The sequence below is a fragment of the Bifidobacterium sp. LH_730 genome, from assembly GCF_056355835.1.
Genome location: NZ_JBKETB010000008.1, coordinates 1 through 115,343, shown reverse-complemented (window position 1 = coordinate 115,343; position 115,343 = coordinate 1). Strand labels below are relative to the sequence as shown.

The window sequence follows — 115,343 nt, the reverse complement described above, 5'->3', positions numbered from 1 at the left end:
CGTCGTCGGCGGTCTCAAGGCTCGGCGTGATCGTGGTGATGCCGGCCTCCTCGAGCCACTTGGCGCTCCACGCCTTCATATCGCGCCCGGAGGTCTCCTCCAGCTCGGCCAGCAGGTCGGCGAGCGTGGCGTTCGCATAGGCGTGCTTGCCGAGGTAGTTGTGGATGCCCTCGAAGAAACGCTCGCGCCCGACATAGGCGACCAGCTGCTTCAGCACGGAGGCGCCCTTGGCATAGGTGATGCCGTCGAAGTTGACGTAGGTGTCGTTGAGGTCGTTGATCGGGGCCACGATCGGGTGCGTCGTGGGCAGCTGGTCTTGCCTCAGGGCCCAGCTTTTCTCGCCGGAGCAGAACGTCGCCCAGGCATCGTGCCATTCGGTGGCCTCGGCGGTGGCGAGGGTCGAGGTGAACTCGGCGAAGGACTCGTTGAGCCACAGGTCGTTCCACCACTTCATCGTCACATAGTCGCCGAACCACATGTGGGCGAGCTCGTGCAGGACGGTGACGACGCGGCGCTCGGCCAGCGCGTCGGTGACCTTCGATTCGAAGACATATTGGTCGCGGATGGTGACCATGCCGATGTTCTCCATGGCGCCCGCGTTGTATTCCGGCACATAGATCTGGTCGTACTTGGCGTAGGGGTAGGGCACGTCCCAGGTCTTGGCGTAGAAGGCGAAGCCCTTCTTGGTGATGTCGAACAGATAGTCGACGTCCTTGGCAAAGGCCTCGGCCAGGGCCTGACGGCAATACATCGCCATCGGGATGGTGCGGCCGTCCTCGTTGGCGTATTCGGTGTGCCACTCGGCGTACGGGCCCGCGCAGATGGCGGTCAGATAGGAGCTCATCACCGGCGTCGGCTCGAAGGTCCACATCCGCGTGCCCTCGGCCGGCTTGGACTCGAGCGTGCCCTCCTCGGTGCGGCGGGGGTCGGACTCGACGCGGGCCGCCGGCATGTTGCTCGTGACGATCCAGCTTTCGGGGGCGAGCACCGAGAAATCGAAGACGGCCTTGAGATCGGGCTGGTCGAAGACGGCGTAGACGCGGCGCGCGTCGGGCACCTCGAACTGGGAATACAGATAGACGTTGCCGTCGGAGGGGTCGACGGAGCGGTGCAGGCCCTCGCCGGTGTTGGAATAGCGGCACAGCGCGTCGACGGTGACCTCGTTGGACGCCTTGAGGCCGGACAGCAGGATGCGGTTGTCGTCGAAGACCTCGGACGGATCGAGCTCCACGCCGTTGAGGGTCACGGACCTCACCTCGTCCCCGATCAGATCGAGGAAGGTGGACGAGCCCTCGGCCGCCGCGAAGCTGATGGTCGTCAGGGACCGGAAGGTCCGCGGTCCGACGGTCAGGTCAAGCGACACCCGGTAGTGGATGGGCGCGGAGACGACGGACTTGCGCTCGCTTGCTTCGACGCGGGTGAGATTCGATCCCGGCATGGCACACTCCTCTATGCGTAGGACTTGAATTTGAATATATGGATTCGGTCATAGCGCGACGCGGCGCGACCGGAGCGCCTGATGGCTCCGATCACGCCGCGTTGCTGTGATGAGTTAAGTCTAACCCTACTTGTCGCCTTGCGCATCCAGCACGTCGGTCGCGATATCGGCGACGACGGGCACGATCATCGGCTTGCGCTTGAGCTGGCGCGCGATCCAGCCGCCCAGCGTGCGCCGCATGAGCTGCTGGAGCTTGTGGACGTCCTTCGTGCCGGTCATCATCGCGTCGTTCAACTGTTCGACGATCTGATGGCGGACCTTGTCGAATTCCTTCTCGTCCTCGGCCACGGCGTTGAGGTAGATCTTCGGGCCGGAGACGACCTCGCGCGCCTCGGTGTCGACGACCGCGAAGGCCGAGACGAAGCCCTCGGTGCCCAGGATCCGGCGCTTCTCCAGCTCCTCGTCGGTCAGCTCGCCCACCGAGTCGCCGTCCACGTAGACGTAGCCGCAGGGCACGGAGCCCACGACCGCGGCCTTGCCGTGGTAGAGGTCGACCACGTCGCCGTCCTCGGCGAGCACGACGTTGTTCGGATCGACGCCCGTCTTGACGGCGATCAGGCCGTTGGCGACCAAGTGGCGGTTCTCGCCGTGGATCGGCATCGCGCACTTGGGCTTGACGATGTTGTACATGTAGAGCAGCTCGCCCTCGTTGCAGTGTCCGGAGACATGCACGGCGGCGTTGTCGCGGTTGACGACCTTCGCGCCCATCTGCACGAGCTTGTTGATGACCTTGTAGACGCCGTGTTCGTTGCCCGGGATCAGCGAGGAGGCGAGGATCACCGTGTCGAACTCGTTGATGTGGATGTCGCGGTGGTTGCCGTCGGCGATGCGGCCAAGGGCCGCCATCGGCTCGCCCTGGGAACCGGTGCACATATAGACGAGCTTGTCGTCCTGGATGTCGTTGGCCTGCTTCAGATCCACGACGGTGCCCTCGGGGATGTGCAGATAGCCGAGATCCGCGGCGATGGACATGTTGCGCACCATCGAGCGGCCGACGAAGACGACCTTGCGCCCGTATTTGTGCGCCGCGTCGACGACCTGCTGCACGCGGTGGACATGGGAGGAGAAGCTGGCGACGATGATCTTGCGCGTCGCCTGGGCGAAGGCCTGGTCCAGGGCCGGGCCGATCGAGGTCTCGGGCTTGACGAAGCCCGGCACCTCGGCGTTCGTGGAGTCCATCATCAGCAGGTCCACGCCCTTTTCGCCGATCTTGCCGAACTCCACGAGGTCGGTGATGCGATGGTCGAGCGGCAGCTGGTCGAGCTTGATGTCGCCGGTGTCGATCAGGGAGCCGGCGGGCGTCTTGACATAGACGGCCAGCGCGTCGGGGATGGAGTGGGTCACGTTGACGAACTCGAGCTCGAAGGGGCCGACCTTGAGCTTGTCGCGGCCGGCGACCTCCACCTTGGTCGGGTTCTGATGGTGCTCCTGGCACTTGGCCTCCACGAAGGCCAGCGTGAGCTTGGAGCCGATCAGCGGGATGTCGGGGCGCAGCTTGAGCAGATAGGGCACGCCGCCGATATGGTCCTCGTGGCCGTGCGTGAGCACCAGCGCCTCGACCTTGTCCAGGCGGTCCTTGATATAGCTGAAGTCAGGCAGGATCAGGTCGACGCCGGGCTGCTCCTCCTCGGGGAAGAGCACGCCGCAGTCGATGAGCAGCAGATGGCCGTTGTATTCGACCACGTTCATATTGCGGCCGATTTCGCCCAGGCCGCCGAGCGGCGTGATGCGCATGGAGCCCTTGCGGTACTTCGGCGGGGCGATGAGCACCGCGTCCTGCTGGGGAGCGGTGGCCGGCTGGCCCTTCGGATTGCGACGGGAAGCGCCGCCGCGCCCGCGGGAGGCGTTGGACTTGGCGCGGGTGCCGGCGGTCGATTTCCGGGCCGCCGAGCCGCGGCGACGGGTGCCGCCGCGCGAATTGGTGTTCTGATGTTCTTGTTCTTGTGCCATGGATTGTTTGATTTCTTTCTTTTGTCTCCGTGCTCTCACGGAGGCGACAGATATGGTTCCCCCTTCGCCGCGTCGCGTGCGCTGCGTCGCCGGGGAGGCGGGGACTTCAGAGCAGTCCGGAGGCGCGCATGCCTTCCTCGGCCTTGTCGAGCTGGGTGGCGTCGGGGCCGACGTTCGGCAGGCGCATAGCGGTGGAGTCGATGACGCCGCGCACCTTGAGCGCGGCCTTGGCCATGACGGCCTGGTATCCGTCGCCGTTCAGGGCATGCACGATCGGCGCCAGCTGATTGGCGATGCGGCGCGAGGTGGCGATGTCGCCGCGGTCGAAGGCCTCGACGAGCTCACGCATCGGCGAGGCGGCCACATGCGCGATGACGGAGATGATGCCGACGGCGCCGATGGACAGGAAGGGCAGGAACAACCCGTCGTCGCCCGAATACCAGGCCAGTCCGGTGCGCTGCTGCTTCTCGACGGCGGCGGCGAGGTCGCCGGTGGCGTCCTTGACGGCCTTGACATGGCTCAGCTCGGCGAGGCGGTCATAGGTCTCGACCTTCACCTTGAGTCCGGTGCGTCCGGGCACGTCGTAGACGATGATCGGCTTGTCGGTGGCTTCGTTGACGGCCTTGTAGTGGCCGACGATGCCGTCCTGGGAGGGACGGGAATAATACGGCATGACGACGAGCACCGCGTCGGCGCCCGCCTCCTGCGTCTGCTCGACCATGCGCACGGTGTGCGCGGTGTCATTGGAGCCGGCGCCGGAGATCACCGGCACATCGACGGCCTCCTTGACGGCGCGGACCAGATCCACCTTCTCGTCCATATGGGTGACGGGGGATTCGCCGGTGGTGCCGTTGACCACGATGCCGTCCGCACCGTCGGCGACGAGCTGGCGCGCGAGTTTGGCGGCCGCCTCGAAATCGACGTCGCCATTGGGCTTCATCGGGGTGATCATCGCAGGCAGGATACGCCCGAACGGCGCGGAATCAAGAAGATGCATGCTCTCGCTCATGCCTTTCACGGTACTTCGCGTTATGGACTCTATTTCACAGATCCAAGAACCGATCCAACCCCACCGTCAACCCCGCGGGCGCATCCGAGGCGAGCTTGCGCACCGCAAGCAGCACGCCGGGCATGAAGGAACCGCGGTCGAAGCTGTCGGCGCGGATCGTCAGCTGCTCGCCCGCATTGCCGAACAGCACCTCCTCATGGGCGTTGAGTCCCCTCAGCCGCACGGCGTGCACATGCACCCCGTCGACGACCTGTCCGCGCGAGCCGCCATCCGTCTCGGTGGCGTCGGGCATGGCGCCGAGACCCGCGGCCTTCCTTGCCTCGGCGATGCCGTGCGCGGTGTGGATGGCGGTGCCGGAGGGAGCGTCCACCTTGTTCGGGTGGTGCAGCTCGACGACCTCGGCCGATTCGAAATACCGGGCGGCCAGCGTGGCGAAATGGTCGGCCAGCACCGCGGAGATCGCGAAGTTCGGAGCGATGAACACCTTCTGGCTCTCCGGGCGGGGACCGGAGGCGATGGCCTGGCGCACCTGGGCGAGCTTGTCGTCGGTCCAACCGGTGGTGCCCACGACCACATCGACGCCCTGCGCGACGAGGGCCAGCACATTGCCAAGGCTCACGGAGGGCACCGTGAACTCCACGACCACGTCGGTGTTGTCCGTCGTGATGGCCGTCAGATCGTCGCCCGCGTCGAGAGCGAGCGAGATCTCCATATCCGAGGCTCCCGTCACCGCCTCGACCACATGCGATCCCATGCGGCCCTTCGCTCCCACCACCGATACCTTGGTCATTTCGTTCCTCCTGTCATGTTCCGCTGTTCCGAGCGTTGTTCCGCCCCTCATATTAGCGCCCACGGACTCCCGCCCCACGACTAGGACGACGCCGCGCCCGCCATGGGCGCGGACCGTCAGCGGATGCCCCAAGAGCCCGCCGTCCCTCCTCTTCCGCATGGAGATTCCGGAGCGGCCAACGTCCCGCATGGCAATGCGGGCCGCAGAACCGGGGCGCCGTCGAGACCGCAGACCGCCGGGCCGTCGCCTTGCTGCGCGGTGCCACGGTAATATCGGTTGGCCGCCGAGGCGGTCACCAGCAGGGTCAGTCCGTTGGCGCCCGGAACCAGCGCGCCGAGGGGCACGTCCACCGGACCGCCGGCCCATGGCTCGCTCGCGATATGCGCTCCATTGACCCAGACCTCGACAGATCCGCGCACATGGGGCAGTTCCAGCAGCCAATCCGTCTCTCCGGGGTCCGTCAACTCGAAGTCCAGGCTGTAGCGGCCGGTGCCGCACACCTCCATGAACCCCTGTGACTGCCATCCGCCGAACGGGCTGATGGGCGCGTCGTTCGCGCCACGCGCAGCATCGGCGACATCCCGCGCCGCTCCGAAGAGCCAGCCGTCACGCAGGATGAGCTCGGCCGGAACGCCCGGCCCGTCGGGCTCGACGCGCAGCAGTCGGACCTCATGGGGCTTCAGACGAACCGTGAACATCGGGCCGACGTGCGTCGCGTCGCCCACCGAACCGGTGGCCGGATCCCATTGCGAGGCCGTCGCCGCCTCATGGCGGGTGGCGATGGTGACGTCGCGCGCCATATCCGCGTCATTGAACAGCATGAAACGCACCGCGCCGGTCGTCTCCTCCACCCCACGGCGCACCCATAGCTGTCCGTCGGAACATGATTCCCCGACCACAGCCGGCTTGGGCTCGAGGCCTTGGCTCACATCGGCGAGCAGCTCGTCCCAGCCCGCGCCATCGGCGCCATGATGCCACCGGATGCCGTCCGCCAGCCGCGACGCCCGTTCCCGCAGAGCGGGGTCCAGGCCGGTCCTCTGCGTCTCCCGCGGCAGGGGCCCGGAGGAAACCACCCGTCCTCCGGCGTCGAGGAACGCCTCGATGACGTCCATGCTCGCCGCATCGCGCAACGTCTCGACGCCAGGCAGCACCAGCGCCTCGAAACGGCGTCCATCAGGCAGACGCAGCCTGCCGCCGTCGGCCGTGGCACGGGCCAAGTCGTCCTCGTCCACAACCGCATAGTCGACGCCGGCGCGGGCCAGGCCCTCGCACCACATCGCCATATGCCGGCCGAAGCAGTGGGAGGGGCCGTGCGCCCAATCGGTGCGCAGCGGATAGAGCACGGCCACCTCGTCGAGCGGACGCGCCCCATCGAGGAAGACCGACACGCGCGCGGATTCGTCGGCGAACCGCCGATGATAGACGAACCACGGCTCGTAGTTGACGCCCGGGGCGAAGTCGAAGCGCGGATTGACGAACATCTCGGCCTTGTCGTCGATCCGTCCGTCCTCCCCCGGCTCGGGGTCATGCCCGTCGGTCAGCCAGAAGGCGTGCATGAGCAGCTGGCGCATGCCCAGCGCATGGTGGCGCATCGCGGCGGAGCGCAGCTGATCCAGCGTCAGCTCCCACCATCCCGCGGCGAAATGCGAGCCCTTGACCACACGGCCGAAATACTGTTCGACGATGCAGCCGCTGCGGCCATGGGCGCGCGCCGCCGAGTCTCCGAACTTCGCCGACAGCTGCGGGTACTCGTTGCGCGCGTCCACCCCGGTCACGTCGCGCCAGGCGTCCAGCGCGAAGTAGTCGAGCGCGAAGTTGGTGCGCGGATCATCGGCGATGATGGTGCTGGTCGGATCCCACGAGGAGACATGGCTCAGCACCTCGTGGCCGGAAAGCAGCAGGCCGTGCGCGCGGCACCAGCGGTTCAGCGTGCCGAGGAACGAGTCGATCGCGCGTCGTCCATACGCCTGCCAGAAACGGGCGCGCAGCGACGCGGTGTCGTCCCCGACGTCGCGCACCCAGGCCATCAGCGCCCGGGGCCATTCGTCGCCGAAGTCGGCGGCCAGCGCATCGTAGAACGACTCGTCATACATCAGCGTCGACGCCGTGGTGCCCTCGTTCTGCGCCCAATCGAAGAAGCAGGCATGGGGCTGGTCGAAGAACACATAGGCGACGGTCGATCCCATATGCGCGCCGAAGGCCCTCGCATAGGGCTCGTATCCGACCTCGACGAAGCGCTCGGCGGCCGCCGGATCGAGATAGTTGATCATGCGGCTGGTGCGGCAGCGCGCGGCGACGAAGAAGGTGACCCATTCGCCACGCCCGTCCCCGGATAGGCCGCGTCCATGGCCATGGTCGCCGCCCAGATCGATCCCAAGGTCGCAGCTGGCGTCGTCGGCCGCGACGATGCCGGCGAGGCCGGTCACATCCACGACGTCCCCGACGTCCCCGGACGTCGCGCCGCCGGCGCCGGTGTGGCGGACCGCCGCGACGAGTCGCCATTCGTCCCACAGCGGCTCGCCGCCTTCGAAGACCCAGCGCTTGCCCTGATCGAGCAGATAGTCGACGTCGGTGGCATGGATGCCGTCGATGCGCGCCCGGGCGCGTCCCCCGGCGTCGACCCGCGCCGTCACATGGAACAGATGCCGTTCGCGCAGCCCGTCGTGTCCGTCCACGACGCGGCCGCCGGCATGTCCGGACAGCCAGTTGTATTCGTCGTAGATGCCGATGACCATGCCCTTGTCGGCGGCGACGTCGGCGGCGAGCGCGCACATGCGCAGGTATTCGTCGCCCAGGTAGTCGTTCAGCGGCATCGACATCCGCGCCTGGATCTGGAAGGACTGGTATCCGGCCCGCCTCATCCCCTCGATCTGCTCGCGCACCTCGTCCTCGGTGGGGACGCGATGCCAGAACCAATATGCGGCGGGCGCGTTGGCTGGGCCGGGACGGGCGAATTCGCCCGGCGTCCCGCCCGAGGGAAGGAATCGGGTGTCCATGGCGTCACCTGCCTTCCCCGCCCCGTTCGGAGGCGGCGTCGGTGACGTAGCGGGGCCGCGGGTCGATCTTCAGCGCATAGGTCAGAATCGCGTAGATGGCGGTGCCGACGGCCATGGCCACGACGACGCCGATGTTCGTCGAGCCGATGACACCCGCGCGCTGTTCATCGGTGAGCAGGAAGCCGACGACCTTGGCGATGTTGGGGTCGGCGGAGGTCACCATGCCCAGTCCCACGACGGTGGCGACGATCATGGCGGTCAGGGCCGTCCAGCGTCCGGAGCGCCCGCCCTGCGAGGCCGGCAGTGCCATGCGCACATCCCAGCCATATCGCCGCTGGCGGATGAAATCGATGAGCTGGATGCCGCCCATCGTGCCCATGGGCACGGCGATCAGCGCCAGGAACGCCTGGAAGGTCGCCAGGAACGAGGTGGACACGAACAGCAGGTAGAACGCGCCGAAGGCGATGATGCAGCCGTTGATGATCGTGATGACAACGCGCGAGCCGGGCAGGCCGACGGCCATCAGGGCCAGTCCGGAGGAATAGATGCCGGTCATGGCGGCGGAGACCAGAGAGATGACGATGACGATGCTGAACGGCACGAAGAACCACGTCGGCAGCAGCACGGTCAGCGCGGCGATCGGGTCGGAGGCCGCGGCCTCGCCGAGCTTGTCGTTGGTCGCGGCGAGCAGGATGCCGAGGATCAGCAGCACGGTCACCGGCAGCGAGATGCCCAGCGTCGTCCACCCGATGACGCCGCGCGCCTTGGTGTCGCGGGGCAGGTAGCGGGCGAAGTCGCCGCCGTAGTTGAGCATGCCGAGGCCGACCATGGTCATGGCCATGACGACGCCGCCGACGAACACCAGCGGACCGGCGTTGTCGTATCCGACGAGCTTGTCCCAATGGATATGGGGAAGGATCATGGCGATGAAGACGATGGTGAACAGGCCGGTGATCCAGGAGATCCATTTCTCGGCCTTCATGATGAGGCCGTGCCCGGCGACGGCGAAGCCCATCGTGAGCACCAGCACGACGACGAACCATATGAGCACCAGCCAGGTCGCCGGCGTGCCGTCGTCCTTGGCGAAATGCGCGGGGTCGAGTCGCGCGAAGATATTGGCGCCCGTGGTCGAGGCCAGGGTGATGATCGTGACCTTCCAGCCGATGTTCGACAGATAGGCGAAGAACGCGATGATCCTGTTGCCTTGGTAGCCGAAGGCGAACCTCGTCTGGGTCAGCGTGGGCAGGCCGGTGCGGGGTCCTCCGACCGACAGGATGCCCACGAGGAACGACGAGATCAGATATCCCAGCGTGCCGGCGACGATCGCCTGCAGCGGGCTCAGCCCCAGGCCGAACACATAGATGCCGTAGCTGATGCCCATGATCGAGACGTTCCAGGCGAACCACACGGAGAACAGGTCCCGGGAACGGCCGTGCCTCTCCTCCAAGGTCACCGGATTGACGCCATTGGACTCGGGCCCCGCCGCCTTGGTCCGTGTGGCTGTGCTCGCATCGCTCATACTGTCTCCCTCTCTCGTCCCCCTGACGCGGATCCGTCCGCGCGGAGCTCCATGTTGCGTCGGGTCTCGGATTCGACCGTTTCCCCGGCGGAATTGTAGGACCCCATATGGCTGCGGCTTGCGCCCGTATCGTTCCACGGACCCCGGCACCGCGGCCTATGCCCGCATGACGACGTTTTGACGCAACGTTTTGCCATCGGCCAGCGCAGTTCCATGCCCGATGCCGGACCATGGCCAAGTGCCCGACTTGCGAAGCGCGACGGGTCCAGTATACTCGCTTCGGTTTGAACCGACACGCCGGAAGGCGCCACGCAAGTGAAGGAGTATGAGCACCTTGCAGAACGAAGAGCAGAAGAACGAAAACACCGCCAAGTCCGGCAAATCCCGCAAGGGCCTGATCATCGGCGTCATCGCCGCCGTGGTGGTGGTCGTCGCCATCATCGCCGTCGCGCTGACGATGACCATGGGCAAGCCCGCGGCCTCCGCCGAGTCCGTCCAGAACTGCCAGCTGCAGTCCGAGGCCCTCAAGGCGCATCAGGACGCGCTCACAACGGTTCGGGAAGGCGCCGAGGAAGCCAAGGCCATCGACGGCGTCGACGCCAGCCTGACCCAGGCCCTCGAGGACGCCGAGGCCGCCGTCGACAAGCTGGGCGACGCTCCCTCCTGCCCGGCCGATGGCTCGCAGCAGGAGATGGACGAGGCCATCGCCTCCATCCGCGAGTACAGCGAGAATCTGCGCAACGCCACCAACGACCTTGATGTCGCGGCCAAGGCGATCCTCGCCACCGTCGAGGAAGAGTGAGTTTTCACATCACCCATCGAATAAGCGCGAGGGCTGGTTTCCGCGGGACGACGCGGAAACCAGCCCTCGTTGCATATCCAGGCCATCAACGACACGTTGTCGTCGGCCACCCGTCACACTTGCTTTCCGCGACGCCGCGCCAACGCCCAGCCGAGCAGGGCCAGCGGCACGGCGCAGGCGGTGGCGATCCACGGGATCATCATGCCGCCCTGCGAGCCAAGGGAATCGAGCGCGACGCCGGCGACGGTCGAGCCGATCGACGTGCCGACCGAGCCGCCGGTGGTCAGCCACGACAGCCCTTCGGTCAGCGAACGCTCGGGCACGATGTTCTTGACGATGAGGTTGCCGGTGGCGAACAACGGCGAGACGAACAGTCCTGCGAGCACCTCGATGACGCCCAGCAGCACAAGGTTGTGCATGGACAGGCGGAAGCCGATGTATCCGACGGTCAGCAGGCACAGGAACACCACCATATGGGACCAATTCGACCCCCTGAGGCGGATGGAGCCGAAGATGAAGGCGCCGATGCAGGAGCCGACCGCGAACATGGCCAGCTGCAGACCGACGAACCGTTCCAATCCCATCGCCTTGAGCGTGGCGGTCATCGACACGTCGAAGGCCGTGAAGCTCATATTGAACACGACGAACACCACGACGATCGACACGACGCCGGGATAGAGCAGCGCGCTCGAGGTCTTCGCGCGTTTGAGCGCACCGGTTTTGAGCGCGTCGGCCCGTCCATCGGCGAGCGCGGCCTCGGCGCCGGCCCTGTCGGGCGTGACCGTCAGCGCGGAGAGCACGGGCGGCTGCGTGGACTTCAGGGAGAAGAACAGGGCTCCGCTGATGCCGGCCGCCATGGTGGGCACGAACAGCTGGCTGACCGGATGCACGGAGGTGGCCAGGAAGGCGGCGAGAATCGGTCCCAGGACGAAGACCAGCTCGTCGATGGCCGATTCCATCGCATATGCGGTGTTCAGCAGCTGTTCGTCACGCCCTTGCAGCGCATGGTTCCAGCGGGTGCGCACCAGCGCGCCGAAGGAGAACTGCGTAAGTCCCATCAGCACCGCCAGCACGAACAGCAGTCCGATGGGGATGCGCATCAGGGCGCCGAAAGCAAAGCCCAGCATCGCGACCATCTGCACGGTCAGGGCGATGGCGCCGACGCGGCGCTGGCCGAAGCGGTCGAACAGCCGCGCGTAGAGCGGCGTGGCGACGGCGACGGCGAGGATGTAGGCGGCGCTCATCGTGCCCGCCGTGGTCCAATTGTCGTAGATATGGTTCAGGGCGAGCACGATGCCCAGTCCCATCATCGACATCGGCAGACGCGCGACGGCGGCGGACAGGCAGAAGGCCGTGGCCCCCGGCACTTGGAACAGCTGGCCGTAGGACGAGGACATGACGCTCACCCGCGATGCCCCGCGCGCGTCGTGTCGTTCTCCTCCGGCACGCCCTCGTAGATGAAGATGTCCTCGTCGAGGCCCGGGCATTGGGACGCTTCCATCTCGGCCACACGCTTCAGCCCGTGGTAGTCGTAGAAGCTCACGTCGCAGCCGGTGTCGGTGTGCAGATAATAGCCGGGCACCCCCATCTGGGCGAACCACGCCATCTGCCGGTGCCATAGCGTGCCGCCGACGCCCTTGCCGCGGGCGTCCGGCGAGACGAGGAACAGTTCGACCTCGGCGTGGATGCGGTCGTTGAGGCCGATCGAATCCTCGAGCTCGACCTCCACGCGGTGCAGGGCGCGGGTGTCGGTCAGCACGCGTTCGCCAAGGCCGCCATCCTCCAGCCGCGCGTCGACGGCCGCGAGTTCCGCGCGGGCCCGCTCGGCGAACGGCGTCGGCTGGCCTTCGACTCGCGACGCAGATATGCCGAGGAACCGCCCGTCATCGTCCACGGCCACGTCGGCGCGTGCGGCGGGTTCCAGATAATGCATGGTGAAATGGCGCGACAGTTCCATCGACAGCACCGGGGCATCCGCCATATCGGGGCGCCCCCACGTGCGGTCGAAGGCCTCGACGACGGCATCCACGTCGCTCCATTCCAGCGGTCTGTACGTCACCATGTTCCTACCTCCACATGTCACAAGTTCACATGTCATCGCACCGCACGTATGCCCGCCCACACATGCCGCCGAGCGCCGTCGTCCCGCCGACCGACGACGCACGCGGCGCGTTTTCCAGCCGCATGGGCCCGCCGCCTTGGCCTCGCCCACGGTCATCGGGCTTTCCTTGGCGGACGGGTTCAGTCGTTGTCGGATGTCTCCGGGATGTCCTGGTCCAGCTCGGCGAGGATATCCTCTTCGCTTTTATCAAGGGCCTTCAGCCCCCGCAAGCCCTCGTCGGGCTCACTGACATAGTAGAGAATGGCGTCGATGCTGTCCAACGGAACGCCCTCGATCGCCGACAGCAGAAGCCGGTACATATCGAGTTGGGCGAGTTTGCGCGCCACGTCGCCCTCTTCGACGGGCCGCCGCCCTGTCTTCCAATCGACGATGGTGTATCGCTTGTCCGCGTCGCGGGGGTCGAGTCCGCCGTGGAACACGGCGTCGAGTTTGCCGTCGACGATGCCGATGCCGTCCAGGCCGACGACGATGTGCCGCTCGGCCCAGGCGGGGATGCGGAACGCCCATGTCGAACCGGCCAGGCGTTCGGCCCACTCGGCGATCCTCGGGTCGCCGTCCCGCCGCGCCTGCTCCAGCAGGTCGGCGCGGCCGGCACCGCCGCCGGAGGCGGAGTCAGGGCCGAGGCCCGCGTTGACAAAGCGCTCGGCCCAGGCATGGAAACGCGTGCCGACCTCGGCCTGCGGGGAGGCGACGCGGGGAATGGGGCGCACGACGCCCCGCCAATACTCGCGCTCCTCGCGTCCTTTCATCCCGCCGGCGCGCGCCTGCAGCGAAGTGACGCTCTGCCGGCCCGCGGCGGCGATGCGCATCGCCCTTGCCTTGACCAGGCCGTCCAGGTCCGCGTCATCCATATCGCCGGCCATGAGGTCGCGGTCGGCGGCCAGCATGCGCGCGCATTCGGTCAGCGCGCCGCCTTCCCCCTCATGCCCCTCATGCCGCGACGTCCCACGCGCCTCACGCACCGCCTCGACGCCACGGGACAGACGTTCGGCCAGACGGGGCGAAAGCTCCGCGGGCCATGGCAGCGTCGCCGATTCGTCCACCGGCTCGGGGGGCGTGGCCCATGCGCGGGTGACGATGGCCTCGCCGTATTCGCGGGCGTGCTCGCCGATGAGGAATCCCCTGGGCGCAGGCATGGCATCGGCCTCCAGCGCCGGATCGACGATCAGGTCGGCGGCGAACAGGGCGTCCTCCCTCGCGCACAGCGCGTCATGCACCTCCAGCCAGAAGTTGGATGGCTTGAGGGTTTTGGATCCAGGCGCCTTGGCACTCGGATCGCGGCCGGACGCGTTGTTCGCCGCATAGGTGAGCAGCGCCTCCCCTTGGGAGCGTGTCAGCGCGACATACATCAGCCGCCGTTCGTCGGCGTGCAGACGCCGCCCGTATTCCTCGCATTGCGTCAGATACCATCCGCTTGGGTCCGCGTCCTCGATGCCGTCGCCGATCCGGCGCATCGAGCCGAAGGCCTCGTCCGCGACGGTTTCGACGTCGTCGAGCGCATCAAGGGCGCGCAGCGGGTCGCCTCCCGCGGGGGCATCGTGCGGGAATCGCGGCAGGATGCCGGCGTCGGCGCGCACGGGCACCGGCGCCGCCGTCGGGTCGGTCAGCCAGGTGCTGGCCGTCTCCTGATATTCGGGGGCGTTCCAGCTTCCGTCCCTGACGCCTCCGGCATGGGCCTCGTCCAACGTCACCTTGAGATGGTCTCCTTGGTTGCTGGGGAAGTTGCCATCCGTCAGGCCGACGATGGCCACGGCGTCCCATTCGAGTCCCTTGGCCTGATGCACGGTCATCAGCTGCACGTCCACCGGAGCGTCCGGCAGCGAGGCGGCCTCGTCCTCCACGGAGGCGAGGCGGTCGACCCATGCCACGAAGCCACGCAGCGTGGGCGTCTGGTCGATGGCAATCTCCTGGGCATAGGTGTCCGCGAGGTCGACGACGGACTCCAGCGACATGCGCGCCCGCGTCGGGTCGAGGGCGCCGTCGTGGCGCAACGCGTCGGCCACCACGACGTCGATGTCCAGTCCGAGAGCCTCGATGGCGGCGCGCACCACGTCGTGGAGCGGACGTCCGACGGCGCGGCGCACGCGGGCGAGCATGCGTCCGGCTCGCTCCAACGCGCGTCCGCCCGCCTCGTCGATGCCCCTGGCGCGTCCGAGCAGCGCGCCGAAATCCTCCCTCAGCATGAGGTCGGGCAGAAACACGGCGTTGACGACCTGGTCCCGGTGTTGGTCCACGATGGCCTCCCACCGGCTGCGCGGCGCGTCGGCGGAGGCGATGCCGGCCTGGACCAGCGCATGGTATCGCTGCTCCATGTTGGCGTCGTCGGCCAGCTTGCCAAGCGCCGTCAGATTCCCGGCGGATATGCCGAACCGCGGCGTGGCGAGCAGCCTCATCAGGGAGGCGGCGTCGGTGTGGTCGGCGACGGCATGCAGCACGGCGATCAGGTCACGCACCTCGGGACGCTCGAGCAGCGCGGAATATCCGACCACGAAGGTCGTCAGCCCCGCGCGCTCCAATGCCTCCTGGAACATGGGCATACGGCCTTTGGACCGGAAGAGGACGGCCACATGGGATTTCCCGTCGCCCTTGGCCGGGTGCCGCCCCGCGGCCCGAAGGCAGAAGCGCACGACGCCGTCGATCTCCTGGCCGGCGGTGTCGTATCCGAGCACGCCGAGGGTGCCCTGCGCCGCGTCGTCGGTGGCCTCGAGGCGCGCGACGTCGACCTCGCGCATCAGCGAGCTGCTGGGGCGGCTGGGAACGCTGCGCAGCGGCAGCGTCAGGTCGTTGGCCGCCTCGAGCACGATGCGGGGATTGCGTTGCGTCACGCTCATCGGGTAGGGCTTGGAGCCGGCCGGCATGCCGAAGTCGCGCTGGAACATGCGGAAGGCGCCGGGGCTGGCGCCGCGCCAGGCGTAGATGGATTGGAAGGGGTCTCCGACGGCGGTGACGGCCGAGCGCCCGTCCTCCGCGTGGAACAGGGCGGCGAGCAGCGCCGCCTGCGTCGTGGAGGTGTCCTGGTATTCGTCGAGCAGCACATGGCTGTAGCGGCGCCGATATCGTTCCCCGATGGAGGGGAAGCGTTCGACGAGTTGATACGCGGCGATGGTGAAGTCGGAGAACTCCGCCATGTTGCGCTCGCGTTTGGCCCGCGCATACGCCTCGACGAGGGTGAGCAGCGCCTCGCGGTGTCGCGTGGAGTCGAGCAGACGCCCGCAGTCATACAGGCACAGATCGTGCAATTGGGCGTCCCGCCGGTCGAGCTTGGCCTGCCAGCTGGCGTCGGTGTCCTTCGCGGCGCGCTTGATGCTGGACACCTTCGGCTTCTCCGCGGGCACCGTCTCGCCGGCGACAACCTTGTCCAGACGCGCGAGGAAGGCCCCATCCCAGTCCCGCACGCGTGCGATCGCCTCGTCGAGGTCGATGCATCCGGAGCCGATCATGGCGCTGCCGAGCGCGTCGGACAGACCGAGCACGGCCCCGGCGAGGCTGTCGAAGCGGCCGAAGTCCTGTTCGAAGGCGACGTCCATATGTTCGTCGATGACGTCGCTGGCCAGCTGCAGCGCGCCCGCCACGCTCAGCGGCTGGGTGTTCTGGTCGAAGCCGACGAGCAGGCCATATTGGCGCACGATGCCTTGGAAGAAGGCGTCATAGGTGAGCACCGAGGGCTTGAGCAACGCCCGGTCGGGGTCCGTTCCGTCGAGGCTCCCGTCCATCAGCGCCGCGCCTACCCGTTCGAGCAGTTCGCAGGCGGCCTTGCGGGTGAAGGTCAGTCCGAGGATGCGCTCGGGGGCGACGCCGCGCGCGATCAATGCCTCGACGCGCTTGGTCATCGTGGTGGTTTTGCCGGAGCCGGCGCCGGCGACGACCAGCACATCGCCATCGGCCGGCGCGTCGATGATGGCCGCCTGTTCCGGAGTGGGTCGGAATGCGTTCATGCCTGCCTCGTTTCGAAGACGGTGTCGATCTGTCCGGCGCATGCGGGGCACACGCCCTTGAGCCTGCACCACTCCGCGTGGGAGGGCTGCGGGTGGGCGACGAGCCGGGTGGAGCGGCTGGCGGCCGCGGCATAGAAGACGCGCGCGATCATCGTCAGCGCCCAGGGGAGCTGCGTGGCCCGTTGGGCGAGCAGACCGCGCCACGTCGCCTCCTCCACGCCCTGCGGCGGCACGGAGGCGTCGAGTTCGGGCAGGTCGAGGAAATGCGATTGCTTGGATCCATACCAGTGCCGTTCGGTGAGGGGATGCGCGTTGAGCGAGCCGTCGACGAACAGCGGGGGCTGGAACGCGCCCTCGGGGGCGCGGCTGTATCCCGGCATATCCCTGTCCTCCACATCGAAGAGCATGCTCTGCCCGATATACGGCGCCTCGGCAAGCGCCTGCGCCCCCCGCGGACCTCCCTCCGGGAAGACGAGGCCGAGTTGGTAGCACACGAGCTGCAGATCGTTGAACTGCTCCTTGGCGGTGTGCGCATGGCCGGTTTTGTAGTCGATGAGCCTCACATTCGTCCTGCAGCCGGTCAGTTCGCGCGTTTCGCGCCGGTCGATGCGGCCGGATAGACGCACGGTCAGCCGCTCGTCCATGCCCTCCGGCCAGCCGCCGACCAGCGCGCCCATCATGGCCGTCAGCTCGGCCCGGTCCGTGGCGACGATGCCGGGCACGGCGTTGTAGGCGGCGAGGATGTCATCCATGTCGAAGCGCGCATGGAATTCCTGCTCGCAGTCGGCCTTCTCCAGCTTCCCGGCCTCGAAGCATCCGACGTTCCTGCCCAGATGCGCGTCGTCGCCGCCCTGGGCGAAATACGTGGCGATGTGCCCGAGCACGTCGGCGGCGGCCGCATCCCGGCGAATGGCTTCGTACCGGTCCCGCGGGTCGGCGATGGACGTCGGATCGACGCGCAGCGAACGATAGATCCCCTCGAGTCTGTCGGCGACCTCCTGCACACCATGATCGCCGAGGTCGAGCCCTTCGGCGCTGCCCCTGCAGGCGACCTCATGGACGAGCAGGCCGAATCCGGTCGCCACCGATCCGGGTCGGGGCCCGGCGAAGCGGTTCTCCAGCAGCCAGCAAACCGGGCATGCCCACAGCCGGTCCACCTCCGACGGACGCAGCTTCGCCACCGGCGTCCGGTCCGTCGCCTCGTCGGAAGCAGGCCTCCCGGCTTCCTTGTCTCCGCTCGTCCCGGCCGGCTCTCCCGACGGGTCTTGATCGGAGCGCGCGCCTGTTGTGGCCGACACGTCGCCATCCACGAAATCCCAGTGGCCGGGATCGGCCTCTTCGATGCCGTGGTCGGCCAGCAGGGCCAGCGCGGCCGCGGCGTCCCCGGCCATCCCGCTCCCGGGGTCGGCGGTGGCCAGGACGACGCGGGCCTTGGCGACCAATCCGCGCGGACTGGCGTCGAGGCCGGCGCAGTCGCCCGCGTCTCCCGGCTCGACGAAGCGCGCCTTCTTGCGTTCGCGCGGATAGCGTTCGGGCAGGTATCCGAACAGGAAGCCCGAGGGGCTCAGGTCGTCGTTCCACACGGCGCTCAACGTCGCCTGCTCGCCGGCCCTCGTCAGGGCCACGAGCAGCCCCTTCTTCTCACTGGACAACACGGAGACGAGGCGGTCATCGCGGCCCGGGCCGATCTCACGGGGCAGATGCCCGCGCAGCACGAGCTCGGCGAGGTCCTCGCCGCCGAACATGGTGTTGCGCTCGGTCAGATTGGGCCACACGCCCTGTTGGACCGCGGGCATCCAGACGCGGCGGAACCGCAGTCCGGCCGAACCTGCCGGCGTGGCCAGGGTCACGGCGTCCTCCACGGGCCCGACGTGGGCGAGCGAGTCGGCCTCGATCTCAAGGGAGCGCACCTGCGCGATGAACCGCGATATGCCGCCGGTCGCGCCCTGCGCGAATTGGAACAGCCGCATCGCCGCGTCGAGTCGGTCGTTGGCGGCCCGGCCGTCGGCGGTGTTCGACAGCGCCATGGCCTGCCACGGCCGGGCCACGCCCGTGGCCTTCCACGCCAGCCATAGGATCTGCTGCGCGTCCATGGGCGCCGTCTCCGGCGCATTGCCTCCAGCTTCCGCCCGTTCCGCGCGCGCGTCGGATTCCAGATGGTTCCAGTGCCGGGTCACCTCGTCGACGAGCTCCCAGAGCCTGGCGAAGGCGCGGCCCTGCGGGTCGGAGCCAAGCACGGCGCATATGGCGTCGATGGCGTCCCGGGCCGGCGCGCAGGCGTCGTCGAAGGCGAGCATGACATGAATGGCATCCGCTCCGAAGGCGAGTCCATCGTCCGCCGCGGCCAGCGGATCGACCAACGTCTCGTCCACCGACACGGCGTCGTCCCCGTCATCCGCCTCACGCATTTCGGCGATCCTGCCTCTAAACCGGTCCCATGCCGCGATAAGCCCGCGCAACGCGGATGCGCCGTCTTCCGCCCGCGCGGCGCCGCGGACGGCGTCATCGCCGTCGTTTTCCCGTTCCGCGTCCCCGGCCCGGCCCTCGGCGCGATCGCCGACGACGCTTGCCAACGACTCCAAGGCGGCGATCGCCGATTCCATGGGTGCCAGCCTGGCGGGGGCACCTTCGCCGGGCCTGCCCGTGGTGACCAGCGGGCTTTCCGTCAGCGTGGCCACGCGGGCGCGCACGAAGCGCGCGACGCCGGCCAGGCCCATGCGGCATCCGGCGGGGCCCTGGCGCCGCAGGTCCGCCAGTTCGATCAATGCGAACAGTCCCCGCACAAAGGGCTCGTCCTTCAGGGGCCTGGTGACGGAGGAATACCGCACGGGCACTCCGTCGCGGCGCAGACGTTCGCCGAACAGACGCACGGTGGCGTTGTCGTGGGCGATGACGGCCATGTCGTTCCATGCCACGCCCTCCGTCAGCTTGGCCCGCTTGATCCGCCACACCACGTCGTCCAGTTCCTCGCGCGGCGAACGATACAGCGCGGTCGCCAGACCGGCATCGTCCTTCGGGGCGTCCGGCACGGGCGCGAGTTTGCCGGGACGACGCGCGATGGGCGTCTCTTCCTCCTCCTGGGAGGGAATCGACAATGACACCCGCGCGCACAGTGCGTCCAGGGCACGTCGCCCGCCGTCATGCTCCTCGTGGTTCCCTCGAGGGGGAAGCGCCGTGCCATCGAGCGTCCGCGCCTTCAGCGGCCCCTCCTGGGCGCGGCGGAACAGGTATTCGGGGTATGAGCCTCGGAAGGTCTGCACCGCTTCGTCCGGGTTGCCGATCAGCAGCAGCCGCGCCCCGGCGTCGTGCATGGCCTCGAGCATGCGCATGCCGGCGAGCGTCGTGTCCTGGAAATCATCGACGATCAGCAGTCCGGGCAATCCGGCCGCGGCCATGTCTCCGCACCGGCGCACGGCGTTGGTGCCGGCGACCGGCAGATACGAGGCGTCGATGCGGTATTCGCCCGGGTACAGCCGTCCCAGCATGGCGATGTATTCGGAACGCAGCGCGAAGGCCAGACGCCATTGCACGCCGAGTCTGGACCGGTCCGCCCCGAGGGCGGCGAGCAGCGTCGGCTCGTCGCCCGGCGTGACGCCGAGTTCGTCCATGCGGGCGAGCATGTCGCGCAACTGATCGACGAAGGCACCCGACACACCTCGTTCGATCAGCTCGACGGTGTTCGATCCGCCGGGTTCGGGCGCCTCGTTCCGGCGATTCGCCGCCGGTTCGGCGACCAGCGCGGACCACTCGTCCTGGGCGAAATACTCCCTCAGCAAGCCGCAGGTCCCGCAGTCGTCGCCCGCGGCGGCATGCGCGAGATGCGTGGCCATGACGCGACGCAGCATCGCATCCTGTTCGGCACCGTTGAGCAATCGCGGGGCGCTGAGCCCGTCACGCGCGCGCACCGCCTCAAGCGCGCGAAAAGCCAGGGCCTGCAGCGTCGTCACTGGCCTGGCCTGTCCGGATGCGCCGAGGGACCTGATGACGCGGGCTCCGAGCCTGTCGGCGGCGACGCGGCCGGACACGGCCAGCGCCGCGCTCCCGTCGCCATGCGCATGCAGCTCCTCCAACAACACGCGCAACGCATATTCGGTTTTCCCGCTGCGCGGCGGCGCCGTCACCAAGGTCACATCACAACGATCGGTCATGCTCCCCAAGCGTAGTAGCCGGGCGCCCGCGCGGCATCCATCCGACGCTCCACGCGCCGCCCGCATCGTTTCCGAAGGCACCCTGTCGCGGGGCGCCGCTGTCCGGACGGCCGCGGACAATGTCGCCAACGCAAGGATGCGCCGACCCAAGGGAGGTGAACCATGGATGCCATTCCTCCCGCGTTGCCCGGCTACGCGCCGCTGCGTCGCCTCGGCGTCGGCGGCACGGCATGCGTATGGCTGGCGAGGCGAGAAAAGGACGGCATGCCGGTCGCGCTCAAGACCTTCGACGCCCATGATCCGCGCATCGTGCGCTGCGCACGCACCGAGGCCATCGTGGCACGCCGTCTTGGCGCCCATCCCCATATCCTGCCGTTGCTCGACGTCCTCGACGCCGGCCCGCGACTCGTCCTGGTCTACGCCTATGCCCCGGGCGGCAGCCTTCGCGACCTGATCGGCGCACCGGACGGCTTTCCGACGAGACCCTGTATCTCCCCGTCCCATCCCCTGCCCATGACTCCAAGCCGCGTGGCCCATATCGGCGTCGGCGTGGCCGATGCGCTTGACGCCGCGCATCGCGCCGGCGTCATCCATCGCGACGTCAAGCCGGGCAACATCCTTCTGGACGCGCACGGCGAGCCGCTGCTCACCGATTTCGGCGTCGCCGCGGACGCCTATGACCCGTCCTGCACCGGCCGCTCCCCGCACTGGGCCGCGCCGGAGACGCATGGAGGCCGTGGCGGCGACGAGCGGGCGGATGTGTATGCGCTCGGAGCCACGCTCGCCGCATTGCTCGACGCGACCGACGGCGCGCACCGCAGCGACATGGAGCACAAGGACGGGCAGGCGCTGCGTCGCATTCTGGACGAGGCCACCGCGACCGATCCCGATCTGCGCACGCCCACGGCCCGCGCCCTCGCCGACAAGCTGCGACGCGCCTTCGACCGCGACGACTCCTCGCCGAATCCGATCGATGCCCTGCCTCGGCGCACGGCGGAGACGACGTCTCCGACGCCCCGGCAGCACGCAGACACGGACACGGACCGACATCCGCCCACGCGCCGACGCATCGCGGCCGTTTGCGTCGCCACGGCCTGCGCCTTCCTCCTTGCGGCAGGCGCGCTGGCGATCCCCCATCTGTCGCCGACGGATCCGTCCATCACGACGCCCTCCGTCGGCCCCTCGTTCCAGGACAAGCCCCGGTTGTCGCGATAGCCGGCCCCACCGCGCGCCCACGCCGGTTATCCACAGGATGTTCATATGAACATCGACTTGTCCACAACGAGTTGTCCACAACACGCCGAATATCAGGCCTCCGTCCACAATGCCCGCCGATCGTCCCTCGCCAAGGGGCGTTTCCCTACACTGGCGGCACCAGTCCGCCCTTCGGCGGCGCCGAGTGGAAGGAAGAGGCCATGCCCCGCGCGTACCGCACCACCATCGTCCTGGCCGCGCTTGCATGCGTCGGCGCGCTGATCGCAGGCGCCCTGCTCACACCGGCTCCCACGCGCCGCCATGTGAGGCTGGATGACGGCACCGTGTGGATCGCCTCGTCGACAGCCCGCAAGGCGGCGCGGCTCAACGTGCGCCTGCGGCAGGCCGACGCGACCGTGCCGCTGTCGTCCCCTTCGCCGGATGTGGCCCAGCACGGCCCGGCCACGGTGCTGCTCGATGGCATGCAGGCCATCGGCGTCGATCCCGCCACCACCGACACCGGACGACCGGCGACGGTCGGCGAGCGCTCGCAGGTCCATGTCGCCGGCGGCACCCTGGCCGTGTTGGACGAGAAGTCGGGCGATGTGCGCATTGGGGTCGCCGATGACATGGATTCATTGGACGGACCATCCTCGCCCCGCTTCCGGCTCGGACGGGGCGGACTGATCTGCGTCACGTATGACGGCCGGGTCCATGGTCTGCGTCCCGCCGACGGCGCGGTGCTCGTCCTCGACGGTCCCCGGGACCGCGAGCCGGCGACCGAAGCCGTCTTCAGCGATCTGGGCGGGCGGACCCCCGACGGGTTCACGGTCGTCGGAGACGTGCCGGTGGTTCTTTCCGGCGCGACGGTGCGCTGGCCAAGGGGACGGGCGACGCTGGACGGCCGCGGGCCGTTCGCCATCCAGCGTGCTCCGGTGAACGACGGGCAGCGAGGATGGGTGGCCCTCGCCGGCCAAGGCACACTCGACCTGCTTGATCTGACGGATGCCGCGCCGATCCCGGTGCGGCTGACCAGCGGCGGCTCCGGCAGGGCGGCGACGCCGGTCTCCTCGTCAGGCTGCGTGTTCGCCGCATGGAGCCAGAGACGGGACAATCACCTGCGTGTCTGCGCGCCGGAGGCGTCCGGCACGGCCTTCGAGACGCTGGACGATGTGAACGGGGACTCGAGGCTGGTCTTCCGCACGAACCACCGGTTGGTGGTGCTCAACGACATCGCCGACGGCGACGCCTGGGACATGGACGATCCGGATGAGACGATCCGCCTGTCGTGGCGGGAGACCGGCGACGATCGCGTCGAGGAACGATCCGAGCAGGAGATGGCCTCGCACACCAGCGACCGGATGCGCGCCGAATGCTCGCCGCAATCGGGCGCGATCGACGCCGTCGACGACTCCTTCTCGGTGCGCGCCGGGGAACGCCGTCTGCTCCATGTGCTGCGCAATGACCGGCAGACCGATTGCTCGGTGCTGCGCGTCGTCTCGGTCCGCCAGCCGCATGGCGGCCTGCGCGTGGCGGCGGCCGGCGATGGCCGGGCGCTGCAGATCGACGCTTCCCAAGCGCAGACTGGCGACGCGAGCTTCTCCTATGCGATCGACGATGGCCGCGGTCAGGAGACCTCCGCCACGGTGACGTTGTCGGTGCTCCCGGACGGAGGCAACCGGCCCCCGGTCCAGAGCGCCGAGCCCACTTCCCTGGACATCGAACGGGGAGGGCGGCTGTCGCTTGACGTGCTCGATGGTTTCGACGATCCCGATGGCGACGTGTTGTCTCTGATCGACGCGAGCGTGGCCGGCGCGCCGGGCGTCACGGTTTCGACTCGCCCTGACGGGTTGCTCACCGTCGACGCCACACGCGCCGAGGTCGGGCGCGCGCAGGTGACGCTGTCGGTTCGGGATGGCTCGGGCGCCGCATGCGACGGCGTGGCGCACCTTGAGGTGCATCCATCCGGCACACTGGGCGCCTCGATGGATCCGATGTCCCGGCAGCTGGTCGTGGGAACGCCGGCGACGCTTGATCTGGAGCCTTATATCCATGGCAGCTCCTCCGCCGCGGTCCATGTGCGGTCCTTGGGCCAGGCACGGGGAGTGCGGGTCGAACGCCATGGCGACGCTCCGTCGTTCACCGTGGAGGCGTCCTCGCCCGGCACGCATTACCTGCCGGTCACACTCAGTCAGGGCGCGTTGTCGACGACCGGCCTGGTGCGATTGGACGCCCATGCGGCTCTCCCAGGAACCGGCCCGACGGCCGTGGACGACGTGGCATGGCTGGATGACGGAGGAAACGCCTTGGTCTCGCCATTGGACAACGACACCGATCCGACGGGCGGCGTGCTCACGCTGACCGAGGTGCGGGCGGATCCGAAACACGGACTCAAAACCGGCATCGTCGATGGCTCACGGGTCGTCCTGTCCTCGCCGCACGAACTACGGGGACCGGTGTCGCTGTCCTATGAGGCGACGGGCGCGGCGGGCAAAGACCGGGGCGTCATCACCGTGCACCCCGCTCCCCCTGTCTCCGTTCGGCCGCTCGACGCCCCCGATATGACGCTTCGCGTGCGCGCCGGCGGCATCGTGTCGGCCGATGTGATGGACGCGTTGGACGAGACGACCCGTCCGCACGCGCGGCTGGTCCCCGAGCTTGGCTTCGACGAGGCGGACGACGCGGCGGGCGGCGCGGAAGACGACGCGGGCCGGCAAAGCCGGCACGGTCTGGCCTTCGTCTCCGATGGCAAGATCAGATACCAGGCTCCCGAGGCAGCGGGCATGACAAAGGTGCGTTACCGGATCGAGGACGACTCCGGGAACAGGGCCGAGGGCACGGTCACCTTCGATGTGCACGAGCGCGATGCCGCCGGCAAACGGGCGCCGTCGCCGCGAGGCGTCGAGGCGCGGGCCGCCGCGGGCTCCACCGTGCGCATCCCGATTCCGTTGGAGGGCATCGATCCGGACGGCGACGACCTCCAGCTGCTGGGGCTTGGCAACGCGTCGCCACGTCTCGGCCGCATCGTCGCAGTGGAGGCGGATGCGTTGGTCTACGAGGCGTTCCCCGATTCCAAGGGCACCGACGTGTTCTCCTATGCGGTGGAGGATTGGTCGGGACGGCGCGCCCAGGCCCGCGTGGCCGTGGGCATCGTGCCCCGCTCCCGGACCACCGGCGTCGTGGCCCGCGATGACAGGATGACCATACGTCCCGGCGTCGAGGTCACGGCACCGGTGACCGACAACGATCTGACGGGCGGGCAGGGGGAGCCGCGGGTGCTCGATGAATTCGAGACCGGGGGCATCGATTCCCGTTCGGTGCGCGCCGAGGACGGATCGGTGTCCTTCGTCGCCCCCAAAGAGGCGGGTACCGTCGCCATCGTCCACACAGTCGAGGACGAAGCCGGATTCCGTGATTCGGCGACGCTGACCGCGACCGTCGATCCGCAGGCGCGCATCGAGCCTCCCAAGGTGCGCGACCATCGCGTGCCGGCGACCTCGACGATAGACGCGGCCAACGTGGACGTGGACGTGTCGGCATGGATGGCGAATCCTTCGGGTCCCGCCGACGAACTGCGCGTCGATGTGCATCCGTCGGCCTCCCTCCACGCATGGCGCAAAGGGGGACCGCGATCGACGGTCATCACGATCGAGCTAACCGACCGTGCGCGAGCCGTGCCCTACACGGTGACGAACACGGAGCATGGCCTGGTCTCGATGGCATTCCTGCACGTGCCGGCCTTCGGCGTGTTCCCGCCGGTGCCGAGAACCGGCGCGCCCGAACTGAAGGTGCGGGCCGGCGCCTCGATCGACATCCCGCTTGCCGACCATGTGCGGGTCGGCGCCGGCAAACATCCCCGCGTCGATGACCCCGGCACCCTCGGCGCGACGAAGGCCTCGGCGGCGTCGGTGTCGGACGACGGCATGACGCTGCGATACACGGCCCGCGACGACGCCTCGGGGCCGGCGTCAATCACCTTCGAGGCGTCCGACGGCTGGCGGCAAACGGGAGGCGACGGTGCCCGGAGCGGCGACGCCGTGCGCCTGCTCAACACGGCGATGCTGACGCTGCCGATCACCATCATCGGCGATGGCCCGTCGACGCCGTCCTTCGTCTCCGGCTCGATCGAGGTCGCGGCCGGCGAGGAACCGGTCGGCATCGATCTGCGGGCGCTGACCGAACCTCCCTCCGCAGGCGGTGCATCCTTGTCCGGATACCGGTATTCGGGAGGTCTGTCATCGGCTGGAGTGACGGCCGAGGTCTCCCGCACAGGCAGGATGACGGTGCGAGCCGAGGAATCGGCCGCTCCGGGCACGACGCTGATGGCGCCGGTGTCCATCGATTACGGCGGAGGCGTGCTCGAAGCCGGGATGACGGTGCGGGTGACGGCCACGAACCGGCCGTTGGCCCGTCTGCACGCGCGTTCGGTGCGGGTCGTCGAGGGAGAGACGGCGCGTATCGACATGCTTTCGGACGCCTTCAACCCCTTCCCCGGCACGCCCCTGCGGCTGGTGTCGGCGACCGTGGCCGGCGGCGACGCGCTGTCGGCCACGGTGGAAGGCAACGATGTCCTCGCCATCGCCGTGGCCAAGGGATCGGGCGCGCTCCAAGGCGCGGTGCTGGTGACGGCCCGGGACGCCACCGGCATGTCCTCGCGCGAGGTGAGCGCCACGGTCACGGTGTCCACCGTCGCCGCACCCGACGCACCCATGCTGTCAGCCGCTTCGCGGCATGACGGCGACGGCGCGTTGAGGCTCGGCTGGCTGCCGGGGAAGGCGAACGGCAGCCCCATCCTCGAATACCAGGTGTCGTGGAATGGAGCTTCCTCCGGCTCCCTCGGCTGCGGCACGGCCGTCTCATGCATCGTGCCGGGGCTGGCGAACGGGCAGCGATACGAATTCACGGTGCGCGCCCGCAACGAGGTCGGCTGGTCGGCTCCGTCGAATGCGCTGGAGGCGACGCCGGACCAAGCGCCGACGGCGCCGGGCGCGGTGACGCTGACGGGAGGACTACGACGTGCGACGGTGCGCTGGACCGCTCCGCGATACGACGGATCGCCTCCGCTGTCCTATGTGGCCACGCTGCGTGGACCGGGCGATTGGTCGGCCACGGCCACGGTCCGGAATGCGCTGAGCGCCGTCTTCGAGAACATCCCCGACGATGTGCTGGAGCTCGGCACCTCGTTCACGGCGACGGTGAGGGCGCGCAATGCCGTCGGCGATGGGCCGGACAGCGCGCCGAGCGCGCCGGCTCTTGTCGAGCGCGAGAAGCCGCGGGACGAAGCCATTCCGGAATCCCCCGGCAAACCCGGCACGCCGACCAGACCGGTCGTGCCCGATGGTTCCGGCGACTCCGGCGACAAGGACGGTCCGTCCGACCCGATTCCGCCGAATCAACCGAAGGATCCAAATCCTCCGGAAACCCCCGATCCTCCAGAAGACAAGGAACCGACCGAACCGGAGCTGCCCGAACCGCCGACGGAGCCCGAACAACCCGAGCAACCCGAGCCGGACCCGCCGACCGAACCCGAGCCCCCGACCGAACCGGAGGAACCCAAGCCTCCCACCGAACCAGAGCAACCCGGACAACCGGAGCAACCCGAGCCTCCGACTGAGCCCGAGCCCGAGCAGCCCACCGACTCCAAGGAATCCGACGCCGAGGCACCGGCCACCCAAAAGACAGTCATCCCAACCCGGAAAGGAGCGGCGATATGAACGCCCTGCACCGTCTCGACCCAACGCTCAGCGACTTCTCGACGTCGCCCGCCGCGCCACCCTTCCCCGGTCAGGCTCCGACCGACGACGACACGGTGCTGTCGCAAAGCGCGCGACTGAATGCCACCGCGCCGCCGCCAGACGACCGCACCGTGCCATCCGCGGCATCCGGCACCGGCCCGGCACCGATGGATGGCCGCGCGCCGCAGGACGATGACCGGACCCTGCTGCCCGACGACCCCGCACAGGCACCCGACGACCGCACCATACCGGGGCGCCCGGCGCGCACGTTGTCCCGTACCCCGGTCGATGCGCGGTCGCCGCGGCGTCTCGACGACGCCCCGGCCGCACCCCGGCCGCACGGAATCGTCGGACCGGACTCCGCATGGATCCGAGAGCGCTTCACGACGCTGGTCGAGGCGGTCTCGCGAGCGGTGATCGGCAAACGCGCCCAGATCGAGCTCTGCGTGATCGCACTGCTGGCCGGCGGGCATATCCTGCTTCAGGACGGACCGGGCACCGGCAAGACGCAGCTGGCCCGCGCACTGGCGCGGACGGTGGGCGCCTCGTGCAAGCGCATCCAGTTCACTCCCGATCTCCTGCCCTCCGACGTGACCGGCGTGATGGTCTTCGACCGGAACACGGGCGAATTCCGTTTCCGGCAGGGCCCGGTGTTCGCATCCTTCGTATTGGCCGACGAGATCAACCGCGCCTCTCCGAAGACACAGTCCGCCCTGCTGGAGGTGATGGAGGAGCGCACGGTGAGCGTCGACGGCGTCTCGCATGCCGTGCCGAGCCCCTTCGTGGTCATCGCCACCCAGAATCCCTTGGAGCAACTGGGCACCTACCGCCTTCCGGAGGCTCAGCTCGACCGGTTCCTGCTGTGCGTCTCGCTGGGCGCGCCGGGCCGCGACGCCAGCATGAGCGTGCTGCGGCAGCTTGACGTGGGAGACCGGGCCTCGACGGTCATGCCGGTGATGGGCGGCGACGAGCTCGACGCGCTTATCGCCTGCACGCGGCGCGTGGAGACAGGCGACGCGGTGCTCGCCTACGCGGTCCGTCTGACGGAGGCGACGCGGGCTCATCCGGGGCTGGCCTCGGGTGTGTCGATGCGCGGCACGATGGCCCTGATGCGGACCTGCCGGGTGCGGGCCGCCGCCGAAGGCCGCGATTACGTGACGCCGGACGATGTGAAGGCGATGGCCGCCCCGGTGCTGACCCACCGTCTGGCGCTCACACAGGAAAGCATGTTCGCCGGCGTCGAAACCGCCGATGTCCTCGCCGAGATCCTCGGCGAGGTGCCGGTTCCGACCCATGCCGGCTGAACCCACCGGGAAGGAGCACGCGATGGGCAGATGGATATGGCCGGAGCAGACACCCCAGGCGTCGCCGGACGGCCGCGTCATGGCGGCCATCGGAGTCCTCGCCCTGGCGACGTTCCCGGCGACCGGCTGGCATGAGGCGCTGATGGCCGGCACCATCGCGCTGACGGCGCTGGCCTTGGGATTGGCGATGTCGATGCGCGCGCCGGGTGTGCGCGCATCCATGCGTCCGATCCCGCCGCACGCGGTCGCAGGCGGCCGCCTGTCCGTGTCGGTCGATGTGTCGAACCCTTCCGTCAGGTCAAAGAGCCGGTCCATGGCCTGCTCGCTGGCCGTGGAGTCCGTCGCACCGTCGGGCAAGGCCGAGATCCGTCGAGTGACGGTGATGGTGCCGAAGCTGGCGCCGGGTGCCTCATATGCGACCCAGGTGGAGATGGGGGCGTTGCGCCGCGGCATGCTGCGCGTGGGGCCGTTGACGGCGAACGCCGGCGATCCTTTCGGATTGGTGCGCCGCGCTGTGACGCTGGCACAGACGATCCAGGTGCCGGTGCATCCGCGCACCGTGCCCCTGCGCCCCGGACTTCGTGGGCCACGACGTCAAGACGACGGCATCCATGCGAGCGCCGCCGCCCAGGACGAATTCGAATTCCATGCGCTGCGCGAATACGAGCCGGGCGACGACCCACGTCGCATCCACTGGCCCAGCTGCGCACGCACGGACTGTCTGATGGTCCGCCGCCACGAGCAGACGCGTCACATGGACGCCGCGCTGCGCATCGATATGGATCCATCCTCCTATGCTGCCGAGGAGGACTTCGAACTCGCCGTGTCCGCATATGCCTCCCTGGGAGTCTCATGGCTGCGCTCGGACCATCCGCTGTCGGTGGAGCGGGAGGGAAGGTATCGTCGTGTGCCGGACGAGACCTCCTTCATGGACGAATGCTGTCTGTTGCGCCTCGTCGCCGAACGGCCGGAGCGCCAACGGCGAACGTCCCACGTCTCCGACGACGTGGCCCTTGCGGCCGTGTTCACCGGCGGAGCCGCCCCGTCGGGCTCGGCGTCGCCCTTGGTCTCGACGACGCCCGCCGCGCACCGCACCTTGCTGGTGCGGGCCATATGCGGCTCGTCGCCCGCCGCACACGCATCCGGCGGCGTGACGACGGCAAGCATCGGCACGCTCGAGGATCTGCCCGGTTTGCTGGAGGCGTTGCCATGAACGGCCGGTCCGTCCTCCGCGCCGTCGGCGTCATATGCATCCCGGTGACCGTCGCCGTGGCTTCCTCCGGACTCGCCGTCCTCTATGGACCGCCATCGATCTGGGCCTGCGCGGCGCCGCCGGCAGCGGCGCTCGGCTGTCTGCTCGGGATCCTGCGCATGCCGGGACGGCTCGCGTGCGACGTGGATTCGGTTCCGCATCGCGGCGGCGACGACGGAACCGGAGCGAATGCAGGCACGGCAAAACCGCGTCTGTGCGCGCATCCATGGCTGGTCTCGGTGGCGGCGGCATTGGTCCGCGTGGCGGGGATGCTGTTCGCCCAATTCGTGGCGGGACCGCTGGCGACGTGTTGGCAGGGCTCGCCTTGGCGGGATCCGCTAAGTGCGCTGGCCTTGGGATGGCGGGCCTCCTTCGGTGCCTTCGGTCTGTTGGTGGGATTGGAGCCACCGGTCGGTCGCACCGATGGCGCGCCGATGGCCGTGTGGACGCTGTGCCTGTGGAGCGCTTTCCTCGCCACATCGCTCGCGCGGTCCGGCGCCGCCTGGGCGCGGGCGTTGACGGCGCTGCCGGTGATGGCGCAGATGGCGATCTGCGCGCTGCTGGGACTGGACTCGTCGGCTTTCCCGTTCGCAGCCGCAGGCATGGCCGTCGCGTTGCTGCTGCTCATCCGTCTGCCCTTGGCCGGGGCGGGCATCGATGGGATGGGACCGGTCGCCGCCGACGCCCCGGCCACGTCGTCGTCCGCGTCCACGCAGACGGACGATCCGAAGCACGCGACGCCCGGCCCATGGGCATCCATGCCACGGCTCGGCGCCTCGGTGGCTGTGCCGGCGCTGGCCGCGGTGCTGGCCATGGCGGTCTGTCCATCGGCCGTCCCGCCATCGCATCGCCTGGTCCTGCGCGATATGGTCGATCCGCCATACAGCGCCGCGGACCGCTCCAGCCCGCTGAGCGGTCTGCGTCTGTGGCCGACGCAACGCCACGACGATGTGCTGCTGACGGTCGAGGGCCTGCCCGCCGGCACACCGGTGCGGCTCGCGGTGATGGACCGTTTCGACGGCAATGTCTGGAATCTTTCGGACTCGTCGGGAAACGGATCGTCATCCGCTTTCACGCGCCCGGGCCCGAGCATCGCGCAAACGGAGCGGGGCCGGACCTTCAAGGCCACGTTCACACTCGGCAAGGGCTGGGACGATGTGTGGCTGCCGTTGGCGGGCGCCGTCACCCGGGTCGACTTCGACGAGACCGCCCATGCCCGCCAGCTCCATGTCAACGCCGCCACCGACACGGCGCTGCTGGCCGACGGTCTCGAGGCCGGGACGCGATACGTCGAGTCCGGCGTATTGCCGCCCGTTCCCGACGAGAGAAGCGTCGACAGGGCCACGAACGGAAAGGCGCGGCTTCCCCAGGCGACTTCCGTTCCCCGGTCGGTCTCGCATATGGCCGCCGCCATCGCGGGCGGAGAGCGGACGGCGGGGGCCAAGGCGCGGGCACTCGCCGACCATCTGTCCTCCCGAGGCTGGTTCTCCCACGGAGGCAAGGACGAATACCCATCCCTGCCCGGGCACGGCAGCCGTCGCATCGACGAACTGCTGGACGAGCGTGGGGAAATGGTTGGCGACGGGGAGCAATACGCCTCGGCGATGGCGCTGATGGCCCGTGAACTCGGATTGTCCAGCCGCGTCGTGATGGGGTTCCTGCCCACGCGCGCCGCCACGGACGACAAGGGCACGGCGGATGACGGCGTCATCCGCTTCACCGGCGCCGATATGACGGCGTGGGTCGAGGTGCATCTGGCGAGATTGGGATGGGTGGCCTTCGACCCGACGCCGCCCGACAGTCGGGCTCCCGATCCCGAGCGGCCATTGTCCGCGGCCAGTCCCCGTCAGGTGGTCCGACAGCCCCGCCCGCCTTTGAACGACCTTCCCGATGAGGAGACACGCCCCAAGGGGCGTTCGTCGGCCATCGGCGGCGATGCCGCCGAGGTTCCCGACACGTCCTCGATATGGCGTCGCCTCGCACCGGTCGTCGGCAAAGCGGCGCTGTTCGGTATGCCGGTGTGGCTGCTGGCGCTGTCGGCGGCGATGATATTGGCGATCAAGGCGTGGCTGCTGGCGCGGGCACGTTCCCGAGGCTCTTCCAAAGACCGCATCGAAAACGGATGGAAGGCACTGATCGACATGGCGGCGGATGCGGGACTGCCCGTGCCCGCCGCCATGACCCGCGCCGAACAGGCCGCTCTGCTCGCCCATCCGCCGCGTGCCGAAGGCGGCCGTCGCCGGCGCAGGCCCCGCGGCGGTTCCAAACGCAGACGCCGTCGTTCCTCCCCGCATGCCCCGGACATCGAATCCGGCATCGATGCAAATGATCTCCATGCCCTGGCCGAGCGCGCGGATCTGGCGACATTTTCCTCTGCGACATGTCCGCCAGGCGATGCGGAGGAATATTGGCGCATGGTGCTTCAGACGCGTCGCGCATTGTTGCGTGCCCAGCCGTGGACACGCAGATGGCGCGCCGCGCTGGCGGTGCGTCCGCCGCGACGACGCGGGACGGATCCCCATACGCTGTGATCGGGAGAGCCCAAGCCCTCCCCCGCCGACGTGGAACAGGCACCGCCGAACGCGACGGACCCCGGCGCCGCGACTGCGGAACCGGGGTCCGAGAACAAGATGAGGAGGGCTTGGAGCCGAATCACGGAACGACGTCAGATATCAGACGATATCCTTTACCGGCGTCGTTCCTTTCCTCGCCGTGGGGCCGGCGGCATCCGGACATCCGGCATGCCGCCGGCCCCACGAACCGACGTCACTGGATGGCGTCGCCGGCGCCGAGGTCTCCGCCCAGGTCGACCTGACCGCCGTTGTCGTTCAGGAAGTCGTCCGGGTTGAAGTCGTCGCCGAGCTTCAGATCGCCGAAGTCGATGTTGGAGAAGTCCACATCGCTCATATCGGCGTCGGAGAAGTCGGTGTCGGCATCCACGTCGCCGCCCAGCCCGAAGTTCGGGTAGATGGTGTCGCGGATCGCCTTGTCGGGCTCGACCACGGCGTTGCGGTAGCGGGCGAGGCCCGTGCCGGCCGGGATGAGCTTGCCGATGATGACGTTCTCCTTGAGGCCCTTGAGGTCGTCGATCTTCTGGCTCAGGGCGGCTTCGGTGAGCACGCGGGTCGTCTCCTGGAAGGAGGCGGCCGACAGCCAGGAGTCGGTGGCCAGCGAGGCCTTGGTGATGCCCATGAGCTCGGGACGGCCCGCGGCGGGCTTGCCGCCGTTCTTGACCGCCTCGATGTTCGCCTCCTTGAAGCGCGCCTGGTCGACGAGCTCGCCCGGCAGCAGCGTCGTGTCGCCGGAGTCGAGCACGGTGATGCGGCGCAGCATCTGGTGGACGATGACCTCGATGTGCTTGTCGTGGATATCGACGCCCTGGGAGCGGTACACGGTGTGCACCTCCTCCACGATGTTGACCTGCGCGGCGCGCGGGCCGAGGATGCGCAGGATCTTCTTCGGGTCGACGGAACCCTCGATGAGCTGCGTGCCGACCTCGACGTGGTCGCCGTCATGCACGAGCATCGGGGCGCGGCGGGTCACCGGATAGACGATCGGCTCGATCGTGGAGTCGTCCGGGCTCAGCGTCACCTGACGGCCGCGCTCGGTGTCCTCCACCTTGACGATGCCGGGGAACTCGGCGATCGGGGCCTCGCCCTTCGGGGTGCGGGCCTCGAAAAGCTCCGTGACACGGGGAAGACCCTGGGTGATGTCGGAGGCCGAGGCGACGCCGCCGGAGTGGAAGGAACGCAGCGTCAGCTGGGTGCCGGGCTCGCCGATGGACTGGGCGGCCACGATGCCCACGGCCTCGCCGACGTCCACCAGCTTGTTGGTGGCCAGCGACCAGCCGTAGCACTTGGCGCACACGCCGCGCTTGGCCTCGCAGGTGAGCACGGAGCGGCCCTTGACCTCCTCGACGCCGTGCGCCACAAGGTCCTCGAGCACGTCCATGGACAGCGCGTCGTCGCGGTGGTAGAGCACCGTCTTGCCGTCGGCCGGGTCGATGACGTCGGCGGCGAGCAGACGGGAGTACGGGCCGCCGTCGGCGGCCTTGACGAGCACGAGCTCGCCGTCCTCGTTGCGCTCGGCGACCTTCATCGGCAGACCGCGCTTGGTGCCGCAGTCCTCCTCGCGCACGATGACGTCCTGGGAGACGTCGACCAGACGACGGGTCAGGTAGCCCGACTCGGCGGTGCGCAGAGCGGTGTCGGCCAGGCCCTTGCGGGCGCCATGCTGGGAGATGAAGTACTCCAGCACGGACAGGCCGTCGCGGTAGTTGGACTTGACCGGTCGGGGGATGATCTCGCCCTTCGGGTTGGCCACGAGGCCTCGCATGCCTGCGATCTGGTTGATCTGCATCATGTTGCCTCGCGCGCCCGACTGGACGATGATGGCGAGGTTGTTCGACGGGTCGAAGTGTTCCTCGACGGCCTCGGAGACCTCGGAGGTGCACTTGGTCCACAGGTCGATGAGCTCCTGGCGGCGCTCCTCCTCCGTGAGCATACCCATGTCGTAGTTCTCGTTGACCTTGGCGGCCTGGTCCTCGTACTGGGCGATGAGCGTGTCGCGTTCCGGCGGCTCGATGACGTCGGAGAAGGCGAAGGACACACCGGACCACGGGGCGCGGGTGAAGCCCAGATCCTTCAGCGCGTCCAGCGTGGCGGCCACCTGGGCCGTCGGATAGCGGGTCGCGATGTCGTCGACGATCTTGGCGAGCTGCTTCTTGCCGACCTGCGAGTTGACGAACGGATAGTCCGTCGGCAGGGTCTCGTTGAACAGCACGCGGCCATAGCTCGTGGCGAACAGCACGGTGCCGTCGTGGAAGCGCTCCTCCTTGACGGTCTCGAGGCCGTTGGCGGAGGCCGGATCGACGACCTTGACCTCGCCCGGCTCCCAGTTGCGCGGAAGGATGAAGTCCTTGGGCAGACGGATGAGCACCTTGGCCTGCATGTCGATCTCACCGCGGTCGAGCGCCATCTCCGCCTCGTCGAGCGAGGAGAAGACGCGGCCCTGGCCCTTGAGGCCGTCGAGGACGGTGGACAGGTAGTACAGACCGAGGATCATGTCCTGGGAGGGCATGGTCACGGTGTGGCCGTCGGCGGGCTTCAGGATGTTGTCGGAGGCCATCATCAGCGAGCGGGCCTCGGCCTGCGCCTCCGCGCTCAGCGGCAGGTGCACGGCCATCTGGTCGCCGTCGAAGTCGGCGTTGAAGGCCGCGCAAGCCAGCGGCGGCAGGTGGATGGCCTTGCCCTCGACCAGGATCGGCTCGAAGGCCTGGATGCCCAGTCGGTGCAGGGTGGGCGCGCGGTTGAGGAGCACGGGATGCTCGGCGATGACCTCTTCGAGCACGCCCCACACCTCGGAGTCGCCGCGGTCCACCAGACGCTTGGCGCTCTTCATGTTCTGCGCGTAGTTGAGGTCCACGAGACGCTTGATGACGAAGGGCTTGAACAGCTCCAGGGCCATCGGCTTGGGCAGACCGCACTGGTGCATGCGCAGGGACGGGCCGACGACGATCACGGAACGGCCGGAGTAGTCGACGCGCTTGCCAAGCAGGTTCTGGCGGAAGCGGCCCTGCTTGCCCTTTAGCATGTCGGACAGGGACTTGAGCGGGCGGTTCGAGGCGCCGGTGACCGGGCGGCCGCGGCGGCCGTTGTCGAACAGCGAGTCGACGGCCTCCTGGAGCATGCGCTTCTCGTTGTTGAGCATGATCTCGGGGGCGCCGAGCTCGAGCAGTCGCTTCAGTCGGTTGTTGCGGTTGATGACGCGACGATACAGGTCGTTGAGGTCGGAGGTCGCGAAGCGGCCGCCGTCAAGCTGCACCATCGGGCGCAGATCCGGCGGGATGACCGGGATCACGTCGAGCACCATGGCCTCCGGCTTGTTGCCGGTGACCAGGAAGGCGTTGACGACCTTGAGGCGCTTCAGGGCGCGGGCCTTGCGCTGGCCCGAGCCGGTGTCGATCTCCTCGCGCAGCTGCTTGGAGGCGGCCTCGAGGTCGAAGGCCTGCAGGCGCTTCTTGATCGCCTCGGCGCCCATGCAGCCCTCGAAGTAGTCGCCGTAGCGGTCCTCCATCTCGCGCCACAGATCGACGTCGCCCTCCATGTCGCCCGGCTTCAGGGTCTTGAAGCGGTCGAACACGGCGCTGAGGCGCTGGATCTGATCGTCGTAGCGCTGGCGGATGGCCGCCATCTCGCGCTCGGCGGAGTTGCGCAGCTTGGCCTTGGCGGGACCCTTGGCCTCGCCTTCGGCCTCGAGCTGGGCCAGATCAGCCTCGACCTTCTTGGCGCGTTCCTCGATCTCGTTGTCGCGGCGCTTCTCCAGCATCGCGATCTCGTGGTCGAACTCGTCCTGCAGGCCGGGCATGTCCTGATGGCGCTGGTCCTCGTCCACGGACGTGACCATGTAGGCGGCGAAGTAGATGACCTTCTCCAGGTCCTTCGGCGCGATGTCCAGCAGGTAGCCCAGTCGCGAAGGCACGCCCTTGAAGAACCAGATGTGGGTGACGGGCGCGGCCAGCTCGATGTGGCCCATGCGCTCGCGGCGCACGCGGGAGCGGGTCACCTCGACGCCGCATCGCTCGCAGACGATGCCCTTGAAGCGCACGCGCTTGTATTTGCCGCAGGCGCACTCCCAGTCACGGGTCGGTCCGAAGATCTGCTCGCCGAACAGACCGTCCTTCTCGGGCTTCAGGGTGCGGTAGTTGATGGTCTCGGGCTTCTTGACCTCGCCGTAGCTCCAGCCGCGGATATCGTCGGCGGTGGCCAGGCCGATCCTCAGTTTGTCAAATGCGTTGACGTCCAGCACTTGCTATTCCTTTGCTCTCGAAAGTCTTACTCACTGGTATTCGGGCTCGTCGACGACCTGGTCGGCCTTGGCGGCCGCATCGGGACGTGCGCCGATGTTGAAGCCCAGATCCTCGGAGGAGGAGACGGGATCGTCGTCCTCGTCCTTCATGTCGATCGCCACGCCCTCGGCGTTCAGGACCTCGACGTTCAGGGACAGGGACTGCATTTCCTTGAGCAACACCTTGAACGACTCGGGGATGCCCGCGGGCGGCAGGTTGTCGCCCTTGACGATCGCGCCGTAGACGCGCACGCGGCCGTCCACGTCGTCGGACTTGGTGGTCATCATCTCGTGCAGCGTGTAGGCGGCGCCGTAGGCCTCGAGGGCCCACACCTCCATCTCGCCGAAGCGCTGGCCGCCGAACTGCGCCTTGCCGCCCAGCGGCTGCTGGGTGATCATCGAGTAGGGGCCGGTGGAGCGCGCGTGGATCTTGTCGTCCACGAGGTGATGCAGCTTGAGCATGTACATGTAGCCCACGGAGATCGGCTTGCCGAAGGGCTCGCCGGTGCGGCCGTCGAAGAGCACGGCCTTGCCGTCGTCGCCGACGAGCTTGTTGCCGTCGCGGTCGGCCAGCGTGGTCTTGAGCAGGCCGTGGATGACCTCGGGCTTGACGCCGTCGAACACCGGGGTGGCGACCGGAGTGCCCGGCGCGCCCTTCTCGGCGCCTTCCGGCACGTACTTCTTCCACGCGGCCTCGAGGTCCGGATCCAGGGAGATGTCCCAGCCGGAGTGCGCGATCCAGCCCAGATGCAGCTCGAGCACCTGGCCCAGGTTCATTCGCGAAGGCACGCCCAGGGGGTTCAACATGATGTCGACCGGGGTGCCGTCCGCGAGGAACGGCATGTCCTCCTCGGGCAGGATGCGCGAGATGACGCCCTTGTTGCCGTGGCGGCCGGAGAGCTTGTCGCCCTGCGTGATCTTGCGGTGCTGCGCGATGTAGACGCGGATCATCTGGTTGACGCCGTTGGGCAGCTCGTCGCCGTCCTCCTCGGCGTCCTCGCGGGTGATCTCCTTGACCGCGATGACGGTGCCGGTCTCGCCGTGGGGCACGCGCAGCGAGGTGTCGCGCACCTCGCGGCTCTTCTCGCCGAAGATGGCGCGCAGCAGGCGCTCCTCCGGGGTCAGCTCGGTCTCGCCCTTCGGCGTGACCTTGCCCACGAGGATGTCGCCGGCCTCGACCTCGGCGCCGATGCGGATGATGCCGCGCTCGTCGAGGTTCGCCACCGCGTCCTCGCCGACGTTCGGCAGGTCGCGGGTGATCTCCTCGGCGCCCAGCTTGGTCTCGCGGGCGTCGATCTCGTATTCCTCGATATGGATGGAGGAGAGGGTGTCGTCCTGCACGAGGCGCTGGGAGATGATCACGGCGTCCTCGTAGTTGTAGCCGTTCCACGGCATGAAGGCGACCAGCAGGTTCTTGCCGAGGGCCATCTCGCCCTTCTCGGTGGCGGGGCCGTCGGCCAGCACCGTGCCGGCCTCGACGCGCTCGCCATCGTGGATCAGCGGCACCTGGTTGTAGCAGGTCGTCTGGTTGGAACGCTGGAACTTGGCCAGCTTGTAGGAGCTGGTCGTGCCATCGTCGTTCATCACGCGGATGATGTCGGCGGAGACGTAGGTCACGACGCCCGGCTTCTCGGCGAGGATCACATCGCCGGAGTCGACGGCGGCGCGCCATTCGGAGCCGGTGCCCACCAGCGGACGCTCGGAGCGCAGCAGCGGCACGGCTTGGCGCTGCATGTTGGTGCCCATCAGCGCTCGGTGGCCCTCGTCGTGCTCCAGGAACGGAATCAGGGAGGCGCCCAGCGACACCATCTGGCGCGGGGAGACGTCCATGTAGTCGACCATGTCGACCGGGACGTCCTCGGCCTCGCCGGCGGCGTCACGCACGAGGGCGTCCTTCGAGGTGAAGTCGCCGTTCTCGTCGAGCTCCTGGTTGGCCTGGGCGATGACGTGCTCGACCTCGCGGTCGGCGGTCATGTATTCGACCTCGTCGGTCACATGCCCGTCGACGACCTTGCGGTACGGCGTCTCGATGAAGCCGAAGGGGTTGATGCGGCCGAAGGTGGCCAGCGAGCCGATCAGACCGATGTTCGGGCCTTCCGGGGACTCGATCGGGCACATGCGCCCGAAGTGGGACGGGTGCACGTCTCGCACCTCCATCGAGGCGCGGTCGCGGGACAGGCCGCCGGGGCCCAGGGCCGACAGACGGCGCTTGTTGGTCACGCCGGCCAGCGGATTGTTCTGGTCCATGAACTGCGAGAGCTGCGAGGTGCCGAAGAACTCCTTGATCGTGGCGTTCACCGGGCGGATGTTGATCAGGGACTGCGGGGTGATGGCCTCGGCGTCCTGGGTGGTCATGCGCTCGCGCACCACGCGCTCCATGCGGCTCAGGCCGGTCCTGAGCTGGTTCTGCACCAGCTCGCCGACCTGGCGGATGCGGCGGTTGCCGAAGTGGTCGATGTCGTCCACATCGACGCGCAGCTCCACGTCCTGGCCGTCGCGCTTGCCCGGGAAGGTGGCGTCGCCGGCGTGCAGCGTCACGAGGTACTTGATCGTGGCGATGATGTCCTCGCGCGACAGGCTGCGGTCGTTGACTTCCTTCTCGAGGCCGAGCTTGCGGTTGATCTTGTAGCGGCCGACGCGCGCCAGATCGTAGCGCTTGGTGTTGAAGTAGAAGGAGTCGAGCAGGTTGCGGCCGGCCTCCGGGGTGGCGGTGTCGGCCGGGCGGATCTTGCGGTAGAGCTCGGTCAGGGCCGCGTCCTGGGAGTCGATCTCCTCCTTCTCAAGGGCGTCGAGCACCAGCGGATAGCCCTGGAAGGCCTCGCGGATCTCGGGCTTGGTCATGCCGATGGCCATGAGGAAGACGATGGCGGACTGCTTGCGCTTGCGGTCCACGCGCACGCCGAGCACATCGCGCTTGTCGATCTCGAACTCCAGCCAGGCGCCGCGGCTCGGGATGATCTTCGCTCCGAAGACCTCCTTGTCGGAGGTGCGGTCCGGGGTGCGGTCGAAGTAAACGCCCGGGGAGCGCACGAGCTGAGAGACGATGACGCGCTCGGTGCCGCCGATGATGAAGGTGCCGTGCGGGGTCTGCAGCGGGAAGTCGCCCATGAACACGGTCTGCGACTTGATCTCGCCGGTGTCGCCGTTCTCGAACTCGGCGTTGACATACAGCGGCGCGGAGTAGGTGTAGTCCTTCTCCTTGCACTCCTGGACCGTGTGGCGGGGTTCCTCGAAATAGGGCTCCGAGAAGGTCAGGGACATGGTCTGGGCGAAGTTCTCGATCGGGGAGATCTCGTTGAACACCTCGTCGAGGCCGGAGATGTGGGGCACGGTGTTGGTGCCGTTCTCGATGTCCTCCTCGACCCGCTTCTTCCAGCGCTCGGAGCCGATCAGCCAGTCGAAGCTGTCGGTCTGCACGCCCAGCAGGTAGGGCACATCGATGGGTTCCTTGATGGAACCGAAGTTCACGCGGTCGGTCGCCTTGTGCATGTCGATGTCATGCTGGTCGGCGCGCGCGATGATCTTGGTGGTATTCGTCGTAGCTTCAGTGGCAGCCAATGGACGTTCCTTATCGCTTTTGCTTGTCGATTTTCCCGGGGAAACGCCGGCGGGCCACCATATGCCTGTGCGGGCGTTTCGTCATTGTAAGCATGCCCGCAATATGACATACCTCACGCAAAGTCAATAGAATAGCGGACTTCCAAGACATTTTGATAGATGCTTGTCCGCGTCCGCCCGCGCGATGTTACGGCTCCATCCCCCTACGGGCGGTCCCCCTTCCGCCGCAACATCGCGCGGGCGGGCGCTCGTTTGCGCTTTGAAACTTGCGTTGGGTATGCGCTGAGTCGGGAGGGAAGGGACAATTATTCGACGAGGATGGGGACGGGGTCGGATTGGACCTTGGGGTGGTCCTTGAGGGAGAGTCGGGCGACGTAGCTGCCGCGGTCCACGCGGGGCAGATCGGCTTCGTCGACGCAGGTGTCGCCTGTGCGGGTGCCGGGCCAGGTGACGGCGGAGACATATCGGTCGCCCTTGGCCATGAGCACGCTGTCGACGCCGGCCGGGCAGGAATCCGAACGCCATATGGTCTGGTCGCCCGAGGTGATGGTCAGCACACGGGAGGAATTCGAGGCGTCGATCAGACAGCCGGATGCGGAGGTGCCGTCGTAGACGATGGCCGCGTTGAACTCGAGCGAACCACCGACCGGCATCGAGGCGGTTTTGGCGCTTAGCTCCAGCCGTATGTCACCCCCGGTGCAGTCCGGCACGCCGCCGGAACGCACCGGATCGGGCGTGGCCTCGCGCGACAGCGACACTCGTTCGCCGCCGATCGACTCGCCTATGGCGGCTATGCCGCGGCCAAAGCTATAGACGACGAAGGTGATCAATGCCAATGCCAGCAGGGCGGCTATGCCGACGACGATGCGACGGCGGCGGTAGATCGCCCGCTTCCGCTTGCTCATCGTGCGCTTGGCGCGTCCTGTGCGATTCGCTTGCTTCGTATGATTCGTGCGCTTCGCCGGACGCGTGCTCTTGCCTTGCTGTGCCATGTCACCTTCTAGTCTACGAGTAGCAACGCGTCGCGGAGCCATCCGCCGGGATGTTCTTCACCCAATCAGGCACTTAGTCGTCATTCTGTTGGCGGTTTTGGCGTTCTGTTGGGAACTGCCCGTCAAGACGACCGATTGTCTCGGCGGAAAAATGGCTTGAAATCGCGGCTTCTTCCTGCCGGTTCTTGCGGGGGTCGGAGCATGACCACCAACAGAAGCCGAAAACCGCCTACAGAACCGGCAGACGCAGGTCCCCGCCGGGCAGAATCTCGATCAGACCGTCCTCGTCGAGGCTGGCGATGCAGGAGTCGAGCTGCGCATGGTCATTCCACAGTGCCTCGGCCTTGCCTCGCGGCAGGGAGCCGCCCACCGGCAGCGGGCGCAGTGCGGCGAGCACCAGCCCACGCACCTGGCGATCGGTGCCCTGGAAACGCTGGCGCGGCCGGGTGCACCGCTCCCCCAGCCCCGGCCGGCCGGCGGCGAGGAACGCGCATTCATTCGCCAAGGGACATGCCTCGCATGCCGGTGTTTTGGCCGTGCACACCAGCGCGCCCAGCTCCATCACCGACTGATTCCATGTCACGGAAGGCCGGCGTGCCGCGGAGACATGCCGGGGTTCTCCGTCATGCATCGCCGGCACGTCTTGCTCCGGTTCCCGTAGACCATCAATGGAAACCACATCATCGGGCAACACCCGTTCGGCGAGCGCGCGCTCGGCCGGGCTGGCCGCGCCGCCCAGCGATTCGACGCCGAGGAAGACGCGGCTCAGCACGCGGCGGATATTCGTGTCGATGACGGGCACGCGCACGCCGAAGGCGAAGCTCAGCACGGCCGAGGCAGTGTAGTCGCCGACGCCGGGCAGTGCGGTCAGCCCCTCATAGGTGCGCGGCAGCTCGCCGCCAAAATCGTCGGCCACGGTGCGCGCGCATTCCTGCAGACGCAGGGCGCGACGCGGATAGCCAAGCCGCCCCCATGCGGTGATGACCTCGGCCCTGGGTGCGGCGGCGAGCGCGGCGGCATCCGGCCACCGCTCCATCCATGCCGTCCAGTAGGGCACGACTCGCCCCATCTGCGTCTGCTGGCTCATCACCTCGGAGACCAGCACGCCCCACGGCGTGGTGCGTCCGAATCGCCAGGGCAGGTCACGGGCGTTGCCTCCCACCATGCGGCGAGGCGCAGGGCGACGTCATTCGCACTGTCAGTCATGGTTTGTAGTTTTAGCAGTTATGTCGAACGAAGCGAACGACCCGGAATCCCGCGTCGAGAAGATGTATGAATACGGCTATCGCAAGTCCAATTATGGCCCGGATGAGCTGGTGACCGACGCGCATGGCAATCCGATCCGCGTGGCCGATGCGATGCTCACGGCCGACGCCGCGGCGAAGGCCGAGACGGTGACGCCGCATCTGTGCTATTACTCGCCGCGCATCCCCGGCAACACCGGTTCGGCGATCCGCCTATGCGCGGTGACCGGCACGATCCTGCATCTGGTGGAGCCGCTGGGCTTCAACTTCAAGGACACGAAGCTCAGGCGCGCGGGACTTGACTATCACGATATGGCGCATGTGGTGATTCATCCGGACTTCGACAATCTCGTCGAATCGATGCCCGATTCGCGCATCATCGCGTTCACCGCGCACGCCACCAAGCTCTACACCGAGGTGGAGTATCGCCCGAGCGACATCCTGCTGTTCGGACCGGAGCCGGGCGATATCCCCGACCCGATGGACATCATGGCCGGCCCGCATGTGGCCGAGCAAGTGAGGCTGCCGATGCGGCCGGCGTTGCGCTCGCTGAACCTCACCAACTGCGCCTCCATCGCCATCTACGAGGCATGGCGACAGCTCGGGTTCCAGGGCGGCGCGTGAGATCCTTCGACTGCACTCAGGATGACGTAAAAAGGGGAAGCCGGATGGCTTCCCCTTTTTACGTCAGTTCTTGAAGGAGTGGATCGGGGCGGGGATGCGGCCGCCACGGGTGACGAAGGCCTCGCAGCTGGTGGTGTTGACGGGCATGATCGGCGCGTAGCCCATGAGGCCGCCGAAGTTGGCCATCTCGCCCACGCCCTTGCCCGCCACCGGGATCACGCGCACGGCGGTGGTCTTCTGGTTGACCATGCCGATGGCCGCCTCGTCGGCGATGAGGCCGGAGATCGTGGAGGCCGGGGTGTCGCCGGGGATCGCGATCATGTCGAGGCCGACCGAGCACACGCAGGTCATGGCCTCGAGCTTCTCGAGCGTCAGGCATCCGGAGCCGGCCGCGTCGATCATGTTCTTGTCCTCGGAGACCGGGATGAACGCGCCGGACAGGCCGCCCACATAGGACGACGCCATGATGCCGCCCTTCTTGACCTGGTCGTTGAGCATGGCGAGCGCCGCGGTGGTGCCGGGCGCGCCGACCTGCTCCAGACCGATCTTCTCCAGCACCTCGCCGACCGAATCGCCGACGGCCGGGGTCGGGGCCAGCGACAGGTCGATGATGCCGAAGGGGATGCCGAGGCGGCGCGAAGCCTCCTGCGCGACGAGCTGGCCCACGCGGGTGATCTTGAAGGCGGTGCGCTTGATGGTCTCGCACAGGAATTCGAAGTCCTTGCCCTTGGCCGCGTCGAGCGCGCGGGAGACGACGCCGGGGCCCGAGACGCCCACGTTGATGACGGCGTCGCCCTCGGTGACGCCATGGAAGCCGCCGGCCATGAACGGGTTGTCGTCCGGCACGTTGCAGAAGGCCACGAACTTGACGCAGCCATAGGAATCGTTGTCGGCCGTGCGCTCGGAGATGTCCTTGATGATATGGCCGAGCAGTTCGACCGCGTTCATATCGATGCCGGTCTTCGTCGAGCCGACGTTCACGGACGAGCAGACGATGTCGGTTTCCGCGAGCGCCTGCGGCAGGGAGCGGATCAGCAGCTCCTCGGCCGGGGTCATGGCCTTGGAGACCAGCGCGGAATAACCGCCGATCAGATCGACGCCGACCTCCTTGGCCGCCTTGTCGAGCGCATGCGCGATCTTGACGAAATCCTCCGAGGTCTTGCACGAGGAGGCGCCGACCAGCGAGATCGGGGTGACGGTGATGCGCTTGTTGACGATCGGGATGCCGTAGTCGCGTTCGATGGCCTGGCCGGTGGGCACGAGGTCGCGCGCATAGGTGGTGATCTTGCGATAGACGTTCTCGCACACCTCGTCGACGGTATCCGCCGCGCAGTCCAGCAGCGAGATGCCCATCGTGATCGTGCGCACATCGAGCTTCTCCTGCTCGATCATCTGGTTGGTCTCGTGGACCTCCATGATATTCAGCATGGTTCGTTCCTTTCGAGACTAAAGATCAAATACGATGCATCTTGGTGAAGATCTCCTCGCGCTGGCAGCGGATCTTCACGCCGATCTCGTCGCCGAGCTTGTCGAGCGCGTCGACGGTCGCGCCGAATTCCTCGGCCGAATCGGTCACGTCGACGATCATCATCATGTTGAAGAAACCGTCGATGATGGTCTGCGAGATATCGAGCACGTTGATGCTGCGCTCGGACAGGTAGGTGCAGACGCGCGCGATGATGCCAACCGTGTCCTGGCCGACCACGGTGATGATTGCCTTGTTCATGGGGCTCCCTCAAATCAGGTGAAGAACTGCCGGATACGCCCACTATACCCGCGGGTCTGCCTCGGTGATTCCCTCCGCTCAGCGCCGGCGGCGGTTGATCTCGTTGATTTTGTCGGAGATCATCTCCAGCTTGCGCTCGATCTTGTCGGCCTGCGCGGTGGTGACGGGCGCGGTTTTCTCGCCGTTGAGGCTGATCTCGCGGATGACCCACGCCGCGCAGGCACCGGTGATGACACCGATCAAAGCCACGCCGGCGATGACAAGCACGACGGTGATGAGTTTTCCGGTGAGCGTGACCGGATAGTATTCGCCGTATCCGATGGTGGTGACGGAGATGAAGGCCCACCACAGCGCATCGGTGAAGCTGTGTATCGAAGCACCGGGAGCATCGCGCTCGGCCTCGAGCACGAGAAGCGCGCCGTTGGACAGCAGCAATACGCCGGCGCAGATGATGTAGAGGTTGATATGGCCGCGCACCCAGCCGAGCGCGCCCCGGTGAAGGGCGTAGAGGGCCGCGACGACGCGCAGGAACCGCAGCCCCGGCACCAAGGGCGCCACGAGGATGATCAGGCCGAGCACATGACGGCTCATCCAATGCCAGCTGTGCTCGGCGACATACATGGTCAGCGCGTAATCGATGGCGAAGAATGCCCAGAGCACGTCCTGCGCGATCTCAAGCGCCAGGGATGCGCCGGCGGGCGGGCGCAGCAGCACATTCGAGGCGAACAGCGCCAGGAACACGAGGGAGGAGGCGAGCAACGCCCAGCGGTTGCCGCGGTCCCATTCCTCCATCGTCATATCGTGCAGGGTCTTGCGCACACGATTGGCCATCCGAACGATTCCCATGGCCTATAAGCCTATAGGAAAACCTCCCGCGCGCGGCAGGAGGTTTTCACAAGGATGCCCGATTTGGGATGGTGGCTCAGGCCTCGCGGGCCGAACCGTCAAGTGGAGGCTCAGGCCTCACGGGCCGAACCGTCAAACGGAGACCCCTGTGGGGTCTCCGTAGGTGAGGGGAGCCGCCTTGCGGCGACGGGCGTCGAGTGAGGCTTAGGCCTCACGAGACGCCGAGGGGGCCGCATACGCCGCAAGCGCGCGCGGCGCGTGGAAGCCACGGGCTTCGAACTCGTCGGCGATCTTCTGGGCGACTTCCTCGGAGCGGCCCTTGTCGACAAGCGCGATGATGGAGCCGCCGAAGCCGCCGCCGGTCATGCGGGCGCCGTAGGCGCCGTTGCGGCGGGCCACGTCCACGGCCACGTCCAGCTCGGGAACGGTGACCTCGTAGTCCGCGGCCAGCGAGTCATGCGAGGCGTTGAACAGACGGCCGGACTTCTCGATGTCGCCGTTGGCGAAGGCGGTGACGAAGGAGCGCACGCGCTCGATCTCGGTGACGACATGGCGCACGCGCTTCTTCATGCGTTCCTCGGGCAGCGCGTCCAGCGTCTCCTTCAGGGCCTGGAACGGGTCGCTTGCCTTGGCGATGCCATCGGCGCTGACGCGCAGGTTGGCCACGCCAAGGATCTCGGCGGCCTTCTCACAGGTGGCGCGACGCTCGGCGTACTGGCCGTCGTTGAGCTGGTGCGGCGCCTGGGTGTCGACCACCAGAAGCTCCAGGCCGTACTTGTCGAGGTCGAACAGCTGCTGGGAGACGGATTCCAGGGCGGTGAGCTCCGGGCGGCAGTCGAGCAGCAGCGCGTGACCCTCGGTGCAACGCATGGAGGCGTTCTGGTCGAGGCCGCCGGTGGAGGCACCGGCCATCTCGTTCTCGGACTTGATCGCGGCGTTGATCAGGGTGACGCGGCCGGCGTCGGAATCGCCGTAGCCCAGGCCGTACACCTCGTCAAGTGCCAGCGCGGTCGAGCAGGTCATGGCGGCCGACGAGCTCAGGCCCGAACCCAGCGGCACGCACGAGGAGAACGCCGCGTCGAAGCCCTGCACCTTGTCGAAGCCGGCTTCGCGCAGCGCCCACGCCACGCCCACCGGATAGGCGGCCCAGCCCTCGACGCCGCCGGCCTTGAGGCCGTCGAGGTCGGCTTCGATCACATGCTCGGGATCGATGTCGGAGACGACGCGCACCTTGGTGTCCTGGCGCGGCTTCAACGCGATGAAGGTGCGGTGCGGCAGCGCGATCGGCAGGCACAGGCCCGCGTTGTAGTCGGTGTGCTCGCCGATCAGATTCACACGCCCCGGGGCGGCCCACACGCCCTCGGCCGGCTCGCCATATGCCTTGGCGAACAGCTCGGAGGCGTTCTTGACGCCCTCGTCGTGTGACAGCGGCTTGATGAATTCAACAGCAGTCATAACGATGTTCCTTTCGTATTACGGCATTCCGGGCGCAGGCCTGCCGGAGGGGAATCTCGCTGTTGAGATTCTTCGACTCCGGCCTGCGGCCTGCGCTCAGAATGACAGGAAAAATCAGTCGGCGATGTCCACGTCACCCAGCTCATGGAAGCGCTTGGCGATGAGTTCGGGGGTGGTGTCGGAGATCCAAGCGGCCATGCCGGACTCGGAGCCGGCGAGGTACTTGATCTTGTTGGCGGCGCGGCGGAAGGAGAAGAACTGCAGGTTGAGGCGGTAGTTCTCGCGGCGCTGGTCGTGGATCGGGGCCTGGTGCCAGGCGGCGATGTAGGGCAGGTCCATGCCCTTGCCATCGCCCTTGTCGAAGAAGGCGTTGCCGCGCTTCAACAGGTGGGAATACATCGAGGCGAGGTCCCAGCGCTCCTGGTCGTCGAGCTGGTCGAGCGTGAGCACGTCGCGCACCGGCGCCACATGCACCTCGAGGGGCCAGCGGGCGGCGGCCGGCACATAGGCCACCCAGGAGTGGTTGCGCATGACGATGCGCTCGCCGGCCTCGATCTCGGCGTTCATGATGTCCTTCAGGAGGTTGCCGCCGGTCTTGTCGTGGTAGGCCTCGGTCTGCACGAGCTCCTTCTCCATCTTCGGGGCGATGAAGGGATAGCAGTAGACCTGGCCGTGGGGATGGGCGAGCGAGACGCCGATCTCCTGGCCGTGGTTCTCGAAGGGGAAGATCTGCTCGATGCCGTCCATCTTCGAGATCTCGGCGGTGCGGAAGGCCCAGGCCTCCACCACCGTGCGCAGACGGGAGACGGGCAGGTCGGCGGGCAGGCCGTCCTCATCGGGGTCGAAGCAGATGACCTCGCAGCGGCCGGCGGCCATCTTCTTCTCCCACAGCGGGCTGCCGTTCACAAGCTCGACGTCGGTCGAGCGGCCAGGCACCTTGACCATCGAGGGGAAGCGGTTCTCGAACACGACGACGTTGTAGTCGGTGTCCGGCACCTCGCCGTCCTGATAGGGGTCGCCGGGCTTGCGGGCGGCCAGCGGATTGCCCTTGGCGGTGGCGCCGGGGCCGGCGGTGATCGGGCGGTTCATGCGCGCGGTGGCCATCGGGATCCAGTCGCCGGTCAGCGGATCGCGGCGCATCTCGGGGGCCGCGTAGGGCACCTCCTCGCCGGCGGCGTTGATCTGGTTGGCGAAGCGATACGGCAGCTCACGCGGATCCTTGAGCTCGCGGGTCTTGGCGCCGGAGACATATTCCGGATCGTCGTCGAGATAGAAGAAATCTCGCCCGTCGGCCAGCGTGGTCGGCGTGATGCGGATGTGCTCCTTGGCGTATTCGCCGGGTTCGTAGGCAGCGAATTCACTCATACCTTGTATCTCACTTTCCTTCTGTTGGTTCACTCTGGTGCGCCAGAACGAGTTCCTTGACCAATTCCTTGGTCTTGGCGGCGGAATCGGGATCGAGCCCGTCGTCTGTGATGACCGTGTCGACCTGGTCGAACCGGGCGAACAGCGACAACGATGTGCAGCTCCACTTGGTGTGGTCGGTCAAGATTATGGTTTTGTCAGCGATGTCCATCATCGCCATATCGGTGGCGGCCTCAAGCGAGTTGGGCATGAGGAAGCCGCGCGGTATCGACACGGAATGCGTGCCGAGGAAGACGGTGTTGACCCTGAGGGATGCGACGACCTTGTCGGCGATGGGACCCACGAGGGAGTTGGACCGGGTGGTGACGCCGCCGGTGACGATGACCTCGACGTCCTTGGATTCGAGGGCCTGCACGAGCTCGGCCACGGGGATCGAGTTGGTCAGGATCGTGATGCCGCTGGCACGCTGGCTTTCGAGCAGATGCTGGGCGAAGACATAGGCAGTGGTGCCGCCGCCGATCGCGATGACGTCGCCGGGGGCGACGTATTTGACGGCTTCCTGTGCGATGGCGTCCTTGAGGCCGATGTCCATCTGGGATTTGACGGAGAACAGCGGTTCGCTCAGCAGGGTGCTGGTGGTCACGGCGCCGCCGTGGACGCGCTTCAGCAGGCCTTTGTCGGCCAATTCGGCGATATCACGGCGGATGGTCATCGCAGAGACGCCGAGCTCCTTGGATAGGGCCGTGATTCGCACGGCACCCCGTGTGCGAAGCCTGCTCAATATCAGGTGTTGACGTTGTGACGATATCATAACGAACATTATCGCACACAACCGCCCATTTTCAAAACCAATATGAGCGTTTCGAACGATAACGTTGTCATCTTTCACTCATGCCCATCTGTCATCCTGAGCGGAGGGACTTCCCCTTGTCATCCTGAGCGGAGGCCGAAGGCCGGAGTCGAAGGACCTCAGTGCCGTGCGATCACCGGAAAGATCCTTCGACTCCGTTCGCTTCGCTCACTATGCTCAGGATGACAAAGGGGAACACACTTCGCTCAGGATGACAAGAAGAGGGCTGCGCTCAGGATGACAGGAGGCGTAAGGATATGCGGAAACATATAATCGGACGCATGACCTACGTTTCGGAAAGCTTCTGGCACGACGCCGTCAACAAAGCCACCACGGATCTGTTCACCTTCGGATACAAGCACATCGTCAAACCGAACTTCGTGTTCAATGTGCCGCCGGACGAGGCGCATGAGCGCATGATCGCCTTCTGCCGGCTCACGCGCAATATCAAGCCCCTGATGTGGATCGAGCGGCAGATGCTCGACTACACCGACCCCGTGCTCGAGACCCGCGTCATGGGCGTCGACTTCGCCAACCCCTTCGGGCTGTCCGCCGGACTCGACAAGGACTGCGAGATGCCGGTACTGCTCGACAACGCAGGCTTCGGATTCGAGACAGTCGGCTCGACCACCTCGCGCCCCTGCCCCGGCAACGCGAAGCCGTGGTTCCACCGCCTGCCCGAATACGATTCGATGATGGTGCATGTGGGTCTGGCCAACATCGGCTCCGACAAGGTCATCGACCGTGCCGAGAAGGCCTGGACCCACGCCAAGTCCATGCAGGTCTCCGTGTCGATCGCACGCACCAATGACGGCCTGACCGGCGACCTCGACGAGGGCATCGAGGATTATTGCATCTCGATGCGCCGCGCCGCCGGCCGCACCGCGATGGTCGAGGTCAATGTCTCCTGCCCCAACACACGCGCCGGCGAACCCTTCACCGCCGACCCGGCCAACCTCGACCGACTGTTCGCCGCGTTGGACAAGATCGAGCGTCCGCAGCCCACGCTGGTCAAGATGCCGCTGAACAAGAGCTGGGAGGAGTTCCGAGACCTGCTGGCCGTGCTCGCCGAGCACAATGTGCAGGGCGTGTCCATCGCCAACCTGCAGAAGGACCGCACCGGGCTCGAGATTCCGGCCAGCTGGGAGGGCGGCCTGTCCGGAGGCCCGGCGTATCGCGCGAGCAACGCCATGATCGCGCGCACACGCCGCGAGTTCGGCGACCGCTTCGCCATCGCCGGCATCGGCGGCGTCTTCACCCCGGAGCAGGCCTATGCGAAGATCCGCGCCGGCGCCGATCTGGTCATGTTCATCTCGTCGCTGATGTATCGCGGTCCCCAGCAGATCACCGTGTTGAAGCGCGGGCTGGCCGAGCTGCTCAAACGCGATGGCTATGCCTCCGTCGCCGAGGCCGTCGGCGCCGATCTGCGCTAGGTTCCGCCGCGCATCACGCGCCCCGGTCTCCATCAGTCCGATGGGGACCGGGGCGCGTTTGTCTGTCGGTCAGAAAGCGCCGCGGACGTAGGCCTGCGGGTAGGGCGCGCGTTCGACCGGCACCCCGAGTTTGTGGGCGGCGCGCAGCGGCCAGTAGGGGTCGCGCAGAGCCGCGCGCCCGATTTCGATGGCGTCGGCCTCGCCATGCGCGAGGATCCTTTCGGCCTGCTTCGCCTTGGTGATCAACCCCACGGCGGTCACCGGCATGCCGGCGCGCCCGCGCACCTGCTGCGAGAAGGGCACCTGATAGTTCGGCTTGACGGGGATGGTCACGCCGTCGATGATGCCGCCGGTGGACACATCGATCAGATCGACGCCGGCTTCCCTGAGCCCCTTGGCCAGGGCCACGGTCTGATCGAGGTCCCAGCCGCCGGCGGCCCAGTCGGTGGCCGAGACGCGCACCGTCAGCGGCATATCCTCGGGAATGTTCTCCCGCACCGCGGCCACGACCTCGAAGAGGATGCGGGAACGTCCGTCGAGGTCGCCGCCGTATTCGTCGGTGCGCTCGTTGACGAGCGGATCGAGGAATTCGGAGAGCAGATAGCCGTGCGCGGCGTGGATCTGCACGCTTTGGAAGCCCGCGGCGACGGCGCGGCGCGCGGCCTGACCGAAGGCCCAGACGATGCCGTGGATCTCGTCGGCCGTCAGCTCGCGCGGCGTGGCATAGCTGCCGAAGGGGATGGGGCTGGGGGCGACCGTCTGCCAGCCGCCCTCGTCGAATGGCACGGAAGCGCCCTCGTGGCCGGTGAGCGCGCAACCGGCGGAGGCCTTGCGTCCGGCGTGGTTGAGCTGGATCGCGGCGGTGGCGCCCGCCGCGCGGATGCCGTCGACGATCCAACGCCACGAGTCGATCATCGAATCGTCCCACAGTCCCAGATCACAGGGCGAGATGCGCCCCTCGGGGCAGATGGCGGTCGCCTCGGCGATGACCATGCCGAAGCCGCCGAGCGCGCGGGAGACGTAATGCTGGTAGTGGAAGGGCGTGGGGCGCCCGTCGCGGGCCGAGGCCTCATAGGTGCACATCGGCGGCAGCCATATGCGGTTGCGTATGGTCAGCCCCCTCAAGGTCATCGGCTCGAACAACGCCGGCGCGGCCTCCGGAGCGTTTGCGCGTTTGCCCGCGTTTTTCTTCGACATGCCCTTCGCTCCCCCGTGCTTCTTGCCGGCCTTGTCCGGCTTGCCGTGCTTGCCGGCCTTGTCTGGCCCGCCATGCTTGCCGGATGCGCCGGAGGCGCCATGGCTTCCCTTATCCGCCGCGGCGGGCCGGCTCACCGCCAGCCCCCTGTAGTCGAAATCCGCTGGAGTTTCGTTCGATGCCATCCTCGGCCCCTCCTTGTATCGATGCCGGCGGACACTTCCCGCCTGACGCATATGCCCCATTTTAGGCATGGGCCGACGCCGGAAACGAGGAAACGCCCGCCGTGAGGCGGACGTTTCCCATATGGTCGGCTGTCGTTTACCTGGAGTTGCCGTCAGTTCGTCTGACCGGTGGTCGTTCCAGCCGTCGTACCGGTAGTCGCGCCGGTTGTGCCGGCGGTCGTGCCAGTCGTGCCAGTCGTGCCGGTCGTAGTGCCGGCCGTGCCAGCCGTCGTGCCGGTCTTCGAACGGGCGCTGACACCCGTATAGGCCATGAAGCGCTGGTCCGGCTGGCCGTAGTCGTTGTTCGCCGGGATGCCCTTCTTGGCGATGTAGGCCTCGGTGAAGCGCTTCCATGCCGGCGTCGCGATCGTGGCGCCGTCCCAGTAGCTGTGGTATTCGCCGTTGATCGTGATGTTGGCGATGCGGTTCTCATTCGGGTTCTGCACATCGCCGACCAGCACGAAGGTCGCCAACTCGCCCGGCAGGAAGCCGCCGGTGGTCACATAGGTGTCCTCGTTGGTGCCGGTTTTGATGAAGGTCTTGCGCCCGTCGGCGAGGCGCCCGGTGACGGCGACGCCGTCGGAACGCACGGTGCCCTGGTTCATCGTATAGGCCAGCGTCTGGATGATGCCCGGGTCGACGGCCTGGTGGCAGTTGGCGGAGGGCACCTTGATGTCCTTGCCGTTGCGGTCGGTGACCTTCTTCATGGCGATCGGATCGCAGGCCACGCCGTTGGCCGCGTAGGTGGCGAAGACATTGGCCATCGTCAGCGGGGAGACGGAGGTGCTGCCGCCGATCATCAGCGACGGGTTCAGGGAGATGCTGTCGAAGACGTCCTCGTGGCCGGGGACCGCGTTGTGGTAGCCGACCTCCTTGGCCGCGTCGGCGACCTTGCACAGGCCGATCTGCGTGCCCATGGACGCCATGGTCGTGTTATGCGAGCGAACCAGGCCGAGGAACGGCGTCTCGGGATTGACGGTGCCGTTGGTCAGCGCGTTGGTCACGGGCCAGATGTCGGTGGGGCTGCCGGAATAGCGGTCGCAGTTGAACAGGCTGGTGGCATATCTCGTGGTGGTCGTCAGGTTCTCGTTGATCGAACGGCCGGCCTCCATCCATGCGATCAGGTTGATCGGCTTCCACGAGGAGCCGATCGGGAATCCGTTGCCGCCGCCGTCCACCGCGTCGACGGCGTAGTTCATGCCGGATTTGGTCGGGTCGTTCTGCGCCGCGTCGGTTTCGTCGTACTGGCGGTTGATGCCGAAGCCGAGCACCTCGCCGGTGCCGGGCTTGACGGAGGCCATCACGATCTCCATGCCGCTCGGATCGGCGGCCGGAATCGTGTTGTTCGCCTCCTGCATCATCAGCGTGTTCGCGTCGATGTCGAGCGTGGTGACGATCTTGAGGCCGCCCTCGTCGAGCAGCTTCTGACGTTCGGCGCGCGTCTTGCCGAACTCCTCGGAGTTGAGGATGCGCTTGGTCACGTAGTTGCAGAAGTATCCGGCGTCGTATCCGGCATACATGCAGCCCTTGTCGACCGACTGGATGTTGAGCGTGTCCTTGATGGGGATGGCCACGGCCTCGTCGTGCTCCTGCTGGGAGATGTAGCCCTGGTCGAGCATCAGGTCGAGCACGATGTTGCGCTGCTTCTGGGACTCGGCCTGGTTCGCCTCGATGGAGGGATCGAATTTGCCCGGGTTCTTGGTGATGGCCGCGATGGTCGCGGACTGCACGATGTTGAGATCCTTGGCGGAGACGTTGAAATAGCGCTTGGCCGCGGTCTCGACGCCGTAGAGGCTGTTGGTGCCGAACTGGGCGATGTTGAGGTATCCCTGCAGGATCTCGAACTTGGAGTACTTCTTCTCCATCTGCACGGCGATGAGCATCTCGCGCACCTTGCGCGCGATCGTGTCCTCCGAGGCGTGGTACTGCGAGATCGGATCGTTCGCCTCCTCGGCCTGCACGCTGAGCACGTTCTTGACGTATTGCTGGGTCAGCGAGGAGCCGCCCTGCTGGTCGCCGCCGACGACATAGGTCTGCACGAAGGCGCGCATCACGCCGGGCACGTCGACGCCGGAATGCTGGAAGAAGCGCTTGTCCTCGCGCGCCACGACCGCGTGCTGCATATGCTCGGAGATGTCCTTGATCGGCACGACCTCGCGGTTCTGCGCATAGAACTCCGCGAATTTCGTCTTGCCGTCGCTGGCGTACATCACCGACTTCTGCGGCAGGCTCGTCACATCGAAATCGACGCCCTCGACCTGCAGCGAGGGGATGACGGCCTTGGCCACGTTGTTGACGCCGAGCACGGCCGGGGCGAGCAGACCCGACGCGACCACGCCGCCGAGCACGGCCAGCGCGACATAGGCGAGGAACAACGCCAGCACACGGCGGACAGTCATGGGATTCTTCTTGGGCATGCGGCCCATACTAACCGGCCGGCTCTACCTGCGCCCGTTCCCTTCCATGGCCTGCGCACTTTCCCCGCCGAATCATCACACATCCAATAAACGCTGGAAATATGCCGAAAATCAGCTCCATGCGCGCGGAGCCACGCATGCGGTCAGCGGCGGGATCGGCGGATGAGCATACCCGGTTGGTACACGATGATGGAACGTCCGTCGCGCGCGATCCACCCACGGTTGGCGAAATCCATCAGCGCCTTGTTCACGGTCTCGCGGCTCGAGCCGACGAGCTGCGCCATCTCCTCCTGGGTCAGGTCGTGCGGCACCCTGACGCCCTCCTGGACCGGCTCGCCGAAGCGGGTGGCGAGGTTGAGCAGCGTCTTGGCCAGGCGCGCGGGCACATCCATGAACACCAAATCGCAGATGCGTTCGTTGTTCTCGCGCATGCGGCGGGCCAGCACCTGCAGCATGTCGACGGCGACGCGCGGATGGTGGTCGAGCCAGGCGAACAGCGCGTCATGGTCAAGCGAGACGACGCGGGTGCCGTTGCACATCGCGATGGCCGAGGCCGTGCGGGGACCGCCGGTCGGATCGAAGACCGGGATCTCGCCGAGCACCTCGCCGGGCGCGTGGATCGACAGCAGCTGCACGCGGCTGTCCCCGGACTGGCGCGTCAGCTTGACCCGCCCATCCTCGAGCAGATACATGCGCTTGTCGGTGTCCCCCTCACGGAAGATGACCTCGCCCTTGCCATAGCTGGTCTCGGCCATATAGGGCATGAGCTCGCGCGCCTCGACGGGCAGGACCTGCTTGAACAGCGCCGTGCGCAGCAACACGTTGTCGCGTTCGATGAACCCATTCGGTTTGTCGATGATGATTCCCATATCCGCAAAATCCCTTGTATTCACCCCGGACCGTCCCGAGGAACGCCATGCCGTCGTCCTATTGTATCCCCAACCGCCGTGACGGATTCCGACGGATGGGGTGGACTCTCGCCATCAGCGAACGCGGCGAAGCGCGCCGATGAGATGATCCACCAGCGCGTCGCGGCCCATGCCGGTTTGCGAGCGCAGGGGGTCGACGCGGCGGCGGGCGGAGCGCACGGCCTTGTCGGAGAGCTTTTCGCCGCTGACGTTGAGCACGCGCGACATGCGTTCGGCGTCGATGTCATAGGCAAGGGTGGTGTGGTGGAGCACCGCGCCGGGACCGCTCGGACCGCCGGAGCCGCGTGGGGCCGGGAAACGCCGCTGGGCGGCCCCGCCGATCTTGCCTGCGGGAGAGGCGATGTCGTTGAGCCCGGAGAATCCGACGTCGAGACCCAGTTCGCGGAGCGCATCGACCAGCCACCGGTCGCACAGGCGGTAGGATTCGGCGACGTCCAATCCCTTGACGAAGGCGGCGGGAGCATACAGCGAATAGGTGATGGCGTTGCCGGGTTCGATGAACATCGCGCCGCCGCCGGTCGCGCGGCGCACGACCTCGAAGCCCTCGGCCCGGGCCACCTCCTCATGCACCTCGTCGCGGATGGATTGGAATCGGCCGACGACCACGCAGGGCGCGGCCCATTCCCAGAAGCGCAGGGTGGGCGGGCGCGTGCCGGCGGCCACCTGCCGCGCCCATGCCACATCGATGGCCATCTGTTCACCCGGCGTGCGGGGCCGGTCCCGGATCACGGCCAGCTCGGGCAGAAGGCGCGCCCAGCGGATGTCGTATTCCCGCTCACGCCCACGGACGTCACGGTTGCCATGGATATCGCATAGATCGCGTTCCGACATCCGCCCGTGCATGCCGGCAGCCGCATGGGGCGCCTCGCCCAAGGCACGCCTCCAGGCGGTTTCGATGGCCCGGGCATCGGTGCCGATCAGACGGGACCCGGGATGGCGGGCGACGGCCGGGGCGACCGGTTCGCCCGCAGCCAAGGCGCGTTCGATATCGCGCAGCAGCGCGTCGGCAGCCGTGTCCATATCCGCATCCCCGCCGACGCTCTCAACGAAAAAATCGCCGTCGAGGCGGACGGAGCGCACTGCTCCCCCGCCATCGACGGCGATGGTCACGGCGACGAGTTTGCCGCCGGGCGTCTTATATTCGCCTCGAAGCACGAATCAGATGCGTTCGAGGATGTCGCGGCCCACCTCGTCGGTGGAACGCGTCGTCGAGCCGAGCTCGGCGATGTCGGCTTCGACGGCCGCATGGATCTTCGCGGCGGCCGCATCGAAGCCAAGGTGCTCGAGCAGCATCGCGGCGGAGAGGATCGCGGCGGTCGGATTGGCCTTGTTCTGGCCGGCGATGTCGGGGGCGGAGCCGTGGATCGGCTCGAACATCGACGGGAATTCGTCGGAGGCGTTGATGCAGCCGGAGGCGGAGTATCCCACGCCGCCCACGACCGCGCCGGCCTCGTCGGTGAGGATGTCGCCGAAGAGGTTGTCGGTCAGGATCACGTCGAAGCGCGAGGGGTCGGAGACCAGGAAGATCGTGGCCGCGTCGATGTGCTGGTAGTCGTGCGTGACCTCGGGGTATTCCTCGCCGACCTTGTCGACGATGCGCTGCCACATGTCGCCCGCGTTGACGAGCACGTTCTTCTTGTGCACGAGCGTGATGTGCTTGCGGCGCTTCATGGCCAGCTGGTAGGCGTAGCGCACGACGCGCTCAACGCCATAGGCGGTGTTGATCGAGACCTCGGTGGCGACCTCCGCGGGGGTGTCGCGGCGCACCGCGCCGCCGGCGCCGCAGTAGAGGCCCTCGGTGCCTTCGCGCACGACCACGAAGTCGATGTCGCCGGGGTTGGCCAGCGGCGAGGTGACGCCCTTGTAGAGCTTGGAGGGACGCAGGTTCACGTACTGGTCGAGGTCGAAGCGCAGCTTCAAGAGCAGGCCGCGCTCGAGGATGCCGGCCTTGATGCGCGGGTCGCCGACCGCGCCGAGCAGAATCGCGTCGTTGGCCTTGATGCGCTCCTCTTCCTCCTCGGGCAGAATCGCGCCGTCACGCAAATAGCGCTCCGCGCCGAGGTCGAAGTGCTCGTATTCGAACGAGGCCACGCCCTCGGCGGCCTTTTCGAGCGCCTTCTGGGCCCAGGGGGTGACTTCCTTGCCAATGCCGTCGCCGGGAATCACGGCGATCTTGTATGTCTTAGCCATGTGCGCCACCCTACCGCGCGCCCGCGGCCCCGGCGCGCGGCAGCTCAACTAATGGACGATGCCCATGACCTTAAGGCACCAGGCGTTCTCGTAGGAGACCTCCTCCCACTGCTTGTAGCGCCCGGAGATGCCGCCGTGGCCGGCCTCGACCTCGATCTTGGCGATCGCGTCGAAGCCACGCCGCTGCATCTCGGCGAGCCATTTGAGCGGCTCCACATAGAGCACGCGCGTGTCGTTCATCGAGGTGGTGATGAACACGCGCGGGAAGGGCGCGCCGGCCTCGGGAAGGTTCTCATAGGGCGTGTAGGACTTCATATACCGATACACCTCGGCGTTGTGCAGCGGGTCCCCCCACTCGTCCCATTCGGTGACGGTCAGCGGCAGGTCCGGGTCGAGGATCGAGGTCAGCGCGTCGACGAAGGGCACATCCGCCTCGATGCCCGCGAAACGCTCGGGGGCGAGATTGGCGACCGCGCCCATCAGCAGGCCGCCGGCGGATCCGCCGTTGGCCACGGTGCGGCGCGGGTCGGCCAGCCGCGCCCGCTGCAGCGCGCCGACCGCATCGACGAAATCCTCGAAGGTGTGCCGCTTGTTCAGGCGCCTGCCCTGCTCGTACCACGCGCGCCCCAGCTCTCCGCCGCCGCGGATATGCGGCACCGCGTAAAGCACGCCGCGGTCCAGCATGCTCAGCCGGGGCACGGAGAAGCCCGGGTCGGAGCTGATCTCATAGGCGCCGTATCCGGTGACGAACATCGGGGCGTCCTGCACCGGGATGTCGCGCCGCCACACCAGCGAGACGGGCACGCGCTCACCGTCGCGCACATCGACCCACACGCGCCGCTCCATGTAGTCGCGCGGATCGAAGGAACCAAGCACCGTGGCGCGTTTGAGCAGCACATCGGCGCCGGTGACCGGGTCGATCTCATGCAGTTCGCCGGGACGGGTCCAGCTGGAGAAGGAATACCGCATGCGGGGCGCGTCATACGACGGGTTGCCGCCGGTGCCGATCGCGTAGAGCCTCCGGGTCTCGCCGGGCAGCGGATCGTCGCTGGCGCCATCGGAGGTGCTGGTGCGGTCCCGCGGATGCGCGTGCGGGCCGGCCGTGTCGTCCATGGCCCATATCCCCTCGTCGTCCGCGCCGTCCTGCGTGTCCCAATCGTTCTCGAGGGGCGGGGGCGTGAGCTCGCGGAACCGCCACGGACGGCCGGCCAGGAAGTCCTCGGCCGCATCCCGCTTGGTCATCACGGCGATATGCGGCAATCCGTCGGCGCGATAGCTCAACGTCACGAAATGGCGGTGCACCGACATGCCCTCGATGCCAAGTCCGTGCGCGCCCCGCAATATCGCCGGATTGGTCGGCAGACTCCAGGCGGAGGCGATGGGCAGCGCCGAGGCGCCGGGCTCGAACCCGTCGCCGCGTTCGCAGCCGCAGGGCGAGCCGGCGGCCACGCACACGCCCTCGCCGAGCGCATACGGAGGCTCGTGCAGACGCATATCGATCACGTCGATCTCGAAATTGGGGTTGCGCGCGTTATGCGAGACGATGGCCAGCGGTATGTCGGCCCCATCCTCGCCCGCGCCCTCGAAGCACGCGAAGCTCACGTCGTATTCCACATCCGCCTGGCGGGGGATGAAGGCGCGGAACTCGCCCTCCGGCTCGTCCACCGGCAGCATCAGCACCTCGGTCGTGGTCTTGGACCCGGTGCCGATGACGATGTTGCGTTCATCGAAGCTCATCCCGACGCCCACCCAGAAGCGCTCGTCGGCTTCGCGGAACACCTCGACGTCATCCTCGACCGGCGTGCCGACGCGGTGCCGCCACACGGCGCACGGACGCCAGGCATCGTCGAGCTCGACCCAGAACACCCATCGCGCGTCGGGGGTCAGGCAGGCGGAGGAAACGGCGCGGAAGACCTCCGGCAGGTCATCGCCGCTGTGAAGGTCGCGGATGCGGAAGTCGTACCGCTCGTCGCCCTCGGTGTCGACGCCATAGAGCATCCACCGCCCCTCGTGGTCGAGGTCGATGCCGCCGACGCGGAAGAAATCATGCCCCTCGGCCTCGCGGTTGGCGTCGAAGACGATCTGCTCGCCGTTCATCGATCCGGGTTCGTCCATCGGATCGACCTCGGGCGGCGTCCAGTCGTCCTCGCCTAAGATCGGCAGCCGGCATTGGACGGCGTATTGCCTGCCCTGGCGCGTGCGGGTGAAATACCAGTGGCCGTTGATGCGCGTGGGCACCGACATATCGGTTTCCTGCACACGTGATTTGAGCTCGTCGAACAGCGTCGTCCGCAATCCCTTGAGGGAGGCGTTGCGTGCCTCGGTGTATCGGTTCTGCGCGTCGACGAAATCGCGCACGCGCGCAGAGTCCTTGTCCCTCATCCATTCGTATGGATCCATGAACACGTCGCCGTGGTGTTCGCGGGCCTTCGGCTCCCGCGCCGCCTCGGGCGGAAGCCCGGCTCCTTTGGCGTCGTCGACATCGCTGTTCTCTTCGGTCATACGCGCCATTGTAACCATCGCGTGCCTCGCGCCGTGGTTCCGCGCCGCTCACATCACGGTTTTCAGATACGGCAGCATCGTCTTCATCAGGTTCGCGCCGGTGGTGCCGGTGAACACGGGCACATCGGTGACCGGCATCGGCTGGGTGGAGGTGACGCCGGCGACCGCGCCGAGCGGCGACTCCTTCGGGGACAGCTGCCTGATGCCGATGGCGAGCACGCGCCCGGGATAGCGGCGGGCGATCGTGGCGTAGGTGGTCGGGTCCTTCTGCCCGTCGTCGCCGATCAGGATGAAGCGCATGTCGGGGAAGTCGGCCATGAGCTGCTCGGCGAACTCCAGCTTGTGCTGCACGCCGGAGGGGATGAAGGTCTTGGGGCGCGGGTCGAAATCGCGCAGCAGCAGAGGACCCGCCGGGAAGCCGTGGTTGATGATGAAATGGCGGATCGCGCCCTCGACGTTCCACGGCGAGGTGGACAGATAGAAGAACGGCGCGTCGGGGAAGATGTCGGCGATGCGGTTGAACAGCACGCTCATGCCCGCCACCGAGGCCTTCTTGTCGGGGTTGAGGAACAGCAGGTTCCACGCGGCCTTCCAGAACACCGGGGCCTGGGTGACCATGATCGTGTCGTCCACGTCGGAGATCACGCCGACCTTGGCCGAGCGCGGGATCGTGAACAGGTTGGCGGTGACCGGCTTGCGCCCGTTGACCCGATAGGAGACGCGGTGGATGCCGGGCTTCAGTTCGTGCTCGGCCATCAGATCGAGGTATCCGGAGGTGTCGGAGATCGCGTATTCGCCGTCGACCTCGGGGCGCTCGTCGAGGGCGTCGTATTCCCCTGATGCGCCGACCTGCACGGTTTCCAGGGGCACGTCGTCGATGCGGATGCGCACCTGCGTGCGCGCGGCGGGAATGGCGAGCATGCCGCGGATGCCGCGCGTGGCGGGGCCGTATTGGCTGTGTTCGGGCGCGTACACGGTGCGGCAGATCAGGCGGGAGTAGTCGTCGGTGCCATAGCCGACGTAGGGGTCGACGCGCGGGAACCAGTCGAGGCGGCGCGCGGCTTTGGTCGAGGCCTTCACCCACAGGCCGAACAGCCCGGTCAAGGCCCGGCGCGCGAATCGCACCACCGGCGGCTTGGCCTCGATGCGTTCGCGTTTCGAGGCGGCGTCGAAGTTGGTGACGGCCCTGCGCGCCGGAATCGGCACGGTGGGCATGTCATCGTCCCCGACACGCGGCGCGTTCATCAGCGCACGACCTTCGCGTATTGCTCCGCGCTCAGCAGCTCGGGTTCGTCGTCGTCGAGCTCGATCTTGAGGATCCATCCCTCGCCATAGGGATCGGCGTTGATGACGGCCGGATCATCGGCGACGGCCTGGTTCACATAGCGCACAGTGCCGGCCACGGGCGCCACCAGCGGTTCGACGGCCTTGGAGGACTCGAGTTCGAGGATCTCGTCGCCGGCCTCGACGCGGGTGCCCGGCTCGGGCAGGTCGACGAACACAAGGTCGCCGAGTTGGCCGGCCGCGTATTCGGTGATGCCGATCATCGCCGGGCTCACGGAGGCATCGACCCAGACATGCTCCTCGGAATACTCGAGGTGTTCGGGGACGTCGAGGGAGGCGGGCTTGGTATTCGTGTCTTCGCTCATGCCACCACCTTAGCGCATGGACATCACCGTTTGTTCACAATTGGAGGCGAGATCCTTCGACTTCGCCCTGCGGACTGCGCTCAGGATGACAGCTATAGTTCGCGCCCGAGCCATTCCTCGATCATGTAGCGGGCGATCGTGGCCTTGCCCGGGGCGACCATGCGCCCGGAGACCAGTTCGGCGGTGTATTCGTCGCGGGTAACCCAGCGGGCGGTCGCGGTCTCCTCGCCGTCCACCCGCACCTCGTCGGTCAGCGCCTGCGCCTTGAAGGCCACCATCAGCGAGGCCGGATAAGGCCAGGGCTGGGAGCCGAGATAGCGCACCTCGCCCAGTTCGATGCCGGTTTCCTCGCGCGTTTCGCGGCGCACCGCATGCTCGAGGTTTTCGCCGGCCTCGACGAAACCGGCCGACACCGAGTAGAGCCGGGCGTCCTTCCACGCGCGGTTGTGTTGGAGCAGCAGACGGTCCTGGGCGTCGACGACGGCGGTGATCACGGCCGGTTCGACGCGGGGGAAGAGCATGCGACGGCCATCCGCCTCGCTGGTGCAACGCTGGGCCCAGCCTGCGAGCGCCGTCTCGACGGGCGCGCCGCAGACGGGGCAATGCCGCTGGCGGCTGTGCCAGATGCTCAAGGAGACGGCGGTGGTGGCCTGCCCCGCCTCACGGGCCGAGGCATGCGGGGCGAAGCCGCGCAGATCGGCCCAGTCGAAGCGGTCGACGGCCTGGCGCAGCACGCCCGGAGCCCCGGCCGCCGCACCCGCCGCATCATCGAACGCATCGCCGAAGGCATCGTCGGCATGCGCACCGGCGGAATCGGGCACGCCGCCGAGCGCCCCATCCACCGTGCCGGCATCCTCATGGCCGGCCACGCCACGCCCCGGCCCCGCCACGGCGTCGAGGCGGGTGATGTCGATGGCGACGACATGCTCGCGGCGGATGCCGCCATAGGAGCCCAGATACATGGCCACCGCGCCCGGATGCTTCTTGAGCTCGTCGGCCAGATAGGCGCCGGGCAACGTGGCGAGGCGGATCCTCGCGTTCTCATAGTCAACGAGTTCGCCCTGCCCGCGCGGCACGGCCAGCAGCCCGTCCTTGACGAGCATGACCTTGGTGCTGGGGTCGGAGAGCAACGATTCGATGAGTCCGCTTTCGCCGCGGCGGTCGACCTCGTAATCGATATCGCCTTGGGCCAGGGGCAGGAACGGCAGCGCGCGTGTCAGTGACAGCGGGGAGAACATGGGCATGGAATCGGCTTCCTTGAGATTATTGCGACGTATGATTGCGATTGGTTATGGATATGGTCAGCGGCCCTGCGCGACGCGGCGCACCAGGTCGAGCAGCGCGCGGGCGACGATATCGGGATGTTCGACGGCGCTGAAATGCCCGCAGTCCTCGATGGCCGTGAAGCTGGCGTTGTCGCCGATGCGTTCGGCCAAAGGCCGCAGCACCTCCGGATTGCTGGAGGGGTCGAGCGTGCCGGAGACGACGGCCGCCGGCACGTCGATGGAAGCGGGCACGGCGGACAGATCGGGCCGCCCGAAGGTCATGCGCTGGCGCCAGGCGCAGCCGGACGGGCTCTGCTCCATGATCCACATGGTCATGCGGTCGATGAAGGCCTGGCCGCGCTTGACGGTCGAGTCGCCGTCGGAGGGCTGGGCGAAATGCATCACCGGTTCGAGCGAGCCGGTGGCTTCGAGCGCGTCGGACACCTGGAGCCGGGCGGCGCCGCCCACGCCGTCGGAGCAGGCCATCGTGTCGAACAGGCCAATGCCGGCGACGGCCTCGGGGTGCAGACGCCACAGATCGGCGACCAGATATCCGCCCATCGACAGGCCCGCCCAGATCGCCCGGTCGTATCCGGCCGATTTCATCAGCGCCACATACGCCTCGACCATGCGGTCAAGCGCCTCGGAATACGAGCCGTCGTCAGACTGCGGACCGGATTCCTCGTCGGAGGGCACCGGGGACAGGCCGGAGCCCGGCATATCGGGGGCCCAGATCGGGAAGTGGGGCGCGACCCCCATCGACTCGGCCTGCGCGACGACCTGCTCGGCGCAGTCCCGCCACATGCGCCCATCGACCGGGAAGGCGTTGACCAGTATCAGCGGCGTGCCCGTCCCCTCGCGCAGCACACGATTATGGATCCTCATATCTATTCCTTTCCTACAGCCCCAGCCATTCGAGCGCGCGGCGCACGATGCGCCCATGCCCCGGATGCATCTGAGCGACGAAGGCCTCGATCGTCGCGTCATGCGGGTCGATCCATTCGACGTCCAGCGTCTCGTCGGCCGGCTTGCAATCGCCGGCGATCGGAACCACATAGCACAGCGCGATCGCATGCTGGCGCGCATCATAGAATTCGCTGACGCCCGGGGTCGGGAAGAACTCGGCCACGGTGAACGGCTGCAGGGAGACCGGCAGCATCGGCAAGGCGATGTCGCCCAGATCCTTGGAGACGTTGCGGGCGATGGCCTCGCGCAAGGTCTCGTGGAACAGCACTCGCCCGGAGATCAGCTCGCGTTCGACCGACCCGTCGTCGGTGACGCGCAGCAGCGATCCCACGCGCGTGACGCGCCCCAGATCGTCGGTGCGCACCGGCACGGCAACCACATAGGCCATCGGCAGCTGGCCGCGGGCACGCGTGATGTCGGCGGGGTCGAGCCATCCGGGCGGATTGCCGTGGCCGGAGCCGCGTATGAAATCCTCCGGCGTGACATGGTCGAACTCGCCGCGCGCACGTCCCGCGTCGAAATCATCGTCGTCGGGCACCTCGTCGTTCATCACTGGCATGCTCCCATTATCGCGCGGCCCCATGCCCGCGGCGATTCGCCGGCGGCGGAAGCGTTGTTGGCGGGTGCTGGTTTGCTGGAGGCAGGTGGGCGCGGGAAGCGCCCGGCGACCCGACGGGGCGCATCGCAGACATAAGGAGAGCACCATGGCGACGCAGGCCATCTCATCCGCGCAATTCGAACAGACCATCACCGGCAACGACATCGTGTTCGTGGACTTCTGGGCCACGTGGTGCGGTCCGTGCCGCGCCTTCGGACCGATTTTCGAGGCGGCCAGCGAAGCCAATCCCGACATCGCCTTCGCAAAGGTCGACATCGACCAGAACCCGGACCTCGCCACGGCGGCCGGCGTGCAGGCGGTGCCCACGCTGATGATCGTCAAGCAGGGGCAGGTGATCTTCCAGCAGGCGGGCGCGCTGCGCGCCGAGGATCTCGACGACCTGATCGGCCAGGCGAGGAAGCTCGATCTGTCCGCGGCGGCGGGCGGGAACGGGGCCGGCACGGCCGAGTGACGCCCCTCGCCCCTGTCGGGGCAAGGCCAGTCGCAGGGCATGGCATCCGAGCCATGCCCTGCGCTACCATATGTGGGTAGTGTGTCATCGTCGAATCGTCGACAGGAAGCGAGTCGAATGGCGAACCATCGCAGGAACACCCCCACGCTGAAATCGCTGAGCAAGCGCCAATGGGCGAAATTCGCGGCCATCGTGGCCACCGTGGGCATGCTGGGGGCCGCGGGCGCCGTCTCCGCGAATTATTACCACACCGACGGCGGGGCCTCCGCGCCGCGTGTGACGGCATTCTCAGCCACCGATCCCGAGGGCGTGGCCGCCTCCCGTGGCGAGTTCCGCGACGGCGCGAACGCCATGGATGCGAACACCACCTATGTGACCGTGAAGATCAACGGCAAATCGCGCGTCGTGCTCGGCGAGAAGCGGGACCTGACCACGGTCAAGGCCGTGCTCGACGCGGGCAACATCACACTCGAACCGGACGACACGGTCTCCCCCGCGCTTGACAAGAAGGTGAGCGAATCGACCGTCATCACGATCGAGCGCGCGAACACCAAGGCCGAGACCAGCGAAAGCGCCATCCCCTTCAACACGGTGAGGAAGGAGACCGCCGACCTGCCTCAAGGCACCGAGAAGGTCGAAACCGAGGGCAAGGAAGGCGTGATGGAAAGCACCAGCCTCGTCACGCGCGCCGGCGGCAAGGTCGTCTCCTCCAATGTCTTCGCCGCCTATGTCAAGGAGGCGCCGACCGACAAGGTGGTGCTCGTCGGCATCGGCTCGGCCTCGTCGTCGACCGGTTCGACCGGCTCGTCCTCCGGATCCTCGCCTTCGATCGGCGTGACCGTGCCCGCCAGCGAGATGCAGCAGTGGGCGCACGACTATCTGATTTCGAACGGATACACCGAGGCCGATTTCTCCGCCGCCGTCTACATCATCAACCACGAGTCCGGCTGGAATCCGCAGGCCACCAACCCCTCGTCGGGCGCCTACGGCATCGCCCAGGCGTTGCCCGGTTCCAAGATGGCCTCCGCCGGCGCGGATTGGCAGACCAACTACCAGACCCAGTTCAAGTGGTTCCTCGGCTATTGCAACGACCGCTACGGCTCGCTGTCCGGCGCCTATAATTTCTGGGTCGCCAACCACTGGTACTGATCCCGGCGTGCGTCGCGCACGTCGCATACGATGCGTTTCCGGACCCCGCCCTCACGGCGGGGTCCGTGCGTTTCGGCGCTCATATCGGCTCTTCCGCACCATATCCCGGGGTTCTTTCCATTGGATTGGTACCGCGGTGAGCGTAAAGTAGTGTGGTTACTTTTATGCGCGAAACGCAGTTCGGGAAGGCAGCGGAAAGTGCACAATACTGCAAGTACACCATGGGAACGGATGTCGCGGGCCCTCACCCCCGAGGAATCATATCGGAACGGCAGGCTCACGCACGCCGCCTTCGTATCCATCGCGATCCTGACCTTCATCACCTTCGTCGGCAACTTCACCCAGTTGCAGTTGTCGGCGGCGCTGCCGACCATCGTCGCGGATTTCGGCATCTCGGTGACCACCGCGCAATGGCTCACCTCGATCTTCCAGCTGGTCATGGGCGTGATGGTGCCGCTGACGGCCTTCCTGACGCGCCGCTTCTCCACCCGGCAGATCGTCATCGTCTCGATGGCGGTGTTCACGATCGGCTCGGTGTTCGCCTGGCTGGGCTCCACCTTCGTGCTGGTGCTGTTCGGGCGTCTGCTCGAGGCGATCGGCACCGGCGTGATGTGGCCGGTGTTGCAGATCACCGTGTTCAACATCTATCCCCTGTCGCGCCGCGGCGTCGCGATGGGCACCGTCGGCATGGCGATGAGCGTGGCCCCGGCCATCGGCCCGACCCTGGGCGGCCTGCAGACCGACGCGAACGGCTGGCGTTCGATCTTCCTCACGCTGACGATCCTCGGCGCGGCCTCGCTGCTGCTGGCCGTGTTCGCGCTGCGCAACTTCGGCGAATCCGACAAGCAGGCCAAGGCCGATTTCTTCTCCGTGGCGCTGTCGGTGTTCGGCTTCGGCGGGCTCATGTTCGGCTTCACCAACATCGAGTCCTATCCCTTCTCCAATCCGCTGGTGTGGGCGCCGCTGGTTGTCGGCATCGCGGGCATCGCTTGGTTCGTGCTGCGCCAGACGCGCCGCCGCCGCGCCATCGAAGCCGGCGAGCCGGGCGCCAAGGAGCCTCTGCTCGACCTGTCCGTGCTGCGCAACCGCTCCTTCACCATCGGTTCGATCACGGCCGCGATGTCGTTCTTCGCGTTCAGCTCGATCATGGTCATCATGCCGCTCTACATCCAGGACGACCGCGGATACTCGGCCACGATCTCCGGTCTGGTCATGCTGCCGGGCGCCATCGGCCAGTGCATCTCGCAGTTCTTCGGCGGCCGGGCGCTCGACCGCTTCGGCGCGCGCCCCGTGGCGCTGACCGGCACCATCGTGCTGCTCGTCGGCACAATCGGCATGTCGCTGATCGGCCCGCACACCTGGATCTGGTGGGTGTCGATCTGCCAGTTCGTGCGCCAGATCGGCATGGGCTTCATCATCATGCCGGTGACCACATGGTCGCTCAACTGCCTGGAGCCGCGCGACGTGTCGGCCGGTTCCGCCGTGACCAACACGATGCGCCAGATCGCCGGCGCGATGGGAGCCCCGCTGCTGGTCGTCATCATGGAATCGCTTGCCGCGTGGCGCTCCTCGGCCCTCGGCGGCGGGCAGTCGGCCGCGATCGCCGGCTCGATCTTCGGCATCCAATGGGTGCTGAGGCTCAGCTCCTTCATCGTCTTCCTGATGCTGATCCTCGTGTTCTTCGGCGTCAAGGGCGAGGGCGCCGGATCGACGCGCGGCCTGGCCAAGCGCGCCATCGCACGCATGCGCCACGTCGAGGTATGAGCGGCCGGCTCAGCTGACGGCGGAATCGGCTCAGTCGGCGGGAATCTCCTGCGCAGGGCAGGAGCGCAGCACCGCGCGCATCGCATCCCGCTCGCCCGTCGTGATACTCAGATCGTATTTGTCCTTGACGCCGATCTGCCGCGCCACATACTCGCAGCGATAGGCCCCGTTCGTCGGCAGCCAGTGCGCGGCCGAGGCCGAGCCCTTGTCCTGATTGGCCGGGCCGTCCACGGCCAGTAGATTGGCCATATCATTGCCGAAGCGATATCGTTCGGCCGTCGTCCAATCGCGTGCGCCGGACTGCCAGGCGTTCTCCAACGCGACCACATGGTCGATCTGCACCGCGGAGCTGGTTTGGGGCCCGCGCACGAAGTCGATGGTCTTGCCTGTGTAGGGATCGTCGAGCGTGCCCGTGGCGACCTTGCAGGAACCGGGATACTTATAGGTCACATCCTTGAGGTCACGGGCCAGGACATCCTCGCGCACATCGCAGCCATTGCCGTCGTCATCGGTCTGCCGGTATCCGAACAGATCGCGGTCATATCCCGACTTGTCGGGCCGGTCGTCGACCCGGAGCCCGGCCAGCACGTCGGCGGCCGGTCCGGTGGCCGTGTATTCGCCGGTCGCCTTGCCGACGGTGGGGCTCATTCTGGGCAGCACCACGCCGACGGTGACGCCGACGACGACGGCCAGCACCGCCAGGATCAGCAGACGCTCAAGCGGGCTTGTGCCGGAGAAACGGCGGCGGCGGAAACGATTGCGTTGGGACATGGTTTCGTTACGAGGGGTCAGGTTCTGTCACAAGGAGAGCTCCGCCGGCACGGAAGCCCACAGGGCTTCCTCTTCGGCCGGCTCGCGCGTGAGGCTGCCAAGCGGCCTCACGCATAAGTAAACGTGAGCGGATCGTGACCCGCGCGGGTGGGGCCGTCGAGTTCATCGATGGCCGCGTGCTCGTCGGCGGTGAACGAGAATCCGAAGAGATCGAGGTTCTCGCGCTGCCGTGCGGCATGCACCGACTTGGGGATGATGATCGTGCCGTTCTCGATATGCCAGCGCAGAATCGCCTGGGCCGGGCTGACGCCATGCGCGGCGGCGATGCGTTCGATCGCGCCGTCCCCGGCGTCGAGGTCGGCGCCACGCGCCATCGGCGAATACGCCTCGACCGCGATGCCGTGCGCCTTGCAGAAATCGACGACCTCGCGCTGCTGCCAGGTCGGATGCAGTTCGATCTGGTTGACGGCCGGCCATTCGCCGGTCTCCTCATGCAGACGCTCGAGATGCTCGGGCAGGAAATTGCACACGCCCAGCGTCCTGGCGCGCCCCTCCTCGCGCAGGCGCACGAAGGCCTTCCAAGTCTCGCCGCTGCGCCAGTCGAAGGGCGTCGGCCAGTGCAGCATATACATATCCACGTAGTCGAGGCGCAGCAGGCCGAGCTGGCGGTCGAAGGCCTTGAGCGCGCTGTCATATCCCTGCTCGGAATCGCGCAGCTTCGTCGTCACCCACAGGCTTTCGCGAGCCGCCCCGCGGTTGAATCCGGTGGCTTCGAGCGCGCGGCCCACGCCGCCCTCGTTGTTGTATCCGGCGGCGCCGTCGATATGCCGGTATCCGGCCTCGAGCGCGCTTTCGACGACCGGAGCCACGCCCTCGTCGTCGATGCGCAGCACGCCCAGTCCGACCTGCGGAATGGCGCGTCCGTCGTGAAGTGCGATGTCCGGCACCTGGGCCGGGTTCGAAATGCCATTGGTCATACCCATGTATCCTAGTCGCCGGCGGGCGCCGGCGGCCGTCGTAACACAACCGTGAGTGTCGAACGCCTGTCGAACGCTATGATGGTGACGATTCCCCGTTGATGCGTTTGAGAGGAAGAGCATATGGCGGGACTGTTTCATGCTGTGTCGAAACAGCACAACCCATTGGGAACCCTCGTGCGCGTCCGCGGCACGGGCCGATACACCTTCGGACTGGCCCTGAGCGCCGGATTGGCGGGCCTGCTGTATGGATACGACACCGTCTCGATATCCGGCGCCATCGATTTCCTGACGGAGCGATATGCGCTCGGCCCCACGATGGAGGGCACGATCATATCCTCGGTGATGTTCGGCGGCGTCATCGGCGCCATGTTCGCCGGCTTCCTGTCCGATCGCTTCGGACGGCGGCGCATCCTCATGGCCGGCGCGGCGTTCTTCTTCTTCGCCGCGATCCTGAGCGCCCTGACCTTCTCCCCGTTCCAGCTCATCGCCACGCGCACGGTCGGAGGCGTCGGCATCGGCCTGACCGCCGCGCTGGCCGTCGCCTACATCACGGAATCGGCGCCGACGCATATCCGCGGCACGCTCGCGTTCTCATATCAGATGCTGGCGATCTGCGGCATCTTCCTGACCAATGTCATCAACTATGTCATCGCCTCGTATGGCTCGCCGCAGTGGGACGTCGCGATCGGATGGCGCTGGATGCTCGGCATCGGCGCGCTGCCGGCGGCCGTGTTCTTCCTCGCGATGCTCAGGGCTCCGGAAAGTCCGCGGTTCCTGATCCAATCCGGGCGCGCGGACGAAGGCTTCCGCGTGCTCGAGCACATCTCCGGCACCGACAAGGCACGCGAGATGGCCGACGAGATCCAGGACACGATCGGCCGCGAACGCGAGCTGGACGCGAGATTCGCCGACTTGTTTCGCCCGGGCCTGCGCAAGGCGCTGGTCATCGGCGTGTTCCTCGCCGTGTTCAACCAGGCGATCGGCATGAACGTCATCTCGTACTACGGCCCGGTGATGTTCAAAGACCTGGGCTTCGGCGATGACACGGAGTTCCTCGCCTCCGCGGCGGTCGGCGGCGTCGAGCTGACGGCCACGGTCGTGGGCATGTATCTGATCGACGCGGTGGGGCGCAAGCGCCTGATGGCGATTGGCGCGGCGCTGATGACGCTGTTCGCGCTGGCGATCAGCTGGAGCTACGCGGTGGGCTCGTCGCTGTCCTCGCTGGTCTTCGTCATGCTGTTCACCGCGGCCTTCGCGTTCTCGATGGGCCCGATTCCGTGGATCGTGATCCCGGAGCTGTTCCCGACGTTCCTGCGCGGGCGCGCGGTCGGCATATGCACGGGCTTCCTGCTGGCGACGAACTGGGCGATCGGCCAGTTCACGCCCATGATGTTCCGCGACCTGGGCGGCCTGGGCACCTTCCTGGCCTTCGCCGGACTCGACGCGCTGTGCCTGGCGGGCGTGCTGGTCCTGGTGCCCGAGACGATGGACCGCACTCTTGAGGACATCGAGCGCGACTGGCAGCCCAAGACGCCGCTCGCCTCGGCGCGCATCGCGCTCGGCCTGGCCAATTCGCGCATCCGCCGGGCCGAGTCGACGCTGGCGCGCGTGGAGAACGAGCGCATGCAGGCGATGGGCGTCATCGAACAGGCCGAGCGCGACCGGCTCAACGCGCAGAAGGAGCTGTTCCGACTGGAAAACGAGGAACGCGAGCGCATCGAGCGTCAAGAGCGTGAGGCTCGGGCGCGGGCCGCGGCCAAGGAGGCCAAGGAACGCGCGAAGGCCGCGGCGAAGGACGCGAAAAACGTCGCCGCGGCACCGGATGCGCCGGCGATGCCGGCCGCATCTGCCGCATCTGCCGCATCGGCGGCGGAGGCGTCTCCGGATGCCAATGACGGCGCAGCTTCCGAAAGCTCAACGCGAACCATTGCCCGACATATCGAACGATCCGGTGAGCAAAAAGCCCCGGAGCCCACACGCCATATGGTGTCGGAGCAGTCTCCGACCACTGACGAGGATGACTCCGACGCCGCCGAAGAGAGCTTCTCCCCCAAACGTGATGTGCGCGACCTGCACGAGATCATCGAACAGGCCAAGCGCGACGCCGAGGCCGAGGAGCAACGCGAAAACGCCGCCATCGACAGCGCCCTGGACTCGCTCGACGACCTTATCGGCAAGTAGGTCATTGCCAGTCGTGCCGTAGGCAACCGCTGCGACCTGCGACGTTCGGCATAACCTTCCAAGACACACAGACTGTCCAAGACCGCCATGTCAGAAATGCCGCCGATATGCGAACGGGTTCGTTCGCCTCGGCCGAAAACCGGGGCGAACGAACCCGCTTGTGTATATAGAAATATCCGAGCTATCCGAGAATCGCGTCGGTGTCGGTGACGGTGACCAGCGGCGCGAACCCGGCCATCACCTCGAGCGCACGGCGATGGTTCTCCGGCGAGCTGCCCGCGCAGGCGTCGGCCGCCACTTGCACGCTCACGCCCGCGTCGGCCGCGGCCAGCACGGTGTTGAGCACGCAGCAATCGGTGGCCACGCCGCACACGGTGATGTGCTTCGAGCCGCCGATGGCGCGCGCCAGATCCTCGCCCCACTTGCCGAAGGTGTCGCAGGTGACGACCGGATGCCCCTCGGCGAAGGCCGCCGTGTCCTCGGTGAGGTCATACATCGGGTCATCCGCGGACACCAGGAACTGCGGCCAGTCCTGGAAATACGCCACCCAGGCGTCGCGCGCCTCGGCGGGCGCGACATAGCGCGTGTGGACCACGCGGTCGCCGAAGGCCCTGACCAGACGCCCGTAGGCCGCGTCGGTGTCGTGGAAGCTGCCGTCCGGGCACGCCCAGTCGGACCAGTCGGATTCGGCGAACACCTTCTGCCGGTCGATGACGACCAGCCATTCGTCGTTGGCGATCATATTCGATTCCTTTCTGGAATATCGGTTCCGCTCAGTCCTGCGCGCCCTCGACGGACTCCTGGCGGCGGATGTCGCCGCGCTGCAGGATCAGCGCGCCGAGGAATCCGATGAGCAGCGCCACGATGACGCCGAGGTTGGCGGAGGCCCAGTTGCCGTCCTTGCCGCCGATCAGGCCGAGGAAGTAGCCCTGCCATTCGAGCCAGCTGGCGGCGGTGTTGACCACCAGGCCCCAGCCGACGATGGTGCCGACCGCGAGGATGACGAAGGACTTGACGTTCCACGCGCCGTAGCGGCCCGAGGCATCGTAGAGGTCGTGCGTGTCGTAGTCCTGCCTGCGCATCAGCACATCGGCCACGAACATGCCGGCCCACACGGCCATCGGCACGCCCAGCGTGATGAGGAAGCCCTGGAACGGCCCGATGAAGGTGTCGGAGAAGAAGGTGACGTAAACGACGCCGAGCATCGTCAGCACTGCGGCCAGGCCGGCGGCGATGGTGCGCGGCAGCTTGATGCCGAAGCTCAGCAGCGCCAGGCCGTTGGAATAGTTATCCATGATCGCGCCCGACATCAGGCCGAGCACGGCCACGATCGTGAACGGCACGAGATACCAGGTCGGCAGGATGGAGGCCATCGCGCCGATCGGGTCAAGGCCCACTGCCTCGGAGAGCTTCGGATCGGAGACGGCCAGCAGCAGGCCGTAGCCGATGAGCAGTACATTGCCGATGGAGGCGCCGAAGGTCGACCAGAAGACGATGCCGGCGTTGGAGGACTTGCGAGGCAGATAGCGCGAATAGTCGGCGGCGATGTTCACCCAGCCCAGGCCGAAGCCGGTCATCACGAAGAAGCAGGCGCCGAGCACGCTCGGCAGCGGGCCGTTGGCGGCCGATCCGATGGCGGAGAAGTCGATATGCGACCATCCGAGGATGAAGAAGCCGACCGTCACGATGCCGGTGACGACGGTGATGACCTGCTGGCACTTCATGATGAGGTCATACCCGAAGATGCTCGCGACGACCACAAGGCCGACGATGAGCACGGTGGAGAAGATGCGCGGGCCAGTGCCGGAGCCGAGGCCGAGACGCTCGATGGTGGACGACATGGCCAGCACGGCCGTGGGTGGTCAGGGAGATGCCCCAGCCGAGCGTGGCGATCCAGCTCAGCACGCTGGGGACCTTCGCGCCCTCGACGCCGAAGGTGGCGCGGGTGAGCACCATGGTCGGCGCGTTGCCGCGTTTGCCGGCGATCGAAACGACTCCGACGAGCAGGAAGGAGACGACCACGCCGACGATGGTGGCGAGGGTCGCCTGCCAGAAGGAGATGCCGAATCCCAGCGCCCACGCGCCATAGGACATCGCCAGCATCGAGATATTGGCGGCGAACCATGGCCAGAACAGGCTGCTCGGTTTGCCCTTGCGTTCCTCCTCGGAGATGATGTCGATGCCTTGCTCCTCCACGGCAAGGCCGGTGTTCTGTTCGTTGCTCATTGCTCTACTCCTTTCATGGGCTGAACAGTACCGCACAATTGCTGGGCCTCGAAGCGCGTCGGGCATGTCGCCGGTCCGCGCCGGGTGACGGCGATGGATGCCGCCGCATTGGCCAATGACGTCGCGTCCACGAGCATGGCGCCGCGGGCCAGTTCGGCGCACAGCACGCCGGCATGGCAGTCGCCCGCGCCGTTGGTGTCCACGGGGCGCACGGGGAAGCCGGCGACCGGCACCGGCGTCGCGTCGGGTTCCGGCACAACCCATGCGCCGGCCGCGCCCATACGCACGATAAGCGGTGCGCCGAGCGCCGCCGCAAGCCGCGCCACGAAGATTGCGTCGATGGGCGCATCATCCGCCGGCCCGCCATCCGCTGCTTTCAGACCGAGACGCGCGGCCAGAAGCCCCGCCTCGCGTTCATTGCACGACCAGATCGGCCGATATGCCAGCAGGCGCGCGAAATGCCCGCCGTCCACCTGCGCGATCACCGGCGAGGGGTCGAAGACGGCTTTGAAATCACGTTCCCGCGTGCGCTCCAGGAAGGCGGCAAGCGCATCGGCGGTGCGGTGGACCAGCGTGTATCCGCTCAGGTGCACGACATCGCCGGCAGCGGGCCGCACGCCATCGAAGGCGTGCGCGTCACCCATGGCCTCGGCCCCGCGCATGGAGACGAAGGTGCGTTCGCCGTCCCCATCGGTCAGCGCCACGCAAAAGCCGGTGTCATGGGCCGGATCGGTCGCACCGATATGGTCGATGCCGTCGTCGGCGAGCGCCGCGGCGACCAGATTGCCCCATGCGCCTGTGCCGACGATGCCGCCATGCGCCGCCGGCACGCCCATGCGCCGCACGGCGTGCAGCGTGTTGAAACTCGCGCCCACGCAGGTGTCCGTGGCATCGGCGAAGACGTCCTCGCCGGCGTTGGGCACGCGCGGCACACGCATCGTCAGATCAACGATGACCTGCCCCAGCGAGACGACGGTTCCGACCGTTCCTGTGTCTTCGGTGTTCCCGGCGTTTCCGGCGCTCATCGCCTATCACCGCCCTGCGCACGCAACGCGCACAGCCCGCGCGCCGTCGATTCCGGATCCAGTCCGTTGTCTTCGCGCAGCTGGCGGACCACCTGGTCCGCGATGCCGGCGTCGAAGGCCTCCACCCCGCGCCAAGCCCCGAGGATCGCGCCGGCCATGGCGGCCATCGTGTCGGTGTCCCCGCCGATCGAAGCGGCGAAGCACAGGGCGTGCGTGGGATCGTCGGCGAAGCGCCGCGCGATGGCGAAGGCGGAGGGCACCGATTCATTGGCCTCGACGCTGGTGCCGACTTCGAAACGCAGCACGCGGGCGAACTCCTCCTCGTCGGCATCGCGCCCCGCATGCGAAGTCCAATCCAGCAGCCGTTCGGTGCGCGTCAGCACCGAGGCCTTGGCGGACCAGTTGCCCTGCGCGGGATGCGCCGCGACGAATGCCACGGCTTCCCTCAGCGGGTCATCCGATCCCTCGATCGCAGAGCTCACGGCGGCTGTCACCAGGGTCGTCGCCTCGATGCCCTGCACGGTGTTGTGGGTGACCACGCAGGAGCGGCGAGCCTCCTCGGCAAGCCGCGCGCCGGGAGCGAAGGCGATGCCGACGGGCGCGGCGCGCATGGCCCCGCCGTTGGTGGTGCCGAAGCGCCCGGTCAATTCGGGATCGACGCCTTCGGCGAGGGCGTGCAGCGCGGCCTTCGTGGAGGGACCGAGCAGGTCCAAGGACCCCTTGGCCCGCATCATGTCCTCCCACTCCAGCAGATCGCGGGCATAGGCGTCGTTGTCCAGTTCCCCGCCGTCGGCGATGAGCCGGGCGGCGAGCAGGAAGGCCTGCTCGGTGTCGTCGGTGACCGCGCCCGCCTTCATATTCGGCGCGATTGGCTGCTCCGCGCATGCATCGACCAAACCGGTGACCGGCCAGCCATAGTGGCGTTCGATGTCGTCGGGCGACATGCTCTGCGTGGGCATGCCAAGCGCGTCGCCGACCGCCAGTCCGATCAGCGCTCCGACGCCGCGCTCTTCGATACTCAGTTCATCGGCCATATTCGCTCCTTTCCGTTCCTGTGGCGATATGCACGGTGAAGTGGCTGGGGTCGAGGAAGGAGCGCACATATTCGACCAGCTCGTCGTCGCCGTCGAAATCGCGCCGCTCCGACACCAGGAACACGGCGTCCGGCGATTTCTCGAGGATGTCGGCCGCCGGCCCAAGCCGATCCGCCGAAACATCCACGCTGCCATGCGAAGGGCGCAGTCCGGCGGCGGCCATGGTCTTCGATATGGAGCCGCCGACCAGACCGCCGGCATGGTCGATCACCCCCATCAGTTTCGGCGTCGCCGGCAGATACGAGATCTCATAGGACACCGGCGTGATGCGGAATCTGCGGCGCCGCTCGATGCGATAGAAGCGCTCCGCCTCGCAATCGTCGGCCAATGCCTCCGGTCGGTCGACAAGCGCGATCGACAGCGTTTCCGCGACGGTGGGCGTGCCGGAGCGCAGCATGGCGGTGCCCCAGCCGGCGGCGCCGGTCAGGTCGGAGCCGTGGAAGGCCACATAACTGCCCGAGCCCATGCGGGTTTCGATCAGCCTGGCCTGTTTGAGCAGGCCGAGCGCGCGGCGCACGGTGCCGCGGGACACTTGGTATTCCTCGGCGAGCTTCGCCTCGGAATCTATCTTGTCGCCGGGTTTGAGCGTGCCATCCTTGATCTTGGCCGCGATGGACGCCTCGAGATGCTCGGTGCGCGTGTATCCAGTCATATTCGGCCTCTCTGTCGAACGATTCCTCCGTCGGAATCTTTATACAGGATAGCACAGGTTTATACAGGCTGCGGACACCTTCGACGAATGCAGCGGCCGAAACAAAGAAGCCACACCGAACACGGTGTGGCTTCATATGGCGGATAGGGCGGGATTCGAACCCGCGGAAGGTCGCCCTTCAACGGTTTTCAAGACCGTCTCCTTAGACCGCTCGGACACCTATCCATTGTGTGCGCACGAAGCGCACATTGGGTTATTCTAACGCACCACCGGCTTGTGTGGTGGTTGCATTTTGTCATAAGGATGGCTCCGCCGGCACGGGAGTCCACAGGACTCCCTCTTCGGCCGGCTCGCGAGGCGTGAGGATTGGGTCACGCTTCCCACTTCGTCGGCTCGATGACTTCCTTGCCACCCATGTAGGGACGCATGGCCTTCGGGATGTCGATGGAACCATCAGCGTGCTGGTGGTTCTCGAGGATCGCGACGAGCCAACGGGTGGTGGCCAGCGTGCCGTTCAGCGTCGAGACCGGGCGGGTGCCGCCGTCGGCGATCTTCTCGCGGATGTTGAGGCGGCGCGCCTGGTATTCGGTGCAGTTCGAGGTGGAGGTCAGCTCGCGGTAGCGGCCCTGCGTCGGCACCCACGCCTCGCAGTCGAACTTGCGCGCGGCGGAGGAGCCGAGGTCGCCGGCGGCCGTGTCGATGATGCGGTAGGGCACCTCGACCTTGGCCAGCATCTCCTGCTCCATGCCCAGCAGATGCTCGTGCTCCTTGTAGGAGTCCTCCTGCTTGGCGTAGACGAACATCTCCACCTTGTCGAACTGGTGCACGCGGATGATACCGGTGGTGTCCTTGCCCGCGGCGCCGGCCTCGCGGCGATAGCAGGAGGACCAGCCGCAGTAGCGCAGCGGGCCATTGGACAGGTCGAGGATCTCGTTCTCATGCATGCCGGCGAGCGCCACCTCGGAGGTGCCGACCAGATACTGGTCGTCGGGCTCGCGCAGGCGGTAGATCTCATCGGCGTGGGCGTTGAGGAAGCCGGTGCCGGCCATGACCTCGGGGCGCACCAGCGTCGGGGTGATCGCCAGCGTGAAGCCATGCTCCTCGGCCTGGTCGACGGCCATGGTGAGCATCGCGATCTGCATGCGCGCCACCGCGCCCCTGAGGAAGTAGAAGCGGGAGCCGCCGACCTTGGCGCCGCGGCGCGTGTCGATGCCGGCCACACCGGTGCCGAGGGTCATATGGTCCTTCGGCTCGAAGCCCTCGGCCGCGAAATCACGCGGCGTGCCGACCTTCTTGACGACGACGTAATCGTCCTCGCCGCCTTCCGGCGCCTCGGGCTCGACGATATTCGACAGCTTCCACATGGCGGTGGTGTATTCCGCGGAGGCTGCGTCGGCGGCGGCCTTGTATTCGCCGACCTTGGCCGACAGTTCCTTGGTTTCGGCGATCAGAGCGGCCTTCTCGTCGCCGGAGGCGGCGGCGACCTTCTTGCCGACCTCCTTCTGCTGGGCGCGGGCGGCCTCGAATGCCTTGAGGGCGGTGCGGCGGGCCTCGTCCGAGGAAAGCACCTCGTCGACGAGCTCGACGGATTCGCCGCGCTTGCGCTGGGATTCCTTGACGATATCGGCGTGTTCGCGAATGAATTGGATATCAAGCATGGGTCAAGACTATCCCCGAAAGCCGACGAGCGCGCGCTTCGGGGCCCCTCCCGTTCCGATATCCGGCTGCCCGTCCGCGCATTCCCATCCGGCGGCATCCGGACCCCTGGCTCCCGGCGTCGCGCGGCCATCGCCGGCCGTTCGCCGACGTCTGTCAGCTATCGTGCAGGAATCGCGCGGATATCCCGGCGCCCCGGCCCCCGCGCGCCCGTCGGCATACACAATGGGGAGCATGCCCCAAGCCCTTGCCGTCACACTGATCGTCTTCGCCTCGCTGACCGCGGCCGCCCTGCTGATCGCCGCCGCCGTGCTCGGCGTGCGCGCCGTCCGCCGCCGCCGGCTGGCCGAGGCTCTGCACCGGCGCAACGAGGACCAGGTGCGCTATGCCTTCATCGTCAACCCCTCCAAGCCGCAGGCCGCGCAGCAGCGCCTGCACATCGAGGAGTTCTGCCATGCGAAGGGCTTGGACGATCTGATCTTCATCGACACGCAGCTCGACAAGGATGGCCGCGCCTGCGCCCTCGAGGCGCTTGACAAAGGCGCGCAGGTAATCGTGGCCGTGGGCGGCGACGGCACCGTGCGCACGGTGGCCAGCGCGCTGTCGGGCACCGGGCACGCCATGGGCATCGTGCCGATCGGCACCGGCAACCTCTTCGCCCGCAACATGGGCATCCCGGTCGACGACATCGACGCGGCGCTCACCGTCGCCACCTCGCACGGCTCGCGGCATGTGGACGTGGGCCGCCTGACGATCCTCGACCGCGAGAGCGAGGACCACGGCCACGCCTTCCTCATCATCGCCGGCGTGGGCTTCGACGCGAAGATGATCGACGACACCGATCCGGAGCTCAAGAAGAACCTCAGCTGGCTGGCGTATTTCGTGGGCGGGGTCAAGAACCTGTTCGCGCCGAAATACCGCGGCGATGTGACGATCTCCAGCGCCGACGGCTCCACGCACACGACGCACGGCTTCTCCTTCCGCACGATGATGGCCGGCAACTGCGGTCAGATCCCCGGCTTCTCGCTGATGCCAAACGCGGCCTATGACGACGGCATCCTCGATTTCGAGCTCATCGACACCACGGGCGGCATCATCGGATGGGCGAATCTCTTCGGCGATGTGCTGCACCAGACGATCACCGGCAAAGCCGAGCAGAACCCGTTGTCGACCAATTCGACGATCGACCAGATCCAAGGCGTGTCGGCCGAGGTGACGCTCGAGAAGCCGGCGCCGGCGCAGGTCGACGGCGATGTGCTCGGCGAAACCGCGCACCTGCGTTTCGACGTGGAGCGCCAGTCGCTGTGCGTGCGCGTGCCCGCGGCACAGCTGGTCAACGGGAAGCCGATCGCCGGCGCGACGGCTGAATTCGCGGAGATGACCGGCATGATCGAGCCCGTTCGAGAGGTTCCCGCCGCCAACCGTGAGCGCTAACAAAACATTTGCGAACATATATCGAACACGTATTGACAGAAACTTCCATCCTTCGGCTTTCAGCGGCTATAATGGGGCGGCATGGTAGCAAACAATGCGGGCATGCCCGCCACCCCAGCAGATCTGATCAACGTCGACGAAGTCATCGGCAAGTACTATGACGTCGTCCCCGACCCCTCCGTCCCCGAGCAGCGCGTCATCTTCGGCACCTCCGGACACCGCGGCTCGTCCCTCAAGACCTCGTTCAACGAGGCCCATATCGTCGCCATCTCCCAGGCCATCGCGGAATACCGCAAGAAGGCCGGCGTCACCGGACCGCTCTACATCGGCCGCGACACCCACGCCCTGTCGGAGCCGGCCGAGAAGACGGCCATCGAGGTGCTCGTCGCCAACGGCGTGCATGTGCGCGTCGATTCCCGCGGAGACTTCGTGCCCACGCCCGTCATCTCGCAGGCGATCCTGACCCATAACCGCGCCGCCGACGGCACCCAGCGCTTCACCGGCGAAGGCCTGGCCGACGGCATCGTGGTGACCCCGTCCCACAACCCGCCCACCGACGGCGGCTTCAAGTACGACCCGGTCACCGGCGGCCCCGCGCCGGCCGATGTGACCGAGGCCATCGCCAGCCGCGCCAACGAACTGCTCGGCGACTACAAGTCCATCAAGCGCGTGCCCTACGAGCAGGCCATCAAGTCCGAGTTCGTGGAGGGCTTCGACTATCGCGAGCACTACGTGGACGATCTGGCGAACGTCATCGACTTCGATCTGATCCGCTCCTCCGGCGTGCGCCTGGGCATCGATCCGCTGGGCGGCGCGTCCGTGAACTACTGGCCGCTGATGAACGAGAAGTACGGCACCAACATCGGCGTGATCCGCCCCGAGGTCGACCCGACCTGGCGCTTCATGACCATCGACCACGATGGCAAGATCCGCATGGATCCCTCCTCGCCGTATGCGATGAAGGGCCTCGTGGACCAGCTCAACGCCGGTGCCTGGGACAAGTACGATCTCGTCGGCGGCACCGACCCGGATGCCGACCGCCACGGCATCGTGTGCCCGAACTGGGGCGTCATGAACCCGAACCACTACATCGCCGTGTGCGTGGAGTATCTGTTCGGCGGCGCCCGCCCGGGCTGGCCCGAGGGCACCGGCATCGGCAAGACGCTGGTCTCCTCCTCGCTGATCGACCGCGTGGCCGCCTCCATCGGCGCCAAGCTCGTCGAGGTGCCGGTCGGCTTCAAGTGGTTCGTGGACCCGCTGTTCAAGGGCGAGGTCGCCTTCGGCGGCGAGGAGAGCTCCGGCATGTCGTTCCTGCGCCGCGACGGCCGCGTGTGGACCACCGACAAGGACGGCCTGATCCCCGACCTGCTGGCCGCGGAGATCACCGCCAAGACCGGCAAGAACCCGGCCGAACTGCACAAGGACCAGGTGGCCCGCTTCGGCGAGAGCTGGTACAAGCGCGTCGACACGCCGACCACGCTGGAGCAGAAGCAGAAGTTCGCCTCGCTGTCCGGCTCCGATGTCGCCGCCTCGCAGCTGGCCGGCGAGGACATCACCGCCAAGCTGACCGAGGCGCCCGGCAACGGCGCGAAGATCGGCGGCCTCAAGGTGACGACCAAGGACAACTGGTTCGCGGCCCGTCCCTCCGGCACCGAGAACATCTACAAGGTCTACGCCGAGTCCTTCGTCTCCCCCGAGGCGCTGGACAAGGTGCTCGATGAGGCCACCGTCGTCGTGAACAAGGCCTTGGCCTGATCTGACGCCCCTCGGACTGTGGTTGCGGATTCGGCAACCGACCCAGCATCCGCCCATAGTCCCCGAACCCGGGTCCTTCCCAGCGAAGGCCCGGGTTCTTCGTTTCTCCGCATACAGCTTTTCATCGCGCAGACGCCCGCGTCTTGGCCCTCCGCAATTGCCCGTGTCTTGGCCCTCCGCCGTGTTGTCCGGATGCCACTTACCGGCGCCCGGGGAACGCCCGGGCAGGTCCTGGCGTTACATTCCTGCCACCTATAGGCGAGCAAGCAACGCCGAGGCTCCATAGCGTTACCCACGTGCCATTCACTGGCATCCGGACAACGCTGAGACGGCCCTAGGCGTTACCTATCTGCCACTGACTGGCGTGTGGGTAACGCTGACGCCTCCCAGCGTTACCCACATGCCATTTACCGGCATCGAGGCAACGCCTGGCGCGTCTTAAGCGTTACTCCGGTGCCAGTGAGTGGCGCGGCGGGCACGCTGGCGGGCTGGGTATGCTGGAACGCATGACTGACAACGAGATCGTGGTGTCGACCGACGGGTCGGCATTGGGCAATCCGAATGCTGAGCCGTCAAGCGGAGAGCCCAGTGGGCTCTCCGTAGGCGAGGGGAGCGGCTTCGCCGCGACGGGCCCGTTGGGGGTGCACAATGTCCGATGAAATAGTGGTGTCAACAGACGGATCGGCATTGGGCAACCCCAACGGGCCCATGGGCTGGGCATGGGCGGACCATGCGAAGCACACCGGCGGCACGCCCGGGCACAACCATGACGACCACGGCTATGGCGCCGGCGGCGCCACGAACGGCACCAACCAGATCGGCGAGCTGTGCGCGGTGCTCGAGGCCTTGCGTGCGCATCCGGGGCCCCAGCCGCTGCTCATCGAATCGGATTCGCAATATGCGATCAACTGCTCGACCAAGTGGGTCAGGGGCTGGAAACGCAATGGCTGGGTGAACTCGCAGAAGAAGCCGGTGAAGAACCGCGAGCTGATCGAGGCGATCGACAACGAGATCTCCTCCCGCCCCGGTCCAGTGCGCTTCCGCTGGGTCAAAGGCCATGCCGGCAACGAAGGCAACGAGCTGGTGGATGATCTGGCACGCACCTTCGCGGGCGATTGCCGCTCCGGCGCGCGCGATGGATATCTGCCGCTCGAGGGATGGCAGTCGCTGATCGCCTCGGAATACTCGGATGGCCTGGATGTGCCGCCGGATGTGCGGCTGATGCTGGATGGCGAGGCCGAGGCCGAGGCCGGAGGCGCGGTCTCCAGCACGCCCGACACGCGCGTCGACATGCCCGGCGACGCCACTGCGAAAGCGTCCGCGCCTGGAGCGCAAGCGCAGAATGCCGGCAAGCCTTCGCTTGCCGAGCTGCTCGCCGAGCCCGAGGGCGTGCCGGATTATGGCAAACCGGATACGACAGGGACGGCAGCCGACTTGCATGGCTCTTCCGCAGACGCCGCATCCGATGCCGAGGCCAATGCCGAGCCACGTACCGCCGCCGAGTCCGGCGCGGCGCAGGATTCTAAAGTCAGCGCTGGCACCGCCTCGCGGAGTCTCGAAGTCGAAACCGAGATCGAGCCGCAAAATGCCGCCGACGCCCCGCTTCCCCGTCAGGCCACGCCGGCGACTTCCTCGTCGCAGGTATCCGCGGCCTCGGCGAACGTGCTCCGCCCCTCGGGACTCACGGTTTCGGGCGCGGTGCGATTCGCCCCGGCTCCCCGGACCAGCCCGTATTTCACCGGCCAGCCAATGCATGTGCATGGATTCATCGAAGTCGACGGCCTCGTGGACGGGGACGGCAACCTCATGCTTGAGTCGGCCGGTTTCCTACGCGGCTAGAATCCGGGAGCGAACACCCGCCGCACATAAACGGACACGAATTCACAAAAACCAACACCCGCGGTAGGATAGCAGTGGTCCATCGAGTCGCCGCAGCCGATGCCATCCGGCCGGCCGGCGGCCGCACTCACCAGAAAAGGAGCAGCATGGATAAGGCACAGCAGGATGCGCTGAAGAAGGCGGCCGGCATCGAAGCCGCCAAGATGATCACGAACGGCATGGTCGCGGGCCTCGGCACCGGCTCGACCGTCCGTTTCCTCGTGGACGAGCTCGGCCGCCGCGTCAAGGAGGAGGGCCTCGAGTTCACCGGCGTCACCACCTCCCGCCGCACGCAGGAGCAGGCCGAGGGCTACGGCATCAAGATCGTGAACATCGACGACGTCGACCACATCGATCTGACCATCGACGGCGCCGATGAGGTCGACAAGGACTTCAACGGCATCAAGGGCGGCGGCGCGGCCCTGCTCTGGGAGAAGATCGTCGCCACGAACTCCGACAGGATCGTCTGGATCGTCGACGAATCCAAGATCGTGGACACCATCGGCGCCTTCCCGCTGCCTGTCGAGGTGATCCCCTTCGGCGCCGGCCAGGTCGTCAAGAAGTTCGAGGCGAAGGGCTACAAGCCCGTGCTGCGCCTCGACGCCGACGGCAAGCCCGTGCGCACCGACGAGAACAACTATGTCGTCGATCTCCACCTGGAGCGCATCGACCACCCGACCGAGCTGGCCGAGGACCTCATCAACACGGTGGGCGTCGTCGAGCACGGCCTGTTCCTCAACATGGTCGACACCGTCATCGTGGGCGATCCGAACGGCCCGCGCGTGATGACCAACGACAACAAGTGAGCGCATCGGCCGGCCGGGCCGACTGATTCCTTCCAGGCGGAGGTTCCCTCACGGGGCCTCCGCCTGTGCGTTGCGGCCTGTGCGTTGCGCACACAGCCCCCAGAACATGCGAAACCCCCGGAACCTTGCGATTCCGGGGGTTTCTCGCGTCCGCAGACGCCAAAGACTACTTGCGCTGGTGGCGAGTCTTGCGAAGCAGTTTACGATGCTTCTTCTTGCTCATGCGCTTGCGGCGCTTCTTGATGACCGAGCCCATCTCAGCCTCCGTTCCTCTATTCAAAGGGAAAAGTTTGCAACTTGCCCAATACTACACCGGTTCGCCGACTTTGCATCGGCGAGTCCACCTTTTGGCGGCCGTTCACGCCGGCCGCCGGCCGCGCGTCACAGCGGGAACTTCTGATAGAAGCGCTCCACCGATGCCTTCGCGCCCGTGGCCTGGAAGACCACGGTGTCGTTCTGCCACACGGCGATGGCCTTGTTCTCGTCCGCCGGGTCGGTTTTGGCCACATAGCTGCCGGTCTCGTCGCCCGACACCTTGACGTTGCCCGAGCCGAGCTCCTTGCCGCTCATCTGCCCGGCGAGCGCGTCGTATTGCGCCTTCGCCTGGTCCGCGGCCGACCACTGCGCGACGATCAGCTGGACGTCCTGCCCATCCTTGCCGGTGGCATAGGTCAGCGTGTATTCCTCCAGCGGCGAGGCGCCCGACCAGTTGCCCGAGGCATCGGCCTTGGTGCGCGCGAAGTTGAGCACGCTGTCGGGCATCGCCTTGAGTAGTTCGGTGGCGCCGTCGGGCAACGCGGTCGCGTCGATGGACGGCTTGGTCGGCTCCTTCGTCTGCGAGGAGACGGCCTGCTGCGCGGTCTCCTGCTTGTTGAGTGCCCATCCCGGCCACACGAAGGCGGAGAGCAGCGCGAGCACGACGACCAGCGCCGCCGCGACGACCACGGCGATCAGCTTGCCATGGGACGGACTCTGGGCGGATGCGCCCTTGGGAGCCGGACGCGGGGATTCATAGGTATCGGACATGGCCCCGATTCTCTCACAGCCGCGTGACGCCTCCGGCATCGGCACACGCCCGTCGCAGGCCCTCCACACGATATCCATATGGCGCCCCGGACGGCGCTTCAAGGGGAACGGAACAGCGCCCCGCACGACGCCCGCAATTCCGGCAGACGCGGCCAATGCCAAGGCGTGGGACGCATGTCGGCGAACGCGGATAGCGTCGGGGACATGGCAAAATCGTCCACGCAGTTCCTGTGCTCCGAATGCGGGTGGAGCGGTCCGAAATGGGTCGGGCGTTGCCCCGAATGCGGACAATGGGGCACGGTCGAGGAATACCGCGAGACGCGGCCCTCCCCGGCCAACGCACGCACCGCCGCGCCGGGGCGCACGGCCCGCACGACGCCCGCCGCGCCCTCGGCGCTGGCGGAAGGCCCGGCGAAGGCGACGCCGATCACCGAGGTCGGCACCGAGTCCGTCACGCGCCTTGGCACCGGATTCGGCGAATTCGACCGCGTGCTCGGCGGCGGCGTGGTGCCGGGTTCGGTCACGCTGGTGGCCGGCGAGCCGGGCATCGGCAAATCGACGCTGTTGCTGCAGACGGCGGGCAACATCGCCCGCGCGAGCCGCGAAGGCACGGTGCTCTATGTCTCCGGCGAGGAGTCGCAGGCCCAGGTGCGCCTCAGAGCCTCGCGCATCGATGCGGTGGAGCCGAATCTGCTGCTCGCCTCGACCACCGATCTGGCCGCCGTGCTGGGATTGATCGAGCAGCATCGCCCGACGCTGGCCATCGTCGATTCGGCGCAGACCATCGTCTCGCAGGAGGTCGATGGCATCTCCGGCGGTTCGACGCAGGTGCGCGAGGTCGCCAGCGCGTTGATCGACACGGCCAAGAGCCTCGACGTGCCGACCTTCCTGGTCGGACATGTCACCAAGGACGGCTCGATCGCCGGCCCGCGCACGCTCGAGCATCTGGTCGACGTGGTCTGCCAGTTCGAGGGAGACCCGGACACGGCGCTGCGCATGCTGCGTGCTGTCAAGAACCGCTTCGGACCGACCGACGAGGTCGGCTGCTTCGATATGAGCGGCGAGGGCATCGAGGAGGTCGTCGATCCGGCCGGGCTCTTCCTGTCGGCACCGGGCGCGTCGGGCGCCGGCGAGGCCGGCGCGGGCGAGCCGCCGGTCGAGGGCACCTGCGTCACCTTCACGCTCGACGGCCACCGTTCCCTGCCGATCGAAGTGCAGGCGCTGGTCACCAATTCAGTGCTGCCGACTCCGCGCCGCGCGGTCAACGGCGTCGATCCGAGCCGCATCGCGATGCTGACGGCCGTGCTCTACCGCCACGGCAAGGTCAATCTGCTGGCCAACGATCTCTATGTCTCGACGATCGCCGGCGGCCAGGCCAGGGAGCCTGCCTGCGATCTGGCCGTCGTGGCCGCGCTGGCGAGCGCCGCGAAGGGCACGCCGATCCCGCGCGGCACCTGCGCGATCGGCGAGATATCGCTGACCGGCCAGGTGCGCCCGGCGCCCCGCCTGGAGCATCGTCTGCGCGAGGCGGCGCGCCTTGGCTTCACGCGAGCCGTGGTGCCGCCATTGCGCCGGAAGACCACGGTGCCGGGGCTTGCCGTCGTCGAGGCGTCCACGCTGCGCGATGCGCTCGCCGCGCTCGGCATGGCCGGCGGCCGGTGACACGCCGATGGCGCAATGGCCCCTTTGGGATGGCGGGATGGGAGCATAGGACCATGAGAGATGACGGGCATATGACGCCGAACGCACAGGATTTCGCCGCCTGGGCCGCGCGGATATCGCAACGCACGAACCGCTCGCTGGCTGGCGCGCGGCTGCGGATCGACGCAGAGGCCGACCGGAGCGCCTTCGCGATGTCGGCGGCGCAATGGGGCATGTCGCCGGCATCGTCGGACGATGCCGCCTCAATCAACGGACACCGTCTCCCCGTGGCTTTCGACGCGACCGCCGCCCCGGAGAGCGTCGCCGACGCGCGCGCCTTCGACGGCAAGCAGGCGATGGAACATGCGCGGCGGCATATGCGGGTGCTCGCCGCGCTGATGGACGAACTGAAAGCGGAGGTCGATTTCGCCGGCGTGCGCATCGCCGTGTGCCTGGTGCTGGAGCCGAAGACCGCCGTGCTGCTGCGGGCGCTCAAAGACGCGGGCGCAACGGTGGGCGTGTTCTGCGAGCCGAGCGACACCGACCCGCGCGTGATCGAGCCACTTCGCGCCGAGGGCATCGTCGTCGAGGCGGACCCCGCGTGGGGCCCGGAGGAGACCCATGCCGGCGCGCTGCGGCTGCTCGACGCCATCCGCCCGCATGTCATCATCGACGACGGCGCGAGCTTCGCGCGCCTCGCCGCGCTCGAACGGCCAGGGCTGCTGAAGGGCCCGGACGGACTGATCGGCGTGGCCGAGGAGACCACCAGCGGCGTGCGCGCCTTCCAGGCGATGCAGGATGCCGGCGCGCTGGGTTTCCCGGTGGTCGCCGTCAACGACAGCGTGCTCAAAACCGGCTTCGACAACGAGCACGGCACCGGCGAGACCTGCGTGACGACGATGCAGGCGATATTGGGCGACGACGCCTTCGCCGGGGCACGCGTCACGGTCGTCGGATACGGCCCGGTCGGACGGGGCTTCGCCCGCCGCATCCGGGCGCTGGGCGCGCGCGCGACGATATGCGACGTCGATCCGGTGGCCGCGCTCAAGGCCGCGTTCGACGGGTTCGAGGCACGGGACATCGACGCGGCGCTGCCGCACGCCGACATCGTGGTCTCCGCCACCGGCGTGCGCCACACCATCGCGCTCGATCATATGCGGGCGATGAGGGACGGCGCCGCGCTGGCCGTGATCGGCGGCATCGCCAATGAGATCGCGCTCGACGAGATCCCCGGCTTCCGCCCGGAGCCCGGATGCCCCATCCGCGACCTCGCGGTGCCCGGAGGCCCGATGCTGCGGCTGCTGGCCGAGGGGGACGGCGTGAACTACACGGCCGGCGGCGGCAACCCGATAGAGATCATGGACCTGAGCTTCGCCGTGCAGGCCAGCGCCGTCGCGCATCTCATCCGCGGGCACACGAACGGCACGCTCGCCCCGGGGCTGACGAGGCTCGACAAGGCCTCGGACCGGCGCATCGCAGCCGTCGCGCTGGCCGTGCGCGGCCACAGCGCCAGCCACGCCGTGGCGGACAATGGATATGACTGGACCCTCACGCGCTTCGCCGACGCCGGCGGCGCATCCGAGCGGTCCGAGCGAAAGGAGCCGTGACATGGAAGGCAAGGCGCACGATCCGCTGTACGCCGCCGCGCACCGCGAACCGCTCGACGAGGTGACGATCTACAGCGCGCCGATGATCATCCCGGTCACCGGTCCGGTGATGCTGGACGGCGCCGTTGCCGTCTCCGGCGGCCGCGTCGTGCATGTCGGCACGCGCCGCTGGGTGCTCGACCGGCTCGCCGACGAACTCGCGCCGGGTGCCGTCAAACGCGAGCGCCACTGGCATGGCCTCGTCACCCCCGGTCTCATCAACGCGCACACGCATCTGCAATACACGAACATGGCCGAGGTCGGGCGCGGCTCCTATGCCGACTTCCGCGGCTGGGAGCTTGGATTCAACGAGGTCTACGACCGCCTGTCGGCCGCCAAGGAGTCCCCGTGGCGCGCCTCGGCCGAACAGGGCGCGGCCATGCTGGTCAAAAACGGCACCACGGCCGCGGCCGACATCGTCACCGATCCGGAGGCGGCGGGAGCCCTCGCCTCGCAGGGCATGCACGGCGTGGCCTATTGGGAGGTCATGGACTGGCACAACGAGCAGTGGCGCACCGAGGGACTGGGATATCTGGTCAGCCAGCTGGGGCGCATGAGCCAGCAGCGGCTGCCGCGCATCGGCATCAGCCCGCACGCGCCCTACACATTGGAGACCGAGCCCTTCGTCGATCTGCCCGACATCGCGCGTCAGCTCGACATGCGCCTGCATATCCACTTGGCCGAGACGCCGATGGAGGCCGGCGCGCGCGACACGACGCTGACGACCTATTCGGCGGCCGACTGGCGCGACCAGGAATGGGAGAGCTACCGCCAGCTCAAGGAGGCCGGAAAGGGCGCCTCGGCCATCCAGTTCCTCGACCAGCTGGGCTCGCTCGGCCCCGACGTGCATATCGCGCACGGCGTGTGGGCCGACGCGGAGGATCGTCGCATCCTGCGCCAACGCGGCGTGGGCGTGGCCCTGTGCCCGCGTTCGAACCGCATCACGGTGACCGGGCGCAATGCACCGATCCGCGAATACCTGGAGGAAGGCAATCTGCTGGCCGTGGGCACCGACTCGCTGTCGAGCTCGCCGAGCCTCGACGTGCTCGACGACCTGGCCATGCTCCATGATCTGGCGCGCGAGCAGGGATACCGGGGCGACGATCTGACGCACCGGCTCATCCGCATGGTCACGCTCGGCGGCGCCGAGGCGATGGGCATGCATGTGGGCGCGGGCCGCATCGGCCAGATCAACGCGGGCGCGACGGCCGACCTGGCCTTCTTCGATGTGCCGGTCTATGTGGCCACGCCGCGCGGCATCGAGGACACGCTCGAGGAGTTCGTGCGCCATGGCGCGGGGCGCAACCGCGCCACCGTGATCTCCGGCCGCGTCGTCCACAACGACGGCGCCTTCGAGGACTAGCCGCGGCACGTCAAGGAAATACGTCAGGAAATACGTCAAGGAAAGGAGTGCGCGATGAGCGTCGCTTTGGAGGATATGTCGGATTATGCGCGCGCAGTGGTCGCCCGTCTTGGGCTCGAGGCGCATCCGGAGGGAGGCTGGTATGTGCGCGACTGGCAGTCGTCGCACGCCTTCCATCCGTCGCCGGATGCGCCGGAAGCTCAGGCGCTCGACGGCCGCCCGCTGGCCTCGCTGATCTATTTCCTGCTGCCGGCGGGCGATGCGAGCGCATGGCACAAGGTCGACGCCGACGAGCTCTGGCTGTGGCATGGCCCTTCTCCGGTGACGCTCGAATTGGGCGGCGACGGCGACGCCCCGGCCGCCGATCCGGAGGAACGCACCACGCTCATGCTGGGAGCGGGCGTCGCCGGCGCGCCGCAGGCGCACGGAGCCGCCCCGGACGCCGCGCCGCTGGCCCACGCCGTAGTGCCCGCGGGCGTCTGGCAGCGCACGGTGCCCTCCGCCGGCGACGCGCTGGTCTCCTGCGTCGTCTCCCCGGGCTTCGTCTTCGACGGCTTCACGCTCGAATAGGCGGCGCCGGCGCCGCCCGGCGTTTCCATAGCCCGCGTTTGGGACGGGCCATAGGATGCGGCGATAGCGGCGACGCCGTGTCGAACCAATGGGAGCGATATACTTCCCCGCGTGCCGGCGGAAACGCCCCCATATGGACTTTGCATAGGAATACACAGAAGAATGAGAGGAACACCATGACCTTCGCCAAGCACAAGCTCGTCCGCACCATCGCGGCCGTCGCCTCCATCGCGGCGCTGTCGCTGACCGCCGCATGCGGCGGCTCCAGCGCCACCGACGACAAGAGCGCGAGCGCCGACTCCTCCGACATCACCCAGCAGACCGTCAATCCCGGCACGCTGACCATCGCCACCGGCGACCCGGCCTACGAGCCGTGGGTGATGAATGACAAGCCCGAGTCCGGCGAGGGCTATGAGGCCGCCGTGGCCTACGCAGTGGCCGACAAGCTCGGCTTCTCGAAGGACCAGGTCAAGTGGACCCGCACCACCTTCGACACCGCCATCGCCCCGGGCCCGAAGGACTGGGACATGAACATCCAGCAGTTCGGCATCACCCCCGAGCGCAAGAAGGCCGTCGACTTCTCCTCCGGCTACTACAAGGACACCCAGTCCATCGTCGTCAAGAAGGACGGCAAGTACGCAGGCGCCACGAGCCTCGACGAGCTCAAGGGCGCGACGCTGGGCGCGATGGTCGGCACGCAGGGATATCAGATCGCCAAGGACAAGATCAAGGACGACATCCAGACCTTCAATGACGACGCCACGCTCGCCCAGGCGCTGGACGCAGGCCAGATCGACGCGTTGGTGACCAACACCGTCGAGTCCGTCTACATGGTCACCTCCGACCAGATCAAGGACGCCAAGGTGCTCGGCCGCATCGCCGGCTCCGAGGACAAGGACGGCCTCGGCATCGTGCTGCCGAAGGACTCCAAGCTCACCGCGGCGACCACCAAGGCCGTCGACGAGCTCGAGGCCGATGGCACCTTGAAGCAGCTGCAGGACAAGTGGCTGGCCGAATACACCACCGATCTCGAAGAGCTCAAGTAAAAAAGGACCTGACCCATGGATGACACGGCCGCACCCGCCGTCGCTCCGGCCGGCTCCGTCTCCCCCGAGACGGGCCGGCCGGTGAGCGAGGTCGAACTTTCACGCCGGGCATACCGGCGCTCCCAACAGCTCAAGTCGGTGGCCACCAGCCTCGTGAGCACGCTGGTGCTGGCCGCCGTCATCGTCACCGGCCTCAAGCTCTCCCCCGGCTGGCCGCGCGTCCAGGAGACCTTCTTCTCCGGGGAATACTTCGTCAAATCCTTCCCCGCGGTGCTCGACGGCCTGTGGCTCAACCTGCGCGTGCTCGTCGTGGCGGTGATCGGCGTGGCCGTCTTCGCCACGCTGATCGCGCTCGTGCGCACCAGCAAGAACCCGGTGATGTTCCCGCTGCGCGCGCTGGCCGCGCTCTACACCACCGTGATGCGCGGCATCCCGATGATCGTGATCCTCTATCTCATCGGCTTCGGCATCCCCGGTCTCGGTCTGTTCGGCCGCATCGACCCAGCCATCCTCGGCACGATCGCCGTCATCATGGGCTATTCCGCCTATGTGGCCGAGGTGCTGCGCGCCGGCTTCAACGACGTGCATCCCTCGCAGCGCGCCTCGGCCCGTTCGCTGGGCCTGACCGCCGGGCAGACGACGTGGATCGTCGTGGTGCCGCAGGCGCTGCGCAAGGTGGCGCCCGCCCTGATGAACGACTTCATCTCGATGCAGAAGGACGTGGGCCTCATCTCGGTGCTGGGCGCGGTGGACGCGGTGCGCGCCGCGCAGATCGACGTGGCCAGCACCTACAACTTCACGCCGTATGTGGTGGCATCGCTGCTGTTCATCCTGATGAGCGTGCCGTTCATCCTGTTGAACGATTGGTATGCCGAGCGTCTGCGCCGGCGCGAGCAGAGCGGAGGAACGGTATGAACGCGGATATCGCTTCGACGAAGGCGACGGGTGCGTCGAATGCCTCGGATGCGCCCGTGCTGCGGCTGCAGGACGTGCGCAAATCCTTCGGCGACACCGAAGTGCTCAAGGGCATCTCCTTCGACGTGCTCCAGCACGAGGTGGTCGCCCTGCTCGGCCCCTCCGGCTCGGGCAAGTCGACGCTGATGAAATGCGTGAATCTGCTGGAACAGGTGGATGACGGGCAGATCTGGCTTGGCGACACCGATATCACCGACCCGCGCGCCAACCAGGACAGGATCCGTTCGCGCATCGGCGTGGTGTTCCAGCAATTCAATCTGTTCCCGCATATGTCGGTGATCAAGAACGTGACGCTGGCCGCGCGCAAGGTCCACCATTGGGACAAGGACCGCGCCGAGGCACACGCGCTCGAACTGCTTGACCGCATCGGCATGCGAGCCAAGGCCGGATCCTACCCCGACCAGCTCTCCGGCGGCCAGCAGCAGCGCGTCGCCATCGCCCGCGCGCTGATGACCGACCCGGAGCTGCTGCTGCTCGACGAGATCACCTCCGCCCTCGACCCCATGCTCGTCGGCGAGGTGCTGGATATGGTCGCCGAGCTCAAGGAACGCGGCACGACGATTCTCATGGCCACGCACGAGATGAGCTTCGCGCATGACGCGGCCGACCGCATCGTGTTGCTGCGCCACGGCGTCATCGCCGAGAACGGCACGCCGCGCGAGGTGATGGACGAATCCCAGGACCCGGATACGAAGGAGTTCTTCAGCCACTTCCGGTCGTGACGGTCGATGCGACGGCCACGACATCGGCGGATATGCGAAACCCCGCGCATCATCGGACGGTGCGCGGGGTTTCGCATATTCGTTCCGGTTGCGTCGCTCACTCGACGACGCGCAGGGTCTCCTCGACATTGCGGCGGAGTTCGTCGGTCAGCGCCTCGACGCCGTCGAATTTGACCTGCGGACGCAGGAAGCGCAGGAACTCGACGCGCACACGGTGGTCGTAGAGGTCGATCCACTCGTTGGAGCCGGTGATCGCATAGGCCTCGACCACGCGGTCCTTGAGGCCCGTGGCCTCGTTGAAGGTCGGCTTGGTGCCGATCGAGATGGCGGCCGGCCAGCGGCGGGGTTCGGCCGGCTCGGCGTTCCTGTCTTCTCCAGTCCCCAAATCGGTCAGCCAGCCGGCGTAGACGCCATCCGCAGGCAGGCAGCCGACGGGATCATCGCCGAGGTTGGCGGTGGGGAATCCGATGGTGCGCCCGCGTTGCTCGCCATGCACCACCGTGCCTTCGACGGCATGCGGGCGGCCAAGGATCTCGGCGGCGGCGGCCACGCGCCCCTGCGCAAGCTGCCAACGCACATTCGTGGAGCTCCAGAAACGCACCGCGCGCGCATTGTGGCGTTTGCTCCATGCGCGGCGCTCGGCCTTGGTCATGCCTTCCAACGGGTCGGCCGGCTCGCCCCATGCGCTGGGCGCGTGGACGGCCGAAGCCATGTCGCGCGGCACGCGGGCCTCGCCCGGGCCGCGGTCATCGACCACATCGAGTTCGAACACGCCTGTGGCGGCGGCGAGGTTGCCGATGGCCTTCACATCGCCCTCGCAGCCACGCCCCATCGCGGCGTCGCTGCCGAGCACCAGCGTGCGCATGCCGAGTTTGCCGACCATCTGGCCCAGGAAATATCGATAGGATTTCTCGGCGAAAGGCAGCGTGTAACGCACCACGAACACATGCTCGACGCCGCATTCAGCCATCAGCCGAAGACGCTCATCCAAGCTGGCGAGCAGCTGCGGATCGGGCAGCGAGACGGGCGGCTCGGCGCCGTCATGCGCCTTCGCATAGCCATGCACGAAACCGGGGCGCGGGTCGAAGAGCACCACCACGGAAAAGGCGTCGTGACGGCGCGCGAGTTCGACGATGCGCTCCACCACGGCCCGATGTCCACGGTGGAACCCATCGAACACCCCCACGCCGAGCACCGACCTGCGGTTGCGGTCCAAGGTCGGCCAGTCGATGTCCCCATGCTCATCCGGGGTCAGATGCGTGATGTTCATCCCAATCCTTTGCGACGCCCAATGCCTTCGAAAACTCCCGCCCACTCTAGCATCCGCGCGCCACCATCCATCGTCCCCCGTGGACGCCATGCGCGGATGGGGCCCTCCGCATACGCATCAATACAAGAAGGGGGTTGATGGGGTAACATAGGGGGTACTAAACGCACTGGCGAACATGAGGAGGTATGAACATGGAAACCAGTGAGAAGGAGACGTTCTCGGCATCGGAGCTGCGATATCTCGGCAGTCTGGAGGCCGTGCGCCGCGTGACGCCGAAACGCATCTACTACACCGACGCCTTCCGAGACGAAGTGGTGCGGCGGTATCGACGCGGCGAGCGCCCGGTCCGCATCTTCCGCGACCACGGCTTGGACCCGATGCTGATCGGACACAAGCGCGTGGAGCGCGCCACCGAACGCTGGCTGCGCGACGCACAGCCACCGAACGCGCCCGCCGCGCACCGCCCACGTAAGATAAATCGAATAGGGGGGGGGGTATCAGAAAATTCCCAGCGTATCCAACCGCACCGCAGCGCCACCGGATATGGATTGGGACCTTCCCCTGATGTCTTGTCCAACGCCATCGACGACGTTCCGGAACACACCGATCTCACCGCGGCCATGGAATCGCTCGATGCCCACGCGGTGTCCGATCATCCCGATGTCGAGTATCTGCCCGACGCAGGCTCCTCCGAGCGCCGCCCGCAGCGGCATCGCCCCGATGAGGTCGCGCAGTTGTGCGGCCAGATCCTCGACCGGCTGCTTTCCCTCGACCAACGCATCGCCGCGCTGGAATCCAGTCTGCGTCGCGACGCCGAATAAAGTCGACCGCGCCCCGGATTCGGCACGAACCAAACCGAATCCGGGGCGCGGCGTTTGTCAGCCGGCCCAGCGCGTCATAGGCACAGGTGATGCCCGGTGACGGCCACCGGTGCCTGCCGGCGACGGTAGCGATCGTAGGCCAGCCAGGCGCCCAGGGTGAGGATGGCGCCGACCAGCAACGACCGCCACAGCAAGGAGCTGATGCCGGCCATCGGCAGGCGCAGACCGCCGTCGTTGGTCAGCCGCGCCAAATCGGCGGCGGCATAGGTGGTGTCGAGTTCGTCGCCACCGGCCAGCGTTTCGCTGGTCATCATGGCCGGAACCTGCGCCGTCCGGTCGATGGCGGAGTTGGGCGCGCCCGCGCCGCCGGAACCGGTCGTCTTGGCCTTGCCGGAGAAGACGGTGCCATAGGACGGCACGGTATTGCTGTTCCCGTCCTTCTCGGTGGTGGTGCGGATCGTGTAGATCAGGCCGGAGCGCGGCGTCTCCTTGCCGGCATCCGTCGACTCCGCGAGCTTGACCGTCGGATCGAGGCGGAAGTACCAGACCGCGCCCGTCGGCGTGTCATAGCCCTGCGGCGCCTCGGTCTCGACCAGAGCGAACCACATCTGGGAATAGTCGAGCGTCTTCTCGCCGCCGGAACCGGCGATCTCGTTGCCGCCCAGCACCAGCGAACTGAAGGTGATCAAGCCGTCATCGCCTTCGGCGGTCGCCTCGAACTCGTCGCCATACGCCGGGTGCGGATGCCAGTTCTCGTTCCGGTTCTTCCAATTGCTGTCGTTCGGATTATCCGACGTGCTGCCCGTGGCCTCCACATCCGGGTAGCCCAGGTTGTCGAGCAGCGCGGGGTTCTTCGCCAGGTCGAGGTCGTCGTAGTCGATGTCCTCATGCGTCAGAGGAGTGCCAGTGGTCTTGCACTGGCTCGTCGCCACATCGACGCCGTACTTATAGCAGTTCTCGCTCAGATGGTAGAGGCGGAACTTGCCGCCCTTGAGCGAATCGGGCAGGCCGTCGCCCGACTGCGCCTGCGAGACCTTGCGCAGGCGCAGCGTCACCGCGCCGCCCGGATGCCAGATCGCTGCCCATTCACGGTTCGCCTCCGTCATCGTGACCACGGCGTTCATCGCCTGGATGCCCGTCGATGGCTTGGGTTTGCCGTTCGCGTCGACCGGATCGTCCGCATGCTGGCCGTCGTTGGGGAAGAACGGCGCCTGATATCGGCCCTGTCCCTTCGAATCCTTGACCGGACCGTTCTCGGGCACCCAGCCCTGCGGATCGCCCGTAAGCTGGGTGTCCTTGCAGTCCACGTCAGAGCCATCGTCGGAGGCATATCCGCAATACCGCCAGTCAAGCGCGGTGTCTTTGTAGGCATCGCGCTTGTGGTCGCCGAAGGTCGGCATCTTCACGCGATCGTACTTCCAACGGCCCGTATGCTGCGGGTTTTCGTTGGCGAAGGCCGAATAGGTCTCGCCGGTCGTGTCCTTGTCCGGCTGGGTCGAGTTGGTTTCGTTCGCCGTGTCGATCGAGAACCAACGATCACGGTCTGCGTTCGGTTCCGTCGTGCCCTCGGGAAGGTACAGACCGGAGGTCTGATACGTCATCGCCGCGGGCTCGCGGAACAGCGCCGCGAACACCACATCGGAGGCCGTGGACGGCAGTTTGCCGAGGTTCAGCGGATCGTTGCCCAGCTGGTCCTTGGCGTCGCCGCAGTAGCCATTGATCTTGTCCATGTGCTTGCCCATGGCCACGGTTGCCAATATGTCATTGCCAAAGGTTTTCTCCATGCCAAGCAGTGGACTGGACACAACAAAGGTGTTGTTCCCGTCGTGCGACTGCCGGACCGCCTCGCACCGCACCAACGACTCGTTATTGAAATTCACCGCCGCCAGCGTGCCGGTGGACCCGTCTCCGGTTTTCAGAGCGCCCTCCCCGCTGACCTTGGTTCCGCTCGACAGCTTGCCCTGGACCTGCACGCCATTCTTGACGCCGGTCACCTTTCCATCCTCATCGCCGTCGCGGTCGAAGGTCTTGTCGCCGTTGGCGGAGTCACCGGAGGCTTGGTCGAAGAGCCGCTCGATCAGATCGGCTGGCTTGGAGGCCGAGGCATAGGTGGCCTTCCACCCTGTGCCGCCTTCGGTCGTGTCATCCTTGAGCACCAGATACATCGTGGTGTCTTTGGTGGTCTGGTTGACGTTCACGTCATTGGCATTCACTGTGTCTGTCCAACCGTATTCCTCCGACTTGGCATCCGCCCCGTTGCCGCTGGCAGGCTGATAGGTCTGCGTATAGGAAACGACGCGCACATTGCCGGAGTCGGCCAGCGACACCTCCGACCACACCGCGCGCATGCGCAGCGCCACCACATTCGACGATGGCGTGACCGCGCTGACCGGCACCGACTGGCCCGGCCGGATCAGCCCCATCTCGCCGACCTGGTAGGCGCCGCCGATGCCATTGGCCGCGGAGGTCGTCATGCCCGGAATCGTGGCCATCGCATCGCCCAGTTCACTCTTGCCTGTGGTGTTCAAACCGAAGAACGGCGCCCAGCCTTGGAAATACAACATCTTGCCCGATGCCTTTTCCTGAGCCGTTTGCACGTATCTCGGCTTGGATGAAGGCACCGTCAACTGGTAGTCGCTGCCCACGCCCGCCAGATTGTATGACTGCACGCGTGTATCGATCGTCGAGGGATCGACGCAGCCTTGGTAGTCCCCGGAGCCGCTGGGCGTCGCCACGCCACCGCCGGGTTCGCTCATCTCATCCGCCGTGCACAGACGCATGGTGTCGGGGTTCTTCGCGCCGCTGCCGTCGAGCTGCTCGCCGGTGGTGGTCAGTGCGCCCTGGCCGTTGTAATTGATTGTGCCGCTCGGGTTCGCCGACTTGTCTCCGTCACGATAGCCTGGATAGAAGCGGAGCTTATACACCGTGTCCTTCGTGTCCGAAGTGGCACCGAACTGCAATGGCGAAGCGTAGAAGTTCTCGAATGAGGCCCCGGTCTTGTTCGTCGCATTGATGAAACAGGTGATGTATTGGCCCGTGTCCGGCAGCTGCGCCAGCGTGCCGTCGGGCAACAACGTCTTCTCACCCGTGGGATTGGATGTGGTCGCATTCACATAATCCCTCCGCAAGGGCACACACTGATTGGTATGGAAGGTCCAATCCCATGCCTTCTGTCCATCCACCGGTCCGGTTGTTCCATATCCAGCTGTCGGCTCGGGGACATTCTTCTCCTTGTTGACGTTCACCAGCTCGCTTCCGGCGAAGCCTCCGGAGAACATATTTGCATACCCTTGGTTATCCGGTCTCTTATCCGGATTGACTTTGATATTGTTTCCTCCGCTGTCGGCGCAGTATTGGTCGTTGGCCGATGAATCCGTCGCCAGACATAGATTCAGTATGGATGTGGTGGATGTGGCGTTCTGCCGACCACCATTGACCCTCACATTATTCGACTGATAGCCGAAGGCAGGGCGGAAACGCACGATGCCCACCATGGCCTTACGACCATAGCTGGTCGGAGCCTGGCCGCGCAGCGACGTCGTGAGTTCCTGACGCACCGACAGCGCCTGCTCGAAATCCGTCCAATTGGTATTGCCGCTGTTCTTGTTCTCCGCGGTGCGGATCTGCACATCCTGCATGCCCGAGGTATCGCCAAGCGCGAAAGTCGGATACTGGGCTTTCTCGTAGGTCATCTTCACGTCCACCGAGGTCGTCACGTTGTCGAGCGTGACCAGCATGACATGCGAGGAATAGTGGAATTTGCGCCCGCCGAACTTCTCGTTCTGATCAAGGTACCACGGCGCGGTTTCGCGCACGGTCACGGTCATGCCGGCGAAGGGCCCCTCGGTCAGCTCCGTGGTCATGCTGTGATCATAGGTCGCCCATTCATTGTAGTTTCGAGGATCCCAACCCAGCGGTTCCGATCCACCAGCATTGGTAAGCGACCAGGTGCGCTTTAAGTCATTGCCGCCCTGCATGGACACATAGGTGGGCAGATTCACCGTGGTGCGGATGATGTCGTCACCGGTGCCGTCGCAACTGACCGCTTCTGTGCCCGAGTTGGTTTTGCGTGCGCACAGCTGCAATGCCGTGGGCACCTGCGTCTGACCGGTGTCATCGGAACCGAAGGTGTCCTCGTCGCACTTGCCGACGATGCTGGATTCCTTATCCGCGCCAAGCGACTTGTTGGGGTTGGTATCACCGATATCCGCCTTGCATCCGGAACGCACCGAATTGTAGAACGCCAGCACATAGGTGTCACCCACTTGTCCGCGCTCGTCCGACATGCCATCGACAGAGCCAAATTGACCGGTCACGTTTGCATAGGAGCCATTCAGCCAACCTTGGTTTCTCTCATCCCACACATAGCCGATTGTGTTGGTCACCTGTTCGCCGGAATAGAAGGATTTCGTACCGAAATTCTGCACGGAATCGCATTGAATAGGCTGCCAGATCATATTGCTGCCATTGCCAGCTGGATACATCCATTGCCAAGGTGCGCTGCTGGAACAATAGGTTTTATCCGTATTTATGTCCGTGCCTTTGCCGATGCCGTAGGGCGCGGTGTCCGTGGTCTTGAATCGCGAATCATACGAATCCGAAGCATAGGGCTTGCCACCGTTATAGGCGTAGTCAGTCGGGTCGCCACCTCTGCTGACGCTGAATCCGCTGCCGCTGGGGCCGATCCTCAAATGAGTCCAGTTCTTATCATTGTCGTTGAAATAAGGGTTGTCCCACCACGCCGGGGCCTCCAACCCTCCCAATAAAGTTTGGCGCCAATACTTGCAGGTCGCTGTCGTGTAATCGCTCAAACATCTAGTGAGCATCTCATCCCACGCCGTTTCATTGCCATTGAATGCTTGGCCGACATAGGAGTTGCCGCTCATGTATTCACCCGGCACGAACACCTGGTTGCCACCATTGCGGCCGCTGTAATCATTTTTTTCGTACGTATCGTCGCTGTTCTTGTCCTTGCGGTTGATACGCCAACCGGCCACATACGAAGCGCCGCGCATGCCGCGACCATTCCGCACGGTTTTATCCCACGTTTGTCCGGAGATATCTTCGTTGTAGATCTGCTCATCCGGTTTCGACGCTGGCTTATTGGCGCACTTAAACTGATTGCTGTCCGCCCACGTAGGCGGACAATAGAAATAGTATTTTTGATCGACTCTTGACGGAGGCCCGATAGAACCATTGGCGATGGTATACAGCTGCTTCAGGTCGAGCATCCCATCTGCCTTCAACTCCGCGTCAGTGCCGGCGGTCGTTTTGATCTGCCCGGAGACGATGATCTTGCTGGCATCCGCGTTCCCGTCTGGAGCGGGAGCCTGATCGCCGTAATCCTTGGACTGGGTCACATAGATCTCAATGTTCTTGCTGGAGCTCTCGCTCACATCCACGCGCAGCTCATATTCACGCAACTCGGGCGTATAGCCCGTCAATTCTCCCTCGTCGTTCGTGCGCGTGAAATGCACCTTGCCACCGCTGTCCGCCTCCACTTCGTTGCCGTCGAAGCCGACCCAAGGCTTGTAATCGGCGTTCCAATCCGTCGGGAATGCCGTGATGCGGCCGGTGTTCGGATCCACCGTCGGCTCCTTGTCGGTTTCACGCACATAGACCTTCAGCGATGTGCCCGCCTCCGAGGTGAACGCGCGCAGCGACACCTGTCCGCCAGGCGCGGCAGTGGTCTGAGTAAGAGAGAAATCGGCGCGACCGGTCGTGTCGCTCAACTCGGAGTTGCCCCCGTCGTTGCCCTTGTTATCGCGCGTGTCCTGGCCGTAATACACTTGCACGGCACCAGTCGAGGAGAACGAGGCCGCCAGATACGGCTTGCCGGACTCAACCGGATTGGCGAATTCGATATCGCCGTAATTACCGCTGCTCGCCGTTGCCGTGGTGACGTTGGGAATCTCCGTCAGGAAGCAGTCGTTGGTCTCATCCTTGATATTGTTGCCGTTCCCCTTCTGCAGCTTCTTGTCATCCTTCCACGGCGTGCACTGCTGGGCCACGAGATCAGCGCCGTTCTTCGCGTATGCCTGCGTGCCGTCATGCGCCAACACATAGGTCTTGCCGTCAATCATGCCCGCCCACGCGACGCGGGCACGCTTCTGACCGTTGTAATAGACGTATAGACCGTCATAGCCATACTGGCCGAAGCTTTTCCTGATGCTTTCCATCAGCGCTTGGTCGACATTCGCGCCGTAGCCAAAGTTGCCGAAGAACTTGCTGAAATAGTAATAGAAGCCAAAGGTGAATGAGTCCTTGTCCTGGTGATTGACCGTCGGATCATTCTCATCCTCCGGGGACTTGATCACATGATCGCCGTCGGCCGCAAGCATCTGCTCGCCATATAGACCGCTGCCCTTGGCGTCGAATTTGCCCATGACCGTCAGGCTGTCCATGTCGGTCGAGGGGATCAGGGTCTTGAGATCCGTGCCCACGCGGTTGCCGTCGAGCACCACCAGCGCCGGCACCGGCTGCGCATTGGCGATCTGCTCGCGCGTCAGCTGCGTGTAGGTGCCGCGACGAGCGAGATTGCTTTCGTTGCCGCTGTCCTCCGTCGCCTCGGCATCGCCGTCGCCATCCGTCAAGCTTTGCACATCCACCATGCCATCGTCGATCCTATTGCTCTCATCGACGACGTTCACCGGCGTGGCATAGGCCATGGTGCCCGGACCATAGGCCGCGTAACTGAATATCACGCCACCGGTCAGCGTGCCGAACGCAATCGCCGTCGCCACCAAGCGCATGCCAGTGCGCCGCACCGACCTCGCCGCGCGGCCGGCCGTCATACTCATCTGCTCGCGAATCCTCACAACCACTCCTTGCCTAGCAACGTGCCCCTTGCCATCCATGTCCCCGCGGCAACCCGCCGGACCATTCCCGCGCTTCCCTTCACGCCATCTCATACGGCACCTCCTGCGATTTCCGTGGAACATGCCTTCTTCTCGCTCTCGTCGTCTTCCCGTCGCCGTCGCGCGGCGGCCAGCAGAAACACTCCCGCCAGCACCAGCGCGCCCATGACGGGCATCCACACATTGGCGCCGGAATCGGCCAGATTGTCGACGATCTTGTCGATCGTCCCGCCATCGTCCGGCCCCGGCCCCGGCTTATCGGGATCCGGCTCGCCGGGGTCCGGCGGCTGGGGATTGACCGGATTGTTATCGTCGCCTCCCGACGAGCCCGGCTCGTCGTTGTAGAACGGAGCGCACACGATGATGCCGGAGCCGTCCGCCGGCGAGACCTCCCACCCCGCGGACGAGGGCGCCGCGCGCCCGCCGGTCGAGCATCTGCTTGCCGCCGCCGCATCCGCATCGTCCCTGTCGGAGATCATCGCCGCGCCGGAGCCCGTTTCGCCATCGCCTTCGGCCGCGACCTGGCCGGAAACGCCGACCTGCATGGGCTCCGTCACCAGCACGCATTCCCTGCCGCTGGGGCAGGTGGGCGCCTTGGTCTGCTTCACCCAGTAATTGCGCGCGCCGGACAGCGCGGTGAATGTCAGCTCGGCGGCGTTCGGCGCGCCTTCGGCCCCTGTGCCGCCATGCAGCACCGTGCGCACGCCCTCCGACCTGGACGTCTTGTTCCCATCGCCGGATTCCACGGGCGCGGGGTCCATCACCGTCACATCGCCTTCAGTCGTCACGCGGGCGATATAACGCCCCGCCTCGGCATCCTCGCGACTCAACGCAAGGCCGAACTCGCCGCCATAAAGCTTGGTCACGCGATCCTTGGCATACAGATTGGCCACGGTGATCTGACCGACATAGGCCTTCATCGGGGCGGACCGATGGGTTTGCACCCGGAAATCAAGGGCGCTCAGATAGGTCAGCGTCACTTCGTTGGGAATGATCGCGGCGGCCGGCAGCAGGCCGTTTTCGATGCGGTTGACCTTAAGCGCCTTCTGTGAGACGGGAGTGGAGAACTCGAACAGCAGATACATCGCCTCCTCGTTCAGCAGGGCAGGGCGCAGGCCGTATTCGGGCACTTCGAAGGTCAGCGTCCCCTTGTCGCTGAGCGCCACGGACGCACGCTTATATCCCGCGGGTTTGCCGCTGGGGAAGGTCGCATCCTCCTCAAGCAGGTTCCTGTCGTCCACGGCGCCGCCGTCGAGCTTGCGCACGGTGACGCTCGCATCCATCGCCTCCACACCGCCGCTCAGGTCGAGTCGGCCGCCTTGGGCAGCTGTGTCAAGCTCATCGGTGAGCTTGAGCTCGCGCGCGGTCAAACCGTTCGGGTTGACCATATCCGCGCTCAGCGGCACCTTGATCCGCCAGCGAATCGTATGCGCGATGGCTGACTCATCGTCGGGATGGTTCGCGTCCTCGTAGCCGTAGACATGATTCTCCCCCACAATGGACTTGGTGACCGTCGTCGCTTCGGTGACCTTCGGATAGACGTGCACATCCTTGATCGGCGTGCCATCGCCATCCTTGCGCGGCAATGGAATCAGCGTGGGCGCGATCAGCTCATTGACCAGACCGGAGACGACTCCGCCCTGCTCGTCGCGCGCAATCCGATCGCCCTCGTCCTGCACGAGCAGGTAATAGCCGAAGGACAAGTCGTTCCAATGGGCGACGCCCTTCTGCTCCGCTCCAAGCACCATGCCGTCCGTGGTGACGCAGCCATTGCCGGCGGCGGCGCCACCGACGGCGCAACGCAATGCGGTCTTCGGATCCGCATATGTGTTCAGGAACGATTCGAGCGCCGTGTAATCCGGCAGCAGCGCGTTCAGATCCAGCTGGGATTCGATCGGGCGGATCGCGGGAGCCGCATTCGGATCGTTTGGATCGGCCGGTTCGCGCCCGCGTTCGACCAGATCCGTGTCCAGGCGATACAGACGGTAGGTCAATCCGTTCATCGCAGACATATTGCCTTTGTTCACGTTGATCTGTTCCTCGACCGCCGTGTCCTGACGGCCGTCCGAGGGCGAGCCCGGGATTTCCGGCGTGCCGCCGCGGTTCGGCCGCAGCACTCCGTGCACCGTGATCGAGCCCTTGTCGCCCGCGTCCATTCCCGGGCCAAGCTCCGGCAGCGCCGCGGCGGCGGGATTGATCGGGGACACGGCGGATGCGAACGTCAACAAGGCCGCGACCGCGCCAGCCACGACGGCAGTCGCCACCGCCGCCGCACGCGCGTTCCCGCCAGCATTGCACCACATACGCATTGCCATCTCCCATAACCAAAAAGCGAAGTTTTCTTCCTCCCTCTGATAAGGGAGGCGGCCGTAAAGCGGCCGGAGGGAGGGACAGGCCCGCAAAGCGCGGGCCCATCCCACCCATTTCCCGGAATGCCTACCCTCTTATTCCAAAGGCAGCCGGCAATCCGGGAACGGAAGCTCAGACCTCCTCATGCTCGCGACGGCGCATGAAGTACGCCACCGCGAAGGTGATCAGAGCGAGACCGGTCAGCGTCAGCAGAATCGTGCCCGTGCCACCGGTGAGCGGCAGCTCGAACTGCCCCGGAGCATAGTTCTTGATCTGCTGGGCCTGGGAAGTGAAGACCACTTTCTGCAAAGGGTCACCAGTGGTGGCATTGGCAGTGTCGGACAGAGTCTGGTTGTAGGTGCGCTGAACGACCGACACATCACCATTCGCCTCAACGGTCACGCGAAGCGTCACCGGGGTGACCGCGGCGGCGCCGACCGGCAGCTGATAAGGATAAGTCCGCTCGGTTTCCTTGAGATAGAAGGTGAAGTCGGCCTGATGACGAGTGCCGGCTACGCCCGGGTTATCGACGAAATCCGAGATGGACTTCGCGGTTGTCGCATCGAAGGTGTTCGTCGTGGCGATGCCAAGCAGGTTGGTGAAGGACACCATGCCGCCGTTGGCGACGACCACACGGCCGTTGCCCTTCTCGTCGACGTACGTCTCGTCGAAGACCAGACCGTTGGTGGCCTTGGCCTTGGCGGTGTTCGTGTAATCGCCTTCCTGCTTGTCGCCGACAATGTCAGTGGTGGCCATCATCTTGACACGAGTATCAGTACCCGGCTGATCCGCGTTGCCAATAGACAGATCGCCCGCAGTGTCCGTAGCAGTGGATTCAAGCAGGGTCTTCGTCTTGTCGACATCACCATTCGTCTGCAGTGCGGTGTGCAGGTTGAACTCGGTGCCCTGGATGCGGTGGTTGGAGCTATCGGTCTTGGCGGCGGTGACCGAGGCGACCGGGGTCTCGACGGTGTTGTCCGGAATGCTCGGAGTGGTGTCGACCATGCCGCTCACCTTGTTCACGAACTTGGTGGCATTCACGGCTTCCTCAGTCACTTCGGCGACGACGACAAGACGCAGGGTGACCAGATCGTTCTCATCATCTTGGTTGAAGAGTTCCTTGCCGCTATCGGTCAGAGAAACGGTGAACTTGTGGTCATTGGTCTCCGCGGTGGCGTCGCTGATGGTGTACTGAGCGTTGGCAGCGTTGGCATCGGCCTTCAGCACGGTCTGGTTGCCGGCCTGGTTCAGACCATCCACGAAGTACCAACGGTTCCCCGTGGAGTTGACACCCGTCAGAGCGGAGTTCGTGATCTTGGCGGTGGCATCATGAATCTGCAGCAGGTTCTTCACCGTGCCGTTCGTGCCGGACACCGGCAGCTCATCGGTGAGGGACAGCGTCTTGCCCGTCACCTCATAGTCCGGGGTGGCGGCATCCTTGCCGAACTTGCTGGCATCCACCTGCAGCAGGTAGGCGACCAGATCGCCCGGCTTGAGGAACTGCTTGGGGCCGTCGGACTTGAAGTTCGTCACGCCGGACATGTCGATGCCGGTGATCGACTTGAGCTGGTCCGACGTCAGGCCGGACTTGTTGGCGTGGCCCTCATTCGGTCGGTCCGGGTTCATCTCGTCCATCACGCTCTTGGGATAGACATACAGGTCCTTCTTCGCGCCGGTGGACGGATCGCCATCATGGTCATACGGCAGCGTCGCGATGAACGGCGTGGCACGGGAATGGCCATCGGCATAGCCGTTGGCGTCAGCCGCCGCGGTCTCCCACACCAGGTAATAACCCTCGCTAAGACCGGTGAACGCGGTGACACCGAGTTCGTTGGTCGGCACCGAAGCAGTGGCATTGGCAAAAGCTGTATCGACATCCTGTGCGGTCGCGGTGCCCCAGCTCCGCATGATCTTCTTCAGATTCCCATCCCAGTTGGCGGGGAGCGCACCCAGAACAGAGGAGAAGGTGGCCTGGCTCAGACCTGCGGTCGCATGTCCCGCGGTGTCATCCACCCCTGCGCCGGTCTCCACCTTATTGGTGTCGAGCTTGTAGTACTGGAAGGTGGCGCCCACAATCGCCTTGGAGGTGTCGACGCTGGCGGCATCATTCTGCGTGCCAGTGGGCGTGCCCATCTCACCGGTCTTCTGCGTGTACGTGATGTTGAGCGTGCCATCGTCGAAGTCGTTGGGATTAGGTGGATCAACCAGTGGCAACGCGTTGGCGGCGGGGGCCAGCATGGCGGCGGAGGCGACCGCAGCCACGGCGGCGACCGCCAGCCTCTTAAAGGACTTTCCAATGTTCATTGGCAATCCCTTTCCTTTCTACTTAGGTTCGGTCGGGAAGGGGTTCCCGAACTCCTCTCGCGCCCGTCATAGACCCCCTTGCCAGCAGACATGGTTATGCCTAGACAAAACGCTCAGAACTCACTTTAAATAGACTGAAAAGCCTGATATAACGCCATTAGCGAGCATTGGGAGCATCGCGGAAACCATATAAGGGGGCACCCCTAAATAGGCACTCTTACGACAGAACTCTGTATTTCCCTGACGTCGCCGTCATCGGCCTCAGCACCAAAGGAGGATTGCGACATTCCGCGCTTGGGTGCACCGCTCCCCGTGCATCAGCGAGTCTTCCCCCATAAGTCACGCTTAACTAGAGAGCGCAATGCTCCGACTTCCCCCACCCACCCCAAGTGATTTTTCTCACACCCCTACTGTGAGCCTTCACATTCCTAGGCCAGACCCCGTAAGTCAGAATCTTGCCCTATGCAGGTCCTCATGCAGTGGCAAAAACGGTGACGGGCTTGAGTTGTTTGGCTCCGGCGGGAGCCACGAGGGCGACGACATCGCGCGCGGCGAGAACGCAGGCGGCGGCGGGCGTCTCTCGGGAAGCATCGTCGGGCCATTGGCGATTGATGCGCCGGCCGAAACGCAGCTCGGCGGCTTCCTCTGCCGAGACGGGGATGACAGGCAGCGCGCCGGCCGCCGCCTCGAACATGTCCAGTGCGCGGGAGCGCAGCCAAGCGGCTCGTGCCTCGCGGTCAGCAAGCTCCGCAGGAATGTCAAGCACACACTTGCCGCGAGTGACGACATTGCCCTCGCGGTCGGTGAAGGTCTTGGACTCCGTGTGCGCGGTGACGGGCCGGATATCCGAGAGCGCGAACCGCCCGACACGAGTGCGGCGCAGACGCACCAGATGGCCGCCGCAACCTAATTCGCGGCCGAGGTCGCGCGCAAGGGCGCGGATATAGGTGCCGGAGGAACATGAGACACGCACATCCACATCAATGACATCGGCCATCGGCGCATCCGGCGATTCCCCGGCGCCGCGCTCCCCCAGCGCCAGTCCCGGGGTCAGGATCGAGGCCTGACCCGCCCTCGCATCCAGCACAACGAACTCGCCGATCGTGACCGGACGCGCCTTGAGCTCGACATCCTTGCCGTCGCGGGCCAGGTCGTAGGCCCGCTTGCCATTGATTTTGATGGCCGAATATGCATTGGGGACCTGGCTGATATCCCCTAGGAAATGGGCGTGAATGGCCTCTTCGACGACTGTCATCGTCTGCTCGAGATTATGCATATCAAATGACGCGGCGGCGTTCTCCGCATGGCCCTCGTCGGCGTTCCGCGGAATAATCGCTCCCTCGGCATCATCCGTCGTCGTCGACAGCCCAAGTCGAATCGTCGCCTCATAGGTTTTGTCATGCTCGACGATGGCGGTGAGCAGACGCGTGGCATGGCCGAAGCCAATCACCAGCACGCCGGTCGCCATCGGGTCCAGCGTGCCGGCATGGCCGACCTTCTTCGTGCGCAGCGCGCCGCGCACGGCCGCCACCACATCGAAACTGGTGACGCCGCGCGGCTTGTCCACGATCAGCAGACCGCCGGCGGCGGAGGCATCACTCGTCATCGGCTGCGTGGGATTCGTCGAAGTCATCGGAGGCTTCGTCGCCGACGGTTTCGTTCACATCGTCGAGGTCGTCGAGGTCCTCGTCATCGTCAAAATCCTCGGACTCGTCGATTTCGTCGAAGTCGTCGTCCTCCGGCTCGTCATGCTTATAGGGATCGGCATCACCGGCATACTGCGCGGTGGCGCGCTGGCGGGCCAGCTCCTCGTCGCGCTTGCGAGCCATCGCAAGGATATCCTCGATCTCATGCGCCTCGCCGGGCACCTCGTCGAAGACGAACTGCAGCTGCGGGGTCAGGCGCAGACCAGCCTTGCGGCCGACCAGCGTGCGCAGACGCCCCTTGGCCTGTTCGAGCGCCTGCTTGGCGCGCTTGCGTTCGCCATCCTCATGGCCAGTGTGTCCAAGCTGCGTCCAATAGACCTTCGCGATCTGCAAGTCGTTGGTCACGCGCACCTCGGTGATCGTGACGTTGAACAAACGCTTGTCATGCAGTTCGCGTTCCATCGACGAGGCGATGACGCGCTGGATCAACGCGGCGATGCGCGCGGCGCGGGGATTGGTTCCTGCCATGTGTATGTCCTTTGTATGGAGGGACCGGTTCCAGATGGAACCGGTCCGTATTCCGTAGGTTGAGCTTGAGCGGGGAGATCCTTCGACTGCTCTCAGGATGATGCCCCGGGATTGCAGCTTGTCATCGTTATGCGTGGGCCGAGATCCTTCGACTCGCTTCGCTCGCTCAGGATGACGTTTTGCCGAGGCCGGCAAAACGTCACTTGCGCTCGACCTCGCGCATCTCGAAGGTCTCGATGACGTCGCCGAGCTCGATGTCGTTGAAGGAACCGAGGTTGATGCCGGCCTCGTAGCCTTCCTTGACGGAGGTGACGTCGTCCTTGAAACGACGCAGCGAGGAGATCTCGAGGTCGTTGACCGTGGCGACGCCGTTGCGCAGGATGCGGCACTTCGTTCCGCGCTTGACCTCGCCGTCCTGCACCATGACGCCGGCGATGTTGCCGAACTTGGAGGAACGGAAGATCTCGCGGATCTCGGAGTGCGAGGTGACGACCTCCTCGTATTCGGGCTTGAGCATGCCCTTGAGGGAGGCCTCGATGTCCTCGATGGCCTTGTAGATGATCGAGTAGTACTTGATCTCCACGCCCTCGCGGTCGGCGAGGTCGGCCACCTGACGGTTCGGACGCACGTTGAAGCCGATGATGACGGCCTTGTCCACGGTCGCCAGGTTGACGTCGTTCTGCGTGATCGCGCCGACGCCGCGGTGGATGACCTGGATGCCGACCTCGTCGGACACCTCGATCTTCATCAGGGAATCCTCGAGCGCCTCGACGGAGCCGGAGGAATCGCCCTTGATGACGATGTTGAGCATGTCGACCTCGCTCTTGGCGAACTGCTCCTTAAGCGATTCGAGCGAGACGATCTTGCGGCGCTTGGCCAGCTGCGCGGCGCGCTCGGTGGCCTGGCGCTTCTCGGCGATCTGACGGGCGGCGCGGTCGTCGCCGGCCACGAGGAACAGGTCGCCTGCGGTCGGCACGGAGGTCAGACCCAGCACCTGCACCGGGGTCGAGGGACCAGCCTCCTGCATCTGGTTGCCGTTCTCGTCGAGCATGGCGCGCACACGGCCATAGGAGGTGCCGGCCACGATGGCGTCGCCGATATGCAGCGTTCCGGACTGCACGAGCACGGTCGCCACTGCGCCGCGGCCCTTGTCGAGGCGCGCCTCGACGGTCGCGCCGCGCGCGTCCATATCGGGGTTGGCCCTGAGGTCCAGTTCGGCGTCGGCCGTGAGCAGCACGGCCTCCAGCAGCTTGTCGACATTCGTGCCCTGCTTGGCGGAGATGTCGACGAACATCGTGTCGCCGCCGTATTCCTCCGGCACAAGGCCGAACTCGGTGAGCTGGCCGCGCACCTTGTCGGGGTTGGCTCCGGCCACATCGATCTTGTTGACGGCCACGACGATCGGCACATGGGCCGACTGCGCATGGTTGATGGCCTCGACGGTCTGCGGCATCACGCCGTCGTCGGCGGCGACCACAAGGATCGCCACGTCGGTCAGCTCGGCGCCGCGGGCACGCATGGCGGTGAACGCCTCGTGGCCAGGGGTGTCGAGGAAGGTGATCTTGCGCGGCTCGCCCTCAAGGTCGACCGACACCTGATAGGCGCCGATGCGCTGGGTGATGCCGCCGGCCTCGCGAGCGAACTCATTCGTGCGGCGGATGGTGTCGAGCAGTCGGGTCTTGCCGTGGTCGACATGGCCCATGACGGTGACCACCGGCGGACGGGGCGCGAGGTCCTCGTCCTCCTGCAGCTCTTCCTCGTCGAGGTTGATGTCGAACTGCTGCAGCAGCTCCTTGTCCTCTTCTTCAGCGGACACAAGCTTGATGTTCCAACCGATTTCCTCGCCGAGGATCTGGAACGTCGATTCGTCCAGGGACTGCGTGGCCGTGGCCATCTCGCCCAGATGGAACATCACGGTCACCAGGGCCGCGGGATTGACGTTGATCTTCTCCGCGAGATCGGCCAGCGAAGCGCCCTGGCGCAGACGGATCGTCTGCCCGTCGCCGCGCGGGATGCGCACGCCGCCGATGGTCGGCGCTTTGATCTCCTCGTATTCCCTGCGCTTGGCCAGACGGTTCTTACGCGCCTTCGAGGACTTGCCGCCCTGACGGCCGAATGCGCCCTCGGTGCTGCCGCGTCCGCCGCGGCCACCGCGCGCGGGACCGTTGGAGGACGGAGCTCCGCCCTGATATCCGCCGGTGCCGGTTCCACCGAAACGGTTGCCGCCGGGACGACCGCCCTGTGCGCCGGTTCCGCCGGTCTGACCGGGACGGTTGCGTCCCCACTGGCCGGGACGTGCGCCCTGGCCCTGCCCGGGACGGCCGCCGCGGAATCCACCGCGACCGCCGCCCTGGCCCGGGCGACCGCCACGGCCGCGGTTGTCGCCGACCGTGGGGCGCGCCATCGGATGCGGGCGCGGGATGTCGCCGGGCGTGGGGGTATGCATGCCCTGCTTGCGGCTGAACGGATTGTTGCCGGGGCGAGGCCCGGAGGGACGCTGATGCGCGCCGGAGCTCGATGCGGCCTGACCTGGCGTCGGGGCGCCGGACTGCGGACGGGATGCGGCCGGCTTGCCGCCGGGAGTCGGATGTCCCTGGGAACGCTGCGCCGGCTTCGGGCCGCCCTGAGACGACTTCGGCTTGCCATGCTGCGCGGGGGACGCGGGCTTGGCACCGGGAACCGGATGAGCCGCCGGAGCCGGATGCGGATGGGCGCCGGACGCGCCGGATGCGGCGGGCGCCGGGCTGGGTTTGCCGGAAGCGGCCGGCTTGGCCGGCGCCGGCTGATGGGAGGCGGGAGCCTCGGTCTTGGGGGCGGCCGGCGCCGCCTGTTCCTTGAACGCCGTCCTCAGACGACGGGCCACCGGCGGCTCGACGGTGGACGACGCGGACTTGACGAACTCTCCCATGTCCTTGAGCTTCTCAAGAACGGTTTTGCTGTCCACGCCAAGAGCCTTGGCCAATTCATACACGCGTGGTTTCGCCACTAATTTCTCCTATCCGAGACCGCGCGCGCGTCGGCGCGGTCAACCTTCGATGACGGCGAGCTTATCCTGTCTCATCGTGCGACCATGATCGTGCTACCTCGTCTCTGTCCGCCCGCTGGGCATAGTACACCCGCGAACACCGCAATCAAGCATACTCACGCCTGTGGATGTGCGGTCTGAGCTCCTTCGCCGGCGACCTCGCCCTTCGCGGCGTGGGCCTCGGCGGATTCGATGCCGATCTTCCAACCGGTGAGCTTGGCGGCCAGGCGGGCGTTCTGGCCCTCCTTGCCGATGGCCAGCGACAGCTGGTCGTCGTGGATGAAGGCGATGGCGGTCTTGTTCTTCTCGCTGATGACCTGCACGCCCGTGGCGACGGCCGGCGACAGCGCGGAGGCCACGAACTTCGCGGGATCGGCGGACCAATCGACGATGTCGATCTTCTCCGGTCCCAGATTCTCCATGACGGCGCGCACACGGGCGCCGCCGGGGCCGATCAGCGCGCCATTGGGGTTGACGCCCTCGGTGTTGGCGCGCACCGCGATCTTCGTGCGGGCGCCGGCCTCGCGGGCGATGGCCATGATCGACACGGCCCCCGAGACCAGCTCCGGCACCTCGCGTTCGAAAAGCTTGCGCACCAGCTCGGGATGAGAGCGGGAGACGACGATCTCCGGCCCCTTCAGCCCACGTGCGACGTTGACGACATAGACGCGCAGACGCTCGCCGTGACGATACCGCTCCCCCGGCACCTGCTCGCGGCGCGGAAGGATGGCCTCGACGTCGCCCACCGCGATATGCACGTTGGCCGGGTCGGAGGCGTCCTGTTGCACGATGCCGGTGATGAGGTTGCCCTTCTGCCCGGAGAAGGCGCCGAACACCTTCTCGTCCTCGGCGCGGCGGAACAGCTGGGAGATGACCTGGCGCGCGGTGGCGGCCGCGAGCCTGCCGAAGTCATGCGGGGTGTCGTCGTATTCCTCGCCCAGCGTGGGGGCGGGATGGGGATCGTCCTCGGTCGGCTCCGTCGGGGTCTCGTCGGCGGCCCACACGGTGAAGGTGCCGGCGCGCTCGTCCAATTCGATGCGGGCGTGCTTCGCGGCATGCGGGGTCTTGAGATACGCCAACCGCAGGGCCTCGGCGAGCGCCGCATCCAGCGTCTCGGCGTCGATGCCCTGTTCCGCGGCGAGTTTGTGCATTCCTGCCAGGTCCAGTTCCATGTGTGAGACCCTCCTATGCAATTATTCCGGCCAAATTCCGGCATTCCAAGCGCTTGGCCCAATGGTCACAGTCAATTATTAGTCTAGGGGCTTATGCAGACACGCCTCCTCCCGTTCCTCCGCGCTTCGGCCGTGGGCGCACGCGTCGCGGCGGCCATCATGGTGTGCGCGATGACGGGCACGTTGGCCTCCTGTTCGATGCCGCGCGTCGAGGGGCGTGCCGAGGCTGAGTCCCGTGCCGCGGCCAGCCCCTGCGAGACGGCCTATGATGCCGCAAGCGCCCATATGTCCCTTGCCTTCGCGGGATTGTCCGGCTTGGGCACAGCTGCCGGGGCGGATGCGGGGAACGCGGACGGCGGCAGCGAAGCGCACGGGCCCGACAAGGACGCGAATGCCTTCGACGATCGGGCGACGGCCCCTGTCGCGGATATCTCGCGTTATATCGCCGCGGATGCGGCGCGTTCCGACTGGCTGGATGTGGCCGCGAACTGCAGCGCGCGTTTCGCCGAGGGGGTGCTGCGCAGCGCGCAGGCCTCGGCCCGTCTGTCCGAGCTGGCCGCGCGGATGCAGCTTGATGCGGCGGATGCCAGCGCGCTGACCCGTTTGGACGGGGTGGAGGATTCATCGGTGCCGCCCGAAGGTCTGCGCACGGTTGCTCTGGCAGAGGACCGGGCTGGTTTCGCATTGGAGGTGCTGGCCGCACGCGGCGCCGCCGGCGCCACATTGCAGGCCAGCGACCGGCACAAGACCACTACGCAGCAACTGGTGTCCTTGGCCGGTGGCGACGATCCGCGCGCCAAGGTATACGAAATCAGCGAGCTACTGGCCCACCCCGACGTCATCGAAGACCCCGCCACAGGACTTGCCGCACCGACGGCGGCCGTCGTCGAGCTCGACTGCGCGCGCCAATCCCTCGCGCCCTTCGCCACCCCCGGTGGCGCTGACGGCACCACGGCGGACCTGCGCGCCATCGCCGCCCTCATCGCCAACCGCGCCGCCGCAGCCTTTGCCCTCGGCTATTCTTCCTTCGACGCCGCGCTCCTCACCGCCGAAGCCGAAAAGTAAGGGTACCGGCGCGACGCCTTACGCAGCGCCGCGCCTTAATGAACCGGCTAGGCTATGAGCCTGAGCAACTGGTAGAGCTGCCAGAGGCTGTGCACGTCGAAACGTGCTCCTTCGACCACTGCGTAGTGTTCGGAACCACCCATGTGGATGGCCACCGATTTGCCACGCACGGTCAGTTCGCCATGTACCGTGATATTATTCATTTGTACCCTTAATGGTTAAGGGCGAAAGCCGATAACCATCGAAGGCCCGGCATTGAACCGCACCCCGATTGTTGGACTGAAGAAATTCAGATTCGATGATTGGAGGTGTGGTTCTTTCGTATGCGAGAGGATCGAAGGAAACG

Annotated in this window: 76 protein-coding genes and 1 tRNA gene (1 of these 77 running past the window's edge); 25 read left to right on the top strand and 52 right to left on the bottom strand. The window is 66.6% G+C overall.

Annotation, left to right across the window (positions count from 1 at the left end):
- From pepN to AC1AUD_RS10005, 6 genes are all read right to left on the bottom strand, one after another.
- Positions 1 to 1,438 carry the 5' portion of an aminopeptidase N gene (pepN, locus tag AC1AUD_RS10030; RefSeq protein WP_476574214.1) on the bottom strand. The gene continues 1,172 nt to the left of window position 1, outside the view, so 1,438 of the gene's 2,610 nt are visible here — the first part of the coding sequence; it begins with the start codon at positions 1,436 to 1,438; its stop codon lies beyond the left edge, outside the window.
- A 126-nt stretch (positions 1,439 to 1,564) separates the two neighbouring features.
- Entirely contained in the window at positions 1,565 to 3,448 is a 1,884-nt protein-coding gene (locus AC1AUD_RS10025) for a ribonuclease J (RefSeq protein ID WP_476574213.1), read from the bottom strand.
- Positions 3,449 to 3,554: 106 nt separating this feature from the next.
- The gene (gene dapA, locus AC1AUD_RS10020) at positions 3,555 to 4,457 is read right to left on the bottom strand and encodes a 4-hydroxy-tetrahydrodipicolinate synthase (RefSeq protein ID WP_476574212.1); all 903 of its coding nucleotides are present in this window, start codon (positions 4,455 to 4,457) and stop codon (positions 3,555 to 3,557) included.
- Between the two features lie 34 nt (positions 4,458 to 4,491).
- Positions 4,492 to 5,247 carry a 4-hydroxy-tetrahydrodipicolinate reductase gene (gene dapB / locus AC1AUD_RS10015; RefSeq protein WP_476574211.1) on the bottom strand — a complete coding sequence of 252 codons (756 nt, stop codon included), beginning with the start codon at positions 5,245 to 5,247 and terminating at the stop codon, positions 4,492 to 4,494.
- A gap of 116 nt (positions 5,248 to 5,363) precedes the next feature.
- Positions 5,364 to 8,243: a hypothetical protein gene (locus AC1AUD_RS10010; protein WP_476574210.1), complete on the bottom strand. Its 2,880-nt coding sequence runs from the start codon at positions 8,241 to 8,243 to the stop codon at positions 5,364 to 5,366.
- 4 nt (positions 8,244 to 8,247) lie between these two features.
- Complete coding sequence (locus tag AC1AUD_RS10005) at positions 8,248 to 9,762, bottom strand: purine-cytosine permease family protein (protein WP_476574209.1); 1,515 nt, start codon at positions 9,760 to 9,762, stop codon at positions 8,248 to 8,250.
- Positions 9,763 to 10,087: 325 nt separating this feature from the next.
- Here AC1AUD_RS10005 and AC1AUD_RS10000 point away from each other — a divergent pair, with 325 nt between their 5' ends.
- Positions 10,088 to 10,564, top strand: a complete 477-nt coding sequence (locus AC1AUD_RS10000) for a hypothetical protein (protein ID WP_476574208.1) — start codon at positions 10,088 to 10,090, stop codon at positions 10,562 to 10,564.
- 113 nt (positions 10,565 to 10,677) lie between these two features.
- On the opposite strand, the gene AC1AUD_RS09995 is transcribed toward AC1AUD_RS10000, so the two are convergent.
- From AC1AUD_RS09995 to AC1AUD_RS09980, 4 genes are all read right to left on the bottom strand, one after another.
- Positions 10,678 to 11,961 (bottom strand): MFS transporter, encoded by a 1,284-nt coding sequence (locus AC1AUD_RS09995; RefSeq protein ID WP_476574207.1) that lies wholly within the window; start codon positions 11,959 to 11,961, stop codon positions 10,678 to 10,680.
- Between the two features lie 5 nt (positions 11,962 to 11,966).
- On the bottom strand, positions 11,967 to 12,626 hold the full coding sequence (locus tag AC1AUD_RS09990) for a GNAT family N-acetyltransferase (protein WP_476574206.1): 660 nt from the start codon (positions 12,624 to 12,626) through the stop codon (positions 11,967 to 11,969).
- Between the two features lie 179 nt (positions 12,627 to 12,805).
- Positions 12,806 to 16,621 carry a UvrD-helicase domain-containing protein gene (locus AC1AUD_RS09985; protein WP_476574205.1) on the bottom strand — a complete coding sequence of 1,272 codons (3,816 nt, stop codon included), beginning with the start codon at positions 16,619 to 16,621 and terminating at the stop codon, positions 12,806 to 12,808.
- A complete protein-coding gene (locus AC1AUD_RS09980) occupies positions 16,618 to 20,769 on the bottom strand; it encodes a PD-(D/E)XK nuclease family protein (RefSeq protein WP_476574204.1) in 4,152 nt (1,383 codons plus the stop codon). Before AC1AUD_RS09980 ends, AC1AUD_RS09985 begins: the two co-directional genes overlap by 4 nt.
- A gap of 162 nt (positions 20,770 to 20,931) precedes the next feature.
- Here AC1AUD_RS09980 and AC1AUD_RS09975 point away from each other — a divergent pair, with 162 nt between their 5' ends.
- The 5 genes from AC1AUD_RS09975 to AC1AUD_RS09955 all read left to right on the top strand — a co-directional run bounded on the left by AC1AUD_RS09975 (position 20,932) and on the right by AC1AUD_RS09955 (position 32,785).
- Entirely contained in the window at positions 20,932 to 21,984 is a 1,053-nt protein-coding gene (locus AC1AUD_RS09975; protein WP_476574203.1) for a serine/threonine-protein kinase, read from the top strand.
- Positions 21,985 to 22,184: 200 nt separating this feature from the next.
- Positions 22,185 to 27,677 carry an Ig-like domain-containing protein gene (locus tag AC1AUD_RS09970; protein WP_476574202.1) on the top strand — a complete coding sequence of 1,831 codons (5,493 nt, stop codon included), beginning with the start codon at positions 22,185 to 22,187 and terminating at the stop codon, positions 27,675 to 27,677.
- Positions 27,674 to 29,002 (top strand): AAA family ATPase, encoded by a 1,329-nt coding sequence (locus AC1AUD_RS09965; protein WP_476574201.1) that lies wholly within the window; start codon positions 27,674 to 27,676, stop codon positions 29,000 to 29,002. Before AC1AUD_RS09970 ends, AC1AUD_RS09965 begins: the two co-directional genes overlap by 4 nt.
- Positions 29,003 to 29,024: 22 nt before the next feature.
- Positions 29,025 to 30,215, top strand: coding sequence for a DUF58 domain-containing protein (locus AC1AUD_RS09960; RefSeq protein ID WP_476574200.1), 1,191 nt, complete (start codon positions 29,025 to 29,027; stop codon positions 30,213 to 30,215).
- Positions 30,212 to 32,785: a transglutaminase-like domain-containing protein gene (locus AC1AUD_RS09955; protein ID WP_476574199.1), complete on the top strand. Its 2,574-nt coding sequence runs from the start codon at positions 30,212 to 30,214 to the stop codon at positions 32,783 to 32,785. Before AC1AUD_RS09960 ends, AC1AUD_RS09955 begins: the two co-directional genes overlap by 4 nt.
- Positions 32,786 to 33,020: 235 nt before the next feature.
- Here AC1AUD_RS09955 and AC1AUD_RS09950 read toward each other — a convergent pair whose 3' ends face one another.
- The 4 genes from AC1AUD_RS09950 to AC1AUD_RS09935 all read right to left on the bottom strand — a co-directional run bounded on the left by AC1AUD_RS09950 (position 33,021) and on the right by AC1AUD_RS09935 (position 42,815).
- A complete protein-coding gene (locus AC1AUD_RS09950; RefSeq protein ID WP_476574198.1) occupies positions 33,021 to 37,061 on the bottom strand; it encodes a DNA-directed RNA polymerase subunit beta' in 4,041 nt (1,346 codons plus the stop codon).
- A 30-nt stretch (positions 37,062 to 37,091) separates the two neighbouring features.
- A complete protein-coding gene (gene rpoB / locus AC1AUD_RS09945; protein WP_476574197.1) occupies positions 37,092 to 40,658 on the bottom strand; it encodes a DNA-directed RNA polymerase subunit beta in 3,567 nt (1,188 codons plus the stop codon).
- Positions 40,659 to 40,963: 305 nt separating this feature from the next.
- On the bottom strand, positions 40,964 to 41,650 hold the full coding sequence (locus AC1AUD_RS09940; protein ID WP_476574196.1) for a hypothetical protein: 687 nt from the start codon (positions 41,648 to 41,650) through the stop codon (positions 40,964 to 40,966).
- A gap of 229 nt (positions 41,651 to 41,879) precedes the next feature.
- Complete coding sequence (locus AC1AUD_RS09935) at positions 41,880 to 42,815, bottom strand: HhH-GPD family protein (protein WP_476574195.1); 936 nt, start codon at positions 42,813 to 42,815, stop codon at positions 41,880 to 41,882.
- A gap of 61 nt (positions 42,816 to 42,876) precedes the next feature.
- On the opposite strand from AC1AUD_RS09935, the gene AC1AUD_RS09930 reads away from it, so the two are divergent.
- Positions 42,877 to 43,518 carry a tRNA (cytidine(34)-2'-O)-methyltransferase gene (locus AC1AUD_RS09930; protein WP_476574194.1) on the top strand — a complete coding sequence of 214 codons (642 nt, stop codon included), beginning with the start codon at positions 42,877 to 42,879 and terminating at the stop codon, positions 43,516 to 43,518.
- Between the two features lie 63 nt (positions 43,519 to 43,581).
- Here the strand turns inward: AC1AUD_RS09930 and AC1AUD_RS09925 are convergent, their stop codons facing one another.
- The 6 genes from AC1AUD_RS09925 to AC1AUD_RS09900 form a co-directional block, all read right to left on the bottom strand.
- Positions 43,582 to 44,946 carry a DUF711 family protein gene (locus tag AC1AUD_RS09925; protein WP_476574193.1) on the bottom strand — a complete coding sequence of 455 codons (1,365 nt, stop codon included), beginning with the start codon at positions 44,944 to 44,946 and terminating at the stop codon, positions 43,582 to 43,584.
- A gap of 25 nt (positions 44,947 to 44,971) precedes the next feature.
- Positions 44,972 to 45,244, bottom strand: coding sequence for an ACT domain-containing protein (locus AC1AUD_RS09920; RefSeq protein WP_476574192.1), 273 nt, complete (start codon positions 45,242 to 45,244; stop codon positions 44,972 to 44,974).
- A gap of 78 nt (positions 45,245 to 45,322) precedes the next feature.
- Positions 45,323 to 46,090 (bottom strand): potassium channel family protein, encoded by a 768-nt coding sequence (locus AC1AUD_RS09915; RefSeq protein WP_476574191.1) that lies wholly within the window; start codon positions 46,088 to 46,090, stop codon positions 45,323 to 45,325.
- 204 nt (positions 46,091 to 46,294) lie between these two features.
- Positions 46,295 to 47,545 carry a galactokinase gene (gene galK / locus AC1AUD_RS09910; protein WP_476574190.1) on the bottom strand — a complete coding sequence of 417 codons (1,251 nt, stop codon included), beginning with the start codon at positions 47,543 to 47,545 and terminating at the stop codon, positions 46,295 to 46,297.
- A gap of 114 nt (positions 47,546 to 47,659) precedes the next feature.
- Positions 47,660 to 48,910 carry a galactose-1-phosphate uridylyltransferase gene (gene galT, locus AC1AUD_RS09905; protein ID WP_476574189.1) on the bottom strand — a complete coding sequence of 417 codons (1,251 nt, stop codon included), beginning with the start codon at positions 48,908 to 48,910 and terminating at the stop codon, positions 47,660 to 47,662.
- Positions 48,911 to 48,920: 10 nt separating this feature from the next.
- On the bottom strand, positions 48,921 to 49,721 hold the full coding sequence (locus tag AC1AUD_RS09900) for a DeoR/GlpR family DNA-binding transcription regulator (RefSeq protein ID WP_476574188.1): 801 nt from the start codon (positions 49,719 to 49,721) through the stop codon (positions 48,921 to 48,923).
- Positions 49,722 to 50,041: 320 nt separating this feature from the next.
- On the opposite strand from AC1AUD_RS09900, the gene AC1AUD_RS09895 reads away from it, so the two are divergent.
- Positions 50,042 to 51,193, top strand: coding sequence for a quinone-dependent dihydroorotate dehydrogenase (locus AC1AUD_RS09895; protein ID WP_476574187.1), 1,152 nt, complete (start codon positions 50,042 to 50,044; stop codon positions 51,191 to 51,193).
- A gap of 69 nt (positions 51,194 to 51,262) precedes the next feature.
- Here the strand turns inward: AC1AUD_RS09895 and AC1AUD_RS09890 are convergent, their stop codons facing one another.
- The 11 genes from AC1AUD_RS09890 to AC1AUD_RS09840 form a co-directional block, all read right to left on the bottom strand.
- On the bottom strand, positions 51,263 to 52,573 hold the full coding sequence (locus AC1AUD_RS09890) for an NADH:flavin oxidoreductase/NADH oxidase (protein ID WP_476574186.1): 1,311 nt from the start codon (positions 52,571 to 52,573) through the stop codon (positions 51,263 to 51,265).
- 152 nt (positions 52,574 to 52,725) lie between these two features.
- A complete protein-coding gene (locus AC1AUD_RS09885; RefSeq protein ID WP_476574185.1) occupies positions 52,726 to 55,038 on the bottom strand; it encodes a transglycosylase domain-containing protein in 2,313 nt (770 codons plus the stop codon).
- Positions 55,039 to 55,172: 134 nt separating this feature from the next.
- On the bottom strand, positions 55,173 to 55,898 hold the full coding sequence (locus AC1AUD_RS09880; protein WP_476574184.1) for a Crp/Fnr family transcriptional regulator: 726 nt from the start codon (positions 55,896 to 55,898) through the stop codon (positions 55,173 to 55,175).
- Between the two features lie 114 nt (positions 55,899 to 56,012).
- Positions 56,013 to 57,113: a lipoate--protein ligase family protein gene (locus AC1AUD_RS09875; RefSeq protein ID WP_476574183.1), complete on the bottom strand. Its 1,101-nt coding sequence runs from the start codon at positions 57,111 to 57,113 to the stop codon at positions 56,013 to 56,015.
- A 3-nt stretch (positions 57,114 to 57,116) separates the two neighbouring features.
- The gene (locus AC1AUD_RS09870) at positions 57,117 to 58,148 is read right to left on the bottom strand and encodes a 3-isopropylmalate dehydrogenase (RefSeq protein WP_476574182.1); all 1,032 of its coding nucleotides are present in this window, start codon (positions 58,146 to 58,148) and stop codon (positions 57,117 to 57,119) included.
- A gap of 48 nt (positions 58,149 to 58,196) precedes the next feature.
- Complete coding sequence (locus tag AC1AUD_RS09865; protein WP_476574181.1) at positions 58,197 to 60,650, bottom strand: S9 family peptidase; 2,454 nt, start codon at positions 60,648 to 60,650, stop codon at positions 58,197 to 58,199.
- Positions 60,651 to 60,698: 48 nt separating this feature from the next.
- A complete protein-coding gene (locus AC1AUD_RS09860; protein WP_476574180.1) occupies positions 60,699 to 61,895 on the bottom strand; it encodes an App1 family protein in 1,197 nt (398 codons plus the stop codon).
- Positions 61,895 to 62,299, bottom strand: coding sequence for a glycine cleavage system protein GcvH (gene gcvH / locus AC1AUD_RS09855; RefSeq protein ID WP_476574179.1), 405 nt, complete (start codon positions 62,297 to 62,299; stop codon positions 61,895 to 61,897). Before gcvH ends, AC1AUD_RS09860 begins: the two co-directional genes overlap by 1 nt.
- A gap of 92 nt (positions 62,300 to 62,391) precedes the next feature.
- Entirely contained in the window at positions 62,392 to 63,543 is a 1,152-nt protein-coding gene (gene nudC, locus AC1AUD_RS09850; RefSeq protein WP_476574178.1) for an NAD(+) diphosphatase, read from the bottom strand.
- 57 nt (positions 63,544 to 63,600) lie between these two features.
- Positions 63,601 to 64,455 (bottom strand): alpha/beta fold hydrolase, encoded by an 855-nt coding sequence (locus AC1AUD_RS09845; protein WP_476574226.1) that lies wholly within the window; start codon positions 64,453 to 64,455, stop codon positions 63,601 to 63,603.
- 7 nt (positions 64,456 to 64,462) lie between these two features.
- Positions 64,463 to 65,089, bottom strand: coding sequence for an NUDIX hydrolase family protein (locus AC1AUD_RS09840; protein WP_476574177.1), 627 nt, complete (start codon positions 65,087 to 65,089; stop codon positions 64,463 to 64,465).
- 145 nt (positions 65,090 to 65,234) lie between these two features.
- Between AC1AUD_RS09840 and trxA the strand changes: the two genes are divergently transcribed.
- The 3 genes from trxA (at position 65,235) to AC1AUD_RS09825 (ending at position 68,513) form a co-directional block, all read left to right on the top strand.
- Positions 65,235 to 65,600, top strand: a complete 366-nt coding sequence (gene trxA, locus AC1AUD_RS09835; protein WP_476574176.1) for a thioredoxin — start codon at positions 65,235 to 65,237, stop codon at positions 65,598 to 65,600.
- Between the two features lie 117 nt (positions 65,601 to 65,717).
- Positions 65,718 to 66,749, top strand: a complete 1,032-nt coding sequence (locus AC1AUD_RS09830) for an aggregation-promoting factor C-terminal-like domain-containing protein (protein ID WP_476574175.1) — start codon at positions 65,718 to 65,720, stop codon at positions 66,747 to 66,749.
- 231 nt (positions 66,750 to 66,980) lie between these two features.
- Positions 66,981 to 68,513: an MDR family MFS transporter gene (locus AC1AUD_RS09825; RefSeq protein ID WP_476574174.1), complete on the top strand. Its 1,533-nt coding sequence runs from the start codon at positions 66,981 to 66,983 to the stop codon at positions 68,511 to 68,513.
- Between the two features lie 30 nt (positions 68,514 to 68,543).
- Here AC1AUD_RS09825 and AC1AUD_RS09820 read toward each other — a convergent pair whose 3' ends face one another.
- Both AC1AUD_RS09820 and AC1AUD_RS09815 read right to left on the bottom strand, forming a co-directional pair.
- A complete protein-coding gene (locus AC1AUD_RS09820) occupies positions 68,544 to 69,284 on the bottom strand; it encodes an HNH endonuclease family protein (RefSeq protein WP_476574173.1) in 741 nt (246 codons plus the stop codon).
- A gap of 107 nt (positions 69,285 to 69,391) precedes the next feature.
- Positions 69,392 to 70,261: an aldo/keto reductase gene (locus AC1AUD_RS09815; protein WP_476574172.1), complete on the bottom strand. Its 870-nt coding sequence runs from the start codon at positions 70,259 to 70,261 to the stop codon at positions 69,392 to 69,394.
- A gap of 123 nt (positions 70,262 to 70,384) precedes the next feature.
- Between AC1AUD_RS09815 and AC1AUD_RS09810 the strand changes: the two genes are divergently transcribed.
- On the top strand, positions 70,385 to 72,445 hold the full coding sequence (locus AC1AUD_RS09810) for a sugar porter family MFS transporter (protein WP_476574171.1): 2,061 nt from the start codon (positions 70,385 to 70,387) through the stop codon (positions 72,443 to 72,445).
- A gap of 181 nt (positions 72,446 to 72,626) precedes the next feature.
- Here AC1AUD_RS09810 and AC1AUD_RS09805 read toward each other — a convergent pair whose 3' ends face one another.
- The 8 genes from AC1AUD_RS09805 to serS all read right to left on the bottom strand — a co-directional run bounded on the left by AC1AUD_RS09805 (position 72,627) and on the right by serS (position 79,100).
- The gene (locus tag AC1AUD_RS09805; protein WP_476574170.1) at positions 72,627 to 73,187 is read right to left on the bottom strand and encodes a cysteine hydrolase family protein; all 561 of its coding nucleotides are present in this window, start codon (positions 73,185 to 73,187) and stop codon (positions 72,627 to 72,629) included.
- A gap of 31 nt (positions 73,188 to 73,218) precedes the next feature.
- Entirely contained in the window at positions 73,219 to 74,286 is a 1,068-nt protein-coding gene (locus AC1AUD_RS09800; protein ID WP_476574169.1) for a purine-cytosine permease family protein, read from the bottom strand.
- On the bottom strand, positions 74,177 to 74,671 hold the full coding sequence (locus AC1AUD_RS09795; protein ID WP_476574168.1) for a cytosine permease: 495 nt from the start codon (positions 74,669 to 74,671) through the stop codon (positions 74,177 to 74,179). The genes AC1AUD_RS09800 and AC1AUD_RS09795 overlap by 110 nt, the downstream gene beginning before the upstream one ends.
- Positions 74,668 to 75,696 (bottom strand): PfkB family carbohydrate kinase, encoded by a 1,029-nt coding sequence (locus AC1AUD_RS09790; RefSeq protein ID WP_476574167.1) that lies wholly within the window; start codon positions 75,694 to 75,696, stop codon positions 74,668 to 74,670. Before AC1AUD_RS09790 ends, AC1AUD_RS09795 begins: the two co-directional genes overlap by 4 nt.
- Positions 75,693 to 76,730, bottom strand: coding sequence for an ADP-ribosylglycohydrolase family protein (locus tag AC1AUD_RS09785; protein ID WP_476574166.1), 1,038 nt, complete (start codon positions 76,728 to 76,730; stop codon positions 75,693 to 75,695). Before AC1AUD_RS09785 ends, AC1AUD_RS09790 begins: the two co-directional genes overlap by 4 nt.
- Complete coding sequence (locus AC1AUD_RS09780; protein WP_476574165.1) at positions 76,720 to 77,442, bottom strand: GntR family transcriptional regulator; 723 nt, start codon at positions 77,440 to 77,442, stop codon at positions 76,720 to 76,722. Before AC1AUD_RS09780 ends, AC1AUD_RS09785 begins: the two co-directional genes overlap by 11 nt.
- Before the next feature lie 137 nt (positions 77,443 to 77,579).
- Positions 77,580 to 77,667 (bottom strand) — tRNA-Ser (locus AC1AUD_RS09775).
- Between the two features lie 146 nt (positions 77,668 to 77,813).
- Positions 77,814 to 79,100: a serine--tRNA ligase gene (gene serS / locus AC1AUD_RS09770; RefSeq protein WP_476574164.1), complete on the bottom strand. Its 1,287-nt coding sequence runs from the start codon at positions 79,098 to 79,100 to the stop codon at positions 77,814 to 77,816.
- Between the two features lie 232 nt (positions 79,101 to 79,332).
- Between serS and AC1AUD_RS09765 the strand changes: the two genes are divergently transcribed.
- From AC1AUD_RS09765 to rpiA, 4 genes are all read left to right on the top strand, one after another.
- On the top strand, positions 79,333 to 80,532 hold the full coding sequence (locus tag AC1AUD_RS09765) for a diacylglycerol/lipid kinase family protein (RefSeq protein WP_476574163.1): 1,200 nt from the start codon (positions 79,333 to 79,335) through the stop codon (positions 80,530 to 80,532).
- A gap of 81 nt (positions 80,533 to 80,613) precedes the next feature.
- The gene (pgm, locus tag AC1AUD_RS09760) at positions 80,614 to 82,287 is read left to right on the top strand and encodes a phosphoglucomutase (alpha-D-glucose-1,6-bisphosphate-dependent) (RefSeq protein ID WP_476574162.1); all 1,674 of its coding nucleotides are present in this window, start codon (positions 80,614 to 80,616) and stop codon (positions 82,285 to 82,287) included.
- Positions 82,288 to 82,935: 648 nt separating this feature from the next.
- Positions 82,936 to 84,126, top strand: coding sequence for a ribonuclease H family protein (locus tag AC1AUD_RS09755; protein ID WP_476574161.1), 1,191 nt, complete (start codon positions 82,936 to 82,938; stop codon positions 84,124 to 84,126).
- Positions 84,127 to 84,272: 146 nt separating this feature from the next.
- Complete coding sequence (rpiA, locus tag AC1AUD_RS09750) at positions 84,273 to 84,971, top strand: ribose-5-phosphate isomerase RpiA (RefSeq protein WP_476574160.1); 699 nt, start codon at positions 84,273 to 84,275, stop codon at positions 84,969 to 84,971.
- A gap of 166 nt (positions 84,972 to 85,137) precedes the next feature.
- Here rpiA and AC1AUD_RS09745 read toward each other — a convergent pair whose 3' ends face one another.
- Together AC1AUD_RS09745 and AC1AUD_RS09740 are read right to left on the bottom strand one after the other, a co-directional pair.
- On the bottom strand, positions 85,138 to 85,227 hold the full coding sequence (locus AC1AUD_RS09745) for a 30S ribosomal protein bS22 (RefSeq protein WP_004268639.1): 90 nt from the start codon (positions 85,225 to 85,227) through the stop codon (positions 85,138 to 85,140).
- 125 nt (positions 85,228 to 85,352) lie between these two features.
- On the bottom strand, positions 85,353 to 85,997 hold the full coding sequence (locus tag AC1AUD_RS09740; protein WP_476574159.1) for a hypothetical protein: 645 nt from the start codon (positions 85,995 to 85,997) through the stop codon (positions 85,353 to 85,355).
- Between the two features lie 204 nt (positions 85,998 to 86,201).
- On the opposite strand from AC1AUD_RS09740, the gene radA reads away from it, so the two are divergent.
- The 7 genes from radA to AC1AUD_RS09705 all read left to right on the top strand — a co-directional run bounded on the left by radA (position 86,202) and on the right by AC1AUD_RS09705 (position 93,960).
- Positions 86,202 to 87,659 carry a DNA repair protein RadA gene (gene radA, locus AC1AUD_RS09735; protein ID WP_476574158.1) on the top strand — a complete coding sequence of 486 codons (1,458 nt, stop codon included), beginning with the start codon at positions 86,202 to 86,204 and terminating at the stop codon, positions 87,657 to 87,659.
- Positions 87,660 to 87,712: 53 nt separating this feature from the next.
- On the top strand, positions 87,713 to 89,245 hold the full coding sequence (locus tag AC1AUD_RS09730) for an adenosylhomocysteinase (RefSeq protein ID WP_476574157.1): 1,533 nt from the start codon (positions 87,713 to 87,715) through the stop codon (positions 89,243 to 89,245).
- Between the two features lies 1 nt (position 89,246).
- Positions 89,247 to 90,647, top strand: a complete 1,401-nt coding sequence (locus tag AC1AUD_RS09725; protein ID WP_476574156.1) for an amidohydrolase family protein — start codon at positions 89,247 to 89,249, stop codon at positions 90,645 to 90,647.
- A gap of 54 nt (positions 90,648 to 90,701) precedes the next feature.
- Positions 90,702 to 91,217 (top strand): cupin domain-containing protein, encoded by a 516-nt coding sequence (locus tag AC1AUD_RS09720; protein WP_476574155.1) that lies wholly within the window; start codon positions 90,702 to 90,704, stop codon positions 91,215 to 91,217.
- 176 nt (positions 91,218 to 91,393) lie between these two features.
- Positions 91,394 to 92,263, top strand: a complete 870-nt coding sequence (locus AC1AUD_RS09715) for an ABC transporter substrate-binding protein (protein ID WP_476574154.1) — start codon at positions 91,394 to 91,396, stop codon at positions 92,261 to 92,263.
- A 15-nt stretch (positions 92,264 to 92,278) separates the two neighbouring features.
- Complete coding sequence (locus tag AC1AUD_RS09710; RefSeq protein WP_476574153.1) at positions 92,279 to 93,178, top strand: amino acid ABC transporter permease; 900 nt, start codon at positions 92,279 to 92,281, stop codon at positions 93,176 to 93,178.
- Positions 93,175 to 93,960: an amino acid ABC transporter ATP-binding protein gene (locus AC1AUD_RS09705; protein ID WP_476574152.1), complete on the top strand. Its 786-nt coding sequence runs from the start codon at positions 93,175 to 93,177 to the stop codon at positions 93,958 to 93,960. Before AC1AUD_RS09710 ends, AC1AUD_RS09705 begins: the two co-directional genes overlap by 4 nt.
- Before the next feature lie 97 nt (positions 93,961 to 94,057).
- Here the strand turns inward: AC1AUD_RS09705 and ribF are convergent, their stop codons facing one another.
- The gene (ribF, locus tag AC1AUD_RS09700) at positions 94,058 to 95,230 is read right to left on the bottom strand and encodes a bifunctional riboflavin kinase/FMN adenylyltransferase (protein ID WP_476574151.1); all 1,173 of its coding nucleotides are present in this window, start codon (positions 95,228 to 95,230) and stop codon (positions 94,058 to 94,060) included.
- Positions 95,231 to 95,421: 191 nt separating this feature from the next.
- Here ribF and AC1AUD_RS09695 point away from each other — a divergent pair, with 191 nt between their 5' ends.
- Positions 95,422 to 96,051 carry a hypothetical protein gene (locus AC1AUD_RS09695; protein WP_476574150.1) on the top strand — a complete coding sequence of 210 codons (630 nt, stop codon included), beginning with the start codon at positions 95,422 to 95,424 and terminating at the stop codon, positions 96,049 to 96,051.
- Positions 96,052 to 96,125: 74 nt separating this feature from the next.
- Here the strand turns inward: AC1AUD_RS09695 and AC1AUD_RS09690 are convergent, their stop codons facing one another.
- From AC1AUD_RS09690 to nusA, 7 genes are all read right to left on the bottom strand, one after another.
- Positions 96,126 to 102,869 (bottom strand): hypothetical protein, encoded by a 6,744-nt coding sequence (locus tag AC1AUD_RS09690; RefSeq protein WP_476574149.1) that lies wholly within the window; start codon positions 102,867 to 102,869, stop codon positions 96,126 to 96,128.
- Positions 102,870 to 102,958: 89 nt separating this feature from the next.
- Complete coding sequence (locus AC1AUD_RS09685; protein WP_476574148.1) at positions 102,959 to 105,217, bottom strand: isopeptide-forming domain-containing protein; 2,259 nt, start codon at positions 105,215 to 105,217, stop codon at positions 102,959 to 102,961.
- 172 nt (positions 105,218 to 105,389) lie between these two features.
- Positions 105,390 to 107,561 carry an LPXTG cell wall anchor domain-containing protein gene (locus tag AC1AUD_RS09680; protein ID WP_476574147.1) on the bottom strand — a complete coding sequence of 724 codons (2,172 nt, stop codon included), beginning with the start codon at positions 107,559 to 107,561 and terminating at the stop codon, positions 105,390 to 105,392.
- A 472-nt stretch (positions 107,562 to 108,033) separates the two neighbouring features.
- Positions 108,034 to 109,194 (bottom strand): tRNA pseudouridine(55) synthase TruB, encoded by a 1,161-nt coding sequence (gene truB / locus AC1AUD_RS09675; RefSeq protein WP_476574146.1) that lies wholly within the window; start codon positions 109,192 to 109,194, stop codon positions 108,034 to 108,036.
- Complete coding sequence (gene rbfA, locus AC1AUD_RS09670) at positions 109,157 to 109,735, bottom strand: 30S ribosome-binding factor RbfA (protein WP_476574145.1); 579 nt, start codon at positions 109,733 to 109,735, stop codon at positions 109,157 to 109,159. Before rbfA ends, truB begins: the two co-directional genes overlap by 38 nt.
- A 199-nt stretch (positions 109,736 to 109,934) precedes the next feature.
- The gene (infB, locus tag AC1AUD_RS09665; protein ID WP_476574144.1) at positions 109,935 to 112,721 is read right to left on the bottom strand and encodes a translation initiation factor IF-2; all 2,787 of its coding nucleotides are present in this window, start codon (positions 112,719 to 112,721) and stop codon (positions 109,935 to 109,937) included.
- A gap of 155 nt (positions 112,722 to 112,876) precedes the next feature.
- Complete coding sequence (nusA, locus tag AC1AUD_RS09660) at positions 112,877 to 113,932, bottom strand: transcription termination factor NusA (protein ID WP_476574143.1); 1,056 nt, start codon at positions 113,930 to 113,932, stop codon at positions 112,877 to 112,879.
- Positions 113,933 to 114,025: 93 nt separating this feature from the next.
- Between nusA and AC1AUD_RS09655 the strand changes: the two genes are divergently transcribed.
- Positions 114,026 to 114,997, top strand: a complete 972-nt coding sequence (locus AC1AUD_RS09655; protein WP_476574142.1) for a hypothetical protein — start codon at positions 114,026 to 114,028, stop codon at positions 114,995 to 114,997.
- Positions 114,998 to 115,044: 47 nt separating this feature from the next.
- Here AC1AUD_RS09655 and AC1AUD_RS09650 read toward each other — a convergent pair whose 3' ends face one another.
- The gene (locus AC1AUD_RS09650) at positions 115,045 to 115,200 is read right to left on the bottom strand and encodes a hypothetical protein (protein WP_476574141.1); all 156 of its coding nucleotides are present in this window, start codon (positions 115,198 to 115,200) and stop codon (positions 115,045 to 115,047) included.
- Positions 115,201 to 115,343: the final 143 nt, after the last annotated feature.

Coding starts and splice junctions, on each gene's coding strand:
- AC1AUD_RS10025 (WP_476574213.1), bottom strand. CDS start 3,448: ATGGCACAAGAACAAGAACATCAGAACACCAATTCGCGCGGCGGCACC.
- dapA (WP_476574212.1), bottom strand. CDS start 4,457: ATGAGCGAGAGCATGCATCTTCTTGATTCCGCGCCGTTCGGGCGTATC.
- dapB (WP_476574211.1), bottom strand. CDS start 5,247: ATGACCAAGGTATCGGTGGTGGGAGCGAAGGGCCGCATGGGATCGCAT.
- AC1AUD_RS10010 (WP_476574210.1), bottom strand. CDS start 8,243: ATGGACACCCGATTCCTTCCCTCGGGCGGGACGCCGGGCGAATTCGCC.
- AC1AUD_RS10005 (WP_476574209.1), bottom strand. CDS start 9,762: ATGAGCGATGCGAGCACAGCCACACGGACCAAGGCGGCGGGGCCCGAG.
- AC1AUD_RS10000 (WP_476574208.1), top strand. CDS start 10,088: ATGAGCACCTTGCAGAACGAAGAGCAGAAGAACGAAAACACCGCCAAG.
- AC1AUD_RS09995 (WP_476574207.1), bottom strand. CDS start 11,961: ATGTCCTCGTCCTACGGCCAGCTGTTCCAAGTGCCGGGGGCCACGGCC.
- AC1AUD_RS09990 (WP_476574206.1), bottom strand. CDS start 12,626: ATGGTGACGTACAGACCGCTGGAATGGAGCGACGTGGATGCCGTCGTC.
- AC1AUD_RS09985 (WP_476574205.1), bottom strand. CDS start 16,621: ATGAACGCATTCCGACCCACTCCGGAACAGGCGGCCATCATCGACGCG.
- AC1AUD_RS09980 (WP_476574204.1), bottom strand. CDS start 20,769: ATGACCGATCGTTGTGATGTGACCTTGGTGACGGCGCCGCCGCGCAGC.
- AC1AUD_RS09975 (WP_476574203.1), top strand. CDS start 20,932: ATGGATGCCATTCCTCCCGCGTTGCCCGGCTACGCGCCGCTGCGTCGC.
- AC1AUD_RS09970 (WP_476574202.1), top strand. CDS start 22,185: ATGCCCCGCGCGTACCGCACCACCATCGTCCTGGCCGCGCTTGCATGC.
- AC1AUD_RS09965 (WP_476574201.1), top strand. CDS start 27,674: ATGAACGCCCTGCACCGTCTCGACCCAACGCTCAGCGACTTCTCGACG.
- AC1AUD_RS09960 (WP_476574200.1), top strand. CDS start 29,025: ATGGGCAGATGGATATGGCCGGAGCAGACACCCCAGGCGTCGCCGGAC.
- AC1AUD_RS09955 (WP_476574199.1), top strand. CDS start 30,212: ATGAACGGCCGGTCCGTCCTCCGCGCCGTCGGCGTCATATGCATCCCG.
- AC1AUD_RS09940 (WP_476574196.1), bottom strand. CDS start 41,650: ATGGCACAGCAAGGCAAGAGCACGCGTCCGGCGAAGCGCACGAATCAT.
- AC1AUD_RS09935 (WP_476574195.1), bottom strand. CDS start 42,815: ATGGTGGGAGGCAACGCCCGTGACCTGCCCTGGCGATTCGGACGCACC.
- AC1AUD_RS09930 (WP_476574194.1), top strand. CDS start 42,877: ATGTCGAACGAAGCGAACGACCCGGAATCCCGCGTCGAGAAGATGTAT.
- AC1AUD_RS09925 (WP_476574193.1), bottom strand. CDS start 44,946: ATGCTGAATATCATGGAGGTCCACGAGACCAACCAGATGATCGAGCAG.
- AC1AUD_RS09920 (WP_476574192.1), bottom strand. CDS start 45,244: ATGAACAAGGCAATCATCACCGTGGTCGGCCAGGACACGGTTGGCATC.
- AC1AUD_RS09915 (WP_476574191.1), bottom strand. CDS start 46,090: ATGGGAATCGTTCGGATGGCCAATCGTGTGCGCAAGACCCTGCACGAT.
- galK (WP_476574190.1), bottom strand. CDS start 47,545: ATGACTGCTGTTGAATTCATCAAGCCGCTGTCACACGACGAGGGCGTC.
- galT (WP_476574189.1), bottom strand. CDS start 48,910: ATGAGTGAATTCGCTGCCTACGAACCCGGCGAATACGCCAAGGAGCAC.
- AC1AUD_RS09900 (WP_476574188.1), bottom strand. CDS start 49,721: ATGATATCGTCACAACGTCAACACCTGATATTGAGCAGGCTTCGCACA.
- AC1AUD_RS09895 (WP_476574187.1), top strand. CDS start 50,042: ATGACCTACGTTTCGGAAAGCTTCTGGCACGACGCCGTCAACAAAGCC.
- AC1AUD_RS09890 (WP_476574186.1), bottom strand. CDS start 52,573: ATGGCATCGAACGAAACTCCAGCGGATTTCGACTACAGGGGGCTGGCG.
- AC1AUD_RS09885 (WP_476574185.1), bottom strand. CDS start 55,038: ATGGGCCGCATGCCCAAGAAGAATCCCATGACTGTCCGCCGTGTGCTG.
- AC1AUD_RS09880 (WP_476574184.1), bottom strand. CDS start 55,898: ATGGGAATCATCATCGACAAACCGAATGGGTTCATCGAACGCGACAAC.
- AC1AUD_RS09870 (WP_476574182.1), bottom strand. CDS start 58,148: ATGGCTAAGACATACAAGATCGCCGTGATTCCCGGCGACGGCATTGGC.
- AC1AUD_RS09865 (WP_476574181.1), bottom strand. CDS start 60,650: ATGACCGAAGAGAACAGCGATGTCGACGACGCCAAAGGAGCCGGGCTT.
- AC1AUD_RS09860 (WP_476574180.1), bottom strand. CDS start 61,895: ATGAACGCGCCGCGTGTCGGGGACGATGACATGCCCACCGTGCCGATT.
- gcvH (WP_476574179.1), bottom strand. CDS start 62,299: ATGAGCGAAGACACGAATACCAAGCCCGCCTCCCTCGACGTCCCCGAA.
- nudC (WP_476574178.1), bottom strand. CDS start 63,543: ATGCCCATGTTCTCCCCGCTGTCACTGACACGCGCGCTGCCGTTCCTG.
- AC1AUD_RS09840 (WP_476574177.1), bottom strand. CDS start 65,089: ATGCCAGTGATGAACGACGAGGTGCCCGACGACGATGATTTCGACGCG.
- trxA (WP_476574176.1), top strand. CDS start 65,235: ATGGCGACGCAGGCCATCTCATCCGCGCAATTCGAACAGACCATCACC.
- AC1AUD_RS09830 (WP_476574175.1), top strand. CDS start 65,718: ATGGCGAACCATCGCAGGAACACCCCCACGCTGAAATCGCTGAGCAAG.
- AC1AUD_RS09825 (WP_476574174.1), top strand. CDS start 66,981: ATGTCGCGGGCCCTCACCCCCGAGGAATCATATCGGAACGGCAGGCTC.
- AC1AUD_RS09820 (WP_476574173.1), bottom strand. CDS start 69,284: ATGTCCCAACGCAATCGTTTCCGCCGCCGCCGTTTCTCCGGCACAAGC.
- AC1AUD_RS09815 (WP_476574172.1), bottom strand. CDS start 70,261: ATGACCAATGGCATTTCGAACCCGGCCCAGGTGCCGGACATCGCACTT.
- AC1AUD_RS09810 (WP_476574171.1), top strand. CDS start 70,385: ATGGCGGGACTGTTTCATGCTGTGTCGAAACAGCACAACCCATTGGGA.
- AC1AUD_RS09805 (WP_476574170.1), bottom strand. CDS start 73,187: ATGATCGCCAACGACGAATGGCTGGTCGTCATCGACCGGCAGAAGGTG.
- AC1AUD_RS09800 (WP_476574169.1), bottom strand. CDS start 74,286: ATGTCGTCCACCATCGAGCGTCTCGGCCTCGGCTCCGGCACTGGCCCG.
- AC1AUD_RS09795 (WP_476574168.1), bottom strand. CDS start 74,671: ATGAGCAACGAACAGAACACCGGCCTTGCCGTGGAGGAGCAAGGCATC.
- AC1AUD_RS09790 (WP_476574167.1), bottom strand. CDS start 75,696: ATGAGCGCCGGAAACGCCGGGAACACCGAAGACACAGGAACGGTCGGA.
- AC1AUD_RS09785 (WP_476574166.1), bottom strand. CDS start 76,730: ATGGCCGATGAACTGAGTATCGAAGAGCGCGGCGTCGGAGCGCTGATC.
- AC1AUD_RS09780 (WP_476574165.1), bottom strand. CDS start 77,442: ATGACTGGATACACGCGCACCGAGCATCTCGAGGCGTCCATCGCGGCC.
- serS (WP_476574164.1), bottom strand. CDS start 79,100: ATGCTTGATATCCAATTCATTCGCGAACACGCCGATATCGTCAAGGAA.
- AC1AUD_RS09765 (WP_476574163.1), top strand. CDS start 79,333: ATGCCCCAAGCCCTTGCCGTCACACTGATCGTCTTCGCCTCGCTGACC.
- pgm (WP_476574162.1), top strand. CDS start 80,614: ATGGTAGCAAACAATGCGGGCATGCCCGCCACCCCAGCAGATCTGATC.
- AC1AUD_RS09755 (WP_476574161.1), top strand. CDS start 82,936: ATGTCCGATGAAATAGTGGTGTCAACAGACGGATCGGCATTGGGCAAC.
- rpiA (WP_476574160.1), top strand. CDS start 84,273: ATGGATAAGGCACAGCAGGATGCGCTGAAGAAGGCGGCCGGCATCGAA.
- AC1AUD_RS09745 (WP_004268639.1), bottom strand. CDS start 85,227: ATGGGCTCGGTCATCAAGAAGCGCCGCAAGCGCATGAGCAAGAAGAAG.
- AC1AUD_RS09740 (WP_476574159.1), bottom strand. CDS start 85,997: ATGTCCGATACCTATGAATCCCCGCGTCCGGCTCCCAAGGGCGCATCC.
- radA (WP_476574158.1), top strand. CDS start 86,202: ATGGCAAAATCGTCCACGCAGTTCCTGTGCTCCGAATGCGGGTGGAGC.
- AC1AUD_RS09730 (WP_476574157.1), top strand. CDS start 87,713: ATGAGAGATGACGGGCATATGACGCCGAACGCACAGGATTTCGCCGCC.
- AC1AUD_RS09725 (WP_476574156.1), top strand. CDS start 89,247: ATGGAAGGCAAGGCGCACGATCCGCTGTACGCCGCCGCGCACCGCGAA.
- AC1AUD_RS09720 (WP_476574155.1), top strand. CDS start 90,702: ATGAGCGTCGCTTTGGAGGATATGTCGGATTATGCGCGCGCAGTGGTC.
- AC1AUD_RS09715 (WP_476574154.1), top strand. CDS start 91,394: ATGACCTTCGCCAAGCACAAGCTCGTCCGCACCATCGCGGCCGTCGCC.
- AC1AUD_RS09710 (WP_476574153.1), top strand. CDS start 92,279: ATGGATGACACGGCCGCACCCGCCGTCGCTCCGGCCGGCTCCGTCTCC.
- AC1AUD_RS09705 (WP_476574152.1), top strand. CDS start 93,175: ATGAACGCGGATATCGCTTCGACGAAGGCGACGGGTGCGTCGAATGCC.
- ribF (WP_476574151.1), bottom strand. CDS start 95,230: ATGAACATCACGCATCTGACCCCGGATGAGCATGGGGACATCGACTGG.
- AC1AUD_RS09695 (WP_476574150.1), top strand. CDS start 95,422: ATGGAAACCAGTGAGAAGGAGACGTTCTCGGCATCGGAGCTGCGATAT.
- AC1AUD_RS09685 (WP_476574148.1), bottom strand. CDS start 105,217: ATGCGTATGTGGTGCAATGCTGGCGGGAACGCGCGTGCGGCGGCGGTG.
- AC1AUD_RS09680 (WP_476574147.1), bottom strand. CDS start 107,561: ATGAACATTGGAAAGTCCTTTAAGAGGCTGGCGGTCGCCGCCGTGGCT.
- truB (WP_476574146.1), bottom strand. CDS start 109,194: ATGACTTCGACGAATCCCACGCAGCCGATGACGAGTGATGCCTCCGCC.
- rbfA (WP_476574145.1), bottom strand. CDS start 109,735: ATGGCAGGAACCAATCCCCGCGCCGCGCGCATCGCCGCGTTGATCCAG.
- nusA (WP_476574143.1), bottom strand. CDS start 113,932: ATGGAACTGGACCTGGCAGGAATGCACAAACTCGCCGCGGAACAGGGC.
- AC1AUD_RS09655 (WP_476574142.1), top strand. CDS start 114,026: ATGCAGACACGCCTCCTCCCGTTCCTCCGCGCTTCGGCCGTGGGCGCA.
- AC1AUD_RS09650 (WP_476574141.1), bottom strand. CDS start 115,200: ATGAATAATATCACGGTACATGGCGAACTGACCGTGCGTGGCAAATCG.